Origin of the sequence: Shinella zoogloeoides (assembly GCF_030733845.1) — a bacterium.
Lineage (GTDB): Bacteria > Pseudomonadota > Alphaproteobacteria > Rhizobiales > Rhizobiaceae > Shinella > Shinella zoogloeoides_C.
Map to the genome: position 1 here is coordinate 3225172 of NZ_CP132311.1, position 109040 is coordinate 3334211.

130 protein-coding genes, 1 tRNA gene and 1 pseudogene (2 of these 132 only partly in view) are annotated in these 109040 nt (G+C 63.6%); 69 read left to right on the forward strand and 63 right to left on the reverse strand.

The window, feature by feature from the left end; all coding sequences use genetic code 11:
- The 4 genes from Q9316_RS16785 to Q9316_RS16800 form a co-directional block, all read left to right on the forward strand.
- Nucleotides 1–304: the 3' end of a J domain-containing protein gene (locus Q9316_RS16785; protein WP_306035340.1), read on the forward strand. The gene continues 332 nt to the left of window position 1, outside the view; the window shows 304 of its 636 coding nt (coding positions 333–636); its start codon lies off the left edge, out of view; the stop codon is at nucleotides 302–304.
- A 63-nt stretch (nucleotides 305–367) separates the two neighbouring features.
- Nucleotides 368–1366, forward strand: a complete 999-nt coding sequence (gene cobS, locus Q9316_RS16790; RefSeq protein WP_306032705.1) for a cobaltochelatase subunit CobS — start codon at nucleotides 368–370, stop codon at nucleotides 1364–1366.
- Between the two features lie 16 nt (nucleotides 1367–1382).
- Nucleotides 1383–3284 carry a cobaltochelatase subunit CobT gene (gene cobT / locus Q9316_RS16795; protein WP_306032706.1) on the forward strand — a complete coding sequence of 634 codons (1902 nt, stop codon included), beginning with the start codon at nucleotides 1383–1385 and terminating at the stop codon, nucleotides 3282–3284.
- Nucleotides 3274–4308 (forward strand): esterase-like activity of phytase family protein, encoded by a 1035-nt coding sequence (locus Q9316_RS16800; protein ID WP_306032707.1) that lies wholly within the window; start codon nucleotides 3274–3276, stop codon nucleotides 4306–4308. The genes cobT and Q9316_RS16800 overlap by 11 nt, the downstream gene beginning before the upstream one ends.
- A 57-nt stretch (nucleotides 4309–4365) precedes the next feature.
- Here Q9316_RS16800 and Q9316_RS16805 read toward each other — a convergent pair whose 3' ends face one another.
- Nucleotides 4366–5004: a VUT family protein gene (locus Q9316_RS16805; protein WP_306032708.1), complete on the reverse strand. Its 639-nt coding sequence runs from the start codon at nucleotides 5002–5004 to the stop codon at nucleotides 4366–4368.
- Between the two features lie 114 nt (nucleotides 5005–5118).
- Nucleotides 5119–5406, reverse strand: a complete 288-nt coding sequence (gene rpmB / locus Q9316_RS16810; protein WP_306032709.1) for a 50S ribosomal protein L28 — start codon at nucleotides 5404–5406, stop codon at nucleotides 5119–5121.
- Nucleotides 5407–5662: 256 nt separating this feature from the next.
- Here rpmB and Q9316_RS16815 point away from each other — a divergent pair, with 256 nt between their 5' ends.
- Together Q9316_RS16815 and yddG are read left to right on the forward strand one after the other, a co-directional pair.
- On the forward strand, nucleotides 5663–6439 hold the full coding sequence (locus Q9316_RS16815; RefSeq protein ID WP_371877930.1) for a DUF3108 domain-containing protein: 777 nt from the start codon (nucleotides 5663–5665) through the stop codon (nucleotides 6437–6439).
- A 33-nt stretch (nucleotides 6440–6472) separates the two neighbouring features.
- Nucleotides 6473–7354: an aromatic amino acid exporter YddG gene (gene yddG / locus Q9316_RS16820; protein ID WP_306032711.1), complete on the forward strand. Its 882-nt coding sequence runs from the start codon at nucleotides 6473–6475 to the stop codon at nucleotides 7352–7354.
- A gap of 3 nt (nucleotides 7355–7357) precedes the next feature.
- Here the strand turns inward: yddG and gloB are convergent, their stop codons facing one another.
- Complete coding sequence (gene gloB / locus Q9316_RS16825; RefSeq protein WP_306032712.1) at nucleotides 7358–8122, reverse strand: hydroxyacylglutathione hydrolase; 765 nt, start codon at nucleotides 8120–8122, stop codon at nucleotides 7358–7360.
- 56 nt (nucleotides 8123–8178) lie between these two features.
- Between gloB and Q9316_RS16830 the strand changes: the two are divergent.
- Nucleotides 8179–8963: pseudogene (locus tag Q9316_RS16830) on the forward strand (class I SAM-dependent methyltransferase).
- Nucleotides 8964–9023: 60 nt separating this feature from the next.
- Nucleotides 9024–9956, forward strand: coding sequence for a prephenate/arogenate dehydrogenase family protein (locus Q9316_RS16835; protein WP_306032713.1), 933 nt, complete (start codon nucleotides 9024–9026; stop codon nucleotides 9954–9956).
- Here Q9316_RS16835 and Q9316_RS16840 read toward each other — a convergent pair whose 3' ends face one another.
- Complete coding sequence (locus Q9316_RS16840) at nucleotides 9957–10964, reverse strand: DUF2125 domain-containing protein (RefSeq protein WP_306032714.1); 1008 nt, start codon at nucleotides 10962–10964, stop codon at nucleotides 9957–9959.
- A gap of 130 nt (nucleotides 10965–11094) precedes the next feature.
- On the opposite strand from Q9316_RS16840, the gene Q9316_RS16845 reads away from it, so the two are divergent.
- Complete coding sequence (locus Q9316_RS16845) at nucleotides 11095–11646, forward strand: gamma-glutamylcyclotransferase (protein ID WP_306032715.1); 552 nt, start codon at nucleotides 11095–11097, stop codon at nucleotides 11644–11646.
- Here Q9316_RS16845 and Q9316_RS16850 read toward each other — a convergent pair whose 3' ends face one another.
- The 4 genes from Q9316_RS16850 to ftsE form a co-directional block, all read right to left on the reverse strand.
- The gene (locus tag Q9316_RS16850; RefSeq protein ID WP_306032716.1) at nucleotides 11647–12435 is read right to left on the reverse strand and encodes a lysophospholipid acyltransferase family protein; all 789 of its coding nucleotides are present in this window, start codon (nucleotides 12433–12435) and stop codon (nucleotides 11647–11649) included.
- Between the two features lie 77 nt (nucleotides 12436–12512).
- Entirely contained in the window at nucleotides 12513–13145 is a 633-nt protein-coding gene (locus Q9316_RS16855; protein WP_306035342.1) for a YdcF family protein, read from the reverse strand.
- A 145-nt stretch (nucleotides 13146–13290) separates the two neighbouring features.
- Nucleotides 13291–14298, reverse strand: coding sequence for a cell division protein FtsX (locus Q9316_RS16860; protein WP_306032717.1), 1008 nt, complete (start codon nucleotides 14296–14298; stop codon nucleotides 13291–13293).
- The gene (gene ftsE / locus Q9316_RS16865; protein WP_306032718.1) at nucleotides 14291–14950 is read right to left on the reverse strand and encodes a cell division ATP-binding protein FtsE; all 660 of its coding nucleotides are present in this window, start codon (nucleotides 14948–14950) and stop codon (nucleotides 14291–14293) included. Before ftsE ends, Q9316_RS16860 begins: the two co-directional genes overlap by 8 nt.
- Nucleotides 14951–15240: 290 nt before the next feature.
- On the opposite strand from ftsE, the gene Q9316_RS16870 reads away from it, so the two are divergent.
- From Q9316_RS16870 to Q9316_RS16880, 3 genes are all read left to right on the forward strand, one after another.
- A complete protein-coding gene (locus Q9316_RS16870; RefSeq protein ID WP_306032719.1) occupies nucleotides 15241–15915 on the forward strand; it encodes a hypothetical protein in 675 nt (224 codons plus the stop codon).
- A gap of 48 nt (nucleotides 15916–15963) precedes the next feature.
- Nucleotides 15964–16509: a hypoxanthine phosphoribosyltransferase gene (gene hpt, locus Q9316_RS16875; protein ID WP_306032720.1), complete on the forward strand. Its 546-nt coding sequence runs from the start codon at nucleotides 15964–15966 to the stop codon at nucleotides 16507–16509.
- Between the two features lie 87 nt (nucleotides 16510–16596).
- Entirely contained in the window at nucleotides 16597–16956 is a 360-nt protein-coding gene (locus Q9316_RS16880; protein WP_306032721.1) for a response regulator, read from the forward strand.
- Nucleotides 16957–16986: 30 nt separating this feature from the next.
- Here Q9316_RS16880 and Q9316_RS16885 read toward each other — a convergent pair whose 3' ends face one another.
- The 4 genes from Q9316_RS16885 to argH all read right to left on the reverse strand — a co-directional run bounded on the left by Q9316_RS16885 (nucleotide 16987) and on the right by argH (nucleotide 22692).
- Nucleotides 16987–19614 carry a TIGR02302 family protein gene (locus Q9316_RS16885; RefSeq protein ID WP_306032722.1) on the reverse strand — a complete coding sequence of 876 codons (2628 nt, stop codon included), beginning with the start codon at nucleotides 19612–19614 and terminating at the stop codon, nucleotides 16987–16989.
- A 105-nt stretch (nucleotides 19615–19719) separates the two neighbouring features.
- On the reverse strand, nucleotides 19720–20988 hold the full coding sequence (lysA, locus tag Q9316_RS16890; protein ID WP_306032723.1) for a diaminopimelate decarboxylase: 1269 nt from the start codon (nucleotides 20986–20988) through the stop codon (nucleotides 19720–19722).
- A gap of 12 nt (nucleotides 20989–21000) precedes the next feature.
- Nucleotides 21001–21183: an LPS translocon maturation chaperone LptM gene (gene lptM / locus Q9316_RS16895; RefSeq protein WP_306032724.1), complete on the reverse strand. Its 183-nt coding sequence runs from the start codon at nucleotides 21181–21183 to the stop codon at nucleotides 21001–21003.
- A 105-nt stretch (nucleotides 21184–21288) separates the two neighbouring features.
- Nucleotides 21289–22692, reverse strand: coding sequence for an argininosuccinate lyase (gene argH, locus Q9316_RS16900; protein WP_306032725.1), 1404 nt, complete (start codon nucleotides 22690–22692; stop codon nucleotides 21289–21291).
- Between the two features lie 35 nt (nucleotides 22693–22727).
- Between argH and tlpA the strand changes: the two genes are divergently transcribed.
- Nucleotides 22728–23402 carry a thiol:disulfide interchange protein TlpA gene (gene tlpA, locus Q9316_RS16905; protein ID WP_306032726.1) on the forward strand — a complete coding sequence of 225 codons (675 nt, stop codon included), beginning with the start codon at nucleotides 22728–22730 and terminating at the stop codon, nucleotides 23400–23402.
- A gap of 3 nt (nucleotides 23403–23405) precedes the next feature.
- On the opposite strand, the gene Q9316_RS16910 is transcribed toward tlpA, so the two are convergent.
- The 11 genes from Q9316_RS16910 to Q9316_RS16960 form a co-directional block, all read right to left on the reverse strand.
- On the reverse strand, nucleotides 23406–24428 hold the full coding sequence (locus Q9316_RS16910; protein WP_306032727.1) for a sulfate/molybdate ABC transporter ATP-binding protein: 1023 nt from the start codon (nucleotides 24426–24428) through the stop codon (nucleotides 23406–23408).
- Nucleotides 24425–25321 (reverse strand): sulfate ABC transporter permease subunit CysW, encoded by an 897-nt coding sequence (cysW, locus tag Q9316_RS16915; RefSeq protein ID WP_306032728.1) that lies wholly within the window; start codon nucleotides 25319–25321, stop codon nucleotides 24425–24427. Before cysW ends, Q9316_RS16910 begins: the two co-directional genes overlap by 4 nt.
- Before the next feature lie 2 nt (nucleotides 25322–25323).
- Nucleotides 25324–26145, reverse strand: coding sequence for a sulfate ABC transporter permease subunit CysT (gene cysT, locus Q9316_RS16920; RefSeq protein WP_306032729.1), 822 nt, complete (start codon nucleotides 26143–26145; stop codon nucleotides 25324–25326).
- 128 nt (nucleotides 26146–26273) lie between these two features.
- Complete coding sequence (gene cysP / locus Q9316_RS16925; RefSeq protein ID WP_306032730.1) at nucleotides 26274–27257, reverse strand: thiosulfate ABC transporter substrate-binding protein CysP; 984 nt, start codon at nucleotides 27255–27257, stop codon at nucleotides 26274–26276.
- Between the two features lie 139 nt (nucleotides 27258–27396).
- On the reverse strand, nucleotides 27397–28272 hold the full coding sequence (locus Q9316_RS16930) for a 3-hydroxybutyryl-CoA dehydrogenase (protein WP_306032731.1): 876 nt from the start codon (nucleotides 28270–28272) through the stop codon (nucleotides 27397–27399).
- Between the two features lie 146 nt (nucleotides 28273–28418).
- Complete coding sequence (locus Q9316_RS16935; protein WP_306032732.1) at nucleotides 28419–29348, reverse strand: electron transfer flavoprotein subunit alpha/FixB family protein; 930 nt, start codon at nucleotides 29346–29348, stop codon at nucleotides 28419–28421.
- 23 nt (nucleotides 29349–29371) lie between these two features.
- A complete protein-coding gene (locus Q9316_RS16940) occupies nucleotides 29372–30121 on the reverse strand; it encodes an electron transfer flavoprotein subunit beta/FixA family protein (RefSeq protein WP_306032733.1) in 750 nt (249 codons plus the stop codon).
- A 186-nt stretch (nucleotides 30122–30307) separates the two neighbouring features.
- Nucleotides 30308–31093 carry a rhomboid family intramembrane serine protease gene (locus Q9316_RS16945; protein ID WP_306032734.1) on the reverse strand — a complete coding sequence of 262 codons (786 nt, stop codon included), beginning with the start codon at nucleotides 31091–31093 and terminating at the stop codon, nucleotides 30308–30310.
- Between the two features lie 43 nt (nucleotides 31094–31136).
- Complete coding sequence (locus Q9316_RS16950; protein WP_306032735.1) at nucleotides 31137–31715, reverse strand: cob(I)yrinic acid a,c-diamide adenosyltransferase; 579 nt, start codon at nucleotides 31713–31715, stop codon at nucleotides 31137–31139.
- Nucleotides 31715–31915: a twin transmembrane helix small protein gene (locus Q9316_RS16955; protein ID WP_306032736.1), complete on the reverse strand. Its 201-nt coding sequence runs from the start codon at nucleotides 31913–31915 to the stop codon at nucleotides 31715–31717. Before Q9316_RS16955 ends, Q9316_RS16950 begins: the two co-directional genes overlap by 1 nt.
- A 100-nt stretch (nucleotides 31916–32015) precedes the next feature.
- Nucleotides 32016–32864, reverse strand: a complete 849-nt coding sequence (locus Q9316_RS16960; RefSeq protein WP_306032737.1) for an SDR family oxidoreductase — start codon at nucleotides 32862–32864, stop codon at nucleotides 32016–32018.
- Between the two features lie 101 nt (nucleotides 32865–32965).
- Between Q9316_RS16960 and Q9316_RS16965 the strand changes: the two genes are divergently transcribed.
- On the forward strand, nucleotides 32966–33907 hold the full coding sequence (locus Q9316_RS16965; protein ID WP_306032738.1) for a YihY/virulence factor BrkB family protein: 942 nt from the start codon (nucleotides 32966–32968) through the stop codon (nucleotides 33905–33907).
- On the opposite strand, the gene gluQRS is transcribed toward Q9316_RS16965, so the two are convergent.
- Nucleotides 33854–34762: a tRNA glutamyl-Q(34) synthetase GluQRS gene (gluQRS, locus tag Q9316_RS16970; RefSeq protein WP_371877931.1), complete on the reverse strand. Its 909-nt coding sequence runs from the start codon at nucleotides 34760–34762 to the stop codon at nucleotides 33854–33856. The two genes, Q9316_RS16965 and gluQRS, sit on opposite strands and share 54 nt — an antisense overlap.
- 127 nt (nucleotides 34763–34889) lie before the next feature.
- On the opposite strand from gluQRS, the gene Q9316_RS16975 reads away from it, so the two are divergent.
- Together Q9316_RS16975 and Q9316_RS16980 are read left to right on the forward strand one after the other, a co-directional pair.
- Entirely contained in the window at nucleotides 34890–35540 is a 651-nt protein-coding gene (locus Q9316_RS16975) for a DNA-3-methyladenine glycosylase family protein (RefSeq protein ID WP_306032740.1), read from the forward strand.
- Nucleotides 35541–35644: 104 nt separating this feature from the next.
- On the forward strand, nucleotides 35645–36202 hold the full coding sequence (locus Q9316_RS16980; RefSeq protein ID WP_306032741.1) for an HNH endonuclease: 558 nt from the start codon (nucleotides 35645–35647) through the stop codon (nucleotides 36200–36202).
- 66 nt (nucleotides 36203–36268) lie between these two features.
- On the opposite strand, the gene Q9316_RS16985 is transcribed toward Q9316_RS16980, so the two are convergent.
- Nucleotides 36269–36775: a disulfide bond formation protein B gene (locus tag Q9316_RS16985; RefSeq protein WP_306035343.1), complete on the reverse strand. Its 507-nt coding sequence runs from the start codon at nucleotides 36773–36775 to the stop codon at nucleotides 36269–36271.
- A 166-nt stretch (nucleotides 36776–36941) separates the two neighbouring features.
- On the opposite strand from Q9316_RS16985, the gene Q9316_RS16990 reads away from it, so the two are divergent.
- A tRNA-Leu gene (locus Q9316_RS16990) sits at nucleotides 36942–37026 on the forward strand.
- 68 nt (nucleotides 37027–37094) lie between these two features.
- Here the strand turns inward: Q9316_RS16990 and Q9316_RS16995 are convergent.
- The 15 genes from Q9316_RS16995 to Q9316_RS17065 form a co-directional block, all read right to left on the reverse strand.
- Nucleotides 37095–38216 (reverse strand): tyrosine-type recombinase/integrase, encoded by a 1122-nt coding sequence (locus tag Q9316_RS16995; protein WP_306032742.1) that lies wholly within the window; start codon nucleotides 38214–38216, stop codon nucleotides 37095–37097.
- Nucleotides 38216–38344 carry a hypothetical protein gene (locus Q9316_RS25710; RefSeq protein WP_371877932.1) on the reverse strand — a complete coding sequence of 43 codons (129 nt, stop codon included), beginning with the start codon at nucleotides 38342–38344 and terminating at the stop codon, nucleotides 38216–38218. Before Q9316_RS25710 ends, Q9316_RS16995 begins: the two co-directional genes overlap by 1 nt.
- A 143-nt stretch (nucleotides 38345–38487) precedes the next feature.
- Nucleotides 38488–39015 carry a hypothetical protein gene (locus tag Q9316_RS17005; RefSeq protein WP_306032744.1) on the reverse strand — a complete coding sequence of 176 codons (528 nt, stop codon included), beginning with the start codon at nucleotides 39013–39015 and terminating at the stop codon, nucleotides 38488–38490.
- The gene (locus Q9316_RS17010; RefSeq protein ID WP_306032745.1) at nucleotides 39012–39317 is read right to left on the reverse strand and encodes a hypothetical protein; all 306 of its coding nucleotides are present in this window, start codon (nucleotides 39315–39317) and stop codon (nucleotides 39012–39014) included. Before Q9316_RS17010 ends, Q9316_RS17005 begins: the two co-directional genes overlap by 4 nt.
- Nucleotides 39310–39459 (reverse strand): hypothetical protein, encoded by a 150-nt coding sequence (locus Q9316_RS17015; protein WP_306032746.1) that lies wholly within the window; start codon nucleotides 39457–39459, stop codon nucleotides 39310–39312. The genes Q9316_RS17010 and Q9316_RS17015 overlap by 8 nt, the downstream gene beginning before the upstream one ends.
- Nucleotides 39452–39751 carry a hypothetical protein gene (locus tag Q9316_RS17020; protein WP_306032747.1) on the reverse strand — a complete coding sequence of 100 codons (300 nt, stop codon included), beginning with the start codon at nucleotides 39749–39751 and terminating at the stop codon, nucleotides 39452–39454. Before Q9316_RS17020 ends, Q9316_RS17015 begins: the two co-directional genes overlap by 8 nt.
- A 3-nt stretch (nucleotides 39752–39754) precedes the next feature.
- Nucleotides 39755–40036: a hypothetical protein gene (locus Q9316_RS17025; RefSeq protein WP_306032748.1), complete on the reverse strand. Its 282-nt coding sequence runs from the start codon at nucleotides 40034–40036 to the stop codon at nucleotides 39755–39757.
- Nucleotides 40029–40241, reverse strand: a complete 213-nt coding sequence (locus tag Q9316_RS17030) for a hypothetical protein (RefSeq protein ID WP_306032749.1) — start codon at nucleotides 40239–40241, stop codon at nucleotides 40029–40031. Before Q9316_RS17030 ends, Q9316_RS17025 begins: the two co-directional genes overlap by 8 nt.
- A 164-nt stretch (nucleotides 40242–40405) precedes the next feature.
- Entirely contained in the window at nucleotides 40406–40771 is a 366-nt protein-coding gene (locus Q9316_RS17035) for a hypothetical protein (protein ID WP_306032750.1), read from the reverse strand.
- Between the two features lie 4 nt (nucleotides 40772–40775).
- Nucleotides 40776–41939 carry a DNA polymerase III subunit beta gene (dnaN, locus tag Q9316_RS17040; RefSeq protein ID WP_306032751.1) on the reverse strand — a complete coding sequence of 388 codons (1164 nt, stop codon included), beginning with the start codon at nucleotides 41937–41939 and terminating at the stop codon, nucleotides 40776–40778.
- Nucleotides 41940–42101: 162 nt separating this feature from the next.
- Nucleotides 42102–42509, reverse strand: a complete 408-nt coding sequence (locus Q9316_RS17045) for an HNH endonuclease signature motif containing protein (RefSeq protein WP_306032752.1) — start codon at nucleotides 42507–42509, stop codon at nucleotides 42102–42104.
- A gap of 2 nt (nucleotides 42510–42511) precedes the next feature.
- Nucleotides 42512–42670, reverse strand: a complete 159-nt coding sequence (locus Q9316_RS17050; protein WP_306032753.1) for a hypothetical protein — start codon at nucleotides 42668–42670, stop codon at nucleotides 42512–42514.
- A gap of 2 nt (nucleotides 42671–42672) precedes the next feature.
- Nucleotides 42673–42846, reverse strand: coding sequence for a hypothetical protein (locus tag Q9316_RS17055; RefSeq protein ID WP_306032754.1), 174 nt, complete (start codon nucleotides 42844–42846; stop codon nucleotides 42673–42675).
- A gap of 5 nt (nucleotides 42847–42851) precedes the next feature.
- Nucleotides 42852–43067, reverse strand: a complete 216-nt coding sequence (locus tag Q9316_RS17060; protein ID WP_306032755.1) for a hypothetical protein — start codon at nucleotides 43065–43067, stop codon at nucleotides 42852–42854.
- 5 nt (nucleotides 43068–43072) lie between these two features.
- Entirely contained in the window at nucleotides 43073–43267 is a 195-nt protein-coding gene (locus Q9316_RS17065; protein ID WP_306032756.1) for a hypothetical protein, read from the reverse strand.
- A gap of 228 nt (nucleotides 43268–43495) precedes the next feature.
- On the opposite strand from Q9316_RS17065, the gene Q9316_RS17070 reads away from it, so the two are divergent.
- Nucleotides 43496–43741, forward strand: coding sequence for a hypothetical protein (locus Q9316_RS17070; RefSeq protein ID WP_306032757.1), 246 nt, complete (start codon nucleotides 43496–43498; stop codon nucleotides 43739–43741).
- Here the strand turns inward: Q9316_RS17070 and Q9316_RS17075 are convergent.
- The gene (locus tag Q9316_RS17075; RefSeq protein WP_306032758.1) at nucleotides 43738–44457 is read right to left on the reverse strand and encodes an XRE family transcriptional regulator; all 720 of its coding nucleotides are present in this window, start codon (nucleotides 44455–44457) and stop codon (nucleotides 43738–43740) included. The genes Q9316_RS17070 and Q9316_RS17075 overlap by 4 nt on opposite strands.
- A gap of 83 nt (nucleotides 44458–44540) precedes the next feature.
- Here Q9316_RS17075 and Q9316_RS17080 point away from each other — a divergent pair, with 83 nt between their 5' ends.
- The 29 genes from Q9316_RS17080 (at nucleotide 44541) to Q9316_RS17220 (ending at nucleotide 70946) form a co-directional block, all read left to right on the forward strand.
- Complete coding sequence (locus tag Q9316_RS17080; protein ID WP_306032759.1) at nucleotides 44541–44744, forward strand: transcriptional regulator; 204 nt, start codon at nucleotides 44541–44543, stop codon at nucleotides 44742–44744.
- Between the two features lie 243 nt (nucleotides 44745–44987).
- Entirely contained in the window at nucleotides 44988–45425 is a 438-nt protein-coding gene (locus tag Q9316_RS17085) for a hypothetical protein (RefSeq protein WP_306032760.1), read from the forward strand.
- Nucleotides 45425–45637 (forward strand): hypothetical protein, encoded by a 213-nt coding sequence (locus Q9316_RS17090; protein ID WP_306032761.1) that lies wholly within the window; start codon nucleotides 45425–45427, stop codon nucleotides 45635–45637. Before Q9316_RS17085 ends, Q9316_RS17090 begins: the two co-directional genes overlap by 1 nt.
- On the forward strand, nucleotides 45637–45846 hold the full coding sequence (locus tag Q9316_RS17095; RefSeq protein WP_306032762.1) for a hypothetical protein: 210 nt from the start codon (nucleotides 45637–45639) through the stop codon (nucleotides 45844–45846). The genes Q9316_RS17090 and Q9316_RS17095 overlap by 1 nt, the downstream gene beginning before the upstream one ends.
- Entirely contained in the window at nucleotides 45846–46577 is a 732-nt protein-coding gene (locus Q9316_RS17100) for a hypothetical protein (protein WP_306032763.1), read from the forward strand. Before Q9316_RS17095 ends, Q9316_RS17100 begins: the two co-directional genes overlap by 1 nt.
- Before the next feature lie 49 nt (nucleotides 46578–46626).
- A complete protein-coding gene (locus Q9316_RS17105; protein ID WP_371877933.1) occupies nucleotides 46627–48054 on the forward strand; it encodes an MT-A70 family methyltransferase in 1428 nt (475 codons plus the stop codon).
- Nucleotides 48051–50156: a DNA cytosine methyltransferase gene (locus Q9316_RS17110; RefSeq protein ID WP_306032764.1), complete on the forward strand. Its 2106-nt coding sequence runs from the start codon at nucleotides 48051–48053 to the stop codon at nucleotides 50154–50156. The genes Q9316_RS17105 and Q9316_RS17110 overlap by 4 nt, the downstream gene beginning before the upstream one ends.
- Nucleotides 50153–51415 carry a hypothetical protein gene (locus tag Q9316_RS17115; RefSeq protein WP_306032765.1) on the forward strand — a complete coding sequence of 421 codons (1263 nt, stop codon included), beginning with the start codon at nucleotides 50153–50155 and terminating at the stop codon, nucleotides 51413–51415. The genes Q9316_RS17110 and Q9316_RS17115 overlap by 4 nt, the downstream gene beginning before the upstream one ends.
- Complete coding sequence (nusG, locus tag Q9316_RS17120; protein WP_306032766.1) at nucleotides 51405–52085, forward strand: transcription termination/antitermination protein NusG; 681 nt, start codon at nucleotides 51405–51407, stop codon at nucleotides 52083–52085. Before Q9316_RS17115 ends, nusG begins: the two co-directional genes overlap by 11 nt.
- A gap of 202 nt (nucleotides 52086–52287) precedes the next feature.
- Entirely contained in the window at nucleotides 52288–53076 is a 789-nt protein-coding gene (locus Q9316_RS17125; protein WP_306032767.1) for a hypothetical protein, read from the forward strand.
- 252 nt (nucleotides 53077–53328) lie between these two features.
- Nucleotides 53329–53985 (forward strand): hypothetical protein, encoded by a 657-nt coding sequence (locus tag Q9316_RS17130; protein ID WP_306032768.1) that lies wholly within the window; start codon nucleotides 53329–53331, stop codon nucleotides 53983–53985.
- Nucleotides 53978–56098 carry a terminase gpA endonuclease subunit gene (locus Q9316_RS17135; protein WP_306032769.1) on the forward strand — a complete coding sequence of 707 codons (2121 nt, stop codon included), beginning with the start codon at nucleotides 53978–53980 and terminating at the stop codon, nucleotides 56096–56098. Before Q9316_RS17130 ends, Q9316_RS17135 begins: the two co-directional genes overlap by 8 nt.
- Nucleotides 56098–56322, forward strand: coding sequence for a DUF6148 family protein (locus tag Q9316_RS17140; RefSeq protein WP_306032770.1), 225 nt, complete (start codon nucleotides 56098–56100; stop codon nucleotides 56320–56322). Before Q9316_RS17135 ends, Q9316_RS17140 begins: the two co-directional genes overlap by 1 nt.
- The gene (locus tag Q9316_RS17145) at nucleotides 56319–57911 is read left to right on the forward strand and encodes a phage portal protein (RefSeq protein WP_306032771.1); all 1593 of its coding nucleotides are present in this window, start codon (nucleotides 56319–56321) and stop codon (nucleotides 57909–57911) included. The genes Q9316_RS17140 and Q9316_RS17145 overlap by 4 nt, the downstream gene beginning before the upstream one ends.
- Nucleotides 57911–59272 (forward strand): S49 family peptidase, encoded by a 1362-nt coding sequence (locus tag Q9316_RS17150; RefSeq protein WP_306032772.1) that lies wholly within the window; start codon nucleotides 57911–57913, stop codon nucleotides 59270–59272. Before Q9316_RS17145 ends, Q9316_RS17150 begins: the two co-directional genes overlap by 1 nt.
- 60 nt (nucleotides 59273–59332) lie before the next feature.
- The gene (locus Q9316_RS17155; RefSeq protein WP_306032773.1) at nucleotides 59333–59881 is read left to right on the forward strand and encodes a hypothetical protein; all 549 of its coding nucleotides are present in this window, start codon (nucleotides 59333–59335) and stop codon (nucleotides 59879–59881) included.
- Between the two features lie 65 nt (nucleotides 59882–59946).
- Nucleotides 59947–60879, forward strand: coding sequence for a Mu-like prophage major head subunit gpT family protein (locus tag Q9316_RS17160; RefSeq protein WP_306032774.1), 933 nt, complete (start codon nucleotides 59947–59949; stop codon nucleotides 60877–60879).
- Nucleotides 60880–60944: 65 nt separating this feature from the next.
- Nucleotides 60945–61421, forward strand: a complete 477-nt coding sequence (locus tag Q9316_RS17165; RefSeq protein WP_306032775.1) for a hypothetical protein — start codon at nucleotides 60945–60947, stop codon at nucleotides 61419–61421.
- Nucleotides 61422–61423: 2 nt separating this feature from the next.
- Entirely contained in the window at nucleotides 61424–61756 is a 333-nt protein-coding gene (locus Q9316_RS17170; protein ID WP_306032776.1) for a head-tail joining protein, read from the forward strand.
- A 2-nt stretch (nucleotides 61757–61758) separates the two neighbouring features.
- Entirely contained in the window at nucleotides 61759–62199 is a 441-nt protein-coding gene (locus Q9316_RS17175) for a hypothetical protein (protein WP_306032777.1), read from the forward strand.
- A 9-nt stretch (nucleotides 62200–62208) separates the two neighbouring features.
- Entirely contained in the window at nucleotides 62209–62604 is a 396-nt protein-coding gene (locus Q9316_RS17180) for a phage tail tube protein (protein ID WP_306032778.1), read from the forward strand.
- Nucleotides 62601–62975, forward strand: coding sequence for a hypothetical protein (locus Q9316_RS17185; RefSeq protein WP_306032779.1), 375 nt, complete (start codon nucleotides 62601–62603; stop codon nucleotides 62973–62975). Before Q9316_RS17180 ends, Q9316_RS17185 begins: the two co-directional genes overlap by 4 nt.
- Before the next feature lie 164 nt (nucleotides 62976–63139).
- Nucleotides 63140–64903, forward strand: a complete 1764-nt coding sequence (locus tag Q9316_RS17190; RefSeq protein WP_306032780.1) for a phage tail length tape measure family protein — start codon at nucleotides 63140–63142, stop codon at nucleotides 64901–64903.
- 332 nt (nucleotides 64904–65235) lie between these two features.
- A complete protein-coding gene (locus Q9316_RS17195; RefSeq protein ID WP_306032781.1) occupies nucleotides 65236–65625 on the forward strand; it encodes a hypothetical protein in 390 nt (129 codons plus the stop codon).
- 2 nt (nucleotides 65626–65627) lie between these two features.
- Nucleotides 65628–66209: a transcriptional regulator gene (locus Q9316_RS17200; RefSeq protein WP_306032782.1), complete on the forward strand. Its 582-nt coding sequence runs from the start codon at nucleotides 65628–65630 to the stop codon at nucleotides 66207–66209.
- Nucleotides 66202–66606, forward strand: coding sequence for a DUF6950 family protein (locus Q9316_RS17205; RefSeq protein WP_306032783.1), 405 nt, complete (start codon nucleotides 66202–66204; stop codon nucleotides 66604–66606). The genes Q9316_RS17200 and Q9316_RS17205 overlap by 8 nt, the downstream gene beginning before the upstream one ends.
- Complete coding sequence (locus Q9316_RS17210) at nucleotides 66603–68774, forward strand: hypothetical protein (protein ID WP_306032784.1); 2172 nt, start codon at nucleotides 66603–66605, stop codon at nucleotides 68772–68774. The genes Q9316_RS17205 and Q9316_RS17210 overlap by 4 nt, the downstream gene beginning before the upstream one ends.
- A 73-nt stretch (nucleotides 68775–68847) precedes the next feature.
- A complete protein-coding gene (locus Q9316_RS17215) occupies nucleotides 68848–70611 on the forward strand; it encodes a right-handed parallel beta-helix repeat-containing protein (protein WP_306032785.1) in 1764 nt (587 codons plus the stop codon).
- Nucleotides 70612–70622: 11 nt separating this feature from the next.
- A complete protein-coding gene (locus Q9316_RS17220; RefSeq protein WP_306032786.1) occupies nucleotides 70623–70946 on the forward strand; it encodes a hypothetical protein in 324 nt (107 codons plus the stop codon).
- 328 nt (nucleotides 70947–71274) lie between these two features.
- Here Q9316_RS17220 and Q9316_RS17225 read toward each other — a convergent pair whose 3' ends face one another.
- The gene (locus Q9316_RS17225) at nucleotides 71275–71703 is read right to left on the reverse strand and encodes a helix-turn-helix domain-containing protein (RefSeq protein ID WP_306032787.1); all 429 of its coding nucleotides are present in this window, start codon (nucleotides 71701–71703) and stop codon (nucleotides 71275–71277) included.
- 157 nt (nucleotides 71704–71860) lie between these two features.
- Between Q9316_RS17225 and Q9316_RS17230 the strand changes: the two genes are divergently transcribed.
- Together Q9316_RS17230 and Q9316_RS17235 are read left to right on the forward strand one after the other, a co-directional pair.
- Nucleotides 71861–72262 carry an adenylyltransferase/cytidyltransferase family protein gene (locus Q9316_RS17230; protein WP_306032788.1) on the forward strand — a complete coding sequence of 134 codons (402 nt, stop codon included), beginning with the start codon at nucleotides 71861–71863 and terminating at the stop codon, nucleotides 72260–72262.
- 21 nt (nucleotides 72263–72283) lie between these two features.
- Nucleotides 72284–73786 (forward strand): LicD family protein, encoded by a 1503-nt coding sequence (locus tag Q9316_RS17235; protein WP_306032789.1) that lies wholly within the window; start codon nucleotides 72284–72286, stop codon nucleotides 73784–73786.
- A gap of 36 nt (nucleotides 73787–73822) precedes the next feature.
- Here Q9316_RS17235 and Q9316_RS17240 read toward each other — a convergent pair whose 3' ends face one another.
- From Q9316_RS17240 to Q9316_RS17250, 3 genes are all read right to left on the reverse strand, one after another.
- Complete coding sequence (locus tag Q9316_RS17240) at nucleotides 73823–74470, reverse strand: TylF/MycF/NovP-related O-methyltransferase (RefSeq protein WP_306032790.1); 648 nt, start codon at nucleotides 74468–74470, stop codon at nucleotides 73823–73825.
- Between the two features lie 256 nt (nucleotides 74471–74726).
- Entirely contained in the window at nucleotides 74727–74942 is a 216-nt protein-coding gene (locus tag Q9316_RS17245) for a hypothetical protein (protein WP_306032791.1), read from the reverse strand.
- A 63-nt stretch (nucleotides 74943–75005) separates the two neighbouring features.
- On the reverse strand, nucleotides 75006–75380 hold the full coding sequence (locus Q9316_RS17250) for a hypothetical protein (RefSeq protein ID WP_306032792.1): 375 nt from the start codon (nucleotides 75378–75380) through the stop codon (nucleotides 75006–75008).
- 227 nt (nucleotides 75381–75607) lie between these two features.
- On the opposite strand from Q9316_RS17250, the gene Q9316_RS17255 reads away from it, so the two are divergent.
- Genes Q9316_RS17255 through Q9316_RS17270 form a run of 4 tightly spaced genes read left to right on the forward strand, consistent with a single transcriptional unit; the run spans nucleotide 75608 to nucleotide 77406 of the window.
- The gene (locus Q9316_RS17255; RefSeq protein WP_306032793.1) at nucleotides 75608–76594 is read left to right on the forward strand and encodes a glycoside hydrolase family 19 protein; all 987 of its coding nucleotides are present in this window, start codon (nucleotides 75608–75610) and stop codon (nucleotides 76592–76594) included.
- Entirely contained in the window at nucleotides 76591–76833 is a 243-nt protein-coding gene (locus Q9316_RS17260) for a hypothetical protein (protein WP_306032794.1), read from the forward strand. The genes Q9316_RS17255 and Q9316_RS17260 overlap by 4 nt, the downstream gene beginning before the upstream one ends.
- Nucleotides 76736–76963: a hypothetical protein gene (locus Q9316_RS17265; protein WP_371878011.1), complete on the forward strand. Its 228-nt coding sequence runs from the start codon at nucleotides 76736–76738 to the stop codon at nucleotides 76961–76963. The genes Q9316_RS17260 and Q9316_RS17265 overlap by 98 nt, the downstream gene beginning before the upstream one ends.
- A gap of 14 nt (nucleotides 76964–76977) precedes the next feature.
- Entirely contained in the window at nucleotides 76978–77406 is a 429-nt protein-coding gene (locus Q9316_RS17270; RefSeq protein WP_306032795.1) for a hypothetical protein, read from the forward strand.
- Nucleotides 77407–77409: 3 nt separating this feature from the next.
- Here Q9316_RS17270 and Q9316_RS17275 read toward each other — a convergent pair whose 3' ends face one another.
- From Q9316_RS17275 to Q9316_RS17285, 3 genes are all read right to left on the reverse strand, one after another.
- The gene (locus tag Q9316_RS17275; RefSeq protein ID WP_306032796.1) at nucleotides 77410–77661 is read right to left on the reverse strand and encodes a DUF982 domain-containing protein; all 252 of its coding nucleotides are present in this window, start codon (nucleotides 77659–77661) and stop codon (nucleotides 77410–77412) included.
- A 364-nt stretch (nucleotides 77662–78025) separates the two neighbouring features.
- Entirely contained in the window at nucleotides 78026–78286 is a 261-nt protein-coding gene (locus Q9316_RS17280; RefSeq protein ID WP_306032797.1) for a hypothetical protein, read from the reverse strand.
- 39 nt (nucleotides 78287–78325) lie between these two features.
- On the reverse strand, nucleotides 78326–79165 hold the full coding sequence (locus Q9316_RS17285) for a tyrosine-type recombinase/integrase (RefSeq protein ID WP_306032798.1): 840 nt from the start codon (nucleotides 79163–79165) through the stop codon (nucleotides 78326–78328).
- A 467-nt stretch (nucleotides 79166–79632) separates the two neighbouring features.
- On the opposite strand from Q9316_RS17285, the gene Q9316_RS17290 reads away from it, so the two are divergent.
- Together Q9316_RS17290 and Q9316_RS17295 are read left to right on the forward strand one after the other, a co-directional pair.
- Nucleotides 79633–79896: a BON domain-containing protein gene (locus Q9316_RS17290; RefSeq protein ID WP_306032799.1), complete on the forward strand. Its 264-nt coding sequence runs from the start codon at nucleotides 79633–79635 to the stop codon at nucleotides 79894–79896.
- Between the two features lie 76 nt (nucleotides 79897–79972).
- Nucleotides 79973–81616 (forward strand): AMP-binding protein, encoded by a 1644-nt coding sequence (locus tag Q9316_RS17295; RefSeq protein WP_306032800.1) that lies wholly within the window; start codon nucleotides 79973–79975, stop codon nucleotides 81614–81616.
- On the opposite strand, the gene Q9316_RS17300 is transcribed toward Q9316_RS17295, so the two are convergent.
- From Q9316_RS17300 to secA, 3 genes are all read right to left on the reverse strand, one after another.
- Nucleotides 81613–82884 (reverse strand): GNAT family N-acetyltransferase, encoded by a 1272-nt coding sequence (locus tag Q9316_RS17300; protein ID WP_306032801.1) that lies wholly within the window; start codon nucleotides 82882–82884, stop codon nucleotides 81613–81615. The genes Q9316_RS17295 and Q9316_RS17300 overlap by 4 nt on opposite strands.
- A complete protein-coding gene (locus Q9316_RS17305) occupies nucleotides 82874–84301 on the reverse strand; it encodes a lipopolysaccharide biosynthesis protein (protein WP_306032802.1) in 1428 nt (475 codons plus the stop codon). The genes Q9316_RS17300 and Q9316_RS17305 overlap by 11 nt, the downstream gene beginning before the upstream one ends.
- 142 nt (nucleotides 84302–84443) lie before the next feature.
- Nucleotides 84444–87158, reverse strand: a complete 2715-nt coding sequence (gene secA, locus Q9316_RS17310; RefSeq protein ID WP_306032803.1) for a preprotein translocase subunit SecA — start codon at nucleotides 87156–87158, stop codon at nucleotides 84444–84446.
- 237 nt (nucleotides 87159–87395) lie between these two features.
- On the opposite strand from secA, the gene Q9316_RS17315 reads away from it, so the two are divergent.
- The 6 genes from Q9316_RS17315 to Q9316_RS17340 all read left to right on the forward strand — a co-directional run bounded on the left by Q9316_RS17315 (nucleotide 87396) and on the right by Q9316_RS17340 (nucleotide 91448).
- Nucleotides 87396–88295, forward strand: a complete 900-nt coding sequence (locus tag Q9316_RS17315; protein WP_306032804.1) for a peptidylprolyl isomerase — start codon at nucleotides 87396–87398, stop codon at nucleotides 88293–88295.
- A gap of 52 nt (nucleotides 88296–88347) precedes the next feature.
- Nucleotides 88348–89586, forward strand: coding sequence for a bifunctional glutamate N-acetyltransferase/amino-acid acetyltransferase ArgJ (gene argJ / locus Q9316_RS17320; RefSeq protein WP_306032805.1), 1239 nt, complete (start codon nucleotides 88348–88350; stop codon nucleotides 89584–89586).
- Nucleotides 89587–89622: 36 nt separating this feature from the next.
- Complete coding sequence (locus Q9316_RS17325; protein ID WP_306032806.1) at nucleotides 89623–90381, forward strand: GNAT family N-acetyltransferase; 759 nt, start codon at nucleotides 89623–89625, stop codon at nucleotides 90379–90381.
- Nucleotides 90378–90800 carry an 8-oxo-dGTP diphosphatase MutT gene (gene mutT, locus Q9316_RS17330; protein WP_306032807.1) on the forward strand — a complete coding sequence of 141 codons (423 nt, stop codon included), beginning with the start codon at nucleotides 90378–90380 and terminating at the stop codon, nucleotides 90798–90800. Before Q9316_RS17325 ends, mutT begins: the two co-directional genes overlap by 4 nt.
- Before the next feature lie 114 nt (nucleotides 90801–90914).
- The gene (locus tag Q9316_RS17335) at nucleotides 90915–91232 is read left to right on the forward strand and encodes a hypothetical protein (protein WP_306032808.1); all 318 of its coding nucleotides are present in this window, start codon (nucleotides 90915–90917) and stop codon (nucleotides 91230–91232) included.
- A 45-nt stretch (nucleotides 91233–91277) separates the two neighbouring features.
- On the forward strand, nucleotides 91278–91448 hold the full coding sequence (locus tag Q9316_RS17340) for a Flp family type IVb pilin (RefSeq protein ID WP_306035346.1): 171 nt from the start codon (nucleotides 91278–91280) through the stop codon (nucleotides 91446–91448).
- A 3-nt stretch (nucleotides 91449–91451) separates the two neighbouring features.
- On the opposite strand, the gene Q9316_RS17345 is transcribed toward Q9316_RS17340, so the two are convergent.
- Complete coding sequence (locus Q9316_RS17345) at nucleotides 91452–92321, reverse strand: methyltransferase domain-containing protein (protein ID WP_306032809.1); 870 nt, start codon at nucleotides 92319–92321, stop codon at nucleotides 91452–91454.
- 62 nt (nucleotides 92322–92383) lie between these two features.
- On the opposite strand from Q9316_RS17345, the gene Q9316_RS17350 reads away from it, so the two are divergent.
- The 4 genes from Q9316_RS17350 to Q9316_RS17365 all read left to right on the forward strand — a co-directional run bounded on the left by Q9316_RS17350 (nucleotide 92384) and on the right by Q9316_RS17365 (nucleotide 94803).
- Entirely contained in the window at nucleotides 92384–93175 is a 792-nt protein-coding gene (locus tag Q9316_RS17350) for a ComF family protein (RefSeq protein ID WP_306032810.1), read from the forward strand.
- A gap of 81 nt (nucleotides 93176–93256) precedes the next feature.
- Nucleotides 93257–93511, forward strand: a complete 255-nt coding sequence (grxC, locus tag Q9316_RS17355) for a glutaredoxin 3 (RefSeq protein WP_306032811.1) — start codon at nucleotides 93257–93259, stop codon at nucleotides 93509–93511.
- Between the two features lie 9 nt (nucleotides 93512–93520).
- Nucleotides 93521–94378: a carbon-nitrogen hydrolase family protein gene (locus Q9316_RS17360; protein ID WP_306032812.1), complete on the forward strand. Its 858-nt coding sequence runs from the start codon at nucleotides 93521–93523 to the stop codon at nucleotides 94376–94378.
- Nucleotides 94375–94803: a DUF1178 family protein gene (locus Q9316_RS17365; RefSeq protein ID WP_306032813.1), complete on the forward strand. Its 429-nt coding sequence runs from the start codon at nucleotides 94375–94377 to the stop codon at nucleotides 94801–94803. Before Q9316_RS17360 ends, Q9316_RS17365 begins: the two co-directional genes overlap by 4 nt.
- Before the next feature lie 9 nt (nucleotides 94804–94812).
- Here Q9316_RS17365 and ubiG read toward each other — a convergent pair whose 3' ends face one another.
- The 4 genes from ubiG to Q9316_RS17385 all read right to left on the reverse strand — a co-directional run bounded on the left by ubiG (nucleotide 94813) and on the right by Q9316_RS17385 (nucleotide 99432).
- Entirely contained in the window at nucleotides 94813–95562 is a 750-nt protein-coding gene (gene ubiG, locus Q9316_RS17370) for a bifunctional 2-polyprenyl-6-hydroxyphenol methylase/3-demethylubiquinol 3-O-methyltransferase UbiG (RefSeq protein WP_306032814.1), read from the reverse strand.
- Nucleotides 95563–95642: 80 nt separating this feature from the next.
- Complete coding sequence (locus Q9316_RS17375; RefSeq protein WP_306032815.1) at nucleotides 95643–96767, reverse strand: mandelate racemase/muconate lactonizing enzyme family protein; 1125 nt, start codon at nucleotides 96765–96767, stop codon at nucleotides 95643–95645.
- Nucleotides 96768–96780: 13 nt separating this feature from the next.
- Entirely contained in the window at nucleotides 96781–98280 is a 1500-nt protein-coding gene (locus Q9316_RS17380) for an aldehyde dehydrogenase (RefSeq protein WP_306032816.1), read from the reverse strand.
- Nucleotides 98281–98289: 9 nt separating this feature from the next.
- Nucleotides 98290–99432: an iron-containing alcohol dehydrogenase gene (locus Q9316_RS17385; RefSeq protein ID WP_306032817.1), complete on the reverse strand. Its 1143-nt coding sequence runs from the start codon at nucleotides 99430–99432 to the stop codon at nucleotides 98290–98292.
- A 92-nt stretch (nucleotides 99433–99524) separates the two neighbouring features.
- Between Q9316_RS17385 and Q9316_RS17390 the strand changes: the two genes are divergently transcribed.
- The 4 genes from Q9316_RS17390 (at nucleotide 99525) to Q9316_RS17405 (ending at nucleotide 102835) form a co-directional block, all read left to right on the forward strand.
- A complete protein-coding gene (locus Q9316_RS17390; RefSeq protein ID WP_306032818.1) occupies nucleotides 99525–100451 on the forward strand; it encodes a LysR substrate-binding domain-containing protein in 927 nt (308 codons plus the stop codon).
- A 150-nt stretch (nucleotides 100452–100601) separates the two neighbouring features.
- The gene (locus Q9316_RS17395) at nucleotides 100602–101366 is read left to right on the forward strand and encodes a DUF6030 family protein (protein WP_306032819.1); all 765 of its coding nucleotides are present in this window, start codon (nucleotides 100602–100604) and stop codon (nucleotides 101364–101366) included.
- On the forward strand, nucleotides 101363–102022 hold the full coding sequence (locus tag Q9316_RS17400; protein WP_306032820.1) for a thermonuclease family protein: 660 nt from the start codon (nucleotides 101363–101365) through the stop codon (nucleotides 102020–102022). The genes Q9316_RS17395 and Q9316_RS17400 overlap by 4 nt, the downstream gene beginning before the upstream one ends.
- Before the next feature lie 63 nt (nucleotides 102023–102085).
- On the forward strand, nucleotides 102086–102835 hold the full coding sequence (locus Q9316_RS17405; RefSeq protein ID WP_306032821.1) for a metallophosphoesterase family protein: 750 nt from the start codon (nucleotides 102086–102088) through the stop codon (nucleotides 102833–102835).
- Between the two features lie 81 nt (nucleotides 102836–102916).
- Here Q9316_RS17405 and Q9316_RS17410 read toward each other — a convergent pair whose 3' ends face one another.
- The 7 genes from Q9316_RS17410 to Q9316_RS17440 form a co-directional block, all read right to left on the reverse strand.
- Entirely contained in the window at nucleotides 102917–103324 is a 408-nt protein-coding gene (locus Q9316_RS17410) for a F0F1 ATP synthase subunit epsilon (protein ID WP_306032822.1), read from the reverse strand.
- Between the two features lie 120 nt (nucleotides 103325–103444).
- On the reverse strand, nucleotides 103445–105055 hold the full coding sequence (gene atpD / locus Q9316_RS17415; protein ID WP_306032823.1) for a F0F1 ATP synthase subunit beta: 1611 nt from the start codon (nucleotides 105053–105055) through the stop codon (nucleotides 103445–103447).
- Nucleotides 105056–105081: 26 nt separating this feature from the next.
- Nucleotides 105082–105963 carry a F0F1 ATP synthase subunit gamma gene (locus Q9316_RS17420; RefSeq protein ID WP_306032824.1) on the reverse strand — a complete coding sequence of 294 codons (882 nt, stop codon included), beginning with the start codon at nucleotides 105961–105963 and terminating at the stop codon, nucleotides 105082–105084.
- 115 nt (nucleotides 105964–106078) lie between these two features.
- A complete protein-coding gene (atpA, locus tag Q9316_RS17425; protein ID WP_306032825.1) occupies nucleotides 106079–107608 on the reverse strand; it encodes a F0F1 ATP synthase subunit alpha in 1530 nt (509 codons plus the stop codon).
- On the reverse strand, nucleotides 107608–108174 hold the full coding sequence (locus tag Q9316_RS17430; protein ID WP_306032826.1) for a F0F1 ATP synthase subunit delta: 567 nt from the start codon (nucleotides 108172–108174) through the stop codon (nucleotides 107608–107610). The genes atpA and Q9316_RS17430 overlap by 1 nt, the downstream gene beginning before the upstream one ends.
- Before the next feature lie 261 nt (nucleotides 108175–108435).
- Nucleotides 108436–108819 (reverse strand): AGROH133_08824 family phage infection protein, encoded by a 384-nt coding sequence (locus Q9316_RS17435; RefSeq protein WP_306032827.1) that lies wholly within the window; start codon nucleotides 108817–108819, stop codon nucleotides 108436–108438.
- Between the two features lie 104 nt (nucleotides 108820–108923).
- On the reverse strand, nucleotides 108924–109040 hold the final stretch of the coding sequence (locus tag Q9316_RS17440) for a primosomal protein N' (protein WP_306032828.1). The gene runs 2088 nt beyond the window's last position; 117 of the gene's 2205 nt are visible here — the last part of the coding sequence; its start codon lies off the right edge, out of view — the gene reads right to left on this strand; the stop codon is at nucleotides 108924–108926.

Here is a 109040-nt window from a genome sequence, read left to right on the forward strand (position 1 = left end):
CGCGCGCTCCGGCACGGCCGGGGCAAATCAGCGCATCCGCGATCCGTTCGGCCTGTTCGGCGAGGGCAAGGGGCGCGGTCCGCGCATGGAGCCCCGCGCGCGGAAACTGAAAACTCTTGAGGCGAAAGCCTACGAGACGCTCGGCCTTGCCGCCGATGCGACGGCGCAGGACATCAAGACCGCCTACAAAGTGCTTGTCAAAAAGCATCACCCGGATGCAAATGGCGGAGATAGAGGCTCGGAAGAGCGTTTTCGCGCGGTCATCCAAGCATATCAATTGTTAAAGCAGGCCGGCTTCTGCTAGAGCAGTCGCCGGACAACAGGATATTTGGGCGGACGCGCGGATGGCGGCTGCCGCGGAGACGTGATGAGCAAGATGGATCTCGATATTTCCAACCTCCCGGACACCACGGTTTCCGTACGGGAGGTTTTCGGCATTGATACCGACCTTCGTGTCCCGGCCTATACCAAGGCGGACGCCTATGTGCCGGACCTCGACCCGGACTACCTGTTCGACCGCGAAACGACCCTCGCGATCCTCGCGGGCTTCGCGCACAACCGTCGCGTCATGGTCTCCGGCTATCACGGCACCGGCAAGTCGACCCATATCGAGCAGGTCGCCGCCCGTCTCAACTGGCCCTGCGTGCGCGTCAACCTCGACAGCCATGTCAGCCGTATCGACCTCGTCGGCAAGGACGCGATCGTCGTCAAGGACGGCCTGCAGGTCACCGAGTTCAAGGACGGCATCCTGCCCTGGGCCTACCAGCACAATGTCGCGCTCGTCTTCGATGAATACGATGCCGGCCGGCCGGACGTCATGTTCGTCATCCAGCGCGTGCTGGAATCCTCCGGCCGCCTGACGCTGCTCGACCAGAGCCGCGTCATCCGCCCGCACCCCGCCTTCCGCCTGTTCGCGACCGCCAACACCGTCGGCCTCGGCGATACGACGGGCCTCTACCACGGCACGCAGCAGATCAACCAGGCTCAGATGGACCGCTGGTCGATCGTCACCACGCTCAACTACCTGCCGCATGAAAACGAAGTGAGCATCGTCGCCGCCAAGGTGAAGCGCCTTGCCGCCGGCAAGGACGGCCGCGACACGATCTCGCGCATGGTGCGCGTCGCCGACCTCACCCGCGCCGCCTTCATCAACGGCGACCTGTCGACCGTGATGAGCCCGCGCACGGTCATCACCTGGGGCGAAAACGCCGAGATCTTCGGCGATCTCGCCTTCGCCTTCCGCGTCACCTTCCTCAACAAGTGCGACGAACTGGAGCGCACGCTGGTGGCCGAGCTTTACCAGCGCGCCTTCGGCGTGGAGCTGAAGGAAAGCGCCGCCAATATCGTCCTGGAAGCGACTGCCTGACGGCAAGGTGAAGCGCATGGCAGCTCGCGGAGACAATTCGAAGCCGAGGCCCGGCGGGGTGGTGGACATGGAGCCGTTCCGCCGCGCGGTGACGGGCTGTGTGCGCGCCGTCTCCGGCGACGCCGAGGTGGAGGTCACCTTCGCCAACGAGCGGCCCGGCATGACCGGCGAGCGCATCCGCCTGCCGGAGCTGACCAAGCGCCCCTCGCCGGCCGAAGTCGCAATCACCCGCGGCCTCGGCGATTCGATGGCGCTGCGCAAGGCCTGCCACGACGCCCGCATCCACGCGACCATGTCGCCGCAGGGCGCCGATGCGCGGGCGATCTTCGACGCCGTCGAACAGGCACGCGTCGAGGCGATCGGTTCCAACCGCATGCATGGCATGGCACAGAACCTCACCACCATGCTGACGGAGAAATACGCCAAGGCCAATTTCGGCACGATTACCCGCCAGGCCGATGCGCCCCTCGAAGAGGCCGTCGCGCTCATCGTGCGCGAAAAGCTGACGGGCCAGGCCCCGCCCGCTTCCGCCGGCAAGGTGCTCGATCTCTGGCGCGACTTCATCGTCGACAAGGCCGGCAAGGACATGGACGGCCTTTCGGCCGCAATCAACGACCAGCAGGCTTTCTCGCGCGTCGTGCGCAACATGCTCGCCTCGATGAACGTCGCCGAGCAGTACGGCGAGGACGAGACGGAACCGGACGATTCCGAAACGCCCGAGGACGAGAACCAGCCGCGCAGCGACGAGCAGGAAGATAACAACAGCCAGGAGGACGCGGGCGACGACAGCGCGCCCGCCGACGAGAACGAGACGTCCGACGAACAGATGGACGAAGGCGAGATGGACGGCGCGGAAATCTCTGACGACGATCTCGTCGAAGATGACGGCGACGATACGGAAACGCCCGGCGAAGTCCGCCGCCCGAACCACCCCTTCACCGATTTCAACGAGAAGGTCGATTACACGGTCTTCACGCAGGAATTCGACGAGACGATCACCGCCGAGGAACTGTGCGACGAAGCCGAGCTCGACCGGCTGCGCGCCTTCCTCGACAAGCAGCTCGCCCATCTCCAGGGCGCCGTCGGCCGCCTTGCCAACCGCCTGCAGCGCCGCCTGATGGCGCAGCAGAACCGCGCCTGGGAATTCGACCTCGAAGAGGGCTATCTCGACAGCGCCCGCCTGCAGCGCATCATCATCGATCCAATGCAGCCGCTCTCCTTCAAGCGTGAGAAGGACACGACCTTCCGTGACACGGTCGTGACGCTGCTGATCGACAATTCCGGCTCCATGCGCGGCCGGCCGATCACGGTCGCCGCCACCTGCGCCGACATTCTCGCCCGCACGCTGGAGCGCTGCGGCGTGAAGGTCGAAATCCTCGGCTTCACCACCAAGGCGTGGAAGGGCGGCCAGTCGCGCGAAAAGTGGCTCGGCAGCGGCAAGCCGCAATCGCCCGGCCGCCTCAACGACCTGCGCCACATCGTCTACAAGGCCGCGGACGCCCCATGGCGCCGCGCCAGGCGCAATCTCGGACTGATGATGCGCGAGGGCTTGCTAAAGGAAAACATCGACGGCGAGGCGCTGATCTGGGCGCACGACCGCCTGCTCGCCCGCCCCGAGCAGCGCCGCATCCTGATGATGATCTCGGACGGTGCGCCGGTGGACGATTCGACGCTTTCGGTGAACCCCGGCAACTATCTGGAACGGCACCTGCGCGCCGTCATCGATCAGATCGAGACGCGTTCGCCCGTCGAGCTTCTCGCCATCGGCATCGGCCACGACGTCACGCGCTATTATCGCCGCGCCGTCACCATCGTCGATGCGGACGAGCTGGCCGGCGCGATGACCGAGCAGCTTGCCTCGCTCTTTGCCGACGAGGCGACCTCCCGCCGCCCGACCGGCCGCCGCCGTGCGGGCTGAACCGGCGGTCCCGCAACGGGCCGGCGGTCTGGCGCGAAGCCTTCCCGCCATCATTCTTTCCGCCCTGCTCTGCCTACCGCTTGGACGGCCGGCAGCGGCCGAGATCACGGACGTTCCGGTCTCCAGCCGTGCCTTTTCCCAGTTCGTGCCCGGCTCGGACCAGCGCGTCTTCGGGAAGCTCGAATTCCTGGGTGGCATCGGCTACGCCTCCAGCAATTCCCTGCTTGGCGCGATTTCCGCCATCCGCTTTCGCGAGGACAAGCAGCAATTCGTTGCCGCGCTCGATACCGGCCACTGGCTTACCGGCCGCGTCGAGCGCGATGCCGACGGCCGCCTGAGCGGCCTTGCGGACGTAAAAGTCCGCTCGATGTTCGACAAGGACGGGCAGGACGAGAACTTCAAGTTCAAGATGGACGCCGAGGGCCTTGCGCTCCGCGAAGGCGAAGTCCTCGTCAGCTTCGAGGTCTTCCACCGGATCGATGTCTATCCCGATCCCGGTTTCATGGAGGCGCGGCCGAAACGCCACCTGCCCTTCCCCTTCGACCCGCGGGAAATGCGCATCAACCGCGGCATGGAAACGCTTGCCATGTCGCCGGCGGCAGGACCGCTCGGCGTGACGCCGGTGGCCGTCACGGAGCGCAGCCTCGATGCCGACGGAAATGTCTTCGCCGCCGTACTGGAAGGTCCGCGCAAGGGTCTTTTCTCCGTCAAGCGCTCCGATCCATGGGACATCACCGACGGCGCTTTCCTGCCGAACGGCGATCTCCTGCTGCTCGAACGCCGCTTCCGCCTGTCGGACGGCATGGGCATGCGCATCCGCCGTATCGACGGCGACACGATCCGCCCCGGCGCGGTTGTCGACGGCGACGTGCTCATCGATGCCGATCTCAGCCAGCAGATCGACAATATGGAAGGGCTCGACGTGGTGGTGATGGCTGAGGACGACGTCCGCGTCATCGTCGTTTCCGACGACAACCACTCGATCCTCCAGCGCAACCTGATGCTGGAATTCCGCCTGAAGTGAAAAAGCCACCCGCTGGTCGAGCGGACGGCTTCAACTACCAGAGCGTTCCTTGCGTTCTCAGGCGATCTTCTCGATGCCCGGCATCGGCTTCAGCCGGCTCATCAGCGCGCCGTAGGGTAGCAACATGACTAGGCCGACCAGCACCTTCACGGAGAAATCGCCGAGCGCCCAGGAGAGCCAGCGCGGGGCTTCCGCGGTAAAGACACCCAGCACCGGCGCCCATTCGATCGCGAAGGCGTCGTTCGGCCCGAAGATCGAGAAGAAGGGCGCGAAGGCGAAGGAGAAGAAGATCAGCGTGTCGAGCACCGAGCCGATCAGCGAGGCGATCAGCGGCGCGCGCCACCAGGTCTGCCGGCGCAGCCTGTTGAAGACGGAAATGTCGAGCAACTGGCCGGCAAGGAAGGCCGAGCCGGAGGCGATCGCAATGCGCGGCGTGGAAAGCGCGAAGGAAATGATCACCGCCACGAGGAAACCGGCCGCCACGACGCGGCGCGCCACGCTCGGGCCGAACTGCCGGTTGGTGAGGTCGGTGATGAGGAAGGCGACCGGATAGGTGAAGGCACCGTAGGTCAGGAGATCGCCGAGCGCGATGCCGAACAATTCGCCCGAAAGCGGATACTGCACCAGCACGTTGGAGGCGACGACCACGGCCGTCATCAGGAGGACATAGATAAGGGTAATGCGGTTCGCTAGCATTTTTTTATCCTGGGTGATGCCACCAGTTGGAGTGATAATAATGTGCTCACAGCATTGAGGCCTGCCCGGAACCGGTCAAGCCTCAATGAAAGCGATCTGGCTTAGCGCCTGAAATCAGGCAGCAGCAGTCTTCTTGGCGATCTGGCGGCGCAGCAGGCGGGCGCGCATCGACAGTTCGTTCTCTTCGGCCTTCAGGAGGAAGGCGTCGAGACCACCGCGGTGCTCGACCGTGCGCAGGGCAGCGGCGGAAACGCGAAGACGGTAACGCTGGCCGAGGGCGTCGGAAATCAGCGTGACATTGCACAGGTTCGGCAGGAACTTGCGCTTCGTCTTGTTGTTTGCGTGGCTCACATTGTTGCCCGACTGGACGCCCTTGCCGGTCAATTCGCAACTACGGGACATGGTACACCTATTTTTTCTTGTTCAGGACAATACGTTTCCGGCACCGAAACCGGCCGCAGTCCGTCTGGCCTTTTTGGAAAGTTGCGGTTCTATAGTCACACTGCGCGACGGCGTCAAGCCAAACCTGTGCCCGCGCTGGAAATCAGTTGCCAAACGCCGCGAATTGCAGGCAATAGCAGCACGATCTGGAATTTTCCACGGCGTAGAATTGCCGTAATATCAGGCTAGGCGGAGCGTCTCTATGGGAGTCGTGCGGATGAACGGGCGAGGTTTTATTGCTGGCGCGGCCATGTCGCTCGCCCTTGCGGGGAGCGCGACGCCGCTTTCTTCCGCCGAGATCCAGCATCGCACCGAATATGCCATCCGCCTTTCCGGCCTGCCGGTCGCGACCGCCAGCTTCCAGTCGCAGTTCAGCGGCAACCGTTTCTCCATTTCCGGCAGCCTGCATTCCGCCGGCCTTGCGGACATCTTCGCCCGCACGAAGGGCACGACTTCCGTTTCCGGCACCGTCAGCCGTGACAAACTGCGCGCCACCTCCTATTCGGTGACCTACCAGAGCGGCAAGCGCGGGCGCGCCATCGACGTCACCTTCCGCAACGGCAATGTCGTGCATGCCAGCATGGTGCCGGCGCGCAAGAAGCCGGACAACTGGGTGCCCGTTTCCAGGGCCGACATGCGCGCGGTGCTCGATCCGATCTCGGGCCTCATCATCCCCGCCGGCAACCGCGTCTGCCCGAAGACGCTGCCGATCTTCGACGGGGAATCGCGCCTCGACCTCAGACTGACCTCCAAGGGCACCAAGTCCTATTCCACCAAGGGCTTCGAGGGCGAGGCCATCGTCTGCGGCATCCGCTTCATCCCGAAATCCGGCTACCGCAAAGGCCGCGACGACGTGGAATACCTGCGCAGGCTGAAGACGATGGAAATCTGGTTTGCCAAGGCGGAAGGAGCAAATGTATATGCTCCGGTCTATGTGCAGATTCCGACCAAGCTCGGCCCTGTCACCGTCTCGGCCACGCGCTTCGGCGGCTGATCCGGCCCCGGTCGGCAGACCGGAGCGATGGCCTTGAAGACGCGTGCAACCCTGATCGGCTTTACGGCGATCCTCATGTGGGCGCTGCTGGCGCTTTTCACCGCCGCCTCCGGCAAGATGCCGCCCTTCCAGCTTTCCGCCATCTGCTTCCTGATCGGCAGCCTGCCCGGCATTGTCGTGCTCGCCGCCCGGCCGCAGCGCATGCGCCTTCTGAGGCAACCGGCGAAAGTCTGGATCACCGGCATCCTCGGGCTCTTCGGCTACCACTTCCTCTACTTCACGGCGCTGCGCAACGCGCCGGCGGTCGAGGCGAGCCTGATCGCCTATCTCTGGCCGCTCCTCATCGTCACCGGATCGGCGCTGCTGCCGGGCGAGACGCTGCGGTGGAACCATGTGGTCGGCACGCTGCTCGGCCTCGGCGGCACCGCGCTCATCGTCGGGCGCAACGGCCTCACCTTCGACAGCGCCTACCTCATCGGCTATGGCGCGGCCTTCCTCTGTGCCTTCACCTGGGCCGGCTATTCGCTGGCGACCCGCAGTTTCGAGGCCGTCTCGACCGACGTGGTGACGGGCTTCTGCCTTGCCACCGCCATTCTCTCGTTCTTCTGCCACCTGATGCTGGAAACCACGGTCTGGCCGCAGACGAGCCTCGAATGGTTCGCCGTTGCCGGCCTCGGCCTGCTGCCGGTTGGCGCGGCCTTCTATGTCTGGGATTTCGGCGTGAAGAACGGCGATATCCAGATTCTCGGCGCCGCGAGCTATGCCGCGCCGCTGCTCTCCACCCTCGTGCTCATCCTCTCCGGCTTTGCCGAACCGTCCTGGGCGATCGCCCTTGCCTGCCTCCTGGTGACGGGCGGCGCGGTACTGGCCGCCAAGGACATGATCTTCCGCAAGCGGACAGCCCTCGCGGCCTGACGCTCAGAACCGGTCTTTTCGCGCCCGGATCTCGGCAAAGACCTCGGCGTCGCTCGCGCGCTCCATGCCGAGATGGCGGCGAATGGCCGGATCGCCCGCACGCAAAAAAGGGTTCGTCGCCTTTTCGAGCCCGATGGTCGTCGGCGCCGTGAACTCGCCTTTGGCGCGCAGGGCCTCGATCTCCGCGACGCGGTTCGAAAGGGCGGCGTTGTCGGGGTCGACGGTCTTGGCGAAACGCGCGTTCGAGAGCGTATATTCGTGGCCGAAATAGACGACCGTCTCGTCCGGCAGGGCGGCAAGCTTCTGCAGCGATCCCCACATCTGCGCCGGCGTGCCCTCGAAAAGGCGGCCGCAGCCAAGCGCAAAGAGCGTGTCGGCGGCAAAGAGCAGCTTGTCTTGCGGCAGGTGGAAGGAGATATGGCCGAGCGTATGGCCCGGGGTCGAGATCACATCGACCGGCCGGCCGGCAAAATCGAAACTCTCCCCCCCGTCCACCTTGCGGTCGATGCCGGGAATGGCCTCGCGCGCGGGCCCGATGATCGTCGCGCCGAAACGCGCCTTCAGCGCCGGGTTTGCCTCGACATGGTCATTGTGGTGGTGCGTCGTGAAGATGTGGCTCAAGGTCCAGCCCCGACGGGCGAGCGCATCGAGGATCGGCTTTTCCTCCGGCGCGTCGATGCTCGCGGTGGCGCCCGTTGCGGGATCGTGCAGCAACACCCCGAAATTGTCGCTGCGGCAGGCAAAAAGCTCGATTTCCAGGGCGGTCATGGCGCATCCTCATCATGGCGGTCGGGTGATCGAGGCGGAATGTAAGGCAATCGCCCTTGAAGTCCACCGGACCATCGCTAACATTCACGCCATGCATGCCGATATCGTCGACCTCCGGGAATTCTACCATTCGCAGCTTGGCCGCCTTGCCGATCAATCCATCGCCATGGCGCTCGCCTCGCTCTGGGCGCGCCTGCCGGACGAGCGCCTGGTAGGCCTCGGCTATGCCGTGCCCTATCTCGACCGTTTCCGCGCGGACACCGAGCGCACCTTCGCCTTCATGCCGGCCGGCCAGGGCGCGGTGAACTGGCCGCCGAACGAGCTGTCCTCGACGGCGCTGGTCTTCGACGAGGAACTGCCGCTGCCCGACGCCTCGGTCGACCGGGTTCTGATGGTCCATTCGCTGGAATTTGCGGAAAACCCGCGCGAGACCATGAAGGAGCTGTGGCGCGTGCTCGCGCCGGGCGGGCGCCTCGTCATCGTCGTGCCGAACCGGCGCGGCGTCTGGGCCCGCATGGAGCACACGCCGTTCGGCTCCGGCCGGCCCTATTCCCGCGGCCAGCTCACCGCGCTGCTGCGCGAGACGAACTTCACGCCCGGCGCCAGCGCCGAGGCCCTGTTCTTTCCGCCCTCCAAGTTGCGCAGCGTGCTGAAACTGCGCGGCGCCTTCGAGCGGCTGGGGCGCATGCTCTGGCCGATGTTCTCCGGCGTCATCATCGTGGAGGCGCAGAAACGGCTCTACCAGGGCCTGCCCGTCGCCGCCCGCGCCTCGCGCCGCGTCTTCGTCCCGGTGCTGGCGCCCCAGGGCGTGCCGACGACGCGCGAGCGCGCACCGCGCTGATCCCCTCGACAAATGCCGGGACGGTCGCTAGAGCGAAACGGCAGCAAAGAGGCGACGGACATGACGGATGGACATTTCGACAAGATCACGTTGATCGGCATCGGCCTGATCGGCTCCTCCATCGCCCGCGCGGTGAAAGCCAAGGGCCTCGCCAAGACCGTCACCATTTCGAGCCGCAGCCAGGAAACGCTCGACCGCGCCCGCGAACTCGATCTCGGCACCGATTATGTCCACGATGCCGGCGCGGCGGTGGAAGGGGCGGACCTCGTCATCGTCTCGGTCCCCGTCGGCGCTTCCGGCAAGGTGGCCGAGGACATCGCCCCCCATCTCAAACCCGGCGCCATCGTCACCGATGTCGGCTCCACCAAGGCATCCGTCGTCGCGCAGATGCTGCCGCACATGCCGAAGAACGTGCATTTCATCCCCGGCCATCCGCTGGCGGGCACCGAGCATTCCGGCCCCGATGCCGGCTTTGCGGAACTCTTCCAGGGCCGCTGGTGCATCCTGACGCCCGTGCACGGCACCGACAAGGACGCCAAGCGCAGGCTCGCCGCCTTCTGGGAAGCGCTCGGCTCGAAGGTCGACGAGATGGACACGGAGCACCACGACAAGGTGCTTGCCATCGTCTCCCACCTGCCGCACATCATCGCCTACAACATCGTCGGCACGGCCGACGACCTGGAGACGGTGACGGAATCGGAAGTCATCAAATATTCGGCCTCGGGTTTCCGCGACTTCACCCGTCTTGCCGCCTCCGACCCGACCATGTGGCGCGACGTCTGCCTGCACAACAAGGACGCGATCCTCGAAATGCTGGCGCGCTTCTCGGAGGACCTCGCCTATCTGCAGCGCGCCATCCGCTGGGGCGACGGCGAGAAGCTGTTCGATCTCTTCACCCGCACCCGCGCCATTCGCCGCTCGATCATCGATGCCGGCCAGGATACCGCCGCGCCGAACTTCGGCCGGCCGGTAAAGGACGAGAAACAGGGCTGATCAGAGCGGCGGGATTTCCGCGATCGGGAAGGGGCCGAGATAGACCGTTCCCTGCTGGACGTTGAGTTTCACCACGGCGCGATCCTGCCCGCCCGAGAGGCCCTTGATGGCGCCGGCGACGCGCTGCGCGGTCTCAGCCGCCTCCGGGAACACCTCGGAAACACGATCGCGCCAGGCCTCGATGCCTTCGATCGTCAGGTCCAGCGCGCCGGACACATAGCCGTCGTCGCCGATCTTGACGGGCCCGGACAGCGTTATCGTCTTGCCGTCGCCGAGATCGAGCGACAGGCCGCGCAGTTCCGCGCTCGTGCCGAGCGGTGCGGTGGGCGGCGGACCCTCGGTGGACATCCACTTGGCAGCGTCCGCGATCGTCAGGTCGACTTTGACATCGAGCGGCGGCAGCACCTTGTCGCCGAGGTCGAGCGACAACGCATCGAGCGAGGCGGCGACGTCGAGCGCCTCGCCGGACTGGCGGAGATGCTTTTCGCCATGGGTGGCGGCAATGCCGACTGACAAGGCCTGCGACGGCACGTTGAACCTGCCCTTCAGCCCGTCATAGGCGACGGAGGCACGGTCGAGCCCGTCCGTCCACGCAACGGCGCTGGCGCGCAGCAGATCCCAGTTCACGTCGAAGGCAAGGTCCGGCGTCACGCGCACCTGCGCGGGGCCGTCGAGTTCGATGACCGCGTGGCCAGGGCGATAGACCTGTGCGGCGGACCGCAGCGCGCCAAAAGATGCCGAAAGGCCGGTCGGCCGGTCGTCGATGCCGACCGAATCGCAGAAGATACCGATGCGGAACGGGAAGCCGCGGACGGAAAGACCGCTGCAAGAGGCCGAGTGCATGCCCTGCTGCGAGGCGGCAAGCGCCTCCGTCAGGCGATCCTTCAGCCGGCTTGCGGCATAGAACCAGCCACCCGTATAGAGCGCCGCGAAGACGACGACGGCCATGGCGAGCCAGACCAGCTTGCGCGTAACCCCTGATGTGTCGGCGCGGCTTGACGATGCCATCGTGTTCTCCAATGGTGGCAGCAATGATTTGCCTTTAGGCAGTTCCGGCAAAACCGCTTCGCTCTCTTGCCGGTACTGCCCTAGCGCGACAAAGCCGGCAATTGCGGCGGCTTTTTGAGAGATGATCCAAGTGACGGTGGATATGAACGAATTCTGGGTCTTTGGCTACGGGTCGCTGATGTGGAACCCCGGCTTCGAATTCGAGGAGCGGCAGGCGGCTCATCTCTTCGGCTTCCGCCGAGCGCTCTGCGTGCGCTCCTGGGTTCACCGCGGCACCGAGGAGAGGCCGGGCCTCGTGCTGGGCCTCGACCGCGGCGGCTCCTGCCGCGGCGTCGCCTTCCGCGTGGCGCTCGAAAGCCGCGAGGCGGTGGTCGATTACCTGCGCGAACGGGAGCTGGTAACCCACGTCTACAAGGAGCGTACCCTCCCCGCGACGCTCGGCAACGGACGCCGCGTGACGACGCTCGCCTATATCTGCGACCGGGCACACCATCAGTTTGCCGGCTCACTTTCGGTGGAGGAGGCCGCGGTCACCATCAGCTCCGCCATCGGCAAGTCCGGGCACAACATGGATTACGTGCGCAACACGCTCACGCATCTGCGCGATATGGGCATCCGCGATCACTGGCTGGAAGATGTCGGCCGCGCGGCGGAGAACCTTTACGCCGGCGCGCACGCCTGATCAGGCGGAGCGTGCCCTCAGTTCCGCCATTCGCTGCTGGGCCGTCGGCGGCAACGGAAGGTGCGGATTGGCCTCGACCGTCTCGATCAGCAAACGGTCGCTTGCCGTTTCCATCACCTCGACGAGGTGGGCGAGAAAGGCATCCGGATCCATGCCGGGCTCGATCGGCGGCAGGATGCGCACCTTGAAATGGCCCGGATAGCGGATGAACTTGCGCCGCGGCCAGAACAGGCCCGGATGCATGACGACAGGCACGACCGGGGCCGCGAGATCCCGATAGAGGCGGGCGATGCCGTACTTGTATTCCGGCGGTGCGCCCGGCGGGCGGCGGGTGCCTTCCGGGTAGATGATGAGCTGGCGGCCGGTATCCATCTCCTCCTTCGTACGCTGCATGACGGCGGCCATGACCTTGCCGCGCGCGCTGCGATTGACCGGCACCATTCGCTGCTTCTTGATGTACCAGCCGAAGAGCGGGATCCAGGTAAGCTCGCGCTTGAGGATGTAAAGCGGATCGTCGAGCCAGGGCAGCAGCGCGTAGGCGTCCCAGAAGGACTGGTGCTTCGGCGCGAAGATGTAGCCGCCCTTCGGAATGTTCTCCAGCCCCTCGATCTCGAAGGTCGTGCCGACGATCTTCTCGAACAGCCAGTGGCAGCTGCGCGCCCAATTCTTCGGGATCGCATAGGCCTTCTTGCGCGGCAGCAGGAAATAGACCGGCGTCAGGACGATCATCTGCAGGATGAGGTTCAGGTAGAAGACGGTATTGAAGAGCACGGAGCGGAGAACGATCATCGGGCAGCCTGTAAGCGGGACGCGTCCTTTCGCCCTACACGATATTCCCGGGCGGGGAAACTCCCGTCACAGCGATCTCAACCGCCCGTCATGTCGCCGCGAAGCCCCGACCAGCTACGGGCGCCGGCAAGGGCGCGCAACTGCGCGAGGCAGTATTTCAGGTATTCCGACAGCATGGCCTTCACCACGCCCGGCTGGCGCAGCCAGTTGCCGTTCTTCAGGTCCGAATTGACGACCGGATAGGCGATGAATTCCGTCTGCCGATCGCTGACCCGCAGCTCCAGCAGGCTGCGCGGCATATGATAATTGTTGGTGACGACCAGCACCCGGCGGAACTGGTGGTCGCTGATCCAGCGCGCCGTCTCGTTGGCATTGCCGATCGTGTCGACGGCTTCATAGCCCATGTCGACGCAGCATTCGAAGAGCGCCGAGGAGCTTTGCGTCAGCTTGCGGAGCTGGTTGCCGCTGGTGGAAGGGTTCGCGCCGGAGATCAGCAGCCGCCCGCCGGCTCCCTTCTTCAGGAGGCCGATCGCGCGGTCGATGCGCTGGTAGCCGCCGGTCAGCACGACGATAGCGTCGGCCTTGGGATCGCGCGGCGCTTCCAGCGCCGCGACGGTCTCGGCAAAATGCAGGAAGCCCGCAATCCCCGCGATAAAGGCAAGCAGGATGATCGCCAGAACCAGACGCACGACGAGCCTGGCGGGCCGCATGCGCCGGCGCCGCCTGTCCCCGTCCGGCCGGATGTCCTCGGACAGATCCGGTTTTTCCCGTTCCAGCGCGTTCATGGTTCCGTCCATAGAACCCGATTGCGGCAACGGATAGTCCGTTTCGCGGCGAGGATTCGTCCCGGGCACCTCATGTGTCGGGCAACTGATCGGTGCGGGACGGGTCGGAGCGGATGAGGTCGATTTCGTGGATCGTCCGCATCACCGTGAAGCGCGCCGTCAGCGTCGTCAGCAGCGCGATCACGACGATGGTCGCGGCAATGCCGAGATAGCCGGTGAGCCCCATGGAGAACGTGCCGAAGAGGGCGGTCGCCTGGTCGCTTTGGGGGGTAGCAATCGAGCGCCCCTGCCAGAAGCCGGCAATGAGGAAGAACAGCGCCGCCAGGACCCCGCCGGCAACCGAACCCTTGAGGCTGATCATCAGGAAGTGCTTTTGGAATTCGGAGGCGACGAAGCCCGCCTCGGCCCCGACGAAGTGCAGCACCTCCACGATGTGCCGGTTACCCGAAAGCGCGCCGCGCGTGGCGAAGATCACCGTCAGCACCATGGCGGAGAAGACCAGAACCAGCACGCCCGTGCCGATGAAGGCGGTCGTGCGCGCCATGGCGACGAGACGGTCGACCCAGGTGCGGTGATCGTCGAGGAAAGCCTGCGGGATCTTCTCGGCAAGCGCCGCACGCATGGCGACGAAGTCCGGGGGGCTCTGCTCGTCGATGGTGACGATGACGAGGCGCGGCACCGGCAGTTCGTCGAGGTTCAGCCCCTCGCCGAGCCAGGGCTCCAGAAGGCGCGCCGTCGCCGTCTTGTCGACGATCGTGCCGTCGCGCGTGCCGGTGAAGGTGAGCGCGAGGTCGCGCGCGTCCACGAGGGCCTTCTCCATGTCGAGCTCGTCGTCCGGCTTGATCTGGATGGTGATCTCGCGGGAAATCTGGCTCTGCCAGCTCGCCGCCGTCGCTCGCACCATGCTGACCGCCCCGAAGGTGAGGCAGGCGAGGAAGGCCATGATGGCGATGACGAGCATCAGCGCGTTGCCGGACACATTGGCCTGCGGCACGATGGGCGCCGTCGGGCGCACGCGCATCTCCGGCCGGCGGGTCGGCTGGGCGTCCTGTACGGTCTCCTGCGGCGCGTCAGTCATAGATGTCGAGCCTCCCCTGCGAGAGGATCATGCGCCGCGCCTCCACCTGATCCATCAGCGACAGGTCATGCGTGGCGATCACCACAGCCGTGCCGAGCCGGTTGAGCTCGAGGAACAGGCTGAGCAGCCGGCGCGCCATCGGCGGATCGACATTGCCGGTCGGCTCGTCGGCGAGCAGAAGCTCCGGCCGGTCGATGAGGGCACGCGCGATCGCCGCGCGCTGCTTCTCCCCGCCCGAAAGCACCGGCGGCAGCACGTTGATCCGCTCGCCGAGGCCGACCCATTTCAAGAGCTCCAGAACGTCGGCGCGGTAGCTCGATTCCTCCTTGCCGCGCACGCGCAATGGCAGCGCGACATTCTCGTAAGTCGTCAGATGGTCGAGCAGGCGGAAATCCTGGAAGACGATGCCGATGCGCCGCCGCAGCATCGGCAGCTCGTCGCGCGGGATGGTCGAGATTTCCCGGTCGAAGGAGCGGATGATACCGCGCGTCGGCTGGAGCGACAGGAAGAGCAGGCGCAGGAGCGTCGTCTTGCCGGCGCCGGACGGCCCCGTCAGGAACTGGAAGGACCGGCGCGGAATATCGAAGGTGAGGTCGCGGAGAATCTCCGGCCCCATCCCGTAGCGCAGTCCGACATTCTCGAAGTGAATCAATGGCCAATCCGGTCTCTAGAGCAATTCCAGCAAAAGTGCGAAGCGGTTTTGCGTCCGGAACTGCGTGAAAACAAAGAGCTAGAGCATTTTCGCGATTCGGGGAAAAGCGAAAATGCTCTGAAAGCGGTCACCCAGCGGTACCGCGGCCGACGTCGCATAGGAAAGCGGCTCTTTCACGGTCAGGTTTCCGAAGCATTAACCAGTATGGTTTACGTTTCGTAAGGATTTCATTCAATGCCCGACTTTTCGCCGATGATTTTGCGCGAAGGCCGGCAAGCGAGGAGTTCGCGATGAACGCCTTCCGAGCGAAACAGCAAGCCAAAGGCCGCGTCGACCTGCTTCCCCCGGAGCCGAAAGCCCCCGCCCGCAGGCATGCCCGGCCGTTTCCGGCCCGTCCCGAAGTGGTCGATGCCGATTTCGTGGTGATTCGCGGCGGCACGGCGCGGACCTCCAACGACAATCACCGCCCGGTCCGTCCGGTGCAGACCCGCCCCCTCTCGGAACACCTGCTCCTCCGCATCGCGGCCGCCGGCGCCCGGCTCTGCGAGGCAGGCTTGCAGCTTTTGCCCGGCCGCGCCTTCGCCGGCCTCGTCATGGCGGCCTTCATCTTCGTCTTCGCCACCGCCGGCGGCCTGTCGGCCCTGAAGGCGGCGCTTCCGACGCCCGATTCGACGGCCGTCCTGCGCGTCGCCGACGTCACCACGGCGATAAGCGACCGGAACGGCATGAAAGTGCTCTCCGTCTACGGCCGCGTGGACAATGCCGGCAGCGGCACGGAAATCGTGCCGCCGCTGGCAATCCGTGTCGAGGATGGCGGCAAGGGTCTGGAGCGGCATGTCGCGCTCGAGACGGCAATGCTCGCTCCCGGCGGCAGCGAGCACTTCGCCCTGCACATTCCGCATGGCGGCGGAAAAGTGCCGAAAGTCTCGGTTTCCTTTGTCGGCGAGGGTGCGCCGGCCGACTGACTGTGCTAATCGGCTCCTTTGTTTCCACCACGAAGGAACCGCCTCGCAATGCAGATTGTCCGCGGAAAGAAGATCGAAACGCTCTATGACGCCGGCCAGATCGCCGAGCGCAATGCGGAACTCGCCGCCGCCATCGCAAGCGGCCCGACGAAGGATCTCCTCGTCATCGCCGTCCTCAAGGGCTCGTTCATCTTCGCCGCCGACCTCACCCGCGCGCTGCACGCTGCCGGCCTTGCGCCCGAAGTCGAATTCATCACGCTGTCGAGCTACGGCACCGGCACGGTTTCGCAAGGTGTCAAGGTCGTCAAGGACATCGACAGCGACGTGCATGGCCGCGACATCCTGCTGATCGACGACATCCTGGAATCCGGCCGCACGCTCAGCTACGCCAAGGAGCTGATGTACGAGCGCGGCGCGCGCAACGTCACCATCGCCGTGCTGCTCGACAAGCGCGAGAAGCGCAAGACGGACCTGGAGGCCGATTATGTCGGCTTCGAATGCCCCGACCATTTCGTCGTCGGCTACGGCATGGATGTCGCCTATGCCTTCCGCGAACTGCCCTTCGTCGGCATCGTCACCGGCGACGCCGAATAAGGCCCTCTCAATTTCCCCATCGGGCGTTTACCGATCGACAAGGAAAGTCTGGTCTTTTCGTTGTCGGACGACCGAGAAGGGGAACCGATGGCGAAGATTCTGATCACCGAGGACGAGGATTCGCTGCGCATCTTCGTGGCGCGCGCCCTGCGGCTGGATGGCCATGAAACCGTCGAGGCGCCGGACGGCGCCGCCGGGCTCGACGCCCTGACCGACGGCGGCTTCGATCTCCTGCTTTCCGATATCCGCATGCCCGTCATGGATGGCATCGAGCTTGCCCACAAGGCGTCCGCCGCCCATCCCGCGCTGAAAATCCTGCTGATGACCGGCTACGCCGACCAGCGGGAGCGGGCCGACGACCTTTCGGCGAAAATCGTCGATGTCGTCAGCAAGCCCTTCAGCCTGCCGGACATCCGCCGCGCCGTCGCGCAGGCGCTGGCTGCCTGATCCCGATCAGCGCACTTTGAGGAAACGGCTTTAACGGATGCCGAGCAGCCGCTCCAGGTAATCCCGCTCGAAGCCGGGCGCGGCGCCCGTGCCGAGCCGGCGGCGGATCTCGTCGAGGATTTCGCGCGCCCGCTGGATGTCGATCTCTTCCGGGATTTTGGTCGGCCCGCCGAAATCGGGGCCCTGTCCGTTGACGTTGCGCTCGCGGCCGAGCGGATCGCGACCGTTGCGGCCCGCCTGCGGCATGCCCTCGCCAGGCCCCTGGCCCTGGCCCATCGCCTGCATCTGGCTCATCATGTTCTGCGCGCCCTGGCGCAGCGCTTCCAGCGCGCGGCCCTGGCTGCCGACGGCCGATTCGCCCTGCCCTTCGCCGAGCGCTTCCGAGGCGCCCTTCATCTCGCGGCCGGCCTGGCCGAAGCCTTCGCCGGGCTCCAGTCCCATGCCCTTCAGGGCTTCCTGCAGCTCGCCGAGCTGCTTGCCGAGCGCATCCTGCTGCTCCTGAAGCTTCTTCAACGCGTCGCGAAGCTGCTCGGCGGTCATCTGGTCGGTCGGCTGCTGGCCCGCGCCATCGTCGCCGGGCTGCTGCTCCCCGCCCTCTTCGCCTTCCTCGCCCGGCATCGGATCGCCGCGCTGCTGGCGATCGCGCAGGGCCTGGTCGAACTGGAAGGTCTGCTCCATCAGTTGCTGCTGCTTCTGCATCAGCTCGCCGAGCTTGTCCATCTGCTGGCGCATGGCATCGTTCTGCTGGCCCTGCTGCCCTTGCTGCGGGCGGCCGGCCTGCAGGTTGTTCATCATGCGCTGGAGTTCCGACAGCATCTGCTGCGCCTGGTCACGCGCACCGGACCGCGCCAGATTCTCGATCTGGTCCATCATGCGCTGCAAATCCTGCTGGCGCAGGATCTGGCCCTGCTGCTGGGCGTTCTGCTGCATCTGGCCGTTCTTGGCGGCCTGCCGGGCAAGCTCTTCCATATAGGCCTGCATCGCCTCGCGCAGCTCCTTCATCAGCTGCGCGATCTCCTCGTCGGAGGCATTGCGCTCCAGCGCCTCGGAAAGCGCCTTCTGCGCCTCGCGCAGGCGGCGGTCGGCGAGCGACAGGTTGCCGTCCTCGATGCCGAGCGCGATTTCCCAGAGATAATCCGCCGTCTCGCGCATCTGGTCGTCGGTGCGGGCAAGTTTCATGCGCGCGTTCGCCGACTGGAGCAGCAGGAAATGCGTGAGATTGGGGATCGTCTCTTCCGGCCGGATGGTCAGCGCCTCGTTGAGCGCGATCGCATGGGGAAGTTGATTGGCGTCAAGCGCGAAGACCTGCCGCTGGTCGGCGACGGCGGCGGCGAGCGGCTCGAAGAAGGCCTTGGCCGGCAGGATCATCTCGACCGGCTGGCTGCGCCCCTCCTGCCCCGCCGCGTCCGTGGCGACGAGCGTGATCTTCACGCGCTTGCCGGAAAGCGGGTGTTCGGAAAGGTTGCGGCTCGTCGTGCCCTTGGCGTCGCGCGCCGCACGGCGCGGCAGGTCCAGCCGGTATTCGGGCAGCGGATAGAGCGGGCGCGCATCCTTCGGCTGATCGACCGGCACGATCTCCGCATGGGCCTCCTGGAGGCCGTAGTCATCCTTGGCGATGAAGCTGATCTCCAGCGCCGAGGCCACCGTCCTCTTCGGAATGCCGTCGAAAGCGATTTCCGGTACGCGGTCCGGAATGACCGAGAGGGCCCAGTTGCGGCCGTCGACCGTCAGCGTGCCGTCCTTCACGATCTTGTAGCGCATCGTCCTCGCGTCACCGACGGCCGCGGCCGGCACCTTCGCTTCCGTCTTCGACGCGCCCGCCTTCTCGTCCTTCGGCTTTTCCTCCTCGGGGCGGATGACGGTCGCCGCGGCCTCGCCGGCCGCCTGGTAGTTCACCTGCTCGTCGCCGCTGCCGCCGGTCACGCGCACGGTGAGCTCGCTGAATTGCGGAATACGGATCTCGCTCTTCGCCGCCTCGGCCGGCTGTCCCTGCCCGTTGCCGGTGAGGAAGACGGGCGCGCGCGACGTGTGCGCCGGCGGCGTGACCCAGGCGTCGATGCGCACGTCCGGCGCCGCCTCTGCGGGGGTGCGCAAGGAAACGACGTCGGCCAGCATGCCGGCGCGGTTGGAATAGGAGAAGGCAAAGGCGATGGCGAGGAGCAGCACCGGAACGGCGCGCAGCGCATGGCGGTCGTGGCGGGCGATATCCGGCTCCGGCGCGCCCGTGCGCAGCGAACCGATCATGCGCGCCATGCGGGCCTGGTGCTCACGCCACAGCGCCTCACCAAAGGCATCGCCGCCTGCCGGCCTGTCGTCCTGCACGCGGATCGCCTGATGCGTCAGCGCATTGCGCGCTTCCAGCATGCGATCGGCCCTGTCGAGGGACGGCCAGTCCACGCCGCGTAGGCGCAGGATGAGCCCGACGAGACCGAGCGCAAAGGCGGCGAGAGTCGCGATATGCAGCCAGAAAGGCACATGGCGGAAATAGCCGAACCATGTCAGCGCCAGGAAACCGGCGACCAGCAGGAGGACCGGAAGCAGGCGCGGCGCGAGCGCTTCCAGATAAAGGATGGCCCGGGCGGCAAGGCGTTTGCCCGCAAGCCGGCGTGCCAGCGGATTGCCGGTCGCCTTCGTCTCGCGCTGCCTTTCAGTCGCCATCGTTCACCATTCTCCGCCGCTGGTCGTCACCGCCAAAAGATAACATGCTTTGTGGCGAAGACGAGGGCACGCGCAAAATCGTGAACGGCTTTGCCCCTTCGCGGCTCAGGCAAGCCAGTCCGGCAGGGAGTCGAGGCCGATCAGGTCGTCATAGGAAGGTCGCGGCCGGATGACGTGGAACTGCGAGCCGTTCACCAGCACTTCCGGGATGAGCAGGCGGCTGTTGTAGGTGCCGGCCTGCACCGCGCCGTAAGCACCGGCCGAACCGACGGCGATCAGGTCACCGGGCTTGGGTTGCGCCATTTCACGGTCCTGCGCCAGATAGTCGCCCGTCTCGCAGACCGGGCCGACGACATCGGCGCGAATGCGCGGCGCGTTCGCCGCGGAGATGACGACCGGCTGGACCTCGTGCCAGGCCTCGTAGAGCGTCGGGCGGATGAGATCGTTCATCGCCGCGTCGACGATGACGAAGGTCTTCTCCCCACCGTCCTTCACATAGATGACCTCTGTGACGAGGATGCCGGCATTGCCGACGATCAGACGGCCGGGTTCGGTGACGATCTTGCAGCCGAGCCCCTTGAGCTGGTTCTTGACGATCTCCGCATAGGCATCCGGCAGCGGGGGCGGCGCATTGTCCATCTTGTAGGGAATGCCGAGACCGCCGCCGACATCGACGTGATCGATCGTATGGCCATCGGCCCGCAGCGTCTCCACGAGTTCGCGCAGCAGCCGGAAGGCATCGTCGAAGGGCTGCAGCTCGGTGATCTGGCTGCCGATATGCATGTCGATGCCGGTCACCTTTATGCCCGGCAGGCTCGCGGCGCGGGCATAGACGGCGCGCGCGCGCTCCCAGGAGATGCCGAACTTGTTTTCCTTCTTGCCCGTCGAGATTTTCGCATGGGTGCGGGCATCGACGTCGGGATTGATGCGGAACGAGACATGCGCGATCTTGCCGGCCTTGACGGCGCGGGCGTTCAGGATTTCGAGTTCCGGCTCGGATTCGACATTGAAGCAGTAGATGCCGGCTTCGAGCCCCAGGTCCATCTCGCGCGGCGTCTTGCCGACGCCGGAGAACATGATGCGCGAAGCGGGAACGCCGGCGGCAAGCGCCCGGCGCAATTCGCCTTCCGAGACCACGTCGATACCGGCGCCGAGGCGGGCGAGCGTCTTCAGCACCGCCTGGTTGGAATTCGCCTTCATGGCGTAGCAGACCAGCGCATCCACGCCGTCGAACGCCTTGGAGAACACCTTGTAGTGCCGTTCCAGCGTGGCCGTCGAATAGCAGTAGAAGGGCGTACCGACCGCCTTGGCGATCTCCGGAACCGGTACATCCTCCGCATGGAGGATGCCGTCACGATGCTCGAAATGGTTCACGAGTGCTGTCCGTTAGAGAAGCGGGTCGAGGAGGAAGGGCTTGTCGTCGACCTGCTCGACCTTCTTGCCGTTGATGGTCTTGTAGACCGGCTGGACGCCCGGCCGTTCCAGATCGCCCTTGCGCCCGCAGGCAGTCAGAACCGCTGCGGAAAGGCAAAGCACGAGAGCCAGCCTGCCGATGTCGATGCGTGTCATGAAGCGTTCCCTGGAAATGCCGGTGGTCGAGTGGGCACCATCCTTAGCGAATTCACCCGGCCTTGTGCACCCTTAATCTGGTGATGAGTCCTGCAAGCGCCTTGATCAGTTCCGCTGCCGCCACCAGGCGATCTGCCTGCGGACTTCCGAGGGCGCCGTGCCGCCATAGCTCTTGCGGCTGGCGACCGAGGCCTCGACCGTCAGCACGTTGAAGATATCGGCGGTGATGGCGGCATGGATCGCCTGCAGATCCTTAAGCGACAGGTCCGCAAGGTCGCAGCCCTTGCTTTCGGCGAGCGCCACGGCGCGGCCGGTGACGTGGTGCGCATCGCGGAAGGGAAGGCCCGCCTCGCGCACCAGCCAGTCGGCAAGGTCCGTCGCGGTGGAGTAGCCCGAACCGGCGGCCGCCTTCATGCGGTCCGTGCGGATCGTCATGTCACGCACCATGCCGGTCATCGCGGCGATGGCGAGCTCCAGGCTCTCGGCGGCGTCGAAGACCTGTTCCTTGTCTTCCTGCATGTCCTTGGAATAGGCGAGCGGCAGGCCCTTCATGACGGTGAGCAGTGCGATCAGCGAGCCGTTGATGCGGCCGGTCTTGGCGCGCACCAGCTCGGCCGCGTCCGGGTTTTTCTTCTGCGGCATGATGGAAGAGCCGGTGGAGAAGGCATCGGACAGGCGGATGAAGCCGAACTGCGGCGTCGACCAGATGACGATTTCTTCCGCAAGGCGCGACAGATGGACCGACGCGATCGCGGCGATCGACAGGAATTCAAGCGCGAAGTCGCGGTCCGAGACCGTATCGATGGAGTTGCGCGTCGGCTCGCGGAAGCCCAGCGCCTTCGCCGTCATGTGGCGGTCGATGGCATAGCCGGTGCCGGCGAGCGCGGCCGCGCCGATCGGGCTCTCGTCGAGATGCTCGATGGCATGGCGCACGCGCTGGCGGTCGCGGCCGAACATTTCCACATAGGCCATGCAATGATGGCCGAAGGTCACGGGCTGGGCGGTCTGGAGATGGGTGAAGCCGGGCATGACGGTCTCGGCATGCTCTTCCGCACGGTCGAGGAAAGCGGCGATCAGGCCCGTCAGCGTCTTCTCGGTCTTCTGCAGTTCCTCCTTGACCCAGAGGCGGAAGTCGAGCGCCACCTGGTCGTTGCGCGAGCGGGCCGTGTGCAGGCGTCCGGCGGCGGGACCGATCAGCGTTGCCAGCCGCGCCTCGACGTTCATGTGGATGTCTTCCAGCTTGCGCGAGAACTCAAAGGCGCCGCTTTCGATCTCTGACAGGATCGTGTCGAGACCGTGAACGATCTTTTCCTTATCGTCCGCCGAAATGATGCCCTGGTGGGCGAGCATCTCTGCATGCGCCTTTGAGCCGCGGATGTCCTGGGCATAAAGCTTCTTGTCGAAGCCGATGGAGGCATTTATCTCCTCCATGATCGCATCCGGGCCCGAGGCGAAGCGGCCGCCCCACATCTGGTTCGAGGATTTCGTCTCGGAAGTGCCGTCGCTCATCGGTGCCTGCCCTGGAAAGTATCCTGGAGAATGAAATGTCAGTGAAGAAGAAAATCGGCCTGCCCGCAACCAAGCTGATCGCCATCGCGGGGCTTGCCGGACTTCTCGCCGGTGGTGCAGCGATATACGTGAAGGAAAGCCTGTCTGGCAATGGCGTGGTCGCCTCCGCCGATCCCGCCGCCTGCGCCGCAGCCGCCGCCAGGGCGGAGGCCATCACGCCCTTCTCCAAGGGGCAGGTCGCCGCCATGCGGACCGTCGACGAGCACCGTCCCCTGCCCGACCTCGTCTTCGACGGCCCCGACGGCAAGAAGAAGACGATCGCCGATTTTGCCGGCAAGACGCTGCTGGTCAATCTCTGGGCAACCTGGTGCGTGCCCTGCCGCGAGGAAATGCCGGCGCTCAACGCGCTGGAAAAGGACCTCGGCAGCGACAGGTTCGAGGTGGTGGCGATCAACATCGACACCGGTGACGACGAGAAGCCGAAAACCTTCCTCGACGAAACGAAGGTTCATGATCTCGCCTATTATCGAGACGCCTCGATGGGCGTCTTCAACACGCTGAAGAAGGAAGGCCTCGCCTTCGGCCTTCCGGTGACGCTGCTGATGGACGACAAGGGCTGCCTGATCTCCGCGATGAACGGCCCCGCCGCCTGGGACAGCGAGGATGCCAAGGCCCTGATCAACGCCGCGCTGGCAGCCCCGAAAAGCTGACTTTCACGCCGCAGCATAGACGCGCGGGCGGCGGATGCCGATGAAGCCGGCATCCCCCTTGCGATGCGGGAATTCCGGCGCGGTGTCGAACTCCACCGGCTGGCCGCTGCCGGTCATCGCGAGCACGCGGCGCGAATCCGGCCGGTCGATGACGCGCACTATCTTGGCGGCGATGCCATGCCCATCCTCGCGCCAGGTGACATCCGTCGGACGGAAGAGGATCTGGCCGCTGCCGTCGGCAACGCCGTCCGCCTCGAAGGCCACGTCCTCGACATAGGCCTTGCCGCCGCGGATATCCGCGTCGAGTCGGTTGGCGTCGCCGAGGAAATTCATCACGAAGGCATCGGCCGGCGTGCGGCAGACCGCTTCGGGCGTGCCCTCCTGCACGATCTTCCCCTTGTTGAGGATGACGACCCGGTCGGCGAGGTCCAGCGCCTCCTCCTGGTCGTGCGTCACGAAGAGCGTGGTGATGCCAAGCTCGTCATGGATCTTGCGCAGCCAGCGGCGCAGGTCCCGCCGCACATTGGCATCGAGCGCGCCGAACGGTTCGTCGAGCAGCAGCACGCGCGGGTCGACGGCGAGCGCCCGGGCCAGTGCCACGCGCTGGCGCTGGCCACCGGAGATCTGGCCGGGGAAGCGATCCGCGAGGCCGCCGAGCTGCACGAGGTCGAGCAGTTCCCTGACGCGCTCGGCGATCGCCTGCGGCGAGCGCTTCACCTTCGAGACCTTCATGCCGAAGGCGATGTTCTCGCCCACCGTCATGTGCGGGAAAAGCGCATAATGCTGGAAGACGAAGCCGACGCCGCGCTCGCGAACGGGAATGTCGGTGGCGTTCTCCTCGCCGAAATAGATCGCCCCGCCATCGGCATATTCGAGGCCGGCAACCATGCGCAGGATCGTCGTCTTGCCGGAGCCGGACGGGCCGAGCAGCGCGACCAGCTCGCCGCTCTCGATCTCCAGCGACACGCCGTGCACGGCGCGAAAGGTCTGAAACTCCTTGACCACGTTGTCGAGGCGGATCTTCACGGTTTTACCTCCGGGGTGATGCTGTCTGCGCCCGAGAGGGCGGAAGGACGCTGGACGCGGCCCGCGCCCTGCCGCTCGAGCGCCACCTTGGCGATGAGCGTGACGATGGCAAGGCCGGCGAGAATGGATGCGGCGGCAAAGGAGCCGGCCGCGTTGTAGTCGTGGTAGAGCAATTCGATATGCAGCGGCAGCGTGTTCGTCTGGCCGCGGATATTGCCCGAGACGACCGAGACGGCGCCGAACTCGCCCATCACGCGCGAATTGCACAGCACCACGCCGTAGAGCAGCGCCCATTTGATGTTCGGCAGCGTAACCGAGAGGAAGGTGCGCCAGCCGCTCGCGCCGAGCGACGTCGCCGCTTCCTCCAGATCGCGGCCCTGCGCCTGCATGAGCGGGATCAGCTCGCGCGCCACGAAGGGCGCCGTCACGAACATGCTGGCCAGCACGATGCCCGGCAGTGCGAAGAGGATTTTTATCTCCGCCGATTGCAGCGCCGGGCCGAACAAGCCCTGCAGGCCGTAGACGAAGAGATAGGAGACGCCCGCGACGATGGGCGAGACGGAGAAGGGCAGCTCGATGACGACGGTCAGCAGCCGCTTGCCGCGGAAATCGTGCTTGGTGATCGCCCAGGCCGCCGCCACGCCGAACACTGTATTGATCGGCACGGCGATGAGCGCGGTGATGACCGTCAGCAGGATGGCATGGCGCGTATCCGGATCGGCGATGGATTCGGCGAAATAGCCGACGCCGCGCGAAAAGGCCTCGACGGCGATAACGATGAGCGGCGCGACGATCATCAGCCCGACGAGCACGAGGACGACTGCCAGCAGGCTGCGGCGGAAGAGCGTGTTGTCGCCGACGCGCGGCGGCTTTCCCTTGCCATGGTGCGCCATGATCAGCCCCTCGCCGTATAGCGCAGGGCGCGGGCCTGCATCAGGTTGGTGACTGCGAGCATCACGAAGGCCGTCAGCAGCATGACCGAGGCGATCGCGGCGGAGGCCGGATAGTCGTATTCCTCGAGCCGAATGAAGGCGAGGAGCGCGGTGATCTCCGTCGAGAACGGCTGGTTGCCGGCGATGAAGATGATGGCGCCGAACTCGCCGAGGCTGCGCGCGAAGGAGAGCGACACGCCGGCCAGAAGCGCCGGCGTCAGAAGCGGCAGGATGACGCCGACGAAGATGGAGAGGTCGCTGGCGCCGAGCGTCTGCCCCGCTTCCTCCAGCGCCGGATCGAGCTCTTCCAGCACCGGCTGCACCGTGCGCACGATGAAGGGAATGCTGGTGAAGCTCATGGCGACGATGATGCCGAGCGGCGTATAGGCGACCTTGATGCCGAGAAGCGACAGCGGCCCGCCGAACCAGCCGTTGGTGGCGAAGAGCGTCGTAAGCGCGATGCCCGCGACCGCCGTCGGCAGCGCGAAGGGCAGGTCCACCAGCGCGTCGACGAGGCGACGGCCGGGGAAGCGGTAGCGCACCAGCACCCAGGCAAGCGACAGGCCGAAGAACAGGTTGAAGACGGTGGCGGCCAGCGCACAGAGCACCGTCACGCGGTAGCTGGCAAAGGCGCGTTCGGACGAGATGATGCGCCAATAGTCTTCCGGCCCCAGGCTCGCCGCCTTGAAAATGAGCGCGGCCAGCGGCAGCACCACGATGATGGCCACGTAGACGAGGGTTATGCCGAGCGCGAGCGGCAATCCGGGCAGTACACGCCGTCTCAACGGGCGTTCCTTTCTCAAGCAATTCCAGGAAAAGTGCGCGGCGGCGTTCCATCCGGAATGGCGCGATACTTTTCATGTCACGACCGGCGGGCTTTCACCCGCCGGTCGTCAGAAACGAAATGGATGGATCAGCGGCTGCCGTAGATCTTGTCCAGCGTGCCGCCTTCGGAGAAGTGCTCCTCGGAGACCTTCTTCCAGCCGCCGAAGACGTCGTCGACGTTCACGAGGCGGATTTCCGGGAACTGGTCCTTGAACTCGGCGGCAACCTTCTCGTCGAGGACGCGGTGGCCGAATTCGGCGGCAATCTTCTGGCCCTCGGGCGCATAAAGGAAGTCGAGATAGGACTTGGCGAGGTCACGGCTGCCGTGAGCGTCGGCCACCTTGTCGACCACGGCGACCGGGAATTCCGCGAGCAGCGAGACGGAGGGAACGACGCCCTCGAACTTGTCCGCGCCATACTGCTTGGCGATCGACTTGGTCTCCGCCTCGAAGGTGATGATGACGTCGCCAATCTCGCGCTCGACGAAGGTGGTCGTCGCCGCACGGCCGCCGGTGTCGAAGACCGGCACGTTGTCGAAGATCTTGGTGACGAATTCCTCGACCTTCAACGGATCGTTCTTGAAGGCTTCCTTGGCGTAGGCCGTCGCGGCGAGATAGGTGTAGCGCGCATTGCCCGAGGTCTTGGGGTTCGGGAAGATGACCTTCACGTCGTCGCGGGCAAGATCGGACCAGTCCTTGATGTTCTTCGGGTTGCCGGCGCGAACGAGGAAGGACGGGAAGGAGTAGAAGGGCGAAGCGTTGTTCGGGAACTTCTTCTGCCAGTCCTCCGCGACGAAACCGTTCTTCACCAGGAAGTCGATGTCCGTCACCTGGTTGAAGGTCACGACATCGGCCTCCAGGCCCTCGACGATGGCGCGCGCCTGCTTGGAGGTGCCGGCATGCGACTGATCAACGGTGACGCCCGGATGCGCCTTCACGAAGGCTTCGTTCTCGGCCGCGAAAAGCTCGCGCGCCACGTCATAGGAGGCGTTCAGCAGCTTGTCGGCGGCCTGCGCGGAAAGCGGAGCGGCAAGGCCGAGGAGAGCCACGCCGAGAAGGAGCAAACGTTTCATTTGGAAACCCCAATGCGAGAAGAATTGGGGCAGACAATAGCGGCCGGCCAAACGCTATCCGAGGCATGGCCTGTCATAGCTCTTATGACAGGCGAAACATTTTTCCCTGAAAGGCAGGCTTGGCGGATTCTTCCGCCGGTCAGCGGGTCGGAACCGGCACGTCACCGCGATAGTCGTAGAAGCCGCGGCCGGACTTGCGGCCGAGCCAGCCGGCCTCGACATATTTCACCAGCAGCGGGCACGGACGATACTTGGAATCCGCCAGCCCGTCATGCAGCACCTGCATGATCGAAAGGCAGGTATCAAGGCCGATGAAGTCAGCAAGCTGGAGCGGACCCATCGGATGGTTCGCGCCGAGCTTCATGGCCGTGTCGATGGCTTCCACAGAGCCGACGCCCTCGTAGAGCGTGTAGATCGCCTCGTTGATCATCGGCAGCAGGATGCGGTTGACGATGAAGGCCGGGAAGTCCTCGGCGACGGTGATCGTCTTGTCGAGGCGGCCGACGAATTCCTTGGCGGCGGAGAAGGTCTCTTCCTCGGTGGCGATGCCGCGCACCAGCTCGACCAGCTTCATGACCGGAACGGGGTTCATGAAGTGGATGCCCATGAAACGCTCCGGCCGGTCGGTGGCCGAGGCGAGACGGGTGATCGACAGCGAGGACGTGTTGGTGGCGAGCATCGCCTCCGGCTTCAGCACGGAACAGACCTGGCCGTAGATCTTGCGCTTGACGGTCTCGTCCTCGGTGGCCGCCTCGATGACGAGATCGGCATCGGAAAGATCGTTGATGTCGGCGGAGCCCTTGATCAGAGCGAGCGCCTTCTTGCGCTCCTCGTCGGACATCTTGCCGGACGAGACCTGGCGGGCGAGGTTGCCGTTGATCGTGGCAAGGCCGGCCTCGATGCGCTCGGGCGACAGGTCGTAGATATGGACCTTGTATCCGGCCATGGCCGCGACATGCGCGATCCCGCACCCCATCTGGCCTGCACCTACAATACCGACGTTCTTGATGATCATCGCGCCAATCGCCCCGTCATGTCAGCCCGCACCCATTGCGTGGGCAAAAAAACACCGGGCCGGTCAGGCCGGCCCGGTGAAGTGATAAAGGCACGCGACGCATATTTCCAGTGAAATCATCGTCGCAAAGTTGGACCGGGGTCGGCTCAGAGCGCCTTCTGCAGCTCCGGCAGGATATCGAAGAGATCGCCGACGAGGCCGTAGTCCGCGACCTGGAAGATCGGGGCTTCCTCGTCCTTGTTGATCGCCACGATGACCTTCGAGTCCTTCATACCGGCAAGGTGCTGGATCGCGCCGGAAATACCGCAGGCGATGTAGAGCTGCGGCGCGACCACCTTGCCCGTCTGGCCGACCTGCCAGTCGTTCGGGGCATAGCCGGCATCGACCGCCGCGCGCGAGGCGCCGACGGCCGCACCGAGCTTGTCGGCGACCGGAAGGATCACCTCCTGGAACTTTTCCGACGAACCCAGCGCCCGGCCGCCCGAGATAATGATCTTGGCCGACGTCAGTTCCGGACGGTCGGAGGAGGACAGCGCGTCCTTGACGTGGGTCGAGAGGCCGGGGTTCGCGGCGGCCGAGACGGTCTCGATGGCCGCGCTGCCGCCTTCAGGGGCTGCCGTGAAGGACGCCGTGCGCACGGTGATCACCTTCTTGGCGTCGGTGGACTGCACCGTCTGGATGGCATTGCCCGCATAGATCGGACGCTTGAACGTGTCGGCCGAGACGACCTCGACGATCTCCGAGACCTGCGCGACATCGAGCAGCGCTGCCACGCGCGGCAAGACGTTCTTGCCGACCGAGGTGGCGGCCGAGACGATGGCGTCGTAGTTGCCGGCGAGCGACACGATGAGCGCCGCCAGCGGTTCGGCGAGGTTGTTGGCAAGGCTCGCATCGTCGGCGACGAGCACCTTGGTCACGCCCGAGAGCTTTGCCGCCTGCTCGGCAGTCGCCTTGGCATTGCTGCCGGCGACGAGCACATGCACGTCCGAACCGATCTTCGATGCCGCCGTCAGCGCTTTCGCCGTCTGGTCGGAAAGGTGGGCATTGTCGTGATCTGCCAGAAGAAGAATGGCCATGGTTGTGTTCTCCCTTTCCTGCCTTACAGCACGCCGGCTTCGTTCTTGAGCTTGTCGACAAGCTCTGCGACGCTCTTGACCTTGACGCCTGCCTTGCGGCCCGACGGTTCCTCGGTCTTCAGCACCTTCAGGCGCGGGCTCGTGTCGACGCCGAAGTCGGCGGGCGTCTTCTTGTCGAGCGGCTTCTTCTTCGCCTTCATGATGTTCGGCAGCGAGGCATAGCGCGGCTCGTTGAGGCGAAGGTCGGTGGTGACCACGGCCGGAAGCTTGACCTCGATGGTCTGCAGGCCACCGTCGACCTCGCGCGTGACCTCGGCCTTGCCGTCGCCGATCTCGACCTTCGAGGCGAACGTCGCCTGCGCCCAGCCGAGCAGCGCCGACAGCATCTGGCCGGTCTGGTTGGAATCGTCGTCGATCGCCTGTTTGCCGACGATGACGAGGCCGGGAGCCTCAGCCTCGGTGACGCCCTTGAGGATCTTGGCGACGGCGAGCGGCTCGACGGCGTCTTCCGTCTCGACCAGAACGGCGCGGTCGGCGCCCATGGCGAGCGCCGTGCGCAGCGTCTCCTCGGCCTTGGCCGGGCCGATCGACACCACGACCACTTCCTCCGCCTTGCCGGCTTCCTTCAGGCGCAACGCCTCTTCCACCGAGATCTCGTCGAACGGGTTCATCGACATCTTGACGTTCGCAAGCTCGACACCAGAGCCGTCGGACTTCACGCGGATCTTAACGTTGTAATCAACGACCCGCTTTACAGGGACCAGGATTTTCATGGCTTCCTTCCTTCAAATGCCCGCGAGGGAAAATGCGCCTTTCAGGGGCGCCCTGATTGTCGGTTGGCGACATCGATACGCGTTTTTTCCCCAAACACAATGCATCACGGACCCTCCCCACGTGAAAACGAAAGGCTTATAAATTACCTTTACGTTCACGTCAATTTGTTCGTTTGCAGTGCGCGGTCACCGCCCCCAGTGGGTGGGCGGAACGGACGAGTGAGCGGCGGCCTCCTCGGCCGGCACCGGCGTCGCCTCCACATGCCGCACGGCCTTCGGCGTCACGATGGTCCGGTCGAACAGCGGCACGCCCCGCCGGCGCAGCACGAGGACGAGCACGGCTCCCGCCACGATGCCCCCGACATGGGCGCCCCAGGACACGCCGCTGTCGCCATCGACCAGCAGCATGTAGAATTGCTGGGCGATCCAGAAGGCGAGCGGAATGACCGCCGGCAGCGGCAAGGGAATGCGGAAGAACACCAGCACCCAGACACGCACCTTCGGATGCAGCAAGAAGTAAGCCGCCACAACCCCGGAAATCGCCCCCGACGCGCCGATCAGCGGCGCCTCCGAATCGGGCTGCACGAGACCGTGGACGAGAGCGCCGGCGGCCGCGCAGGCAAGGTAGAAGAGCAGGAAGCGGAAATGGCCGAGCGCATCCTCGACATTGTCGCCGAACACCCAGAGGAACAGCATGTTGGAGGCGAGATGCATCAAATCGCCGTGCAGGAAGGCGTAGGTGAGGTAAGTCGCATTCTCAGGCACCAGGACCAGGCTCGGCTCCAGGTCGGCGAAGTCGAAGACGACCGCGGGGATATAGCCGAGGCCGACCACCGTCGCATCGGAAAAGGACTGCGTCGCCGCAAGCCCCGTCACCAGCCAGACGACGACGTTGATCGCGATCAGGCTGATCGTGACATATTGGACCTTGATGTATTTTAGGGAATTCGTGTCATGCAGCGGTATGAACATGGGTCCCCTTCCCCGGCCGGCATTTTTCTGGCTCGGTACGAGCTTACCTGTTCTGCCCCGGAACCCACAATATGTCCGTGCGCCCCTTGTCGTTCACCCAGCGTGCGGCGACGAAGAGGAAATCGGAAAGGCGGTTGATATAGGCGACGGACACCGCCGACACCGTTTCGCCCTCGCTGTCCTGCAGGGCGACGATGCGCCGCTCGGCCCGGCGCGCCACGGTGCGCGCCAGATGCAGCGCCGCCGCCGCGGGCGTGCCGCCCGGCAGCACGAAGGAGCGCAACGGCTCGAGGTCGGCGTTGAGCTGGTCGATTTCCTGTTCCAGCCGGTCCACCTGCGCCTGCACGATGCGCAGCGGCTCGTAGTCGAGCTTGCGGCCCGTCTCCGGCGCAGCAAGATCGGCGCCGAGGTCGAACAGGTCGTTCTGGATGCGCACCAGCATGCGGTCCAGCGCCGGATGATCGGTAAGATGCTGGCGCACGAGGCCGATGCAGGAATTCGCCTCGTCGACCTCGCCGTAGGACACGACGCGCAGGTCGTGCTTCTTGCGGCGCGGCCCGGCGACGAGGCCCGTCGTGCCGTTGTCGCCGGTGCGGGTGTAGATCTTGTTGAGCTTGACCATCAGCCGCGCCCCCCGCCCGTGACCCAGAGGGTCAGCATGATGAGGATGATGGCGATCGCCTGCAGGAGCACGCGAAGCTGCATCAGCTTGTTGGACGTGTTGCCGCTGCCGCCCTTGGCCATGTTGACGAGACCGCGCACGAGCACGATGGCGACGAGGCCCATGACGAGCAGGGTCATGAAGGTGAGGAAGGAAGACATGCCCACGATCCGGTTTGATTTCTGTCAGCCCTATTCAAATAGGGTTTTCCGCGCAAAGTGCACGCGTTTTCGCAGAGAAAACCTGCGACGCCGCGCCGCGTCAGCCGAGCTTGCCGATCAGCCGGTAGAAGAACGCCGCCGGCAGCAGCTTCTTCAGAAGCACGCCCTGCTTGGCCGGCGAGGTCACGACGTAATGCGGCCGCGGCGACTTTGCCGTCAGCGCATGGCGCAGGACGTCGTGCACCGCATCCGGCCCGAGCTTGCCGCGCGCCGGCTTGCCCTCGCCGCGCAGCCGCCGAAGCTGCCTGCGGTATTCGGCGGCATGAACCGAATTCTCGACATCGATATGTTTCTCGATCTGGATAAGCGCGTTGGCGGTGAAGCGTGATTCGATCGGCCCCGGCTCGATGAGGCTGACATGCACCCCGGAACCGGCAAGCTCCATGCGCAGGGTGAGCGACAGGCCTTCTAGCGCAAATTTCGAGGCATTGTAGGCGCCGCGCCAGCGATAGGGCACGAGGCCGAGGATCGACGAGCACTGCACGATACGGCCGTGGCCCTGCCAGCGCATGACCGGGATCACTCGCCGCGTCAGGTCATGCCAGCCGATGACGTTCGTTTCCAGCTGGAGGCGCAAAGCCTCCACCGGAAGGTCCTCCACGGCACCGGCCTGGCCATAGGCGCCGTTGTTGAAGAGCGCGTCGAGCCGGCCGCCCGTGCGCGCCAGCACGGCCTCGACGAGCGCCGCGATCGTCTCCGGCTTCGTATAGTCCATCAGGAACGCCTCGATGCCGTCAGTGTCGAGCGGTGCCAGGTCCTCCTCGCGCCGCACGGTGGCGAAGACCCGCCAGCCCTCCGCCTTCAGCGCACGGGCGCAATGGGCGCCGATGCCGGAGGAGCAGCCGGTGACGATGATGCTCGGCTGCGGTGTCGTGCTTGGAGAAGACATGGCGGTTTCCTGTACAAATCTGCATCCGTTTCCCATATTCACCAGCGTGAGACAATGAGAGTCGGCCGGCGACGGCCGCACAAAGGAAACGAGCAGCGCCGATGCCGACCGCCATCCGCCTTGTCTACAAGGTCGTCTTCGATGCGATCTGGCATTTTTCCGAGGACGACGGCTGGGCAATGGCAAGCCATGTCGCCCTTTCGACGCTCCTCGCGATCTTTCCCTTCCTCATCTTCGGCACGGCGCTCGGCTCCTTTCTCGGCGCGGACCAGTTCGCCGAGACCGCCGTGCACCTCATCTTCGACACCTGGCCGGAATCGATCGCCGCCCCGATCTCCCGCGAAGTCGTCGCGGTCCTGACGATCCCGCGCGGCGGCTTGCTGACGCTCTCGGTGCTTGCCGCCGCTTATTTCGCCTCCAACGGCGTGGAGGCGCTGCGCATCTCGCTCAACCGCGCCTACCGGGTGGCCGAGACGCGCTACTGGTACGTGACGCGCCTCGCCAGCCTCGGCTTCGTCATTGCCGGGGTCCTGGCACTTGCCGTCATCAGCATCGTGCTCGTCGCCGCGCCGCTGGCCGTGCGCGCCACCGGCGACTGGCTGCCCTGGCTGAACTATCTCTATTCCTGGGTGGAAAGCTGGGGTCTCTTCGGCACCGTGCTCGTGCTTCTGATCGGCCTCCTGATCGCCCATCTCTGGCTGCCGGCCGGGCGCCGCAAGATCGCCGACGTGCTGCCCGGCATCCTGCTGACGCTGCTCTTCTGGGGCATCGGCGCCTATGCCTTCGCCTCGTATCTCGCGACCTTCGCCAACTACGTCTCGACCTATGCGGGCCTCGCCTCGATCATGATCGCCCTGGTCTTCCTCTACATCGTCGGGGCGATCTTCATCATCGGCGCCGAGATCAACGCCGCCCTGATGAAGTTCCGGGTGAAGCACCTCATCCTCGACCGGGTGCGAGGCGTGAAGAAGCCGCCGATGGAGGAAGCCTCAATGGAGGACGAAGCCATAGCCCGCGAGCAGGGCGCGAATGCCGGCAGGTGAGACGCCCTTTTCCCGATAGGCGGCAATCCCGGTATCTTCGTTGCTCTTCGAGAGCTTTCGCCCATCCGGCCCCGGCACGAGCCCGTGATGGTGATAGGCCGGCGCGGGCAGGCCGAGCAGGCTTTGCAGGAGGCGATGCACGGCCGTCGCGTGAAAGAGATCCTGCCCCCGCACCACGTGGGTAATGCCCTGCACCGCATCGTCGAGCACGACGGCAAGATGATAGCTCGCCGGCGCATCCGGCCGGGAGAGCATGACGTCGCCCCACCGCTCCGGCCGCGCCGCGACGAGACCCGTCTCGCCCTCCGGCCCTTGGCCCGCCTCCGACCAGTCGAGCGCCGCCGGCGCGAGCGCCCGCGCCTTGTCCATGTCGAGCCGCCAGGCATGCTGCCGGCCCGCCGCGATCCGGGCGAGCGCCTCCCCCCGGTCGAGCGCCCTTTCCTCCGTCGGATAAAGCGGCGCGCCGTCCGGGTCACGCGGCCAGATGCCACCCGCCGCCTCATGCGCTGTGACCCGCGACTTCACCTCGCCGCGGCTGAGGAACCCCGGATACAGCACCCCCATCGCCTTCAACCGTTCCAGCGCCTCACCGTAGAAGGCGAGGTGCTCCGACTGGCGGCGCACCGGTTTCTCCCAATCGAGCCCCAGCCAGCCGAGATCGCGGTAGATCGCCGCCTCGAATTCCGGGCGCGATCGCGCCGGGTCGATGTCCTCGATACGCAGGAGGAAGCGGCCACCGCAGGCGGCTGCGAGATCTTGGTTCAGGAGTGCCGAAAGCGCATGGCCGAGATGCAGGAGGCCGTTCGGGCTCGGCGCAAAACGAAAGACGCGATGTTTTGACAAAGGACTTGGCATGAGGTCTTCTGGCATGAAGAGGCGTGTCGCGTCACACTTTTTTGATTTGTCGCATGTTGTCACCGCAAAACCGCTGCACACTTTCGCGCAACATGCTCCAGCGCAAGGGCCGCTCGGAAAAATGCAATTGCACATGATCAGGACGGATGCGGATGTCGCCGCGGGTCTCGTCGATCTCGCGCTGCTCGACGCGCGCCTTTTCACCATCATCGACAAGGCCGGACCCGTGCCGCTGCGCCGCCTCCCGCCCGGCTATCGCGGCCTTGCCGGCATCATCGTCGCGCAGATGGTGTCGCGTGCAAGCGCCGATGCGATCTGGCGGCGGCTGGAAGAGGCGGCCGGCGACATCACCCCTCATCACATCCTCGGGCTTTCCGACGAGGCCTGCCGGACCATCGGCCTGTCGCGTGCCAAGGCCGAAACGCTGCGCCGAGCCGCCGAGGCCGTCGACCGCGGCGAACTCGACCTCGACGCCATATGCCATATGGAGGCCTCGGCCGCAGCGCACCGGCTGACCGCGATCAAGGGCATCGGCCGCTGGACGGCGGATGTCTACCTGCTCTTCTGCGCCGGCCATCCTGATATCTTTCCCTCCGGCGATATCGCGCTGCAAAATGCCGTCGCCCACGCGTTCGGTCTCGCCGTGCGGCCGAGCCCGCAGGAACTCGACCGGATCGCGACGAACTGGTCTCCCTGGCGCGGCGTGTCGGCGCGGCTGTTCTGGGCCTATTATTCGCGCGAGATGCGCCGCGAGGCGGCGCCGGTGCTCGAAGGCTGAGCCTTGCGAAATACCTTGTTTTCGCTTTTCCTTTCCCGCTTCACAATGCTGTAACAACGGGCCTAATATAGAAGGGCAGATGCCGAATCGATCAGGAGAAGCCCTTGACGATTTCTGTTTCACCACAGGCCCTGCCAGCCCTTGTATTGAATGCTGACTACAGGCCGCTGAGTTATTATCCCTTGTCGCTCTGGTCCTGGCAGGACGCGATCAAGGCCGTGTTTCTTGACCGCGTAAACATCATCGCCGAATACGATCATTCGGTCTCGTCCCCGAGCTTCACGATGCGCCTGCCGAGCGTCGTATGCCTGAAAACCTACGTGCAGCCTTCGCGCCATCCGGCCTTCACCCGGTTCAACGTGTTCCTGCGCGACAAGTTCGAATGCCAGTACTGCGGCTCGCCCCACGACCTGACCTTCGACCATGTCACCCCGCGCGCCCATGGCGGCGAGACGACCTGGTGCAATGTGGTTGCGGCGTGCTCCCCGTGCAATTTGAGAAAAGGCAGCAAGCTGCCCAAGCAGGCGGGCATGTTCCCGCATCAGAAGCCCTACCAGCCGACGGTTCAGGATCTGCACAACAACGGGCGACTGTTTCCACCCAACTATCTGCATGAAAGCTGGATGGACTATCTCTACTGGGACGTCGAACTGCAGCCCTGAAGCCTGCCGCGCAAAGCCGGGAGAGGCTTTTGCGGCGACGGCATGCGCCTCAGCCCCGCTGCGGCATCAGGCTTTCGCGGACCGCACGCCCGCAAAGGCGATCGCGGCGAGGATGAGGCTTGCGATCACATTCCAGCCGGCGAAGGAAAGCCCCAGCAGGCGGAAGGACGCTTCCGTGCAGGACGGGCCGTGCTTGGAATTGAGATCGGACAGCAGGTCGCCCGCGTTCTGGGTGACGCCCTGTGCCGAAGTCGCGCAGGTCGCCGGCCCTTCCCAGAAGCCCCATTCGACACCGGCGTGATAGACGCCCATGCCGGCCCCGACGAGCATCATGATCCCGGCGATGGCAAGCAGCAGCCGCGTCAGCCAGGCCGGTCCGCCGAAAAGGGCGGAAAGCAGGGCCGCCACCGCGACCGGAATGCCGTAGTAATAGGGATCGCGCTGCAACAGGCAGAGCGCGCAGGGAATGTAGCCGCCGACATGCTCGAAGGCGAGCGCGCCGCCCACGGTCGCCGCCATGCCGAGCGAAAGCAGGCCAGCATAGGTCTTGCGGGAAAGGGATGCCGTCATCAGGATCGTCCAATCGGGCCGGCGGACATGCCGGCGAAACGGCGCCGAGTTCTATCAGGTGCGCCCGCATTGTAAATGCACCGCACGGATAAGTGATCCTCCGCCCGCCCCGATTTGCCAGTTGCCGCCCGCAAGCGCATCGTGTAAACGGCGATGGCTGCAGTGCCGTGCCCCATTGGCGGAACTGGTAGACGCGCTCGACTCAAAATCGAGTTCCGAAAGGAGTGCTGGTTCGATTCCGGCATGGGGCACCAGCAGCTATTTTCATCATTGTTTTTCCTTCACTTTCTGGCTTTCAGTGTCCAGCAAAATTGAAGCAGTGCTATTTCTGGACACTTTTGTTCTCGGTTTCGCCTTCTGAGACATTGTCGCCTTCAGGCTTATGAAGCAGGGTCATCGCGCTCTTGGCGAGTCGTTTTTGCTCCGCCGCCTTGGTGTACCGCGTCACTTCCTTCGATGTGGAATGACCTGTCACGGACATGATCTGGTGCTCTGTCGCGCCGTTATTTGCCAAGCGGGTTGCTGCAACCTTTCGTAGGCCGTGGGCGCTGCAATGTGGCAGGCCCGCTTCATTGCACCGGCGGCGGAAATACGTGCCAAAACCGTTGGCGGTGAAAGGCTTTCCGAATTCTGTCACGAGGAAGCTCAGGTCGCCGCACTTCGTGGCATCGATGATCTTTTGGAGTTCCGGGTGGATGGGGATTACGAGCCGGACAGGTTTGCGGTTCCGGTTCTTCTGCTGCGTGAAGTGCAATGCTCCGTTCGACAGGTGCTGCCTGCCGAGTAGCACTGCGTCGCTTCGGCGCTGGCTCGTATACAGCATGATTGCCATCGCGAGGCGGGCTTTGGTCCCGATCGGGTGCCGTGCCTCGTATTGAGCGACCTCCTCCTCGGTCCAGGTGTGTACGCCATCCGTTTCCGACCGGAAGTATGCAACGTCCCGTGCCGGATTTGCTGTGAGGTGCTCCACACCCGGAGCCGTCGCCCACTTGAAAACCGCTCGCAGCGCCTTCACCCGGCCGTTTCCTGCCTCGGGGAGGTCAGCCTTGCGGTCGCGCAATACGCGCACCGCCTTGGCACCAAAGCTTCCCAGCGGGATATCCTCGAAGAGCTTGTCGCCTCCTGGCTTGGTAGGCTCCGCCCACATGTGTTCTATGATCTGCTTGCGGACGAGCTGGGTGCGCTTGTCGAGCTTCTTGTAGTCGGCCGATTGAAAGTATAGTTCGCAAAGCCAGCGCAGCGAGCCCTTTGTCGAGAGCTTCGGGCCGCCCTTGCCATCGACCATGACGCCGTTGAGGGCGTCATAGTAGGCCGCATTGAACTCGTCGCTCCCTGGGAGGCCTGGGAGGCGAACTTTAGGCTGGCCCTTCCTGCGAAAATAGAAGCGCAGGACGCCGTCGGTCTTATCTTCGACCACGTACTTTTTCGAGAACTTTCGCGGCATCAGAGCTCCACATCCCATTCGCCTGCGCCAGCATCGTCGGTGGTTCCGCCGGGCAGCTTGTCGAACGCTCGATCAAGCGCGAGGCGATCCCATACCGTGCGCGAATTCATGCGCTTGGGCGCCGGCATTCTGCCATCGCCGATCATTTCGTCAAACAGGGATGGTGACACGCCGATGTAAGCCGCGGCCTGAGCGCGGTTTAGACCGCGAGCGACCGGGAGGGGGCAAGGGGCGAAGTGCTCTCGCGGAGCCGCCTTGGTGCTCTCCGTCCTCATCGCGGATTCCTTTCATGCCAGGACCTGAATTCATCGCAGAGTGAGAACCAACGCTGCCGCGCCATCTCGTCCGTGTCGAGCTGCGCGCGCGAATCAACCTTGATCATCGTGCGCACGCGATTAGCGACGCGCTCGCGGTCAGAGGTGTCCACGTTGTGGCAGACGCTCAGAAATCTCAGGAAGTCGGCGTCGTTGCACATTCGGCCGCAGGCCTGCGCGACGGTTTGGATCTTCTTCTTCGTTGGTGCGGGAACGTCTTCTCGGGGGATGCGGCGCAGAGCCTCGTGGAGCAGAACCCAGACCGCGTTCAGGTAAACGGGGGCCTTCAGCATCATGCGCCGATCATCATAAGGGCAATCGGCCAGAATGTGCGCGATCGGCTCTACCTCACCGTTAAACCGATTGGGGATGCATATCTCGGCAATACCTTCGCGCAGATTATAGCTCTCGCTCCATTCCGGGCTGGCCAGCGGAAGCAAGCTCTTGATCTCGGGGTATAGTGCTTTGGCCTGGTCGAGGTTCACGGCTTCTCGACCCCTGCCGGTTCGTTGGCGTCAGGATCCCTGAAGGTGATCCGCTGCAAGGTCGCTTCGACAGCCGCGCGAAAATTGTCCGGGTTCGGGGTGCCGCCATCTGAGAGGACGCCGCACCCCGCAACCATCCATGCCGTTTCGACGAGGATGTTGGCGACGATCGATGCGGCTTCCTTGGCGGATTGGCCGGCGCTGATGAATTCGTTCGCCTGGTTAAAAGCGACCTCTTGGAAGGACTGCGCGAGCGTGGGCATCAACGCGCGCGACTTCTCGGTGGCGTCGAAATCAGCCATGGTCGGTGTCCTTTTGTTCGGATCGGAAGGCGCCTCCTAGCAGGCGGCCGGCGTGATACGGCCAGCCGAGGGAGAACCAGAACCGCCCGGTGCACTCATACAAACCGCTGAAAACAGCGGCGTAGATGAACGCTTCAATCATCGGCAGCGTCCTCCGCTGGGTCTTTGGTGGGCGTCCCGACGGTGGTCAGCTTAAAGAAATCGTCGGCCGCTACGACGGCGTGGCCTAGGCACTCGGCAAGCGTTGCCACAGTCTGCGCGACCGGCGAGCGGGAATAGGTTTGGGACAGATGGACTGCGGCGGTCAGAAGCATCATGACGCCCTCGGCCGGGTCCTGCCCGGTCTGTTCGCAAATCGCGCGGGTGACAGCCTCGATCGCAAGGATGCGGTCTTTCGGGTCGGCGGATACCTTGCCGTTGATGATGATCTCCATCACTCACCGCCCTTTTGCTGCTCTGGCGTCGCGCATGGACTGGCGGTAACCGCAGTCCCAACCGTTCAGCCAGATCGTTTCCATGAGGGCTGACACGCCCCATTCAGCCGCGCGCTGGCGCAGGTCGGCCGGCATTTGGCGATAGGCCTCGGCGATGATAGCCTGCTTCTCGGCGGCCACCTTTTCGGCGCGCAAAGCGTCCTGCGCTTCGTCGTTGGCATCTTGGAAAATGCCGAGCTTCGCCAACAGCGGGCGCTCGAACAGGGATTTGCTCTGGTCACCCATTGGTGTCGTCTTTCAGGAAATAGCACTTGGCGCTGGCGTCGTAGCGCATGAGGTGCGGGTGCAGTTTCTGAACCTTGCCGAAGTCGCTGGACGCCACCTGCTGGGTGACGCCGAATTTCTTGCTGACGTGGCTGCGGTTGATGAAGCCGAATATCTCGATGCTCTCGATGATCCAGCCGATGCGGAGTTGTTCGAAATACCGCATCACTCGCCACCCTTCGTGCCTGTGGAGGTGTGCCAGGTCTTGTTAATGAATCCGATCAGCGCGGCGGCATCTTCCATCGCCCAGGTTGGACCGAAGACTGCGGCGCACGCCCTGTCCTGATGCTTAGCTGCGGACCACGGCAGATTAGACTGGTCCCAGCCGCTCTACGCCGACAGGGCCGATGCCGTATCGCGCGGCACATCGGCAACCGCATCGACGACGAGCCGCAGGCAGGACGACGGGAAGACGTGGACGAACTCGCCGTAGCCGCCTTCGACGCGCATCGCGACCTGGTAGAGCCGATAGCCATCACCATCAAGATCCTCGCTTATGCCGACGATGCGGCCGGGACCGCCATAGCGGCCGCCGACCTTCTGGACGCGATCGCCGAGCACAAAATCGGGCGTATTGCGAAGTGATCCGAGCGAGATGTTCTGTGCGTCGCGTTCGCGCCGCCGGCCCTCTTCGATACCGGCGCGGAAGGCACCGCTTTGCCGGCGATGACGTTCTGCTGCGTGTTTGCCGTTCATCTTGTTACTCCGCGACAAATCTGGGCCGCATGGCGGACAGGAGGTAAAGTTCGGGAGTACCGTCGAGCGGACGCATGACGATGGCTGTCGTCTCGTCGGTGAGGCTGATTTCGATGTCGACGGACTGGATGCCGGAGAGTGTTTTCTCCAGGCGCGGCGCCGAATGCGCGACGATAAAGCCGTCCGGAGCGTTGATCTCTCCCTGCACGACGTCCGAGGCGAAGCCGCCCTCGGCGGTCAGCATGTCGATGTGCAGGCCATCCGACGCGACCTTCAGGCGGATGCCGTCGTTCTTGGCGTCGTCTACCATCGCCGCGACACGCTTGACGCCGGAGGCCAACGCCTCGCGCGGCACGATGATGGTCTGCTCCGTGCGCGCCGGAATGACACGCTCATACATCGGATAGGTTCCGTCGATCAGTTTCGACTGAATCTCGACGCCGTCATAGGCGACAGCGATTTTTGCCGCGCTGACCGCGATGCGGGCGCCATGCTTGGCGCCGTCCAGCAGCTTGCGGATCGGATCGGCACCCATCGGCGGCAGGATGATGTGCGGATAGGAATTCTCCACCTCGGGAAACGCCACGGCGCCGGAGCCGGGCATCTTGACCTGCACGAGGTAGTGCCCGTCGGTGGCCGCGACGATCATTCCGTCGCCGGATTCGGTTCCGTGCAGGCAGAAACCGCACAGATATGCGCGATCATCGGCCTTGTTCACGGCGTAGGCCGCTTTCTTCAGGGCCTCAGCCAGCTTAGCGCCGTCAATCTCGATCCAGTCGCCATCGATCCTTCCGCCCATCTCGGGGAAGTCACCCCCAGGCAGGCAGGGGAGCGAGAACGAAGAGCGGCCCGACCGGATGCCGACCTGATCTTTCATGCGGCCGGGGCCGAATATCAGTTCGGCGCTCTCCGGCATCTCCTTGAGCACGGCAGAAAGACGGCTGACGGGTAGCGCGACGGGCGGAAAGTTGGCGCCGTCCATCATTTCGCATTCCGCCTCGATCTGGAGATCGAGATTGGTGCAGCGAAGGCGCAGCGTTGCGCCGTCCGGCTGGAGCAGGACGTGGGCAAGGATCGGAATCTTGGATTTCGTGTCGATCGCGTCGGATACGCGCGAAAGGGCAGGAAGCAGCGACGAGCGGTGAATGGTGAACCATGCGTCAGCCATCGGTGCGACGCTCCGTGCCGCAGTTGCGGGCAAGCTGGATCTCGCTGACGGGGGGGGCGGAGATTGTATCTCTGGCCCCACCTGTCGTGGACGATCTCCAGTAGTTCCTCGCGCGGGGCATTGTCGGCGATGCGTCGATACAGATGCTCGACGGCCTCGCCATTATGCAGATATTCCTTGGCCATGCGGCGCACTCCTAAAGGCGGGTCGAGCCGTCAACCGGCGACCTCTTCGCAAACGGGGGGGGGTAGCGGACTGGCGGCGCGCGCGATCGCGCCGGCGCATGTTTTCACGGTGCGTCACAAGCTCGGTGTGTTTCGGGTCCGGATTGACGCAGAGGCGGTTGCGGCACTTGTGATCGAGCTGCTTTTTGCCTGGTATGAAGCCATGTTCGTTGGTCCACATCGCGAGATGCACGGCGACCGTCTGACCGTCGAGCGACATGCGCGGGTAGCCCTTGCCGCGACCGCGCTCTCCTGATGTCGGGCCAGTCCACAGCCAGCAGCCGGTCTTCGCATCGACGACGACGCGGGAAAGGATTTTGGCGCGGATGCGATCACGGCGGCTCATGGTCAAAGCCTTGCAAGGACCAAAAAGGTTGCCGTAAGCGCCATGGCGAGGAACCCGCCGACGATGAGGACAAGGACGATGAGATGGCGCCAGGCGCTTTTGCGCATGCGGAGCGCGTCGGCGTCGTGCTGCGCCATCCAGTCGGCGTGCATATCCTCCATCGTCAGACCCTCGCCTCGACGGCCATCTGGCGCTCGATCTTGACGAGCTGCAGCGTGCAGGCGAGGCCGAAGAGGCCCATGGCGAGGATGCCGACGATGATGATGTATCCGCTGGCGATGTTCGCGCTGCGCTCCAGGATGGACGGCTCACGCGGAATGTAGGGTTGCTTTTCCATTCGCTTCACTCCTTACCGCCGTCGACGAACGTCGAGACGATGCGCTTGCCGGGGTTGCGACGCTTCACATGCAGATTGGCGTCCTCGGCCCTCGCGGCCGAGACGACGTGTTCGGCGCCGCCGGCGAGGCGGACGCGGAAAATGTGATGGATGGCCTTCACCGGCACGGGCGGCCGGCGAAGGTGAAGGCGCTGATCGTAGATGTGATCGGTGAGCGCCATGGCGATCAGGCCGCCTTGCGGCCGGGGCGCACGGAGCGGGCGTTCGCCATCTCGGTTGCGGCCTCGCCATAGATCGAAATTTCGCGCCGCGTGAACTTGAGGCGGATCAGGCGCTCGATCGTGCAGTCGTCGCCGAGTTCACGCATGGCGTTCGCCATCTGGCGAATGCGGGTCTGCTGGGATTTGCTGGGGTGATGCATTGCGGTTCTCCGTTCTGGGGTGAACCGGAGAGGATGGCCGCCGCTGCGCTGGAGGGTGGGGGTGTGAACAGCGGCGGCCTACCCGTCCGGGAGGAACGAAGCAAATGTAGTTTTTACCTACGTAGGCGTCAAGCGGAAATTTGTAGGCAGCCCCTACAGAAAAGACTCGACTCTGATTCGCCTATGAGTCTTTATGACGTGAACGGAATGAGAACAAAGGAGCTATCGATGCTTACGTATTTCGTCGTTCAATCGTTCCAGCGCGGCAACAAGGGTATGCTTGTCCCGGACGCCCCAAAAGAGGCGCGAGATAAAAGACATTGCGAACAACTAGCATTGAGGCTTGCGCAATCTAGCGCCTCAGTGGTGGCATTTTCCCGTTCGGGCGATCCCGAAGTCGGTGCTTGGGACGACGCTGTCATCATTGCGCAGTACGGTGAAGATCCAGCGGATCTCTTGGAAGTTGCGTATTAGCGCGCGTCATATTTTCCAACAACACGATGACAAATAGGCCACTCGTGCCGAAACTCAGCATATTCGCGTGGAGGATTGTACTGCTGGAGTTGCCATTCACGCTCGTTCCAGCCGTTCAACTGCTTCACGATCGCCTCAACGTCGCCGCCGTGCGGTGGAGTGTGATAGAGGATAACGTTGCGCTGGCGCGCGGGTGGAAGGTGCGGGTTTACCAAGGCCATGTCGCCCGGCCAAAAGGCGGGGATCATGGATTCACCAACGATCAGCAACCCATATCCACCCTTTACGTTCTCTAATTCTGCCGGCCGCTTGACGTAGTCGATGGCATCGAACGTGATGATGACGTGACCGTCACCACCCATCGCGCCCGCGTAGAGCGGCATCTTTCCAGTGCCAAGGAGTTCGCGCCCTGGAACCAGCGGTACGACCGGGTATGAAGGTCTTTCGGCCTCGGCCCTTTGTCGGCCACCCGCACTTTTCGGCCTGGCAATCTTGGGTGGCGCCTCACCCTGCCCGTGCAATAGCCAGGCTTCTGTGGTTCCGTAGATTTGCGCCAGCGCAGGTAATTTTTCGAGGTCTGGCCGCGTATCCCCACTTTCCCAAGTCGAGATATTGTTGCGCTTGATCTCGAATTCGGCAGCGACCTGATCCTGCGTCAGGCCTTTGGCATTGCGAGCGTAGCGAAGGCGCGAGCCGAGAGTGTCAAGTTTTTCCATAGCAGAGTTGTAGCTAAAGGCTACCATTGTGCACCTACGTAGGCCATTGACACGTAGCGTAGGCATCAACTACGTTATGTGTCATGATAGAGATTGTTGAGATTGCGGCTGCGAAAGTCGGGGGCGTTGTCGCGCTCTCTCGGGAGCTAGGCATCAAGCATAGCTCTTTCCACTCGTGGCCTCGTGTCCCCGCGGAACGCGTTCTCGAATTCGAGCGTATTACTGGCGTTTCTCGGCACGTGATCCGGCCGGACGTATTTGGCCCAGCGCCGGAGCCCGCCGAATGAACCTCTCCACCCCCATGTGCGTAACGCAGCTCGGCTTGCCGGTCGATCTTGGCTTTCGCACCACCTGGCGCCGGAACGCGGTCCCGAAAGGTGTTGCGTGGCGGACTGTTCCGGCGCCGTTCTTCTTTTCGCCTGCATGCGGGCCTCCGTGAGTTGATGGCTCGACACTAGGCGGCGTCCGCGCGGCCTTCACGGAATCCTTTCAGTCCATTTTTTCCTTGACCGAACCTCAGGGGTGTCTTCGTGCGCTCATTTTCCGACTGCCAATCCATTATCAAGGCCGCGACCGTCTCCGCCTACGAGGCCGTCGGCGGCGTCACCGCGGCGGCCGACATCCTCGGCGTACGTTCGTCAACCCTTACCAAATACGCCTCGCCCGCTGAGGAATGGCAGGCGAGCTTCATCCGGCTCGACCTTGCCGTGCAGCTCGACCGGCAGAGCGCGCATCCGTTTTTATTGAGCGCCATGGACCGGCTGGTGAAGGCGGAGCGCCCGGCGGGGTTCGGCAGCGTCACGGCGAGCGCCATCCTGAAACTGGATGGCGTGCTCGACGACGTGGTGCGCGAGGTCGCGCGCGCGATCGAAGGCGACGACCATATCGACGCTGCCGAGCGCGTCGCCATCCGCAGCAAGATCGTCGCCGCCAAGCAGATCCTCGCACAGCTCGACGCGGTGCTGTGATGGCGGCGCACGACTATTCGGATTCCGAAGAGACCATTCGCCGGATCGAGGCCGTCCTGCCGGAAGAGGACATCAAGGCCCTTTCCGTCCTGCTCACCGCCTCCGCCATCAAGGCGGTCGATAGCGGCATATCCGACACGCGCGCGGTCTCCGGCCTGATCGCCTCGCTCGCCACCGTCCGCAACCAGTTGAAGAGACCGGGGAACCACTGATGATGGTCATCGAGAAACTTTCCGACGCGGCCCGCAAGGTCGTCCGCGACGCCCACGCCGACCCGCACGGCATGGTCCTCGGGTGCGGCGCCCGCTTCCGCGAGGCCTGTACCGCCGGATATCTGGTGCCGGTGCGCGGCGCCATTGACCGATGGCACATCACCGTCAAGGGGCGGGAATACTGCCTCAGGCTGATGAGGGCGCACTGATGACCCTCAGCGTGGAATATGCCGCCGCTACATTGCTTGATGACTTTACATCGCCCTTTGCGGACAGGCGATACAGCCGGTTTGCGATGATATTCCCTCCGCTCGCGGCGAGGGAAGTCCTGGAATTGTCACGCGACATCGCGCTACATGGACTCCGGTCTCCAATCGTATTGCTTGACGATGAAATTCTGGATGGACGCGCTCGCTTTGAGGCCTGCCGTATGGTGGGTATCGATCCAATCTTTGAAACTCACGACGGAGACGACCCGCTCGCGTTCGTCGTGTCGGGCAATCTCCATCGTCGCCATCTGAACGAGAGTCAAAGAGCGATCGTCGCCGCACGATTGGCGAACTGGCCGATGGGGCTTAATCAAACGACCGCCAGACCGGCAAATTTGCCGGTCTGGCGAGTTGCTGAGATGTTCAGGATATCGCCCCGGTCAGTCGCGACGGCAAAGCGTCTCCTGTCGTCACGGAAACCGGCTTTGATCGAGGACGTCAGCAGCGGCGTTCTTTCGTTGCATCGGGCGTCTCGAATGGCGCGCGGCCACGAAGACGTAGACACCGGGTCGCGTCTTCCCAAAAGCCGCATTGCTGGTGCGCCCTTCGCAAGTATTTGCCTGCGAAACATTCCTGATCTCATTCGCGACGCCGAGCGGGAGATAGCGGTCCTTCGCGCCCTTGCGGCGCATGCGCAGGCCGAGGACGCAGATGCATCGTCAGTGACGTGATCTCCGCTGAAGCACTCGCCAAGCTTCTTAACGCCGGGAGCACTAAAAAGTGACGACACTATCGCCGGCGCAATCCTCGATACTTGCCGTCGCCCTCGTGGGCGGCTCTTTCCATTCGCAGGAACCGCGAGATCTCATAAAATGCCGCGCGCTGAACGCCAAGGGGTATCTGCGGCGCGACCCACAGGACGGCTGCCGGTGGTATCCGACAGATCTCGCCGCTTCGCTTGGCCTTGTGCCGGCCGAGGAGAGTGAGGAAAGCCAGTCGCCCGCCGGGTGCGGGCCGCCGGCGCGCCTGCCACACCATCCGTTGGCGGCACTCTTCCCGATGTTCACCGAGGACGAGCTGCAGCGTCTTGCGGACGACATCGCCACGCGCGGACAGGAAGAGCCTGTCTGGCTGCTCGACGGCCATATTCTCGACGGACGAAACCGAGAGGCGGCCTGTGCGCTCATCGGCATCGACGCATGGACGAAGGACTACGAGGGCAAGGACCCGCTCGGCTTCGTCCTGTCGCTGAATCTGCACCGGCGGCATCTTTCGGAAAGCCAGCGGGCAATGGTGGCTGCGAAGGTGGTGGACACATACCAAGGCATGAACCGAAGCACCAGGCACGAAGGCGCCGTCACCGAGCGAGAAGCAGGCCGCCGTTTGTCTATCTCCGAAAGGGCAGTTCGTGCAGCCGTCAAGATCCGCGAAAGGGGCATCGAGCAGCTATCCGACGCCATCCGCGACGGGCGTATCTCGGTCAATGCCGGCGAGGCCATCAGCTTCCTTGAGCGCGAGGCGCAGGAGGAGGTGCTTCGCCTGGAGGAAAAGCAGATCGTCCAGCGTGCTAAGGAGATCCGCGAGAAACGGGCGAAGCTCCGCCACGCCGTGCGCCTCACCCACATGGCGCATGTGGTCGATCGCGGACAGCCGACGGCCGGGCGTGTCGAGACGAAATACCCGGTCATCTACGCCGACCCGCCCTGGCAGTTCGGCGTGCGCAGCGAGGTGACGGGACGCGAGAAGAGCGCCGAGAACCATTATCCCACCATGCCGACGGACGATATCTGCGCGCTGTTCGACGAGATCGGCGATCCGGCCAAGCGCGACGCCGTGCTCTTCCTGTGGGCGACCAACCCCATGCTGCCGGACGCGTTTCGCGTCATGGCGGCGTGGGGCTTCTCCTATGTGCACCACTGGATCTGGGACAAGGAAATCGCCGGCACGGGCTACTGGGGCCGCGACCGTCACGAGCTCCTGCTGATCGGCAAACGGGGACAGCCCGTCGCGCCGCTGCCCGGCACCCAGCCGGAAACCATCTACCGCGAACGCAAGGGGCGCCACAGCGCCAAACCGGACTGGTTCGCCGAACAGATCGAACGCCTCTACCCGGACATGCCGCGGCTGGAGCTGTTCTGCCGCGCGCCGCGTCCCGGCTGGCACGCATGGGGTTACGAGGCGGCGACGCCGGAAAGCGAGACGGCATGAACGCCACCCTTCACGACTGCCTTTCTGCCGTTACGGCAACGCCTCGCCCGGGCCGCCCGCTCATCATCGACAGCTTCGCCGGCGGCGGCGGGGCATCGACCGGCATCGAGATGGCGCTCGGCCGTTCCCCGGATATCGCCATCAACCACAATGCGGCGGCGCTGGCGCTGCACGCGGCGAACCATCCGGAGACGCTGCACCTTTCGGAAAACATCTACCGCGTCGACCCGCTCGACCATGTCGCCGGCAAGCATGTCGGCCTCGCGCACTTCTCGCCCGATTGCTGCCATTTCTCGAAGGCCAAGGGCGGCAAGCCGGTCAAGCGCAACATCCGCGATCTCGCGTGGATCATCGTGCTCTGGGCGGAGCGGGCCAGGCCCGACGTCATCACCATGGAGAACGTCGAGGAATGGAAGGACTGGGGGCCGCTCATGCAGACGGATCGCGGCCTGATGCCCGATCCCGAGCGCCGTGGCGAGACCTTCAAGGCGTGGCTGAAAGCTATGCGCAAGCTCGGATACAAGGTCGAGTGGCGCGAGCTGCGCGCCTGCGACTATGGCGCGCCAACCATCCGCAAGCGCCTGTTCCTGATCGCGCGCCGCGACGACAAGCCGATTGTCTGGCCGGAGGCGACACACGGCCAGCCGGACGATCCGGATGTCATTGCCGGGAAGAAGCTGCCCTGGCGCACGGCGGCCGAATGCATCGACTGGTCGTTGCCGTGCCCGTCGATCTTCGACACGGCCGAGGCGATCATGGTCAAGCACGGATTGCGGGCCATCCGTCCGCTCGCCGGCGCCACCATGGCCCGCGTTGCGCGCGGCATGAAGCGGTACGTGCTCGATGCCGAGCGGCCGTTCATCGTGCAGACTGGCTACGGGGAGCGGACGGGCCAAGCGCCGCGCGCGATGGATATCGACGCGCCGCTCGGAACGGTCGTGGCGGGCGGGATCAAGCATGCCGTCGTCGCGCCTTCAGTCATCCGGTTCAATACGGGCGCGACCGGTCAGGACGCCCGCGAGCCGCTGTCGACGATCACAGCGAACAGCTTCATCAACCGGCCCGGCGGCGCTGCGCCGCTCGGCGTTGTCGCACCGCATCTTATGACGATGCGCAATGCCGGAAAGCCGTTTAACGGCGCGGACGAGCCGACCCATACGATCACGGCGGGCGGGGCGGGCCTGACGCTCGTCGCGCCGGTGCTGACCGCCGCGCAGCACGGCGGTTCCGTTCGCAGCGTCGCGGATCCGCATCATACGATTACCGCCAGCGGCAAGGACCAGAACTCCGTCATCATCCCGACGCTGGTCGGGTGCGGCGGCCGGGCAGGGCAGAGCCGGCCTCGCGGCGGCGGCGAGCCGCTCGCGACGATTACCGCGAAAGCGGACGGCTGCGTTGCCGCGGCGTTCCTTGCGCAGCACAACAACGACAGCCGGCGCATCGGTGGCGTCAATCCGGGCCGCGCGGCGGATGAGCCCATGTCGACGGTAACGCAGGCAGGCAGCCAGCAAGGTGTCGTGTCGGCTTTCGTCTCGCGCCAGTTCGGGACCTCGACCGGGCATCCCATTGACGCGCCAAATGGCACGATCACCGCGGATGGTGGTGGGAAGTCCGTTCTCGTTGCACCGTTTCTCCACGCCTATTACGGGGTCGATCAGGACACGCCCGCAAGTGAGCCGATGCATACGCTGACGACGAAGCCGCGCTTCAGCCACGTCGAGGCGGGATGCTCTGCGCCACCCTTCACCGACGATCAGGCCGACCGTGCGCGCGAGGTCGCGGCGTTCCTGCGCGCGCACGGGTTCTGGGATGAGCGGGAATTCGTGACGATCGTCATCGGCGGCGAGACCTTCGTCATCGTCGATATCGGCATGCGCATGCTGACGCCGCGCGAGCTCTATAACGCGCAGGGCTTCCCGGCCGACTACGTGATCGACGGTGGCTGGGCAATCGACGAGGTCAGCGGCGAGCCAGTGTGGACGGCGTTCCCGAAGTCCGTGCAGGTCTCCTGCGTCGGCAACAGCGTCTCGCCGCCCGTCATGGCGGCATTGATCTCGGCGAACTGCCCGGACCTTGCAGAGTTCAGGGAGGCTGCGGAGTGAGCGACGCGCGCTTTTCCATCATTCCAGGCTGGATCGTAACCGATCCGCGTCTCAAGGGCCGCGACCTTCAGGTGCTTTGCCTTCTCGGCCGCCACACGAGCAGTAAGCACGGCTGGTGCCGCCGTTCGCAGGTCAAGATGGCCGAGGAGCTTTCCCTTGCGCGCTCGACCGTGCAGGCCTCGATCGACCGCCTCGTCGAGATCGGCGGCGTGGAGCGGCGCGTCGTTGTTAGCGAAAGCGGACGGGACAGTGCTCACTGGTATCGCGTGGTCTATGACCGCGAGGTTTCGAGCAATGCGATTGCTGCATGGGACGCCGATGACGAGAAGGAATTCGGTCCTATTGACGATGCCGATAGCGGCTCTACCCCCTGCCGGCATGTCGGCACCCCTGCCGGTATATCGGCACCCCCTGCCGACTCTGGACCGGCACCCCCTGCCGACTCTGGACCGGCACCTATTAACGACTCTACCTTAACGGCTTCTGATCTTCCGAGAGAGAGAGCGCAAGCGCGCGAAGAAGGGGAAGAGGAAGAAAGTCCCAAGGCGCTTGAGCGCCGTTTTCGGCAGTGGTGGTCGAAATGGCCAAGCTTCGAGGACGACGACGAGCACCGGACCCGCAATGCCTGGCTCGCCCTCTCTCCGCAGCAGCGACGGGATTGCGAGGAGAAGACGCAAATCTGGCTTGAACGGGTGTACGGGAAGAACGGGCTTTCCCGTACCAAGGTCAAAAAGTCCTCGACCTACCTGGCACAGCGCATGTGGGAACGTCTTCCGGAAACTGTGGTGCAGGCAGCTACGCAGGCGACGGAGCGGTACAAGCTCTTCAGCAAGGAATATCAGGCTCTGTGCCTAGCCATTCTGCTCGGGCCGGAAAGCCCGCTACCCCGCATGCCGTCAACGTTGGAAGCCATGGTGAAAGCCGGAGGGCCGGTGGCCGACCGGGAGCGCAAGGAGCATCGCCGTCGGCATGCATGGCCGAAGGTGAACAGCCTCTACGCCGATCGCCGAGGCGCGCTTGTGCCGGCGGACATAGCCGCATCCGCGGAAGACTTCCGCAGTTATCACGCCGCATCGCCTACGGTTGTGGCTTGGCGCGCGGTCTACGACGAAATGGGCTGGCCGTTCCCGCCTGTTGGCTCTGACGGATGGATTTGCTTCCCGAATATGGGCGGCGACTCGGTGGAAGCGGCATTGGTGGCGCTGGAGAGTTTCAGGGAACGTTTGAGCGAGGTCCGAGGCGATGAACATGCAGCATAAACGGTCGCAGTTCAGGTCTGCCGGAGCAATCGAGATTCGGGAGTTCTGCGACTTCAAGCAAGACAAGGCGATCCGGGAACGTCGCATGTTTATCGATCAGCTCTCCATGGCCTCCAGAGGTACAACAGAGCGAATCGCCTGCGACTATCCCGAGATGAAGCCCGGTTGGTATTGCCTCAGGGTCATGACCGGATGTGAAACGGCTGTGGAAAACAGGCTGGAGCGTAGCGATGTGGAGGCGCTCGTTGTCCGGTGCAAACCCTATCGAATCGTGCGCCGTGGCCGGATCAGGAACATCTCGGCAAGACCGGTAATCGCTGGATATGTCCTCGTTAGGTGCCTTCCTCTGCCGACCGCTATCGCCGGTTTGTTGGCGGTCGATAGCGTCATCGGCATCGTTGGCGATCCGATGAGACCGTTCCGCGTCGCTGACGAAGAGGTATCACGTTTCAAGGACTTCGCCGATGCCGGACGCTACGAACATCGCGAGGCGGTGAAGACAAAGTTCGGCATCGGGGAAGAGGTGCGGGTATGCGATGGGCCCTTTGCATCGTTCAATGCAATCGTCGCTGCGGTGGATATGGAGAAGTTCAGAGTATCGGTGGAGGTCAACATCTTCGGGCGGGAAACACCCGTCGAATTGGATATTGCGCAAATCGAAAAAGTGTGAGTAAGAATACTCCACGGAAGATCCTGGATCCCATGTGTGGGCTTTAGAGTTGATGGCCAGACCATCAGCGAACGGGCGTAGACCCGGAGCTGCTTACCGGCAGGACCCTCCCCTGACAGCCTCGCTTGAGAGGCATCGATTCAGGGCCGGTGCTACCGCTATGTCATATGACACCAGAGGCGACCAATAGGTCGCCTTTTGCATGTCTATTGGTATGGACTTCGCATTCCAGAGCAACATTGCCGAGTGGACGAAGAACCTGGAGGACATCTACCGTCGCCAGATCCCATTCGCGACCGCGCAGGCGCTGAACGATACGGTTGAAGATCTGCGCGACTATCACCGTGCTGTTCTCCCGATCGTCTTTGATCGGCCCACACGCTATACGCTCAACAGCCTGCGGGTGCTCAAAGCCAGTACACGCCGTGACCTTGCTGCCGGCATCTACTTCAAGGAGAGCAACCGCAAGGGCGGGCACTATCTCCTGCCGCAGGTCGAGGGGGGTGCGAGACCGCATAAACCGTTCGAGCGTTGGCTGATCCAGCGTGGCATCATGGCATCGAACGAATACGCGGTTCCGGCGTCTGGCCTGAAGCTCAATGCATACGGCAACGTCTCCGCCGGGGTTTTCACCAGCATACTGTCGCAACTGTTCGCGACGTCCGATGCGCACCAATGGGAAACAGCGCGCTCACGGAAGAGAGCAGGCCCATCCCGCAATCGGTACTTTGTTCCTCAACCGGGAAGTTCGTTGAGGCGCGGAATCTGGCGACGCAAAGGCAAGAAAGCCATCGAGCCCGTCTTCGTCTTCGTTTCGGCCGTGACCTATCAGGCACGCTACCAGTTCTACGAGATCAGCGCGGAGCGCGCGCGACAGTGGTTCCCCATGAACTTCGAGCGCCGCCTGCTTGCTGGCATTGAAGACCAGCGATCGTACAGATTGAGCCAGGGAATGACCGCACCTGCCTCCGGCTGGTCCATGCCCAGGTGAGAGTAGAATTTTCGTAGAGGCTAACCTCGTGTCCTTCGCCACGAAAATCGGGCGGACCGGAAAATTGGAAAAGTTATAGGGGCTAACCCTCTGCCCTGCTCGAAAAAACGGGGTCGGACGGCGGCCGGGCCACCCCTCTCGGGTCCTTCCAGCGGTCGACGGTCCCGCGAGGTGGTTCGAACCCCGATTTGATCCGCTATCTCGCCGCGCGGACGCGTTCCTTTTGCCATTGTTGTTGTTGCCACTAGAGACATGACAGACGACATCAGCCAGATGACCGAAACCCAAATCGAAGCCCTCGTGGAGCGATACCCGCTGCCCGAGGGTGTCGTGGATTGCGTCATGACGCGCGAAGAGCTTGCCGATGCGGTCGCCGTTTCCCTGCCGACTATTACCGAATGGATCGGGCGGGGAATGCCGGTGCGAGAAATGGGCGGTCAGGGGAAGCCTTATCAGCTGGTGCTGTCGCACTGCTGGGCATGGCGTCAGGCCTGGAAGGCACAGGAGGATCTGCGTTCCGATCAGGTCAAGCGCGCACAGGCGGCGATGCGCCTGGCACTGGTCGGCGGATCGGCCGGCGAAAGTCTGGAGGCGCTTGATCCGAAGACGCGTCGCGAGATTCTCGCCGTCCAGATCGAGCAGGAGCGCTTCCAGCGCGAACGAAATGAGTTGCTGCGCCGTGCCGATGTTGCCGAAGCGTTCGACACGCTCCTGGGAATGGTGCGCGACACCATGGAAAGCGCTCCGGACCGCATCGAGCGGCGAGAGGCGATCCCGGCAAAGGTGACCGACCAGCTCGTCGAGATCTGCGATGATCTGGTCGGCGAACTGCGGCGCCGGATCGAAGACTTCTGGTCGAAGCGGCCCGTAGCGTCGGCACACCAGGCGAGGGACCTGTTCGATGCATAGCGTTCCCGCTTGGGTGCGGTTTCTTCCATCGTCGCCGCCTCCTAACTTTGCCGATCCGGGCAACGTTATCATGGAGCGGCTCGGCGTCCTTCGACCGGCTCGCCGCATCGACGTGCCAACCTGGGCCGAGAGCAGCCGCTACCTCTCGACCAAAGACTACCAGGGTCTCTGGCGCAACGATTTCGCTCCCTACATGACAGAGCCGTCGCGTATGGCCACGTCGCGAAAATACAGCGCGGTTGTATTCGCCGGTCCAGCGCGAACCTCGAAGTCGGAGAGCCTTGTTCTCAACGGTATCGGTCATCGTATCGAATGCGCGCCGGCGGATACGCTTGTCGTATGCCAGACGAAGGACAGCGCGACTTCATTCTCCGAAAAGAAGCTGGCGCCGATGCTGCGGGCGAACAAGGATCTGGCCGCCAAGCAACTGTCGGTTCGGGGTGCTGACAACATCCACAAAAAGAAGTTCCAGGGCAACATGGACCTGGTTATTGGCTGGCCCGTCATCGGGTTCTTCAGTCAGAACGAATACACGTTCGTCGTCCTGACGGACCGTGACCGCATGCCTGACGACATCGATGGTGAGGGTGATCCCCTGACGCTGGCGAAGAAGCGGACCCAGCAGGCCGGCTCACTCGGGATGGTCGTCGAGGAAAGCTCACCTGGCCGCGTCATTGAGCAGGATGATTGGACGCCCCAAACCCTGCATGAGGCGCCACCATGCTCGGGGCTTCTCGGCGACTACAATCTTGGAACGCGCGGAGCATTCTACTGGCATTGCCCATCGTGCGGCGATCCGTTTCGTCCGGAATTCGAGCGGCTGCAGTGGGAAACAAAAGCGACGCCGGGTGAGAGCGCCCGGACGGTAGAAATGGTGTGCCCAAACGGGTGCTGCATCTCGCAGGGGCACAAATACGAATGCAATCGGGCAGGCATATGGCTGCACGAGACGAACGATGGAAAGAGCGTTTGCGAGATCGATGACCGCAACATTCGAGACACCGACGTCGTCTCGTATCGCTGCGAAGGACCGATCGCGGCCATGCAGAGTTGGGAGCAGCTAGTTTCACGATACCTGCAAGCCAAGGAGACGTTCGAAACCACGGGCGATGACAACGCCTTGAAGGCGACGATCACGCTGGACCAGGGCCGCCCCTACCTGCCCGTTGTGCGTTCCATCGGTGATTCCCTGTCGGAGGACACGCTGAAAGCCCTGGCCGAACGCTACCCGCTCAAGGTCGCCTCGCCCCAGACGAGGTTCATCACGGTGCAGGTCGACATCCAGATCAACCGGTTTGTCGTGCAGGTCGATTCCTGGGGTGAAGGGTTGGAGCGCTGGATGATCGACCGCTTCGACATTGCGCAGCCTCCTGCAACCGCGCCCGGCGCAGAACGTGACGAGAAGGGCAATGCGCGTCGTGCAATCGATCCCGCACGCTACTTCGAGGATTGGGATGCTCTTCGGGATCTACTGCATCGCGCCTATCCAGTCGCCGGCACGGAGTTTGCGCTCATGCCTGTCGCGATGATCATCGACTCCGGTGGGCGGCCCGGCGTCACCCCGAACGCATATCGCTTCCTTCGTTGGGCAAACAAGCATGGACTCGGGCAGCGCGTCTATCTGGCAAAGGGCAGCTCGCGTCTCAACGATCGCGCCCGTCACATGGAGCCGGAGAAGGTGCTCCAGCAGAAAGGGCGCAAGGTCAGCGACATTAAGCTCGTCTTCATCAACACCGACAAGCTGAAAGACGAGATTGTCGTCGGCCTTACGCGCAAGGAAGCGGGTCCGGGCAAGTTTCACCTCAGTGAACTTCTTCCGGCACAGGTGTTCAGCGAACTAGCATCCGAGGTTCGCACCGACAGCGGGTGGGAACGGCGCAAGAGCGGTTCTCCCAACGAGGCATTCGACCTTTCCGTCTACGGCAAGGCTTTGGTGATCATCCTCAAGGGCGAAAGCATCGACTGGAGCAACGGTCCGAGGCTTCCCCATTGGGCTCGCCCGGCGAACGAAAACAGCTTCGCCGTTCGCCAGAAGGGCAGCGAAGAACCGGATCAACTGATCCATCCCCCGCCGGTCCGTCGCCGGCGCGTCCTCTCGCAAGGTATTCGTTGATGGCTGGAATCACTCTCGACCAGGCCCAGGCGCAGCTAGATTTGTGGCTTTCGGCCAATTCGGCCGTTGCACGCAAGCAGTCCTACTCCATCGCCGGGCGCTCTCTCACGCTCGCGGACGCGGCCGACATACAATCCAATATCGAATACTGGAACGCGATGGTGCAAAAGCTGTCGGCATCGATCTCGGGGCGTGGGCGGATTCGCTACGGGGTGGCCGAATGAAAACGCCCCGGTTTCCGCAGAACGGTCGCAAGGTCGGTGGTCCGCACATGACTTTGCTCGACCGCGCCATTGCAGTTTTCGACCCGGTCCGCGCCGTGCGTCGCTATCAGGCACGATCCGTTCTGGCTCTTGCCAGCGGCGGATACAAGGGCGGCAAGAAGACCCGCCGACAGACGGCAAACTGGGATGTTGACGGCGGAAGCGCCAACAGCGACACCGTATTCGACCTAACGACGCTGCGGGCGCGTGCGCGCGATCTGCGGCGTAACGTCCCGATCGCCACCGGCGCCATAGCCACGCGCATTACAAACGTGGTCGGGGAAGGCCTCCAGGTCTATCCGCAGGTGGACAGGAAGGCGCTTGGGCTGTCGGTCCGGGAGGCCCGAGAGTGGAACCGCGCGGCAAAGGCGGAGTTCGAGCTGGCTGCATGGACGGCGGACTTCACGGGCGTCCAAAGCTTTGAGGAGCTTCAGGCGCTTGTCATGGGGTCTACGGACGAGTCCGGCGACGTCTTTGCGATCCGCCGCTGGAGAAAAGATCCGGGAGACACGTACGGCACCAAGCTTCAGATCGTCGAGGCGGATCGGGTATCCAATCCGAACTTCGGCATGGATACCGACACACTGGTCGCTGGTGTCGAAACGAACGGCGATGGCGTTGTTAGGGCCTACCATGTGAGTGACCGTCATCCAGGCGACATGTTTCGCAAGTCTCTCAACTGGCGGCGCGTGCCTGCCTTTTACAACGACGGCCGCCCCATCGTCCTTCACATGTTCAAGCGTCTGCGGCCGGACCAGGCACGCGGGGTGCCTTATCTCGCCCCGGTGATCGAAATACTCAAGCAGTTCGGCGAATATACCGACGCCGAGGTGCAGGCGGCCGTGATCTCCGCCTTCTTCACCGTCTTCGTGAAGGGCTCGCCCGATGCCTCGACGGGGCCGCTTCCCTCGTCGGACAACAATCCGGTTTCCGGTTTTGATGAGGTCAAACTCGGCGCCGGCGCAATCGTCGGGCTTGCCGAGGGTGAAGACATCTCGATCGCCAACCCCAACAGGCCGAACCCCAACTTTGACGCCTTTGCGATGGCGTTGCTTCGGCAGATCGGAGTTGCGCTTGAAATGCCGGTCGAGCTGCTCATCAAGCACTTCATGGCGAGCTATTCGGCAAGTCGCGCCGCGCTGGAAATCGCATGGCAGACCTTTCGGCGGGAGCGCGCCTGGCTGGTGAAAGGCTTCTGCCAGCCGTTCTACGAGTGGGTGATCGAAGAGGCGGTTCTTATCGGACGCCTCGAAGCGAAGGGCTTTTTTGACGATCCCGCCCGCCGGTCGGCATGGCTCAAGGCCAATTGGTATGGCCCGACGAAAGTCACGCTCGATCCCAAAAAGGACGCTGAGGCGGATACGCTCGACATCGGCAACGGTACGAAGACGCGCCAGCAGATCATTCAGGAGCGCACGGGCGGTGACGTGGAGAGCAAGTACGAACAGCTCGGCTACGAGCGCGAGCTTGCCGAGGATGCTGGCCTTTCGACCGCGCCTGCATCATCCGCAGTGTCTGATCCGAAAAGTGACAACGAGGAGAATGAATAATGAACCCGATGACACTTTCGCTGATCCAGGGCTTCATGCAACAGATTGGCGGCGGCGGACAGGACGGCCTTTCTCCCTGGGCAATCCGGGGCGATGCAATCGCCGCTTCGCTACAGACCGTCCGCGCGATCCGCCAGTCGCCGCAGGCGTCTACTGAGGTCGGCGCGGGCTCCCTAACTGTGAACCGCCGCGGCGCTTCCCTCGGAAACGGGTCGTTCGCGACCCGCATCGGCAATATCGCCATCGTTCCTGTCATCGGCCCACTGGTCTCGCGGTTCAGCTGGCAATATTGGTCCTATGACGAGATCGTGCGTGACCTTCGGCTTGCGGAATCGACGGCGGGAATCGAGGGCGTGATCCTCGATATGGATACGCCCGGCGGCATGGTCGACAATGTCGACGCCGTCCCTGCCGAAATCGCGCGCCTGCGCGAAAAGATGCCGGTCTTCGCTCATGCGAATTTCTGCTGCAGCGCCGGATACTGGATTGCCTCTGCCGCCGAGAAAATCATTGCCAGCAAGACCGGGCTTGTCGGTTCGGTCGGCGCGCTAATCCGGTACGTCGAGATGGAAGGCATCCTGACGCGGCTCGGCGCTAACGTGGTCGAGGTCATTGCCGAGCAAAGTCCGAACAAGCGACTTTCGCGCGATACGGACGAGGGACGCGCTGAATTGCAGGCCATCGCAGACGACGGCGCCGAACTGTTCATACAGGGCATCGTCGAAAATCGCGGCGTGACGCGAGAAACCATTCTGGAAAACTACGGGAAAGGCCTGGTTTTCACCGCGGGCGAAGCCATGCGTCGCGGCCTCGTCGACCAGATCGGATCGCTTGAAGAAGTTCTGACGGAAATGGCGGTCCGTCAGGAAAGTGCAAGCCTCGCGGGGCCCGCCACCGCGAAATCCGGAACCGAAAAGGAATCCACCATGCTGACACTTGAGACTTTGAAGGCGGAGCATCCGGATCTCGTTTCCGCCATTCGCGCAGAAGGTGCCGCCGATGCGGCACAGGCCGAGCGTGAACGGTTGATCGGGATCGACCAGCAGGCCGCCGGCCTTACCGGTCACGACGACCTCGTCGGCCGCCTGAAGGCCGACGGCAAGACGACCCCTGCGGAAGCCGCCCTGCAGCTCCTGGCCGCCGAGAAGACGAAGAACGCCGAGCGTCTCACCGGGCTGCAGCAGCTGGACGCCGCCGCAGCCGGCGTGCAGAGCCTGCCTTCGGCTGGCGACGGTTCGATCCAGCAGTTCGCCAAGACGCCCGACGGCTGGAAGGCCGAATGGGAGGCGACGCCGAAGCTGCAGGAAGACTTCCCGACCGCCGACTCTTACGTCGCAACGATGAAGCGTAAGGCCGCCTGACGGCGGCCGCCCCTCGATCAGGTTCGGCGCAGCCGGCCATTCTCCAAAAGGACCATTATCATGAAAACCGTGTATCTCGCGGTCGGCCTTGCTCTGCTCGCCGTCGGCTGCCTCGCTCTTCTTTCCCCTGATGTCGCCACCCATCTGGCGACGATCCCGGCCGCCGATGGCGTCGGCTTCGCGATGGCGACGCTTGCCGCCAACAAGACGCGCGACTACCAGCTGGGCGACAAGGAAGAGTATCCCGTCGTTGCTTCCGACATCATCTACCAGGGCGCCGCCGTCGGCGAGAATGGCTCGGGCTATGCGCGCCCCCTTGTGGCGGGAGACCCCTTTCTCGGCTTCGCGGAGGCGATCGCGGACAATTCCGCCGGCGCAGCTGGCGCGATCGGCGTGAATGTGCGCAAGCGCGGCAACATAGTCCTGCCGATTTCCGCGATTGCGATCACGGCGAACGATCGCCCGGCCGTCTATGCCAGTGACGACGACACGTTCACGCTCACGGCGTCGACGAACACGCTCATCGGGTACGTCTCCCGCTGGGTATCGACCGGCATTGCCGTCGTCGAATTCGACGCGGCGCTCTGCAAGGCCGCTCTCCAGGCCTGATTTCACCCCGACAATCTGACCGCTTTCATCGACGGGGTGCGCCCCGGTTTCGAAAGGACACCTTCATGCTTCCCCAGCAGCACCAGAAAATCACAACCCGAGGCGTGCGCGGCATGATCCTCGCACGCCTCGACACGGGACCTTCCGCGTGGCTCTCCGATATCGTCATGCGGGTAACCTCCGACCAGGCTGTCGAAAACTACGCCTGGCTCGGCGGCGCGCCGGCGCTGCGCGAATTCATCGGCGGACGCACACCGGCGGAACTCGCCGAAAACAGCTTCACGATCAGCAACAAGGACTATGAAGGTTCTATCCTGATCAAATCGAAGGACATGCGCCGCGACAAGCTGGGCATGATCACCGTTCGCGTGAACCAGCTCGCCGACCGTGCCAACGATCACCCGGCGAAGCTAGTTTCCGGCCTGATCCTGGCCGCAGAGTCCAGCCTCTGCTACGACGGCCAGTATTTCTTCGACACCGACCATGCTGAAGGCAAGAGCGGCGCGCAGTCGAACGACATCACCTCCGGCGCAACGACGCCAGCAGCCCCGACGGTGGCGGAATTCTCCAAGGCCGTCATGTCCGGCATCCAGCAGATGTATACGCTGAAGGACGATCAGGGCGAGCCGATGAACCAGAGCGCCACCGAATTCCAGGTGCAGGTTCCCGTCACCTTCATGGCCGTCGCCCTGGAGGCAGTGACCGCGCTGCTTGGCGACGGCGGCAAGAGCCAGACCATTCCCGCGCTGAAGGGTAAATTCACGATTACCGTCGTGCCCAATCCGCGCCTGACCTGGACGACCAAGTTCGCCATCTTCCGCACTGACGAGGCGGCGAAACCCTTCATCCTCCAGGAGGAGGACATTCCGGATGTGGTCGCCCTTGGCGAAGGCAGCGAGTTCGAACAGCTCAACAAGGAGCAGCTGTTCGGCATCGATTGGACCGGAAACGTCGGCTACGGCTACTGGCAGTTCGGCGTCCTTGTGACCTTCACCTGACGCGCGGTCGGCTCCCCGGCCCGCCTGAGGCGGGCCGTCCTTTTCTCAATCTCAAGGATGCTGCCATGAAGTATGTTGTCGTGGGTGACTGTGTACGTTTCGGCGTCGGTCAAGCGTTGATGCTTTCGGATTCCCAGATCGCCGCCCGCCGCCATGCCCTGGAGGATGGCGACAAGAAAAACAAGGTGGTCGTCATCACCTCGGTGGAATTTAAGCGCGGCGAAGTGATCGGCCTCGCCGATAAATATGACGACCTGCCGCGCAGCCTTTCCAGCGTGCTGGAGCCGGAATCGAAGGTCGACGGGAAACCTGGCAAGCCAGCCAAATCCGGCAAGCCGCCGAAAGCTGCCGCTGGCGATGATGATCTCGATGCGCTCGAAAAGGCGCTTGAAGATGCGGAGGACGCTGTGAATGCCGCGCGTGCCACGCATGGTATTCCCGATGGCGCCGAACTGACCGACGAGCAGTGCGCGCTGATGGCAGGCGACCTGGAGCGCCTGCGCTTGGCCAAGGAAGCCTTCGACGCGGCGATCGGAGAATAGCCTTGCCGATCGAAAACGACGAGGACAGGTTGCTGTTCATCGATCCGGACGAATTCGGCGCCACGGCAGTATGGATGTCGCAAAGTGGCGCCCATCCTCCGGTCAGCTGCATTTTCGACGACAGCTTCATCGCGCTGGCGGCTGGCGACATCGAGGTCACGCAAGAGGGCGGGCGCGTCCAGATCACGCTTCGCACCAGCGATGTTCCGGCAGACGGCGATCATAAGGACGCTGTCGAGGTGGCCAGCGACGTCATCGGCGTGAAGACCTTCACCGTGCTCGAATTCCAGCCGGACGGTACGGGATTTTCCGTCGTTCGCCTGCAGGAGGCCTGATTATGGCGCATATCCGCACCTCGATGCGCTCGTACATCGTCGCCATGATCAAGGGGAGCACGTTCGTCGGCGCGCGTGTCGAGGCCTCGCGCGCCCGCCCGCTGCGGCGATCAGAGCTTGCCTCGGCTTTTGTCTATTCCCCCTCCGAGCAGTCCGAGGACATGGACACCGACGGCATCCAGAACCGGCGGGTTCGCGTGAAGATAGACGTGGTCACGAAGGGCGAGGAAGACGCGCGCCAGGACGACCTCGATAGCTTTGCGGTTTATGTCGAAAAGCAATTCGCTGCCGACCCGCTTCTCGGCGGACTGGCAAGCGCAATCGAATACCGATCGACGGATTTCGCCGCCACGACGGAGGGCGAAAAAACGTTCCAGGTGATGTCCATCACATACGAGATCACCGCATTTACCCTCAATTCCGACCCTGAAACCACTCTCTAGGAGGCGACGATGGCAGTCCATCATGGAAAGAACGGCAAGGTGAAGCTGGCGGCCAACGCCGTAGCCTCCGTACAGAAATTCTCCATCAACCAGAATGTCGAGGCAGCCGATACGTCCGTCATGGGTGATGCATGGCAGACGCACCTGACCGGAATTCCCGGCTGGTCAGGCTCCGTCGAGTGCCTCTACGATCCCGCTGACACGAATGGTCAGGTCGCGCTGGCGATCGGCGATTCAGTCACGCTCGGCCTCTATACGGACGGCGACGCCGTCGGCAAGCGGTATCTGACGGGCACGGCGTCGATCACCAGCATTCCGATCGAGTCCGACATGAAGGGCGCGGTGAAGGTCAGCTTCAATTTCCAGGGCAACGGGCCGCTGGACAATGAGACGGTCGAAGCATGAGCTCCGCCATCTCGGGCGCGAAGGCGCATTTCGCAGGCCAGGGCATGCTATCCCATGACGTCCCGGAATGGGGGCAGCCCGGTCATCCGCTCAAGATCCACTATCGCCCGCTCACGGTTGCTCAGCGGCGCAAAATCTGGCGGGACGACGGCGGAGCCTCTGTCGACGGAAACGTCGCCGTGGTGAGAGCCGTGCTCTTCAGTGCTCTCGATGCCAAGGGCGTCCGCCTGTTTGACGACATGGACGAACATGCCCTCATGTATGAGGTCGATAGCGACGTCGTTTCCCGCGTTGGAGCCTTGATCCTTGGCTTTTCAAAGGGGGCTCCCGTCAGTGGTGCCAAGCAGGTAGACGACGCAAAAAACGCCTGAACGGCGATGCGGAACTCATGGTGATGTATTCGCTCGCCGCCAGACTGAACAAGACGCTCGCCGAGATCGAGGCGATGACGGTCGACGAATTCGTTGGCTGGATTGCCTATTTCGAGATCACCAAGCCAGCCTGACAGCGCTCATGTAGATGTGAAGGAACGATCATGGCCGGGCAGATGTCCGATCTCATGTTCAATATCGTCGCGCAGGATAGAACCCGCGCGGCCTTTACCGCGGCGAACAGCAATGCGGACGCCTTCGCGAAAAAGGGGGCCGCCGCTGCGCGCGAGGCATCGAAGGGAATCGATGTCGCGCGCGGCAGCGTCGCCAATCTGGCCGCGCAGTTCAGCGATATAGGCGTGCAATTGTCGGGCGGGCAAAGCCCTTTCCTGATTGCGCTTCAGCAGGGTTCGCAAATTGGCCAGGTGTTGGGGCCAATGGGCGCGGCCGGTGCTGCCCAGGCGTTGGGCTCCGCCTTCCTCTCGCTTCTGTCTCCCGTGAACCTGTTGACGATCGGCACGATTGCGCTCGGCGGCGCCGCGTTCGCCTATTTTTCCGATCTTCTTTCAGGTGGAGAGGACGCCGAAGAGACGCTGGAGCGTCAGCTTGATCTCGTCAGGCAGGTGGCGAGCCAGTGGGGCGAGGCTGTCCCAGCATTGCGTGACTACGTCGCGGCGCTTGAGCAGGCGGAACGTATTTCGCAGATCATAGACGCAAACAGCGCGGCTGCGAGCAGCCAGTGGGCAGGCCTGCGGGGTGAGGTCGCGGACCTGAATGTCGAATTTGCCGATGCCATCTCGCAGATCATGGCCTTTGGCGGGCATGATGCCGAGGTTTCCAAGCTTCAGGCAGCGTTCAACGATCTCGCCTCCGGAATTGCCGACGGGAGCGCGACCGCGCAGGAGGCGGAGGCGATCCAGGCCGCGCTGTTCGCCTTGTTCGAAACGACCGGAAATTCCGCGGTCGAAGGCCTCATGGCGCGTTTTGCGGCCCTCGCCGAGCAGATCGGCAATGCCAGCGCCGCCGCCTCGAAGTTCAACCTCACCGGCGCTTTTCCTAGCCGGGGCGCATATGGCAATGTCGAGCGTAGCGCCGACGGGCCGATTCAAGGCGCGAGCTTCCTTCCCTCTGGCGCCATTCCAACGCCGGAATCGCGCGGTACGCCGGAGCTTTCCGGCTTTCCCTTCGAACGTTTCGGTTCGGGCGGCGGGCGCCGTGGCGGAGGGAAAAGCGAGGAAGAGCGGCAGGCCGAGAATATACAGCGCGTCATCCAGTCACTTGAGGATGAGCAGGTGGCGCTCGGTAAGTCAAAGACGGAACAGCGGATCATGCAATCCCTGCGCCGCGCCGATGTCGATGCGACCTCGGCGCAGGGGCAGCAGATTGCCCAGTTGATCACGCAGATCGAAAACGAGAAGGAAGCCCTGAAGCTTGCCACGGACGCCGGCAACTTCATGCGCGACGCCCTGAAGGAGAGCTTCTCCGAACTTATCCCGGAGATCGAGACCGGCAATCGCGCGCTGGACAGTTTTATCAACAAGCTCATTCAGGCGAGCGCCGAGGCCATGTTCTTCGGTTCCGGACCGATGGCCGGTCTCTTCGGAACGTCCGGCGGCGGCCTGCTTTCGGGTCTTTTCGGCGGCGGACGCGCGCTCGGCGGCGCCGTCGATCCATGGCGCGATTACCTGGTCGGCGAGAATGGGCCGGAGATTGTGCGCATCGGCAGCCGCGGCGGCCGTGTGGGCGAGGCAAACACCGGTGGCGCAGCCGGAATGGTCTATGCTCCCGTCACACATATCGACGCCCGCGGCGCAGACCAGGCTGCCGTCATGCGCATCGAGCGGGCGCAGGCCGAGCGAGATCGGACCGAGGCGCGCCGCTTCGCCGGATACCAGCACATGCAATCCACCCGGAATGTGAGACCCTGATGGGACGCTTGATATCCATGCCTGTCGGGTTGCGACCCCGTTCAATGGTTCCGCTGTCAGGGCCTCGAACAGTGGGTGCGTCAGCGAGCATTTCAGTAGGAAACTTCGCGCAGACGATCGCATCGCCGTTCGGAGGCTGGCGGTGGCAATTCGTCTTCCCGATTTCGCGGGACGCGAAGTTTCGTCGGTATCGCGGATGGGTGACCGCGCTCCACGCCGGCGCAAATGCGACCCGCGTTTCCTTTGGTGACCCTGACATGATGACTTTGTTGGACGCAGGCATTGTCGCTAGCGACTCGCAAAAGAGGTTCGGTCTTCCGTGGGGCAATGACATGCCATGGGGCAATGGGGAGAACTGGGGCGTCACGGCGCCAAACGTATCGCTTGCGGCGCCTGCCGCGCTCGATGCGACAATCATTCGCCTGACCGATATGTTCTGGGGGCATCGCCTGCAAGTAGGTGACTATTTGGGGTTCTTTCCCTACCATTTCGGGCTCTACACGGTGACGGAAGAGCGCCGCGACGGCGAGTATCGCATATGGCCGCCGCTTCGACGGGCGCTGACGGCCGACGACTTCGCGACGCTCTACCCGGTCATGGCGATGCGCCTTGAGGCGGAGGACGCGGCGAGCGCGGCACGCGGGGTCGCCTATGCGGAAGAGGCTACCGTCACGTTGATCGAGGTCTTCGACTACGACGTGCGCGACTATTTCGCGGATTGATGATGGCGGATCTGTTTACAGAAGCTGACCTGGCGTTTCTGCGCCGTCCGCATATTGCTCGGGCATGGTTTGCCGATCTCGACCTGCCATCCGGCCGCTGGCGGCTGCACAACGGGGTGGGGCGCAAGGTCATCGGCGGGCATGAGTGGCGCGGTGTCTCCGACCCCGGCGGTGGGCAGCTCGTCTCGATCGGCGCCGTCGAAGACCCCCGCTTCGGGCAGGCCGCAAAGGTCGGGATCGTCATTTCCGGCGTGAACATGGCTTTCCTGCGCTCCGTCAAGGATCAGGGGCGGGAAATCGAGGGGCGACTGGCCGATATCTACTGGTGCGCCTTCGACCAGGAAACGCAGGAAATCTGGTCGGCCGGGCTGAAGAAGATGTTTCCGGGGTTCCTGTCCTCGCCGAAGATCGGCTGGAGCGGTATCGGCAGCCGGACCGTGTCCCTGACAATCGAAAGCTTGTGGCATTCTCAGAACTACCCGTTCGGCGGCAAGTGGACTCCGGCCGACCAGCGGACACGTTATCCCGGCGACAAGGGGCTCGATTATGTGGGCGTGAAGGTGCAGGAGATCATTCGTGCGTGACCACCTTGCCGAGCCGCTGCGCGCCTATCTCGATGCCGCCGGGGATGCGCCCATGGCGTGGGGAATTTCTGATTGCAGCCGCTGGGCTGCGGGCTGGGTGGCCCTTGTTCACGGCAGGCCTGTCGATCTGCCGCGCTGGACAAGCCGCGAAGAGGCGCATGGACTGATCCGCGAGGCGGGGTCGCTCGCTGCGTTGTGGGCCGACGCTCTTTTCGCCTTTGGCCTGGATGAGGCCGGCGTGCCCGACGCGGGCGATGTCGGCATCATCGATACCGGCCGCTTCGGTCAGGTCGGCGGCATCTTTCTTTCCGGGGGGTACTTCGCCTGGCGGGCGGAGCCGCGCGGTATTCTCATTCTTCTGCCCCGCAGCATTGTCAGGGTCTGGTCCATCCGATGAAATCCGTTCGCCTGCTGTTTGCCTGCGGCGCTTCCTACGTCGCCATGACCGCGCATGCGCATGCGGACCCGGTTTCGCTGCTCGCGACGGCGATCCACGGTTTCCTGCTTTCGAGCACTGCGGTTGCCGCCGCGGCGACGGGAACGATCGCGACGATCGCCGCCAATGTCATCGTCGGCGGCGCGCTAATTGGCATTTCGATCGTCGGCGGGCGACAGCAGCGCTCCGGCGCCGTGAACGCGGCGGATGCGAAGAGCACATTCGAGACCAGCGAGAGCAGCGTCATCGAAGGGCTCGGCCGCGTTCGCGTCGGCGGGATGAAGGCTTTCGGCAATACGGATGGCTCGACACGCTGGCGTCTTGTCTGTCGGCTTCAGGGTCCGATCGACGCCGTGGAGAACTATTATGTCGGCGGGCGCGAGGTCACCATCGACTCCGACGGAAGCGTGACGACACCGCCCTGGGCGCGGCCGGGCGGCGCCTGGATGAAGATCGAGGATAAGAAGGGCGACGGAGCCGAGACGGCCTGGGGCGTGCTTGTCTCCGCCTTCCCGTCGCTCTGGACCGCCGACCATCAAGTGCGCGGCATCGCGCAGTCGCTGGTGACCTATTACAATCCGGGCCTCAGCGAAGAAAAGTACCTGGCGCTCTATCAGAACGGTGTGCCGGATACCGAAGAGGTGCAGCGCGCCTCCCTGATCTACGATCCACGCACGGGCCTGACGGCCTGGAGTGACAACGGCATCATCTGCGCCGCGCACGTCCTACGGCGCGACCCGGCTTTTGTCGCTGATCGGTTCGACTGGAGCCTCATCTCCCAGGAGGCAGACCGGGCCGACGGGCTTGTCGCCACGAAGACCGGGACGGAAAAGCGGGCGCGATGCTCCGGAATGTGGGCATGGGAAGGTGCGCGCAAGGATACCATGGAAGATATTCTGCGCTCGATCGGCGCGGAAATCCGCATGACGACCGAGGGCAGGATATGGTTCGAGCTGATCGACGACGATCCCCTGGCCGAAATCGCCTTCACACCGCGCGACTTCATCGATTTCGACTGGGCATGCGGGCCGGAGGCGGTAGAGCGGCCGAACATCTGCCGCGTCAGCTACTATGCACCCGAGCGCAATTACGAGATGGCCGACCTGGACATGACCGGTATTGCATGGGCGCGCGTCGATGACGAGGTCACGCAATACGGGCCGAAGATATTCGACGTCGTGCTGCCCTTCCAGCCTTCGGCAGCGATCGCGCAGCGCATCGCGCGCCGGCTCTTCCGGCTGGCGCGCGCGGAAAGCGGCATCGCGGTTACGAACATGGCCGGGCTTGCCGCCTGGGGCAAATATTACGGCACGATGGAACTGCCCGATCTCGGCGACGTAGAGAAGGTCCGCATGCTCTCTCCTCGCGTGGACGACGGGCGCGGCTCGGTGGAGATACCCTTCTCGGTCTGGCCAGACCTGCCGGCGTGGAACCCGGAAACGGACGAGGCGGATGCGCCTGACCCAATCCCGGAAATGGCCTATGAAAGCACGCTTCCGACGCCGGACGCGCCGACGGCGATGGTGCAGATCACCTATCCCGTTTCCGGGGCCAAGGAATTCCGCATTGCTTATGCGCTCCCTGGCGTTTCCTTCGACACGGCGGAGGCCACATGTCGGGTCTATACGGGTGGTCTGCCGGGGCCCTGGCTACCGATGGCGGAGCAGCCGACCTTTGCCCATATCACGGCCGACTTCCTTGGGCAGACCGTGGATGCGCGCGTGCGCATTTTCGCGGGCGACGAAGGCAGTTATTTCTCGCCGGTGTTCAGCCAGACCGGCGTTGTAGACGACACACCCTGCGGCCTGCCCACCCACATCTCCGGTGATGCAGAGAGCAGCACGACCGGCAACGGAACAATCAACGTGACCGTCGAGGCCAGCGAGCTTCGCTGTGCCTCCATTCGATTGTCTCGCCGATGGGGCCCGGAAGGCGGCTCGTTCGGCTCCTGGTCGATTATCGACGAGAAAGACCTGCGACCAGGCGAGGATGCCACCTTTTCCGACACGTACACGAACATGACGGCCGCCGTGCACATCGTGGAATGGAAGCTGACGACAATGACGAGCGGCGGCATCGAGGGGGCTCCTCTGGTCTACTCAATCGAAGTGTCAAACCCCACCCCGTGACACTCTCCGTCCGGCCTCGCAATCCCGAAGTGACTGCGCAGCGGCGCGCTCATGATGATCCCAGGAGAATTTGATGCCTGTGTATACGAAGACGGCAAACGATGTGTTTGCGCCTTATGACGGCGGAGGTGATGCCCGCTCCCCGACTCCCCAAGATGCGCAAACTTGGGGAACTGAGGTTGAACGACTTGTAGCGTCGCTGACGATGTCCCTTGGAGCCGCCGTAATCAAGGGTTCGCTTGCCGAACTGGCGGCAGTAGCTGCGGACTACGAAGACGGCGACATCGGTTTGGTTGTCGTGGATGCGACAGTCATGAACCGCGGCATCTACAAGCTGTCGTCGGGCGCTTGGGCAAAGCAGGCGGAACTGCCTGCGGATGTCGCTGAGGCCGCGGCGGATGATGCATTGGAAGCCCGTGATGCTGCTGAAACCGCCAAGGCTGATGCAGAAACCGCCCGAGACATTGCGGCCGGTTATGCCTCCGACGCCGTGAGCCAGGGAAACGTTCCGATCTATGGGACGATCGCAGGCATGGCGGCCATTGAGGTTCCCGCAGGCATCAACGCAATCCTGGTGAATGGCCGAGCTGCGGCGGGCGATGGCCTCGGCGGTCGCTACACTGACAGTGATAACGGGAGCGTCGACACCTTCGCCTCCGGCGGCGCTACTACGCGAACGTGGTATCGCGACAACGGCACAGGCCGCGATATCGCCGTGACACTCACCGTTGGGGCCGGCGGCGATTTCGCGACCATCAATGAAGCGGTTGTCGCGGCGTCTTTGATGGGGCCCCCACGCTACGTGCTTGCCGGGATTGTCGGGTCTACCAGCTCACAGCCATTGATCGTGATAAAGCTCCTGTCCGGCTTCGTGATGGCGGAACAGGTCTTGGTTCGCGGCCTCAACCTGTCATTCATTCGCATCGAGGCGGAAGACGCCGAGACCACCATTCAGCGTTCGGCCCTCACTCAACGGATCGATACGCAACCTCGTATTCCTGCTTTCGGCGTCACCGACGGTGGCTTCCTTCCGATCATTGCGGCGTTGTTCAGCATGGACACGAGCGGCACGGCAACGGGACGCGATGGCGTCTACGCAAGCATCGGCTCGCGCGCGATAATTGAGGAAAACCCTAGTGCACCATATGGGGTGAAGAATGCCGGCGGTGACGGCTGCTCCGCTCAGCGCAACAGCCATATCGTCGCCCACCAGACAAATTTCTCTGGCGCGGGCGAAAATGGCATACATGCCGGCCGCACGTCGACTATTGACGCATCGCTTTCCGACGTAAGCGGTGCGGCCATCGCAGGCCTGTATGCTTGGCGGTCATCGAAAATCAACGCGTATTCCACGACCGACTGCTCTGACTGTGGCTCATATGGGATCTACGCCACGAATGGCGGCGATATAGATGCGCTCCAGCCGGATTGTTCAGGCGCTGGAATCCATGGAATCTATGCACTCAACGGCGCGACGATCAACGCTAGCCAAGCAAACTGCGACAATGCCGGGACGGATGGCGTTCGCGCGCACGGCGGGTCGCGGGTCAACGTTGCTGGCGGGCACGCGAATGGATGCGGGCAGAAGGGGCTCCATGCCCTTTATACCTCCGACATCTCAGCACAGAGCTTCAACGCCAGCGGCAATATCGGAAACGGTATCTATGCCCTTTCTGCCACGATCAACATCAACGGCGGCAATGCTCAAATGGGCGGTAGTCCGGCCGCGACGGACATCGTCGTCCAGCAAGGCGGGATTATCCGTGCATCGACAGCTACGGGCGGCACGAACGTCACGAAAAACATTATGGCCAGCCAAGGCGTCATCTTCGGCTAAAGGAGACTGGAATGCTCACAGCCCTTCAATCAGGCGCTCAATATCCAAGCATTTCCGACGACATTCTCGCGCACCATAAGGGCGAGACCTTCGCCTGGATCGCAGCGACCGCAGTATTCGGGGAGGAAGGGCCCACACTTCCGGTCGAGGCTACACAGGAGCAGATCGCGGATGGTTACCGACGCATACGGCAGTATCTTTTCACGTCGAAGACTGATCCGATGTTCTTCAAGGTCCAGCGCGGCGAGATTGAGATGTCGGAATATCTCGATGCGGTGGATAGCATCAAGAACGAATGGGCGTGGCGCGGCGATGGGACGCCTAGAGACCCCTAGGTTCCGGGCCCGCGCCATGATAGCCGGCCGCAAGCGTCTCCCACCGGTCCATCGTGGCATCAAGCAATTGGTCGGCTCCCTCTAGGGGGCTTAGGTATCTCGGCGCGTTCGTTGCCATGTCGGAGCACAGTTTTGCGGCTTCGGACTTCGAGAGAGAGCCGGCCTTGACGAGGGTGCTGATCAGAAGCTCACGGAAGAGACTTCCGTGGGTCATCTCGTAGATGATCATGCTTTCGGTTGAGACTTTCGCCACCGCGAACTCCTAACTTTATGTCTGCGTATTCGGTCTTGTCCCGCGGTAGTTACCTAATAGGCTAGAGGTCTGCCCTCAATGGTTGGCGGAAGCGTCAGGTGTGTCGTTCCGTGTTTCTATCCGAGAAATGTAGTAGCTGCCATCTTCGCCCTTCACGATTGAGAGTTGAACGGCAATGCTGTCTTTGTCGAAGAGTTGCACTTTATGTTCGACAAGCTGCTGCAGCTGTGAGAGCGGTGCCAAGCCACGAGTATCTGCGTTTCCAGACGTTTTCGACCGCCTGTAGCCTTTGCCATCTCGTTCCACGATCTCGTCGTGAGACATGCCAATCATATCGGCAATCGCTGCGATCCGGACATCCGTCAGCCAAAGATCGCCCTGGTTTATGTACCGGTTCACGAGAGAGGCGTCTACGCCCCAGCGGGTGGCCAAGTCGGCTTGGGTGTAGCCATTGTTTCTCAGGGCGCTATGGAGCCAGGCATTTTTTTTGGTGCGATCAGTCATGGCGGACGCCTAGGGATAGGCCCTGCCAGCAGCGATAGCTGCATGGCAGGGACTCCGCAACGTACTAGCGCTTCGACGCTTTAGAACCTTGCAGAGTTTTACGGTTTGTGACAGGTACATGACATTTAGATAAAGAGGTAGCAAGGATATGAAGCGGTTGGCCACGACGGTGATCACATTTGGGACCTATGATCTGTTTCATATAGGACATCTAAATCTGATCAACCGTGCGGCCGCTCTCGGTAGCAGGCTGGTTGTGGGAGTATCAACTGACGACCTCAATTTCAGCAAAAAGGGTAAACGCCCGTTTGTGTCGGAGCAGAATCGGATCGAGATCATCCGAAACCTCAAGGCTGTCGATGCTGCATTTTACGAAGAAAGCTTGGAACTCAAGGGCGAGTATATAAAAGAGCATAGCGCTGACGTACTGGTCATGGGGGACGATTGGAGTGGCCGGTTCGATCACTTCAAGAGCCTGTGCGAAGTCATCTATCTTCCGCGCACCGACGGCATTTCCTCCACCTGGATAAAGGCCGAATTGGCTCTGGGCCGCACGTAGTCGTAAATTATGGAGTACCTCGTGACATCAGACGATCTTTGCGACCTTTTGCCCGGACTGGTTCATTTTGGAACGTATCCGTTCGTCGTCCCTGTTTTTGCGGAAGTGACGCGAGTGACAATCACCGCGAAGGGCCACACATTCCTTAACCTATCTGGGGTCCGATGGGTTGTGGACGGAATCCAGCATGATTTTCCGGGATCGGCCGAAGCGTCCTCCAAGCATATAAAGAGCCTTCCAGCTGGCAGCCTTGTCAATTTTCGGGGCTACCACTCCGAACTGGAGACGAATCCAACGTGGACATTCGAGTTCGATCGACCCCAACGCCTCGATGAAATCCATGTCTTCAATAGGAGGGGCATCTACGCCGCGAGAAGCTACGATCTCGAAGTGATGGTCGAGACCGGAACGGGCGATCGTATAAGTACATCAAACATAGCACATCCAATCTTGGCAGCTCGCGCCGCAATTTTTGCAGACCGTGCCCGCAGGTTCTACGGTCTGTACCCTGACGATGCTGGGCGGAGGGTTGCAACAGCCGGGGCGGAACTCCAGCACATTTGCGACAGGGCAATGATTGGAGGAGCTTGCGATAGCGCTCGATCCGTTCGGCTGAGGTCCGACATCCTTCAGTCTATCCATCACTGCCTCAAGAAGTCGCAGGATATACTGGCGGTCAAGGCTCTACCTGTCGCTGCATCGCTGTGTGAGTTTCTCTTGGATCGCCGACCGAAAGATAAGAATTTCATTGCATCCGACGATGAGTTGTTTGCAGTGAGCGTGATTCTCGTGGATGCTATCGAAAATTTCCGCAAGGCTGATATGATCTATCTGTCAGACTTGGTGATGTACCTCGCTGGAAGAGGTACGCCAGAAAGAGTCGAGCGAGAGGTCAACAAACTGTACGCAAGGGTGGGGAATGGAAATGTTCCTCAACCGATCATGTTCCGGTCTCATGCGATGGCAGGGGCGGACTTGCAAGCGAAGGCCGCTTCTCATCTAAACGCAATTGCGGAGGTGAACCGCGTCTTCGCAAGCATTGGGTACGTCACAGCCATCTGTTATGGGACTTATCTGGGGGCGATAAGAACCGGTGAGTTTATTCCTCACGATGACGATGTTGATATGGTGGTGGCTTTGGATGTTGTCGGAAGAGACAAGATCAAACCTTCGCTAGACGCGATCGTTGCGGCGCTGACGTCTATGGGAGTTCGCGCATCGGTTTTTGGCGAGCACGAATTTCTGAAGGTGATAGCGCCTTCTGCCGGTCACGAGATCGACGTGTTTCCCATCGCTCATTCTGAGAAAGAGGGTTTCGTCCTCATGCACATGGAGCAGTTGACTATTCGCGAAGTGCGAAAGGATCACATCCTTCCCTTCCGCATGATCGATTTCTATGGACGGGCAATGCTGGCACCGTCAACTGATAGCGACTTCCTGGCTGATCGGTATGGCCCCAACTGGATGGTTCCGATGAGGCCTGTCGCAGGGGAAATGCGGGAGGTGGTGGAGCTTCCCGATTAACGCGAACGTGGACCGGCAACCGCCGGTCCAAATTGTTCACGCAGTTACTCTTACCGCTACCTGCATCCACTCTGTTCGCCAGAGATATTCAAAATGGCGCGACTTTTGTGCCGCCCAATCGTAAAGCGCTCGGTGTTCATCGTCCGAAGTCTCTCCGTCGGCAACCATCATGTACTCATCGAAGAGAAGGATCGTTCCCGGAACGATGAGGTCATCGAGGCCCATGAGGACATCCATAGCCGAGCTGTAAAGATCGCCGTCAATATGGAGGAACGAAAGAGGTTCTGTTTGAGTGGCGCGAAATGCTGGAACCGTTTGATTGAACCAGCCTTTATGAATCTGAATACGGGGATCGCTGAAAGAGGGAATTTCACTCTCGTCCATCTTAAACGCACCCGCTCTCCATTGCCCGATCCAATCGGCTGGCAGCCCTTCGAAGCTGTCAAACAAATGGAGTTTTCTCTTCCCCGTCAGGAACGATGAAATAAACCGAGCGCAACGTCCCTTGTAGACACCAAACTCCGCCCAATCTCCAGGTAAGGAAATCGCGCCCATGGCGTGGAACAGTGATACTAGCTTATAGCTGTAGAACCGATCCGCATCATTTTGCAGCGCGGGCGCGTAGACCTTGCGCAAGCGGCTCATTACGTCTTTGGCGGATTCGTGTTTCGTCGCTATGTTCATATGCGCAGTTCCTGATTTTGGTGACGCCTATTCAGTAACCCTATAGTGAACCCTCAAAGGTGTGTCCACCAACTTCAACGCCGATCGGCGCGAACCAGCCACTACAAGCAATTGCATAGGAAAAGGGCGATTCTCCCTACGCAGGTGGAGGAAGGATTATCCATAGCGCGACGATCGCCGCACCGATCAAATACCCGGCGATCTGCAGCCTGCTAGTTTGACGAGATTGATGGTTGCTCATTTCTCGCTGCCCAACTCAAGAAGCTATTGTCAGTGACGACTTCCCCGACAGCTTGCGAAGTACCAGATCAGCCGGCTCCTGGACCTTAAGCGTCTTTCCCACGACTGAATGATGGGTCAATATTTCGGTGAAATTGTCGCGCTGCCGCACACTTACTACAAAGGCGGGATTCACATACACCCATTCGCCTTTTGGACCTACGAGTGTCAACTGACACAGTTCAACAGTCATGCGTGTTCTCCAAACTTTGTTCCGAAGCTTGATAGGGAAATTCGCATCAACGCGTTGCATTATTTAGCAACGGTGAAGGTTGGGCGGCGTTACATCTGCACCCTGATCCGCCACGTTTTCCGTAAGGTGGAGCTCGATATCGCCGGAAAAATATAACCCATCCTCCAGAGGAGATATCGTCAGAACAATTCTAGGCTTGCCCGGTCCGATGCTCAATGGCGGCCGGAAAAACACTGTTCTGTCGGGATCTAGGGCGCCAGAGAATGTGATGCGTCCGGCAATTTTTACTTCAATTTGCGTCCCGTAAAGACCGCTCTCCACCTCCTTAAGGATTGGAGTGGCGGCGTAGATGGAAACCGGCACGGGTATTCCGCGTGACACCTCGATCACGAGCCGCCCGTTCTTGGAAACCGCTGAAAAGCTAATCTTGATATTCAAGACATCCTCTTATGACGTGTTTGTCGCGTACCCGAAGTTCATTCCATCTTGGTTTATTAGACGCTTTCAGCACAGCCAATTGGAAATTGCAACTAGGCAAGAAACTTAACGTTAACCGTGAAGTTTCGCCGAGGGGCTATCATGCGCGTCACGCTGTCCCATGTTCACCACCCGCCCATTGCCAATGGGGCGGCAACCCTGCCTGCCCAACCTTGAAAGGACTATCATTGATCACCGCAGCACATGTGCGCGCGGCCGCGAAGGCGCGCGTTAACGACAGCAACCTCAACTCCGTCATGACGGCGCTCGATCGCCACGGCGCGGCGGCCGGCCTCGATCTACCGCACCGCGCCGTGCACTTCCTCGCGCAGCTCATGCACGAGAGCGGATCTTTCCGCTTCGACCGGGAAATCTGGGGGCCGACGCCGGCGCAAAAGCGGTATGACACGCGCACCGATCTCGGCAATACGCCGGCGGTGGATGGCGATGGCTTCAAGAACCGGGGGCGCGGCCCGATCCAGGTGACGGGCGGCTATAACATCCGGGCATTCCATGCCTGGTGCGTCGCCAAGGGGATGAACCCACCGGATTTTGTCAGCGACCCCGATCTCATCAACACCGATCCATGGGAGGGGCTCTCGGCGATCTGGTATTGGGATGAGGGCAATCCCGACCGTCGCAGTCTCAACCGCTATGCCGACCGGAACGATCCGGAAATGATCACCCGGCGCATTAATGGCGGATTGAACGGCTATCCCGATCGCCTGGACTGCTACACCCGCCTGGGGGTGGTTGTGCTCGGTTATCGCCCCGATGATCTGCGCGGCTTCCAAGGGGCGGCGCGCGCGGCGGGCAAATATTCCGGCGCGCTCGACGGGCTGGACGGCCCGCAGACGCGGGCGGCGATCCACCTCATGCTCGTCGATCTGGCGCCGCAGAAGGTGCTGGCCACCAAGGCGGCTCCAGTGACCGAGGAGAAGCCGGTGGCCGTGACGCCGCAGAGCCTCGATGCGCCATGGTGGCAGTCGAAGGAAGTGCTGGGTCCCGCCGTCGGCGGTGGCGCGGCAACCACGCTGACGGCGCTCGGCTCGATCCCGTGGCAGAACCTGCTTCTCATCCTTGCCGCCTTCGGCGCCGTTGCTGGCTTCCTCTATTGGCGCAAGCGTCTCGATGCGCGTGACGTGCGCAGCCGCGCGGCCGAGGTGGAGGCATGATCCCCTGGCCGAAGATCCTGCTGGGCACCGTCGTCGCCGGCGGCCTCATCTGGCTCTATGCCGAGATCCGCGGCGAGGGCGCCCGGTCCGTCACCTCAAAGATCGAAAGGCAGAACAATGAAGCAAGAAACGCGGCTGACGATGCTCGCAGCGCTTATGACCGTTGCCTTGACGGCGGCGGGCTGTGGAATTTCGGGGCCAGTAGATGTGACGGGCCTGCGCCGCGTCGTGGGCACTGATCTTGTCGGCGCGCGCGGGGCGAACCCGGCCGATCAGCGGAAGATCGACAGAACCGTCGTCGGCTTGTGCGCCGGCAAGGTGTGGACGGATGCGGAATGCCGGCGCCACGGCGAAATGGCGGTCCCTTGATGGAGGAAAAGACCATGGGCATCACCCGCGCGCCGAAGCTTGAGGTCAACCTCAACACCTTCATCCAAATATTCACCCTCGCCAGCATGATCATCGGCGGCGTGGTAATCTGGGTCGATAAGAGCCGCGATATTGAAGACCTGCAGGCGTGGCGCTCCGGACATGAGACCTTGCACAAGGATCGTCTCGCGGAGGTTAAGGCTACGGAAGCTCGCGTCGAAGAGCGGTTCCGGGGGCTTGAAGCCGATAGCCGAAAGGTCGCGTCTCAGGTCGATAACCTATCGTATCGCGTCACGGTGACGGAGCAGACGACAACCTCTACCGCAATGGCGATCAAGGAACTGCAGAGCCTCGTCAGCCAGCAGGCGGGTGACATCAAGGTCGTACGCGAAATCCTTCAGCGGATCGAGGCGGGGCAACGGCGAGGGAGTGAACGGCAGTAGCCGTCACGCGTCCCTAATAAACACGTTTGCCTCGTCGGCCGCTCTCAGAAATGCCGATCGAGCGACTTCCGGGTCACCCCGGCCTTCCAGTGCATCGAGGCACGCCTCGCATGCCGCGCGTAGGGCGCTGCCATCCTCGATGGGCCATTCTCCCATCAGGATGCCGGCCGCCTCTTCCGCGCTGATAATTGTGCGATATTGGCCAAGGCGTTGCGTCTCGAACGTGACGGGCTCGCTCCATGCACCGCGTCTCATCGCGCCTCCCTCCTTTCCCACCATCCAAACCTTCGGCCGCGCTCCTTCAGGTCTGCTATCCGCCTCGAAAGGGCCGCGGGCTTCGGGCCTGTCCGCGCGGCTCCCTCATCGTACCACTCTTCCACGCGCTTGGCAGCTTGCCATGCCTCGGCCTCGTGCCCGGAATGCGGCATTGGGCGTTGGAACTCCCACCAACTGGAGCATCCGCCGGCCCAGATGAACATGCCGGATTTGAGGCTGGTTTTGTCGCGATGGATGCGGCCAATGAACAGGTCGTCGTCGTAGGCTAACCAGTCTTCCAGTTCCTCACCAGGCCATGTCAGCCTCCAGCGATACTTTTTCCGCCATCTCCTTGCGTCCGCGGTCAACGCGGCAGCTTGGCTGTTATCCATGTGTTCGATCCCTTATTGCCGCACTTCAGGCAGCGCAACCACGGGCGCAGCTCGTAGAGATAGACGTCGCCGCCCACCTCGCGTTGCAGCTCCCACCGGTTAATCCAGCCCTCCCGTTCGCAATTCGAGCAATGTCCACCAAGGGCATACCAATCGGGTAGGCTCGACAGTGTCGGACGGTCACGGCCGAACAGCGATTCCAGATCAAGCGGAACTAGATTGTCGTGGCGCATGTTCTTTTTTCGTTCCGCCAGAACGAAGAGTCAATGGCCTTATAAATCGGGATCGAATTGGTAGCGGCCAAGGGTGTCGGCAACGATCCTGCCGGCGTTTGGGTTGGCATGAACGTAGGTCCCGAGGAATACTTCGACGCTGCGCCAGTCGCCAGCCATCATCGTCGTACGGATGTCGATGCCAAGGCTTATGGCCGTCGTCGCAAAAGTGTGTCGTCCACATGCGTGGCTGGATTTGTAGCTTATGCCGGCACGCTCGCAGACCGCACGGATTCTTGCGTTGACGGCCTGTCTGCCGGAGTAGCCGAAAACCTTATCGTTCAGCCCGGCGTCGCCCCTTATCTCGGCGAGGCGGGCGGACACTTCCTTACTGAAATCCCGTCGCGAGTTTCTGCCGGTCTTCGTTTTTAGCAGCAATGCAGAACACCGTGCCAGGTCCACCTCATTCCAGCGTAGATTTATCGCCTCCGTCACCCGCGCGGCTGTTGTGGCCATAAAAAGCACCAGGGCTGCGAGATGCGGCAACCCGTCCTTCTGGCATTGCCTGACGAAGGCATGCAGCCATGTCTGTGACGCCGGACTCTTACGCTTCGGCGCCTCCTCTTTTAGGCGACGGATAGGACGTGACGGGCACCATCCCCGATCGGCCGCATGGCGCAAAACTGCCTTGGCCGGAGAGATGGCCTGACGATTTCGCGTCGAGTTCTTTTGGCTTGGATAAAGACACGCCGCCATCTCATGCACGTCAAAGGGGTAGATTTTGCCCAGAGGTCGCTTGCCGAAGTGCGAAATAATCAAGGGCAGGTAACGACCGTCGCCGCCATGCTGGATGAAGCTTTCCGCCGCGTCGGCGAACGTGCGCGAGTTCTTCGCTGCCATCATTCTACTCCTGCCAGCAGCACACCGGCCGACCGTTGTGCGACACTCGAAAGGCGTTGGACACTCTTCAAAATTCGTTTGTAAAAACAGCGGGACGTTTCTGGGTCCAGCTTTTTTGCAACTATCGGAAAACGCTCAATTTACGCTGCCCGGCATGGGGCACCAAAATCCAGACCGATCGCTATTGTTCGACACGCGTTCTGCTGAACGCGCGGCCATCACATTTCCCGCCGATCCAAAATTCACATTTTAGCGGGAACAAATTTTGCAGAGCGGCATTTCTTGGGTGCAACTGCTGACACCCCCGGATGCGGTTGTGAGGGGGACCCAAGAGCGATGTGCACGCTCTTGGGTCTCAACCATTTCGGGGATGCCTCTTCACAAGCCGTAAGCATTGTTCGCCCTGCGAGGAGCGAACAAAATCGCTTCTCCTGCATTTCCTTGCAGCAAGAGCAAAGGAGCGCGTCATGGTCTTCAAGGAAGGTACGTTCAAAGGCGAACCGCCGGAACATTTCGATGGTCCGCATCCCGCCTGGCTGGAAACCGCGGTGGCGGATGCGCTTTCGGTGGCCGGCGACGTGGATGCTTCGGACATCACCGTGACCTGCAAGGGCACCCGCATCATCCTCTCCGGGAGCATCGGCTCCGCTGAGGAGGCGAGCCGCGCCACGGAGATCGCCGCGTCGGTGAAGGAGGTCAGCGAAGTCGACAACCGGCTCTCCTGGCTCTGACCCCCGCAAAAAGCCGCCATTGCAGGCAGGCCCTTCAGAATGCTAGGTGCAATGCAGCAAACTGGAGTGACGCCGGATGCTCGCCGAGAGACCCACCTTTGACGCGCTGTACCGGGATTTCCGCTGGCAGATCCCGGATCGTTTCAACATCGGCACCGCCGTTTCCAACGCGTGGGCGGCACGCGAGCCCGATCGTATCTGTCTCCAGCATTTCCTCCCGGATGCCCCGCCGCTCTCGATGACCTATGGCGAGCTTGCCGCCCGGTCCGACGCCTTCGCAGCGGCGCTGGTCGCTGAAGGCGTCGCGAAAGGCGACCGCGTGGCGATCCTCTTGCCGCAGGGCTTCGAGACGGTGATCGCCCATCTCGCCATCTACAAGCTCGGCGCCATCGCCCTGCCGCTCGCGCTGCTCTTCGGTGCGGATGCCCTGCTCTTCCGGCTTCGGAATGCCGAGGCGAAGGCGATCGTCACCAACCGGTTCGGCGCGGAACGGCTGCAGCCGATCCGCGCGGATCTCCCCACGCTCGATCTCGTGATCACGACCGAGCCTGCCGCCGATCCCGCGGTAAGGTCCTTTCACGACCTGATTGCGCAGCATGCCGGGCCCTTCGAGGCCGCCGACAGCGGCCCGGACGATCCGGCGATGATGATCTACACCTCCGGCACCACCGGGCCTCCGAAGGGCGCGCTGCATGGCCACCGGGTGCTGCTCGGCCACGTGCCGGGCTTCCAGATGCACCATGAATTCCTGCCGCAGCCCGGCGACCGCATCTGGACACCCTCCGACTGGGCTTGGGCGGGCGGGCTGTTGAACGTGCTCCTGCCGGCGCTGCTGCTCGGCGTGCCGGTCGTCTCCTCGCCCGGCCAGAAGTTCGACCCCGACATGGCCTATCGCATCATGCAGGACATGGATGTGCGCAATGCCTTCATTCCGCCGACGGCGCTGCGCCTGATGAAGACGGTCGCCAACCCGCGGGACAAGTACCGGCTGAACCTGCGCACCATCGGCTCCGCCGGCGAATCGCTCGGCCGCGAGACCTGGGAATGGGTGAAGGACACGCTCGGCATCACCATCAATGAGTTCTACGGCCAGACCGAATGCAACATCGTGCTCGGCTCGATCGGCAAGCTCGGCGTGTCGCGGCCGGGGCCGATCGGCAAGGCGGTGCCGGGCCATGTGGTCGCCATAATCGACGCCAGGGGCAACGAAGTGTCGCGCGGCACGGTGGGGCAGGTGGCGGTGAAGCGCCCCGATCCCGTGATGTTCCTCGGCTATTGGAAGAACGAGAAGGCAACGGCGGAAAAGTTCATCGGCGACTGGATGATGACCGGCGATCTCGGCCGCATGGACGAGGAGGGCTACGTCACTTTCTTCGGCCGCGACGACGACGTGATCACCTCCTCGGGCTACCGCATCGGGCCGAGCGAGATCGAGGATTGCCTTGCCGGCCACCCCGCCGTGCAGCTTGCCGCCGCGGTGGGCAAGCCCGATCCGGTGCGCACGGAAATCGTCAAGGCCTATGTGATGCTGCGCCCCGGCCATGCACCGTCGGAGGCGCTGGCGATCGACATCCGCGAATGGGTGAAGTCGCGGCTCTCCATGCACGAATATCCGCGCGAGGTGGAGTTCGTCGACGCGCTGCCGCTGACGACCTCCGGCAAGGTCATCCGCCATCTGCTGCGCAAGCGCGCGGCGGAGGAAACGTCTTTTGCGGCTTAACGCCGCGCGAGCGACCTGATCTTCTCGCGCAGCAGCCGCGCCACGTTGCGGGTGTTGCGGTAGAGGTGAAGCTGGGTCGCCACCTGCCGCACGTCGCGGTCGCGATTCTGCTGCAGGCCGACGACGAGCGTTCCCATGTCCTCGCGCTCCTCCCAGAACCGGCTCATCACCGGATGATCCGGCACCGCGCAGGAATCTGACCGTGCGATATTGGCGTCGTCGAGGTGCCATTCGGTGAGCTCGGCCACCAGCAGCTTGCCCGGCGAGTATTTCGCGAATTCCTCATCATAGGCGGTCTTCCAAGTATACGCCTCGCCGCCGGTCAGGAAGACCACCATGGAGGCGATGGCGCGGCCGTCGAGGTCGAGCGTGTGGATGCGCACGCCGTCGGTCTCGGCGAGGTTGGAGATCGCCTCGCGGGCGAAGGCCGCGCGGTAGCGGTCGTTGATCATCGCGGTGCGGCCGCGACCCTTCCAGCCCGCCGCTTCCAGCAACAGGAATTCTTCCATGCGCAGGCGGATGTCGGCCGGCTGGCGGGCGACGTTGTAGCTGAGCGCGCCGAGCTGATCGAGCCTGCGCCACTGCCGGCGCAGCTCGCGGAAATGCTCGGGCGAGATGGCGTGCTGGAGATAGCTCTGGCCGTCGAGCAGGCTTTCCAGCATCGGCCGGCGATAGGTGTCGGTGACCGTGACGGGCAGGTTGCGGCCGATCGCGACGGCGCGCATCAACTGCGCGAAGGGCCCGTTGAGACGCAGATCCGGCAGGACGAGGATCGGCGGCAGGCCGGAGCCCGCGCTGCCGAGCGCCTCCAGGAGGTTGTCGAGCGTTTCGGCCGCATCCTCGGCGTCGACGAGCGGCGTGCCGAGCGGGCCGAACGGGTTCGACCAGGCACGCAGGATGCTGGAGCCGATGGAAAAGCCCGGCTTCTCGATGGAGAAGGGCATGAGGAAGCGCATGCGGCTGCGCCCGTCGCTCTCGTCGCGGATGACGGAGAGGCGCACGGTGCGGTCTTCGAGCCGTGGCATGGCGGGCGCGAGGAAGCGGCCGGTGAAGAAGACGTTCGGCTCCATGACGCGGTTGGACAGGAAGTCGAGCTCCTGCTGCAACTCATAGCCGGCCGTCGCCGGATAGAGCGCCAGCGAACGGCCCGGACGGCCGGTCGCGATACGCTGGTCGGCCGGCGGCTGCGCCAGCGGGGCGGCCGGGGGAACGGCGGCCTGGGCACGCCCTGCCGCGATCGCATGGTCGAAGCCGTGGCTATCGGTCATGGTGGTCCATCCCGTTGATGAGGCTTGCCTTCACCGGATTGGCGAAGGCGAAGAGAATGATCGAGAGTTTTCCGCGCACGGCGAGGTGCAGCAGCATCGCTTCCAGCACCATGGCGCTGGCCGTGGCGACGGCCGCGCCCGTCACGCCGAAGAGCGGGATGAGCGTGACGTTGAGGCCGATATTGGCCGCGAGCGCCACGGCATAGACGAGCGCGCACAGCCGCTGCTCGCCGGACATGGTGAGCAGCACCTCGCCGGGGCCGACCAGCGCCTTGGCGAGAATGCCGGCGAAGAGGATGGCCATCAGGCCGTGGCCGGCCGTGAAGGCCGGCCCGAAGAGCGACAGCAGCACATGGCCGAGCGCGAGCACGCCGAGCCCGACGGCAAGCGACGGCCAGAAGCTCCAGCGCACCGTCTCGCCGGCAAAGCGCGCGAGCGCTATCCGGTCCCCGGAGGCGAAGAGCGCGGAAAAGCGGGGGGCGGCAGCCGCCTTCACCGAGAAGAAGACGAAATGCACCAGCGCCATGGTCTTGGCCGCCGCAAAATAGATCGCCACGCTTTCCGGATCGAGGAACAGGCCGACGACAATGACGTCGGAATTTGTGAGCAGAAAGCTGAAGCCCTCGATGACGAAGATCGGCAGCGCCGCCTTGATCCACAGGGCGAATTCCAGCTTGCGCGGCCCGGCGACATAGCGTTTTCCGAGCCGCCGCACGATGCTGACGAACTGCACGACCGTGGTGAGGTAGGTGGCGGCCAGCGCGGCGACCATGGCGGTCAGCGCGGTGTGCGGCTCGTCCAGCCACACCGCCAGAACCATGAAGACGAGGATCAGCAGCGGGCGGATGATATAGGTCGGACTGAGCGCGGCCAGCGCCCAGCTATGGGCGCGCGCCGTGCTGTCCAGCACGTCGCCGAGCGCGATCATCGGCATGCAGAAGAGGCCGACGAACAGCGGCACGACATAGTAGTCGGCGAAGGCCTCGTGGAACATCCAGAGGCAGAGGAAGCCGAGCAGTGCCAGCGCCGTCGAGGACAGCATGGCGAAGACGCGGGCCGTCGAGGTAAGGCCGCGGATCTCCGCATGGGCGCTGCGGCCGGCATAATCCGGCAGGAAGCGCACGACGGTGGTGTGAAAGCCGAGACAGGAAAGGTCGCCGCAGATCACGACGAGCGCCCAGACGAAGACGAAGATGCCGTATTCGAACTCGCCCATCACGCGGGCAAGGATGATCTGCGAGATGAAGGCGATGGCCGCACTGATGACGCGGATGGCAAAGGTGATGAGCGCCATGCGCTGGGCGAGGTTGCGCGGATCGTCGCTGGCGAAGATCGTGGCGAGTGACCGCGTGAACGGTTCCGCCTTGCCGCGCAGGCCCGCTGGCAGCAACCTTTCCGCCGACTGAATGACCGCCATCAACACAGGAACCCGAACGCCACGCAAAACTGAACGAAAGCCAGTCTTGTCAGATCAGGGTTAACAAACGGTTGGGTAAGACCCTCTCATCCCCAAAAGAAAATGCCGCCCGGAGGCGGCATCATCGCTTTTTCTCAAGCCTTCAAGCCTGCTCGAAAGCACCGTGGCAATGCTTGTACTTCTTGCCCGAGCCGCAGGGGCAGGGTTCGTTGCGGGCGATACGGCCCCAGGTCGACGGGTCGTTCGGATCGCGGTCTTCGACGGCCACGGCCATGAAGCCGCCGCCTTCGTTGAAATCGTCCTCGCCGGTCGTGCCGTCGATGTGATGGCCTTCCATTGTCGGCGGCACCGGCGCCGGAGCATCGGCGGCCTGGCGCACCAGTTCGACGCGCATGAGCTGCGCGGTGACGGTCTGGCGCAGGTTCGCCAGCAGCGCCTGGAAGAGTTCGAAGGCCTCGGCCTTGTATTCCTGCAGCGGGTCGCGCTGGGCATAGCCGCGGAAGCCGATGACGGAGCGCAGGTGATCGAGATTGACGATGTGCTCGCGCCACAGATGGTCCAGCGTCTGCAGCAGGACCGAACGCTCGACATAGGTCATGATCTCGGGGCCGAAGCGTTCCGCGCGATCCCGTGCCGCTAGGTCGGTGGCCGTGCGCAGGCGCTCCAGGATATCCTTTTCGTCGATGCCTTCCTCAGCCGCCCAGGCGTCGATCGGCAGGTCGAGGTTGAGCTGCTCCAGAACGCCCGTCTTCAGGCCGGCAACGTCCCATTGTTCGGCATAGGCGTTTTCCGGAATGTGCAGGCGCACGAGGTTCTCGACGACTTCGTGGCGCATGTCCGCGACGATTTCGGAGAGGTTCTCGCTGTCCATCAGCTCGATGCGCTGCTCGAAGATGACCTTGCGCTGGTCGTTCAGCACATCGTCATATTTCAGCAGGTTCTTGCGGATATCGAAGTTGCGGGCCTCGACCTTCTTCTGCGCCCTTTCGAGCGCCTTGTTGATCCAGGGATGGACGATCGCCTCGCCTTCCTTGAGGCCGAGCTTCTGGAGCATGGAATCCATGCGCTCGGAGCCGAAGATGCGCATCAGGTCGTCCTGCAGCGACAGGAAGAACTTCGAGCGGCCCGGGTCACCCTGGCGGCCGGATCGGCCACGGAGCTGGTTGTCGATGCGGCGGCTTTCGTGGCGCTCGGTGGCTAGGACGTAGAGGCCCCCGGCGGCAAGCGCCTTTTCCTTCAATTGCTTGACTTCGGCGATGATCGCCGCGCGCTTGGCGTCACGCTCCGCCCCCGGCTCCATTTCGGCAAGCTCGCGCTCGAGCCGCATGTCGACATTGCCACCGAGCTGGATGTCGGTGCCGCGGCCGGCCATGTTGGTTGCGATGGTGACCGCGCCCGGCACGCCGGCCTGCGCCACGATATAGGCTTCCTGCTCGTGGTAGCGGGCGTTCAGCACCTGGAAGTCCTTGAAGCCGGACTTCTTCAGGATGTCGGCAAGATGTTCGGACTTCTCGATCGAGGTCGTGCCGACGAGGACCGGCTGGCCCTTCTCGCTCGCCGCCTTGATCTCCTCGATGATCGCCTTGTACTTCTCTTCCGCCGTCCGGTAGACCTCGTCGTCCTCATCGAGGCGCTGAATGGGCAGGTTGGTCGGCACTTCCACGACTTCGAGGCCATAGATGTTGCCGAATTCCTCGGCTTCCGTCGAGGCCGTGCCGGTCATGCCGCCGAGCTTGGAATACATGCGGAAATAGTTCTGGAAGGTGATCGAGGCCAGCGTCTGGTTTTCCGGCTGGATCGTGACCTTTTCCTTGGCTTCGAGTGCCTGGTGCTGGCCTTCCGAATAGCGGCGGCCCGGCATCATGCGCCCGGTGAATTCGTCGATGATGACGATCTCGTCGTTGCGGACGATGTAGTCCTTGTCGCGCGTGAAGAGCTTGTGGGCCTTCAGCGCGTTGTTGATGTGATGGACGATCGCGACGTTCTCGACGTCATACAGCGATTCGCCCTTGAGCAGCCCGGCCTGGCGCAGCAGGTTTTCCAGCTTTTCCGTGCCGACTTCGGAGAAGTTGGCGGAACGCTGCTTCTCGTCGATCTCGTAGTCCGCCTCGTCCAGCATGGGGATGAAGGCGTCGATCGTCGTGTAGAGGTCGGAGCGGTCGTCGAGGGGACCCGAAATGATCAGCGGCGTGCGCGCCTCGTCGACGAGGATCGAGTCCACTTCGTCGACGATGGCGAAGAAGTGGCCGCGCTGGACCATCTGGCCACGCTCGTACTTCATGTTGTCGCGCAGATAGTCGAAGCCGAGTTCGTTGTTCGTCGCGTAGGTGATGTCGCAGGCATAGGCGGCGCGGCGCTGGTCGTCGTCGAGACCATGCACGATGACGCCGGTTGTGAGGCCGAGGAAGCTATAGATCCGGCCCATCTGCGCGCTGTCGCGGCTGGCGAGGTAGTCGTTGACGGTGACGACGTGCACGCCCTTGCCGGCGAGCGCGTTGAGATAGACGGGCAGCGTCGCGACGAGCGTCTTGCCTTCGCCGGTCTTCATCTCGGCGATGGATTTCTCGTGCAGGATCATGCCGCCGATGAGCTGGACGTCGAAGGGCCGGAGGCCGAGGACGCGGAAAGCCGCCTCGCGGGCGACGGCGAAGGCCGGCACCAGAATGTCGTCCAGCGTCTTGCCCGCGGCGAGCTGTTCACGGAATTCCACGGTCTTGGCGCGCAACGCCTCGTCCGAGAGCGCCTTGATCTCGGGCTCCAGCGCATTGATGGCATCGACGCGGGGATTGTAGGAACGGACACGGCGATCGTTGGAAGAGCCGAACAACTTGCGGGCGATGCCGCCGAGGCTGACCATCAGAATGGTCCTTTCTTTATGGGCGCCCGGCGCGTGACAGGTCGCACGATAATTGCGCGCAAAGCCGTGAAACGCCCGGAAACTGTTCTGGACGCGGGATTGCGTGACAGATAAGAGGGGGGTCGAATGATGTCAACGGCTCTGGCGGTTGCACAACTGCCACATTCTGGTGGTGTTGAGCCGTCTGGCACCGGATATCGGCCCGATTCCGGCGAGGATGTGAAAGGTCTTTTCAATATGTTCAAGTACAGCAAGCTCGCGGCAGTCGCCCTCATCGCGATCGCCGCCGCCAGCGGCAGCGCCCGCGCGCAGGACGCCGCGGCCGATCCGGTCGTCGCCAAGGTCGGCGCGGTCGAGATCCACGAATCGGAGCTGAAGCTGGCGATCGCCGGCCTCGACCCGCAGCTCGCCAACCTGCCCGACGACCAGAAGCGCGTCGCCGCCCTCTCCTCGATCATCGACGTCAAGCTGCTTGCGGCCGACGCCGACAAGGAAGGCCTGAAGGACAGCGCCGACTTCAAGCAGCGCCTCGCCTTCCTGACGGATCGCGAACTGCACAATGCCTATTTCAAGAAGCACGTCGTCGATGCCGTCACCCCGGAAGAGGTGAAGGCGCGCTACGAGAAGGAAGTCGCGGCCATCACGCCGGAAGACGAGATCCGCGCCCGCCACATCCTCGTCAAGACCGAGGAAGAGGCCAAGGCCGTCATCAAGGATCTCGACGCCGGCAAGGATTTCGTCGAGATCGCCAAGGAGAAGTCGACCGACCCGAACAAGTCGGAAGGCGGCGACCTCGGCTATTTCGCCAAGGGCCGCATGGTTCCGGAATTCGAGAACGCCGCCTTCGCACTGGAAAAGGGCGCCTATTCCAAGGAGCCGGTGAAGACGCAGTTCGGCTTCCACGTCATCAAGGTGGAAGACAAGCGCAAGCAGCAGCCCCCGGCGCTCGACCAGGTCGAAGCCCAGGTTCGTCAGCTCGTCATGCGCGACAAGTATCTGGAGCTTCTGGAAAAGGCCAAGGCCGCGGCGCCCGTCGATATCCAGGACGCCGCACTGAAGACCGCCTATGACGCGGTCAACAAGCCGGCAGCCGAGGGTGAGGGCGAAGCCGCACCGGCCATCGAAGGCCAGCAGTAAAACGGCAATGGCCCGGCGTTTTCACCGGGCCTCTTTCACGCAGGAAAACAAGATGTCCGGTTCCGTCTCCCCGCTCGCTCCGAAAACCTATGCCGACATGCCGCCGCTGCGCGGCGTGCGCATGGCGACCGCCGCCGCCGGGATCAAGTACAAGAACCGGACGGACGTGCTGATGATGGTCTTCGACCGTCCGGCAGCGGTCGCGGGCGTCTTCACCCGCTCCAAGTGCCCCTCGGCCCCGGTCGATTTCTGCCGCGCGAACCTGGCGCACGGCGTTGCCCGCGCCGTCGTCGTCAATTCCGGCAATGCCAATGCCTTCACCGGCCGCAAGGGCCGCGAATCGACGCGGATGACCGCTGAAGCCGCCGCCAAAGCGGTCGGCTGCCGCGAAGACGAGGTTTTCCTCGCCTCGACGGGCGTGATCGGCGAGCCGCTAGACGCAACGAAATTCTCCGGCGTGCTCGATGGCCTCGCCGCCGCCGGCACGGAGGATTTCTGGTTCGAAGCCGCCAAGGCGATCATGACGACCGACACCTATCCGAAGGTCGCCACCCGCACCGCCGAGCTCGGCGGCGTTAAGGTCACCATCAACGGCATGGCCAAGGGCGCCGGCATGATCGCGCCCGACATGGCGACCATGCTCTCCTTCGTCGTGACCGACGCGGATATCCCGGCCACCGTGCTGCAATCCCTGCTCTCGGCCGGCGTCGGCCCGACCTTCAATTCCGTCACGGTCGACAGCGACACCTCGACCTCCGACACGCTCATGCTGTTTGCGACCGGCGCGGCCGCCACCGACGGCCAGGCGCCCGTCACGGCCGACGACGCCACGCTCGACGGCTTCCGCGCCGCCCTGAACGACCTCCTGCGAGACCTCGCGCTCCAGGTGGTGCGCGATGGCGAAGGCGCCCGCAAGATGGTGGCCGTCACCGTCGAGGGCGCGGAAAACGACGACGCCGCCAAGCGTATCGCGCTCTCCATCGCCAACTCGCCGCTGGTCAAGACCGCGGTCGCCGGCGAGGACGCCAACTGGGGCCGCATCGTCATGGCCGTCGGCAAGTCCGGCGAGATGGCCGACCGAGACCGCCTCGCCATCTGGTTCGGCGACGTACGCGTCGCCGTCGACGGCGAACGGGACCCGACCTATTCCGAAGCGGCGGCGACGGCCGTCATGAAGCAGGAGGATATCCCGGTCCGCGTCGAGATCGGCCTCGGCAACGGCCGGGCGACGGTCTGGACCTGCGACCTCACCAAGGAATATGTCGAGATCAACGGCGACTACCGCAGCTGAGGCCCGGACAGCGTGCCCCTTTCCGGACAGAACACGATGAGCGATCTTCCCAAAGTGCGGCGGCTGGAAGCCGTCGGGTTCCGGGCATGGCCCGCGGCAACGGTCCAGTATGACGGAAGCTGGCTCTGCCGGCTGACCGCCGGCCACCCCTCGCGCCGGCTGAATTCCGTCAATCCGCTCGACCCGTCCGATATCCGCGACATCGACATCCGCCTGGAGAAGGCGGCGAAGCGCTTTGCCGACTACGGCCGCCCGCTGCTCGTGCGCCAGACGCCACTCGCCTCGCCGCAGCTCGTCGCCTTCATGGACGAAGCCGGCTGGGCCGATATCGGCCGCACCGTGGTCATGATGGCCGACCTTGCCACCCTTCCGCGCGACGAAGGCCTCGATCATCTGCCGAGCCGCGATGTCGGCCGCTTCGTCGATGCACGCATCCGCGTCGCCGGCGACGATCCTGCGCTGAAGCCCGGCCTCACCGAGATCATCAACGCCATCAAGCCGGAAGCCGGCCTCTTCATCGTCGAGGAGCCCGACTTCGGCCCGACCGCCGTGACGATCGCCGTGCAGGACAACGACCTCGCCGGCATCCTCCAGCTCGGGGTTGCCGGGGAGCGCCGCGGTCGGGGCCTCGGCACCGCCATCCTGCATGCGAGCCTGCGCTGGGCGAAACTCAAGGGCGCCCGCCAGGCCTGGGTACAGGTCGAGGCCGACAATGCCGCCGCCCTTGCGCTCTACCGCCGCGCCGGCTTCCATGACGTCTACGAATACAGCTATCGGGGGCCCGACGCGGCATGACCGAGACCGTCACCAAGCCACACCCCATCCTGCTCGTCGCCGCCTGCGCGCTCGTCGATGCGGATGGCCGTATCCTTCTGGCACAGCGCCCGGAGGGAAAATCGCTCGCCGGCCTCTGGGAGTTTCCGGGCGGCAAGGTGGAGCCCGGCGAGACACCCGAGGAAACGCTGATCCGCGAGCTGGACGAGGAACTCGGCATCAAGACGAAGATCCCGTGCCTTGCACCGCTCACCTTCGCCAGCCATACCTATGACGATTTCCATCTTCTTATGCCGCTCTACGTCTGCCGGCGCTTCGAGGGAACGGCGCACGGCCGCGAGGGTCAGGCGATCAAGTGGGTACGCTCGAAGGCGCTGCGCGACTATCCCATGCCGCCCGCCGACGAACCCCTCATTCCCTTCCTGATGGACCTGCTCTGAGCATCCTCCGGCAGGAAATTGCCTCGAATTTTTCGGTCCTCGTTAAGCAATCCTTTAGCACCATCGTTCAAAGATTGGGCCTAACGTTGCAATGAATGCTTACGAGACCCTGTTATGCGTGACGAAGACTTCTGGAAAACCGTTCAGGAGAAGGATTTCACGCCGGCCGGCGATACCCGGACCGGTGCGCTCAACCTCGCCCTGCTCTTCGGCACCGCCGTGATCGCCCTTGCCCTGGTCCTGACCCCGGTTCTTTCCGCAAAGACCGACAAGCGCATGATCGCGAACGTGCCGGATGATTTCGACATGATCTCGACCGGCTCGATCCCGACGGAAGGCGCCAAGCGCTACACCGTGCGCCGCAGCGTGTTGCAGGAAATGCCCGGCGCCGTCTGCATCGTCAACGGCAATGGAACGAGCAGCGGCTGCTGAGACGGCAAACAATCTGGTGCAAACGGCACCCTGGAGAGTGGAATGATTGCAAGATTGCTGACGTCATTCCTCTCCGATGAGAAGGGCGCGACGGCCGTGGAATACGGCCTTCTCGCCGCGCTCATCTCGGTCGGCATGATCGTCGGTCTGACGAATTTCGGCGGCGCGCTGAACAACACGTTCGTCACGCTCAGCAACACGATCGAGCAGAAATAGACCTCACTCGCGTCCGGTCTGCTTCAGCGCATCGGCAAGCCGCATCGTCGCCGATCCCGGCTTCAGCGGCTTCTGCTGGCTTTCGTGCGGCGCCCATCCGGAAACATAGATGACGGAGAACGTCGCGCGGATGCGCCCGTCCGGGTCGGAAAAACGTTCCGCGTAAAGCTCCGCCGCCCTGAGCAGGATGCCGCGCGTCAGCGGACGGCGGCTGCGGCCGGTCAGCGGATTGGCCATGCCCATGGCGCGCAGGTCCTTCATCAGCGGGAAGATCGAATCGTAGCGGACCGTGTAGCTCTCCTTGTCCGTCACCGGCAGGGCGAAGCCGCCGCGCTGGAGAAGCGCCCCGACATCGCGCACGTCCGGGAACGGAATGACCCGTGGGCTCGCCCCGCCCGTCATCTCGCTTTCGGCCGCCAGCAGCACCTCGCGTAATTCCTGCAGCGTACCGCTGCCCGGAATAGCCGCCAGGAACAGGCCATCCGGCTTCAGCGCGCGGCGGATTTGCACGAAGACGCCGGGCGTGTCGTTGGTCAGGTGCAGTGCGAGCGGCGAGATGATGAGGTTTGCCGATTGCGGCTCCAGCGGCACCGTCTCGAGCGGCGAGACGGTCAGCGCCTCGCCCGGCGCCGCAAAGCGTCCGTCGCTCTCCACACGCTCCATGGCGTCCACCTTGCCCGTCTCAGTGATCGCCCGCGCCACGGCGCCGGTATGGCCATGCAGCTCGACGGCTCGCTCGAAGCGGCGCTCGATAACGCTGAGCCGTTCGGCCAGTTCCCGCGCCACTACGTCGAGCAGGAAATCCGCCGGGCCGGTGCGAAGGGCCCGCAGCCGGTTGGTGTCGATCAGGGCGTGGTCGAAGAGCGTTTCCATGGGCAGATATCCAGTTCGGAATTCCTTCGCTTTGGCCGCTAACTACGACTATTGTCAACCGCATGGGCGAAATCGAGGCGGAGAGCATGCCGGCAATCCCGCTCCGGCAGGCGCTTGCCCGCCGGCTGCGCGGCCTTGCGGGCGCGGCGCTCGACGTGGTCTATCCGCCCGCCTGCGCCGGCTGCGGCGTGCTGCTCGGCAGCCGCGCCAGCCTCTGCCCGCAATGCTGGGGCAAGCTCGCCTTCATCGAACGCCCCTATTGCGAGGTGCTTGGCACCCCCTTCTCGCATGATCTCGGCCCCGGCATCCTCAGCGCCGACGCCATCGCAAACCCGCCGCCCTTCGACCGGCTGCGCTCCGTCGCGCTCTACGACGATCTCGCCCGCGGGCTCGTTCATGCGCTGAAATACCGCGACCGCACCGACCTTGCGCCGATGATGGCGGGTTGGATGCTGCGGGCCGGCGACGGCGCCGTGCAGGCGGCGGACCTGATCGTGCCGGTGCCGCTCCACCGCTTCCGCCTGCTCTGGCGCAAGTTCAACCAGTCGGCCGAGCTTGCCCGCGCCCTCGGCACGCTTTCTGCGACGCCCGTTCTGATCGACGCCGTACGCCGCACGAAACGCACCCGCCGCCAGATCGGCCTTGGCCCGCGGGCGCGCGAGGAGAACGTGCGCGGCGCCTTCTCCATCACGCCCGCCGGACGGGAAGCCCTGTTCGGCCGCCGCGTGGTTCTCGTCGACGACGTCTACACGACTGGCGCCACGGTCGCGGCCGTCGCCCGTGCGCTGAAACGCGCCGGCGTGGCGGACGTCACCGTTTTGACCTTTGCAAGGGCACTTCCCGGACCTATATGAAAGACATGGCAATTCCAGCGAAAGTGCACAGCGGTTTTACGTGCGGAATTGCACAAGAACAACAAGTTGGAGCAGTATCGCATGGCTTCGGTCGTCATCTATACGCGTCAGTTCTGCGGCTATTGCAGCGCCGCCAAGAAACTCCTGGAGACGAAGGGCGTCACCTTCGAGGAACACGACGCGACCTATGCGCCCGAGCTTCGCCAGGAGATGATCAAGCGCGCCGGCCGCAGCACCTTCCCGCAGATATTCATCGGCGAGCGCCATATCGGCGGCTGCGACGATCTGCATGCGCTGGAGCGTGCCGGCGAACTCGACGCGCTGCTGGCGGCATAGGGGTACACGATGACCGTCACGATCGCCGCCCTCCAGATGTGCTCAGGGACCGATCCCGTCCGCAACGTGGAGACGATGCGGCGCCTCGTGCGCGAGGCGGCCGCCAAAGGCGCCACCTATGTCCAGACGCCGGAAATGACCGGCGCTCTCCAGCGTGATCGCGCCGGCCTTCGCTCCATCCTGCGCGCGGAAGCCGACGACCTCGTCGTTGCCGCCGCCTCGCAGCTTGCCGGCGAACTCGGCATCCACGTGCATGTCGGCTCCACCGCCATCGCGCTCGACGACGGCAAGGTCGCCAACCGCGGCTTCCTGTTCGGCCCGGACGGCGGCAAGATCTGCAGCTACGACAAGATCCACATGTTCGACGTCGATCTCGACAATGGCGAAAGCTGGCGCGAGAGCGCGGTCTATTCGCCGGGCACCGTGGCGCGCGTGGCGGACCTCCCATTCGCCAAACTCGGCTTTGCCATCTGCTACGACGTGCGCTTTCCCGAACTCTTCAGGACGGAAGCCGTGGCCGGCGCCGAGATCATTTCCGTCCCCGCCGCCTTCACACGCCAGACCGGCGAAGCCCACTGGGAAATATTGCTGCGCGCCCGCGCCATCGAGAACGGCGTCTACATCATCGCCGCCGCGCAGGCCGGCATGCACGAGGACGGCCGCGAGACCTTCGGCCATTCGATGATCATCGACCCCTGGGGCCGCGTGCTCGCCTCCGCCGGCGGCACCGGCGAGGCCGTCGTGCTTGCCGAGATCGACATCGCCGCGGTGAAATCCGCACACGACAAGATCCCCAACCTGCGCAACGGGCGCGCCTTCACCCTCGAAATGTCCGGCGAGCCCGCGAAGGGAGGCGTTGCCGCTTGATCCGCTACGAACTCTCCTGCGACAACGGGCACGCCTTCGAAGGGTGGTTCGGCTCGGCGGACGATTTCGACCGCCAGCAGAAGATGACGCTCGTCTCCTGTCCGTCCTGCGGCTCGACCCACGTCGCCAAGCGTCTGATGGCGCCGTCCGTCTCGACCGCGCGCAAGAAACAGCAGCGCCAGGAGCTTGCCGTGCAGACCGGCCAGAAGGAGATGATGGCGAAGATCCGCGAGATCGTCTCGACCATCCGCGCCAATTCCGAAGACGTCGGCGAACGCTTCCCCGAGGAGGCGCGCAAGATCCACTACGGCGAGAGCGAGCAGCGCGGCCTGATCGGCAAGGCGACCGCGGACGAGGTACGCGATCTGCTCGACGAAGGCGTCGAGGTGGCGCCCCTGCCCACCCTGCCCGACGATACGAACTGAAGCCCTCGATCAGGCCGAGGCGCGGCGCGCCACCAGCATGTAGTTCACGTCCATATCCTTCGACAGGTTCCACTGGTTGAGCAGCGGATTGAAGAACACGCCCGTCCGGTCGGTGACCGTCAGGCCGGACGCCGTGAGCGGCTTTTCGATCTCTTCCGGACGCACCAGCTTCTCATATTGATGGGTGCCGCGCGGCAGCCAGCGCAGCACGTTCTCCGCCGCGAAGATGGCGAGCGCGGCCGCCTTCATGGTGCGGTTGATCGTGGCGACGAACGTCATGCCGCCGGGGCGCACCATGGAAGCGCAGGTAGTTAGGAAGAAATCGACGTCCGAGACGTGCTCGACCACTTCCATGTTGAGCACCACGTCGAAGGTCTCGCCGGCTTCCGCCAGCGCCTCGGCCGTCACGGCGCGGTAATCGACCGCAACGCCGCTGCCGGCCGCATGGGCCTTCGCGATGCCGATGTTCTTTTCGGATGCGTCCGCGCCGAGCACCTCCGCCCCCATGCGCGCCATCGGCTCGGAAAGCAAGCCACCGCCGCAGCCGATGTCGAGGATGCGCAGACCCTCCAGCGGCCGGTGCGCCTTCGGATCGCGGCCGAACTGGGCCGAGACGAGATCGCGGATATAGGTGAGGCGGACGGGGTTGAACTTGTGCAGCGGGCGGAATTTTCCGGTCGGATCCCACCATTCGGCGGCCATCGCCGAAAAGCGGTCGACTTCCGCCTGGTCGATCGTCGTGCGGGCTGCCTCGCTCATGGCTCGTCTCCTTCGCGTCCGTATACCCCCGTGAAGTCGGCCTCTACGGGGCGGATGTCAAGTAGGCGAAGTGAAGCGGCTCACTTGATGCGGGTCGCTTCAAGCCTCTCTTCGTCCAGTAGAATGCCGAGGCCGGGCGCCTCGCCCAGCACCAGCCAGCCGTTTTCATGCCGCAAGGGAGAGACCAGCGGATAGTCGCGACGCTCCTCGCTCCATTCCGGCGCATCATAGGGATATTCGAGGAAGGGCGCGTCTCCCGCGCCGGCCGTCAGATGCGCATTGGCAAGCACGCCGATGCCGTTCGTCCAGGAATGCGGGGTGAAGGTGACGCCCGCCTCGCGCGCCTGGAAGGCAAGCCGCCGACAGCCCGTAATCCCGCCGACCAGCGCCACGTCCGGCTGGATGACGTCGAAGGCGCGCTCTTCGATGATGTCGCGGAACTCGTAAAGCTCGCGCGTCATCTCGCCGCCCGCGATGCGGATATCCGTCGCCTCCTTCAAGGCCTTCATGCCCTTGCGGTCGGAGCGGTGCAGCGGCTCCTCCATCCAGTAGATGCCGAGCCGTTCCAGTTCCCGCGCGACGGCGAGCGCGTCCTTGAAGGTCCAGGGCACCGTCGTGTCCCAGGGCATGCGCCAACCCTGGTTGCAGTCGACCATCAGCTCCAGCCGGTCGCCGACGCGCGCGCGGATTGCCTCCAGCGCCCTGACGTCCTCCCGCCAGCCATTGCGGCCGCCGGCGGAGGAGGAAAAACGCACCTTCATCGCCGGGAAACCCTCCGCGATGTAGCGCTCCGCCTGCTCGGCCATGGCCGAGGGATCACGCAACACGCCGGAGGATGCGTAGAGCCGCACACGGTCTGCCCGTCCGCCGAGCATGCGCCAGACCGGCTCGCTCGTCACCTTGCCGGCGAGGTCCCAGAGCGCGAGATCGAGCGGCCAGCAGCGGCCGTAATGAAAGTTGATATGGGAGAGCACTTCATAGTGCCGCTCGATATGGCGCGGGTCCTGCCCGACGAACAGGTCCTCGTGCCCCTCGAAGCCCTTCATCAGGTCGCCCGAACCGATGCCCTCGCGGCCCTCGTCGTCACGCACGCGCACGATCGTCGCGTCGAAATGCCGGCGCGGACGGCCGTCCCAGCTGGCCTTGAACGGCGGATCGAGCGGCAGCCGGTGATGACTTATCCCGATGGAAACGATCCTGCTCATGCGCTCCTCCTCCTCAGCCGAACTGCTGCCAGATCGTCTTGTAGTCGCAATATTTGTCGATCGCGTGCACCGATCGGTCACGCCCGAAGCCGGATTGCTTGAAGCCGCCGAAGGGCGTCGCGAAATTCGACATGTCGTAGGTGTTGATCCAGACCGTGCCGGCATGGACCGCTTCGGAGAAGCGATGCGCCCGGTCCATGTCGCGGGTGAAGACAGCCCCGGCAAGGCCGTAGATCGTGTCGTTGGCGATCCGCAGCGCCTCCTCCTCCGTGTCGAAGGCGATCGCCGCCAGAACGGGGCCGAAAATCTCCTGCCGCGCGATGCGCATGTCGTTCGTCACATCCGTGATGACGCCCGGCGAGACATAGTAGCCGCCGGTCTCCGCCAGCACCCGCTCCGCACCGAAGACGCGCCGTCCGCCATCCCTCTCGCCCGCGGCGACAAGGCCGAGCACCTTGTCCATATGCTCCGCCTCGATCAACGCGCCGATCTGCGCCGAGGGCTCGAAGGGATGCGCCAGCATGATCTCGCGCTTCACCACCGCCTCGATCTTCGCGATCAGCATCTCCGCGACCGGGCGCTGCACGACGAGGCGCGTTGCGGCATGGCAGGTCTCGCCAGCATTGTAGAAGCAGCCCCAGGCGGCGGCGCTGGCGGCGGCATCGAGATCGGCATCCTCGAAGACGACGAGCGGCGACTTGCCACCCAGTTCCAGCGCCACGCGCTTGAGGTTCGATTGCGCCGCATAGCCCATGATCAGCTTGCCGACCTCGGTGGAGCCGGTGAAGGCCACCATGTCGACATCCATGTGCAGGGCGAGCGGCTTGCCGACCTCCTCGCCGAAGCCCGTCACCACATTGAAGACGCCGGCGGGAAGGCCCGCCTCGACGGCGAGTTCCGCAAGCCGCAGGGCCGAAAGCGAGGACTGTTCGGCCGGTTTCAACACGACGGAATTGCCGGCCGCGATCGCCGGCCCGAGCTTCCAGGCATCGATGATCATCGGATAGTTCCAGGGCGTGATCGCCGCGACCACACCGAGCGGCACCTTCCTGACCAGCGCGCGTGCCTTCGGCCCGGTCGGCGCGATCTCGTCGTAGAGCTTGTCGATCATCTCGCCGTAATACTGAATGCCATCCGCGCAGAGCCGCACGTCGATGCCGAGCGAGGCCTGCACCGGCTTGCCGACATCGAGCGTCTCCAGAAGCGCCAGTTCCTCGCGATGGGCGCGGATCAGCTCCGCCCAGCGCAGCATGATCTTCTTCTTCTCCATCGGCTCCTTGCCGCGCCAGACGCCGCTTTCGAACGCCGTGCGGGCGGAGACCACCGCCCGGTCGACATCCGTCGCATCGCCCCGCGCGAGCACGGCGCCCGGCTGGCCATCCATCGGCCTGGTGCGGGTGAAGGTCCGGCCGGACGCCGCCGGCTGCACCCTGCCATCAATGAAGTGTCCGCGTTCGAGCGAAAGGCCGGAAAGACGTTCTTCCCAAAAGGCGCGGCTGTACTGTTCGGTCATGGTCGGTCCTCAGAGCGTCCGGGGCAGCGCCATCATCGCCGCCGCGAAGGCATCGATATCGGCATCGGAAACGTCGCGGATCGTCGAGCGGCGCATCGGCTGGTTCTCCGGCGCGCGCATCTCGCGGGCGAGGTCATCGGCGGTGAAGCCGGCGAAGGATTTCGGCAGTGCGCGCACAATGGCGCAGCGATCCATGAGATCGCTGACGAAGCCCGGCAGCATCGCCGCATCGGAAAGCCCGCAGACGCGCGCCGCCGCCGCAAGAGCGTCCGTATCCGCCTCGATGAGCCAGGCAAGCGTCGCCTCGAAGCCGAGCACTGTCGCAAGCCCGTGATGCACCGGGGCGAGGCCGGCAAGTGCGTGGCTTATATTGTGGGCGATCGCCGTGCCGCAATTGTCGATGGCGATGCCCGCATAGCATGAGCCGAGCAGCACCTTGCCGCGGGCCGCCATATCCGCCGGGCTCCTTACCGCCGTTTCCAGCGCCTCCGTCAGCAGGCGAAGCGCGGCATGGGCATAGAGGGCGGCTCCCGCGTGGGCATTGCGGTTGGTCGCCGTCTCGAAGGCATGCACGAAGGCATCAAGCCCGCACCAGGCGGTCAGGTTCGCCGGCAGCGTCACCGTCAGTGCCGGATCGAGCAGCACGAGGTCGGCCTTGGTCTCGCGTCCCCAGATCCAGAGCTTTTTGCCTTCCGGCCCGGCAAAGATCGTCGTCGCCGAGGTTTCCGAGCCGGTGCCCGCGGTGGTCGGCACCAGGATCTTCTTCAGCGGCGCCTTCGGCAGCGGATTGGCGGCAAGCGCATAGTGCATCGGGTCCTCATGCGCCGCCGCCGCGCAGGCCGCGATCTTGGCAATGTCGAGGGCCGACCCGCCGCCGATGCCGACGACAAGATCCCTGCCGCGCGCCGCTTGCGTTGCCGCCTGGACATGGGAAAGCTTCGGCTCGCCCGCAAAGCCGGAGAAAAACTCCGCCGCGATCCCCGCCGCCGCGAACTGCGTGGCAAGCCGCTCACCCAGTCCGCTTGTGGCGAGAAAGCCGTCGATCACGACGAGCACGCTCCGGGCTTCCAGCGCGCCGGCAGAGGCGGCGATGTCGGCGTGAACGCCTTCGCCGAAACGGATATCGGGCACGAACGATGTTGCGAATGTCACGAAGATTCCCCGGAAAGACCTGCCGAACCGTGCATCACGATTTCAGATTTTCAAATCCTTGGATTTTTCGGGCTTTTTGATAACTTCAGATCATGAAAGCCACGATGCTCGCCCATATCCCGCTCGAAGCCTTCCGCGTCTTCGATGCGGCCTGCCGGCACATGAACTTTTCCCGCGCCGGGCGCGAACTGAACATCACCCAGGCCGCCGTCAGCCGCCGCATCAAGGGGCTGGAGGACCATCTCGGCGCACAGCTTTTCGCCCGCAGCGGCAAGAACCTGACGCTCACCGCCCGCGGCGAGCGGCTGTTCCAGCGCGTGCGCGCCTCGCTGGATTATCTGGAGGAGAGCCTGGAGCCCTTTCGCACCGGGGCCGGCCAGAGCATATCGCTCGCCGCCAGCGGTTCGGTCTCCCATCTCTGGCTCGGCCCGCGGCTGCGTGATTTCGCGCGCGAAAACCCCGATATCGCCATCCGCCTCACCACCTCCGACAGCCCCGCGGACCTTTCCTCGGAGAGCAACGACCTCGTGATCCTCTATTCGGCCGGTGAGCACCCGCGCTGGGAACTGACGCCCTTGCTCGCCGAGGAACTGGCCCCGGTCGCTGCACCCGCCTATCTCGCCCTCAAGGGGCTCGATGCGGCAGCCGTCCGTCCGGCTGATCTCGCCGGCCTCGACCTCATCGACTACGAGCGCTTCAACGCCAACTGGATCTCCTTCCGGCCCTGGCTGGAGCGCGTTGCACCCGAAGCCTTGCGGCGCGCACCGCTGCCGCGGCCGCATCTCACCTTTTCCACCTATGCGCTGGCGATCGATGCGGCGCTGAGCGGCGATGGCGTGGCGCTCGGCAGTCTCGGCCTTGTCGCCGCCCATCTTGCAAACGGCACGCTGGTGCAGCTCGGCAAGGCGAGCCTCGTGACAGGCTACGGCTACCACCTCGGCCTGCCGAAATTCCGCAGCGTGCCGCCGGAAGTCCGCAGGCTGCATGACAGCCTGCGGACCGTCCAGCCCGGGGCATGATAGAGCCGTGACGGCACGCCGCTTGCAGGCCTTCCGCTTGTGGCCTATCAGATGCGGAAGAACGGCGGAACGGCAGGGTCTTCCTGTCCTAGAAAACCCGCCGCAACAGCACGGTTCGGCATGAGGGAGCGCAGGCAAAGCAGATCCGGCTTGGTTGTCTTCGGGCTCTTCGCATTCGTGCTGCTCGGCGGCATCGGCGCGACCGTGCTTCTGGCCAACGACTACCGCAATCTCAACCTTCTGCTTGCCCGCTTCGGCTATGATCCCATCTCGGCGGGTGGGCACGAGCGCGAATTGCGGCCCTATGAATTGAAGGGCGAGCGCCTGCCGCGCCCCGAAGGACTGATCCCCGAACGGCTGCTCACCCCGGTCACCCCGAACCAGACCCAGTTCGTGCGCACCATCCGCCGGGAGCCTGAGGCGCTTTGCGAGGCGCTGCGCCAGGGCGGTTTCGAGACGGGGGGGTGGAAGGCCGCGCTCTACGACAAGCGTAGCTGGGAATGCCAGTCCTACCGCACCTTCGCCGATCCACGCGATGGCGAGAATGGCCCCTCTTCGGCCTTCGTCTCGATCAGAGGCAATGCCGAAACGCGCGTTTCCTCCTTCCGCGTCAAGCTCAACATCGAGAACGTCGCCACGCAGAACCTCGTGACGGACGCCGTCATCCACGCCATCGAGGTCTTCCTTGACGAGGTGCGCTGGCAGGAGGCGCCCGACATCCTCGCCGATATCCGCGCGCTGAAGGAGTTCGATATCATCCGTTTCGGCAACCGCCTCCAGCTCAGAAGGGAAAGGCTCGATGTGACACCGCGCTACAACTTCATCATCACGCCGGACCGCACACAGACCCGCAATCCCTACCTGCCGGACTACTTCGACCGCGCCCGCTGGCTGCCGCTGCCGGAGAAACTTTGACCCAGACTGTCGAAGATAAAGGCATTCCCGGCGGGAAGGTGAAAGTTGCCGGCTGGCGGATCGGTTGTTTTGCGGCAACGCTCACCTTGATGCTGCTTCCCGCCCTGCCAGCGAGAGCGACGGAACTGCATCACGGCGCGACGACAGGTGATCCCGTCTGGACCGACAGGCCCGTCCGCATCGACCGCCGGAAGCAGACCTACGAAAGGCTCGCCGTCGCCACCATCCCCATTCCGTTGCGCATCCGCGTGACCAGTCGCGCCACCGTCTTCGACAGCGGCTCCTTTTCGGAAGGCGGGCGTTTCTACGTGCTGACCGATATCGTGCCCGTCGATCCCGGCCGGGTTTGCCGAGACGCACCCGGCACCATCGCGATTTGCGGCCAGCAGGCGCGGGTCGCGCTGCGCCGCCGCATCGCCAACCGTACCCTTTCCTGTCTGGAGGACTCTCGCAGCGGCCGCGTGTCCTTCGTCACCTGCAGGCTTGACGGCAAGGATCTGGCCGAAGCGCTCGTTGCCGCCGGCGCAGGCTGGGCCGGAACATCGCGCCTTCAAGCGGCCGAGAAAAAGGCGGTGCAGCAGAAGCTCGGCATCTGGCGGGATCCGGAATGCCGGCAGTTCCGCCGGTGCCCGCCACAGAGCGGGCTGAAGCCCTGAAGAACGTTTGAATGCGCCACTTTGCCGGTTCCCGCCAGCGCGCTGTCCCGGTAGAAACGAACGATGATCGTTTCCCCGCCCGCCCTTCGCCGCAAGCGCCTCACCCTTCCGGCCGATCGGCCGCTTATCTACGCCATCGGCGACGTGCATGGCTGCCAGGACGCGCTCCTGGCACTGGAGGCGCGCATCCGCGCCGATGCCGCTGAACATCCGGGCCAGCCGCCGCTCATCCTTTATCTCGGCGACTATGTGGACCGGGGCCCGGCCTCCAGCGCCGTGATCGAACATCTCGCGAGGGGAAACCATGCCGACGGCATCGAGCGCATCGCTCTCTGCGGCAATCACGACGACACGTTCCTGAAGTTCATCTCCGATCCTGAGCAGCACCGCCGCTGGCTGGATGTCGGCGGGGATGCGACCCTGCGATCCTACGGGCTGGAGCTTGCGGACTATCTCGGCCGGACGGATGCGCTGCGGTTGCTTGCGCAAGACATGCGCGCCCGCATCCCCGCCCATCACGTCGCCTTTCTGGAACACCTGCCGGTCGCGGCTCTCAGCGGCCGGCGCCTGTTCGTGCATGCCGGCATCCGGCCCGGTCTGCCGCTCTGGCAGCAGGAAGACCACGACATGCTCTGGATTCGCGAACCCTTCCTCAGCGAAGGTCCGGGACTGCCGCTCATCGTCATTCACGGCCATACCGCCGGCGCCGAGCCGGTCTTCGGCAAGGACCGCATCTGCATCGACACCACCTGCTATGCGAGCGGCCGATTGACGGCCCTCAAGGTGACGCCCGAAGGCGCGTCCCTGCTGTAATTGTCAGCCGTCTCCTTGTCGGAGGACAACAAAAAACCCGCCGGAGGCGGGTTCGATGTTTCGCAGCGCGGGGTCTGGCGATCAGACCGGCATGACGATACCCTGGAGCGTCGTCAGTTCCGCGAGGTAGGTCTCGATGCCGAACTTCTGATCGTCCGACTTCACGTGATCGAGCTCCTTGCGGGCGGTCTCGATACGGCGGCTGATGTCGTCGCGGTTGAAGTCATCGACATGGACGGCCGATTCGGCCAGCAGCGTGCAGCCGGTCGGGATGATATCGGCGAAACCGCCGAAGACCACGTAGCGGTCCTTCTTGCCGTCGGCGAACTTCACGGTGACGATGCCCGGCTTGATCGTCGTCATGGTCGGCGCATGGTTGGCCATGACGGTCATCTCGCCCTCGGTCGCCGGAATGACGACTTCGCTGACGCTGCCGGAAACCAGCAGGCGCTCGGGGGAAACGAGTTCAAAGTTGAAACTGTCGGCCATGACCATTCACTTCTTTTGACTAATCCGGTCAGCGGAGCAATTCCAAGGAAAATACCAGGCGGTTTTCCATCCGGAATTGCGGGAATATCAGAGGGCGCCCTTGCGGGCGCCCCAACTTCATCAAGCGGCTTCGGCAGCCAGCTTCTTGGCCTTCTCGATGGCTTCTTCCATGGAACCGACCATGTAGAAGGCAGCTTCCGGCAGGTGGTCGTACTCGCCGTTGACGAGACCCTTGAAGCCCTTGATCGTGTCTTCGAGAGCGACGAGCTTGCCCGGCGAACCGGTGAAGACTTCGGCGACGAAGAACGGCTGCGACAGGAAGCGCTCGATCTTGCGGGCGCGGGCAACGGCCAGCTTGTCGTCTTCCGACAGTTCGTCCATGCCCAGGATCGCGATGATGTCCTGGAGAGCCTTGTAGCGCTGCAGGGTCGTCTGGACCTTACGGGCGACTTCGTAGTGCTCTTCGCCGACAACCATCGGGTCGAGCATGCGCGAGGTCGAGTCGAGCGGGTCCACGGCCGGGTAGATACCCTTTTCGGCGATCGAGCGCGACAGAACGGTCGTTGCGTCGAGGTGGGCGAACGAGGTTGCCGGCGCGGGGTCGGTCAAGTCGTCGGCGGGAACGTAGATGGCCTGAACCGAGGTGATCGAGCCCTTGGTCGTGGTCGTGATGCGCTCCTGCATCGCGCCCATGTCGGTCGCGAGCGTCGGCTGGTAGCCCACGGCCGACGGGATGCGGCCGAGCAGAGCCGACACTTCGGAACCGGCCTGCGTGAAGCGGAAGATGTTGTCGACGAAGAACAGAACGTCCTGGCCCTTGTCGCGGAAGTCTTCGGCGATCGTCAGACCCGTCAGGGCGACGCGGGCGCGGGCGCCCGGCGGCTCGTTCATCTGGCCGTAGACCAGCGCGGCCTTGGAGCCTTCGCCGCCGCCGTGCTTGTTCACGCCGGATTCGATCATTTCGTGGTAAAGGTCGTTGCCTTCGCGGGTACGTTCACCCACGCCTGCGAACACCGAGTAACCACCGTGCGCCTTGGCGACGTTGTTGATCAGTTCCATGATGAGAACGGTCTTGCCGACGCCTGCGCCGCCGAAGAGGCCGATCTTGCCGCCCTTTGCGTAAGGCGCGAGAAGGTCGACGACCTTGATGCCGGTGACGAGGATCTGCGCTTCCGTCGACTGCTCGACGTAGGACGGCGCTTCCTGGTGGATGGCGCGCTTGCCGGAGGTGGTGAGCGGACCGGCTTCGTCGACGGGCTCGCCGATGACGTTCATGATGCGGCCGAGCGTTTCCGGGCCGACCGGAACGGTGATCGGGGCGCCCGTGTCGGCGACCGGCTGACCGCGGACGAGACCTTCGGTCGAGTCCATGGCAATCGTGCGAACGGTGTTTTCACCGAGGTGCTGGGCGACTTCGAGAACGAGGCGGTTGCCGTTGTTGTCGGTTTCCAGCGCGTTCAGGATCTGCGGCAGTTCGCCGTCGAAGGCGACGTCGACGACGGCGCCGATGACCTGGGTCACGCGGCCGGTGGCGACGAACGCGGCGGGAGCCACAGCCTTCGTGGCGGCCTTGGCCGATGCGCTCTTGGCGGCCGGTGCCTTGGCAGCCGAAGCCTTTGCAGCCGGAGCCTTGGTTGCTGCTGCTGCGGCCGGAGCCGCGGCTGCTGCCATCTTGGTCGCAGCCGGCTTCTTTGCCGCTGCGGTGTCCTTCGGGGTAGCTGCCTTAGCCATATCTCTTACCCTCTTTGTCCTGGTCCTTAGAGCGCTTCAGCGCCCGAGATGATTTCGATGAGTTCCTTGGTGATCTGAGCCTGACGCTGACGGTTGTAGTTGAGCGTCAGCTTGTTGATCATCTCACCGGCATTGCGGGTCGCGTTGTCCATGGCGCTCATCTTGGCACCCATTTCGCCGGCGACGTTCTCGAGCAGGGCCCGGAATATCTGGACGGAAATGTTGCGCGGGATGAGATCCCCGAGGATCGCGCTTGCGTCCGGCTCGTAATCGTAGATCGCCGTGGCGCCGGTTGTCTCGGCGACGGCCGCCGGAGCGGAGGCCGGAACGAGCTGGAGCGCGGTCGGGATCTGCGAGATGACCGACTTGAACTCGGAATAGAACAGCGTGCAGACGTCGAATTCGCCCTGCTCGAACAGGGAGATGACCTTGCGGCCGATCTGGTCTGCATTCTCGAACCCGACGCGCTTGACTTCGCGCAGGTCGACACGGTCGATGATCAGCGACGCGAATTCGCGACGCAGGATATCGAAGCCCTTCTTGCCCACGCAGATGATCTTGACCGTCTTGCCGCTCGCCAGAAGCTTGCGGGTATGGTCACGCGCCAGACGCGCGATCTGCGAGTTGAAGCCGCCGCAAAGGCCGCGTTCGGCCGTGCAGACGACGAGCAGATGAACCTGGTCCTTGCCCGTGCCGGTCATCAGGCGCGGCGCCGAATCGTCCTGGCCGACGGCCTGGGCGATGTTGGCGAGAACCGCGCTCATGCGCTGCGAATAGGGCCGGGCGGCCTCGGCCGCTTCCTGGGCACGCCGAAGCTTCGCCGCGGCGACCATTTTCATCGCCTTGGTGATCTTCTGCGTCGCCTTGACGGAGGCGATCCGGTTTTTCAGATCCTTAAGTGAAGGCATCCGTTTTCCGTCCTGTAACACGATCCCGGAGCGTCAGGCTCCTGCGGTCATGCGTCAATCCAAAATTCGTGGGCCGCCTGCGCGCCGGTGGCGCGCAGGGCGTGAACCGTCAGCCTCAGCCGAACGACTTGGCGAACGAGTCCAGAGCAGCCTTGAGCTTGCCCTTGGTGTCGTCGCTGATCGCCTTGTCGGTGCGGATCTTGTCGAGGATGTCCTTGCCCTCGGAGCGCATGTAGCCGAGCAGGCCCTGCTCGAACTTGCCGACCTGGGCAACGGCGATCTTGTCGAGGTAGCCGTTGACGCCGGCGAAGATCACGACGACCTGCTCTTCCGTCTTCAGCGGCGAGAACTGCGGCTGCTTCAGGAGTTCGGTCAGGCGTGCACCGCGGTTGAGCAGGCGCTGCGTTGCGGCATCGAGGTCCGAGCCGAACTGGGCGAAGGCTGCCATTTCGCGATACTGGGCAAGTTCGCCCTTGATCGAGCCGGCGACCTGCTTCATCGCCTTGATCTGAGCGGAAGAGCCCACGCGGGAAACCGACAGACCGACGTTAACGGCCGGGCGGATACCCTGGTAGAACAGGTCCGTTTCAAGGAAGATCTGGCCGTCGGTGATCGAGATCACGTTGGTCGGAATGAACGCCGAAACGTCGTTGCCCTGGGTTTCGATGACCGGCAGAGCCGTCAGCGAGCCAGCGCCCATCTCGTCGTTGAGCTTTGCAGCGCGCTCGAGGAGACGCGAATGCAGGTAGAAGACGTCGCCCGGATAGGCTTCGCGGCCCGGCGGGCGGCGCAGCAGCAGCGACATCTGGCGGTAGGAAACGGCCTGCTTGGAAAGGTCGTCGTAGCCGATGAGGGCGTGCTTGCCGTTGTCGCGGAAGTATTCGCCCATCGCGCAGCCGGCGAACGGTGCGAGATACTGCATCGGCGCCGGGTCGGAGGCGGTTGCAGCAACGATGATCGAGTACTGGAGAGCGCCGCGCTCTTCGAGAACCTTCACGAACTGGGCGACGGTCGAACGCTTCTGGCCGATAGCGACGTAGACGCAGTACAGCTTGTCGCCGTCCGGGCCGTTGTCGTGGATCGCCTTCTGGTTCAGGATCGTGTCCAGGATGATGGCGGTCTTGCCGGTCTGGCGGTCGCCGATGACCAGCTCGCGCTGGCCGCGGCCGACCGGGATGAGGGCGTCGATGGCCTTGAGGCCGGTCGACATCGGCTCATGCACCGACTTGCGCGGGATGATGCCCGGAGCCTTGACGTCAACGCGGGCGCGCTGCTTGGCATTGATCGGGCCCTTGCCGTCGATCGGGTTGCCGAGCGCGTCGACGACGCGGCCGAGCAGTTCCGGACCGACCGGCACGTCCACGATAGCGCCCGTACGCTTGACGGTGTCGCCTTCCTTGATGTCGCGGTCGGAACCGAAGATAACGACACCGACATTGTCGCTTTCCAGGTTCAGCGCCATCCCGCGGATGCCACCGGGGAACTCCACCATTTCGCCGGCCTGGACATTGTCGAGGCCGTAAACGCGGGCGATACCGTCACCGACGGAGAGCACCTGGCCGACTTCCGAGACTTCCGCCTCTTTGCCGAAATTTTTGATCTGATCTTTGAGAATTGCGGAAATTTCCGCGGCGCGGATATCCATCAGCCGACCTCTTTCAGTGCAAGCTTAAGGGTAGAGAGTTTGGTGCGAAGGGAGGTGTCGATCTGGCGGGACCCGACCTTGACGATCAGACCACCGAGAATGGACGGGTCGACAGTGACGGCAACCGCCACGTCTTTGCCGGTGACGCCTTTCAGCGCCGCCTTCAATTCGTTTTCCTGCGCTGCGGTGAGCGCATGGGCCGAGGTGACGTCGGCCGTGATTTCGCCGCGGGCGCGGGCCGCGATGACGCGGTATGCCTTGATCATGCCGGGAACGGCGAAGAGGCGGCGATTCGACGCAACCACCTTGAGGAAGTTCGCCACGAGGCCCGTGATGCCGGCCTTGGCGGCAACGGCGGCGATAGCCTTGGTCTGATCTTCGGCGGAGAAGACGGGGCTGAGGATCAGCCGCCTCAGGTCTTCGCTCTCGTCGATCATGGCCCGGAAACGGGCGAGATCGGCACCGACACTGTCAGCCGAGCCGGCTTCCTGCGCGAGGTCGAAAAGCGAAGACGCGTATCTTTCTGCAACACCGGAAACAAGCTGGGATGTGTCTGCCACGGGCACAAGCTTCTCTTCTTTTCATCCAGAATGCAGGGCGGTAGCATAGCTACAGTCCTAACCATCTGAAATCGTTGCGGTAATCTTCAGCTCCCACAGGCTTTTCCGCCCGCTTTTTCTGAATTTCGCGGTTCGTCTAGCATACGAAACCGGGACTCGCAACACGCGCAGCGCAGGAATGCGCCATAAGTCGGCCATAGTCGGAGCAAAAGTTGACTGCGCGCACTATGTTCTGCTGCTGATAAACGCCGGAAGCCGGTTTTCCGCTCAGAGGAAGCCGAAAGCGTAGCCGAGCGGAAGGCCGGCGAGAACCGCCTGCACGGCGAGCACGAGCAGGTTCTTCGACGTGAAGGAGCCGTCCGACATCAGCGAGAGGATGCGGCCGAAAGCGGCGAGCGCGAAGCCGCCGCCGATGGCCATGTAGATCCAGCTCTGCGCCATCATCAGCGCGACGATGGCAAGCCCCGCATAGAAACCGCCGGCAGACCGGGCGAAGGCAAGACCCTCGCGGCTGTTCTCCCGGGTCTGGAGCCCGGCAAGCTTCAGTGCCGTGCCGGGCGCGAAAAGCGCGAACAGGCCGAAGAGCCCCGTTACCACGGCCGCGCAGAAAGCAAGGAACTCGCCCGTCTCGGTGGGGATGTAGAATTCCATCTCGGCGTCTCTCCGTCAGTGCCTATCGGCCCTCTATCGCACAGGCGTCCGTATGGCTAAAGCCGGCGCCCGGAATTCACACAACTCTTTGTTAACCATGAAGGTCACAGGAAGCTCTGCGGATCGATATCGAGCTGCACCTGCAGCGACGCACGCTCCTTCGGCCCGTTGGCCAGCATGGCGCGCAGGAAGGTCTGCATGTCGCTGCCCCGCCGGCCGTG

Coding starts and splice junctions, on each gene's coding strand:
- Q9316_RS17165 (WP_306032775.1), top strand. CDS start 60,945: ATGAAGTATGTTGTCGTGGGTGACTGTGTACGTTTCGGCGTCGGTCAA.
- Q9316_RS17090 (WP_306032761.1), top strand. CDS start 45,425: ATGGCGGCGCACGACTATTCGGATTCCGAAGAGACCATTCGCCGGATC.
- Q9316_RS17405 (WP_306032821.1), top strand. CDS start 102,086: ATGATCGTTTCCCCGCCCGCCCTTCGCCGCAAGCGCCTCACCCTTCCG.
- Q9316_RS17180 (WP_306032778.1), top strand. CDS start 62,209: ATGGCAGTCCATCATGGAAAGAACGGCAAGGTGAAGCTGGCGGCCAAC.
- cobS (WP_306032705.1), top strand. CDS start 368: ATGAGCAAGATGGATCTCGATATTTCCAACCTCCCGGACACCACGGTT.
- Q9316_RS17210 (WP_306032784.1), top strand. CDS start 66,603: ATGAAATCCGTTCGCCTGCTGTTTGCCTGCGGCGCTTCCTACGTCGCC.
- Q9316_RS16930 (WP_306032731.1), bottom strand. CDS start 28,272: ATGATCATCAAGAACGTCGGTATTGTAGGTGCAGGCCAGATGGGGTGC.
- Q9316_RS16805 (WP_306032708.1), bottom strand. CDS start 5,004: ATGCTAGCGAACCGCATTACCCTTATCTATGTCCTCCTGATGACGGCC.
- Q9316_RS17140 (WP_306032770.1), top strand. CDS start 56,098: ATGGCTGGAATCACTCTCGACCAGGCCCAGGCGCAGCTAGATTTGTGG.
- Q9316_RS17035 (WP_306032750.1), bottom strand. CDS start 40,771: ATGAACGGCAAACACGCAGCAGAACGTCATCGCCGGCAAAGCGGTGCC.
- Q9316_RS16870 (WP_306032719.1), top strand. CDS start 15,241: ATGAACGCCTTCCGAGCGAAACAGCAAGCCAAAGGCCGCGTCGACCTG.
- Q9316_RS17195 (WP_306032781.1), top strand. CDS start 65,236: ATGCCATGGGGCAATGGGGAGAACTGGGGCGTCACGGCGCCAAACGTA.
- Q9316_RS16945 (WP_306032734.1), bottom strand. CDS start 31,093: ATGTTCATACCGCTGCATGACACGAATTCCCTAAAATACATCAAGGTC.
- dnaN (WP_306032751.1), bottom strand. CDS start 41,939: ATGGCTGACGCATGGTTCACCATTCACCGCTCGTCGCTGCTTCCTGCC.
- Q9316_RS17130 (WP_306032768.1), top strand. CDS start 53,329: ATGACAGACGACATCAGCCAGATGACCGAAACCCAAATCGAAGCCCTC.
- Q9316_RS16955 (WP_306032736.1), bottom strand. CDS start 31,915: ATGTCTTCCTTCCTCACCTTCATGACCCTGCTCGTCATGGGCCTCGTC.
- Q9316_RS17100 (WP_306032763.1), top strand. CDS start 45,846: ATGACCCTCAGCGTGGAATATGCCGCCGCTACATTGCTTGATGACTTT.
- Q9316_RS17295 (WP_306032800.1), top strand. CDS start 79,973: ATGCTCGCCGAGAGACCCACCTTTGACGCGCTGTACCGGGATTTCCGC.
- Q9316_RS17080 (WP_306032759.1), top strand. CDS start 44,541: ATGATAGAGATTGTTGAGATTGCGGCTGCGAAAGTCGGGGGCGTTGTC.
- Q9316_RS16950 (WP_306032735.1), bottom strand. CDS start 31,715: ATGGTCAAGCTCAACAAGATCTACACCCGCACCGGCGACAACGGCACG.
- Q9316_RS16860 (WP_306032717.1), bottom strand. CDS start 14,298: ATGACTGACGCGCCGCAGGAGACCGTACAGGACGCCCAGCCGACCCGC.
- Q9316_RS17245 (WP_306032791.1), bottom strand. CDS start 74,942: ATGACTGTTGAACTGTGTCAGTTGACACTCGTAGGTCCAAAAGGCGAA.
- ubiG (WP_306032814.1), bottom strand. CDS start 95,562: ATGAGCGAGGCAGCCCGCACGACGATCGACCAGGCGGAAGTCGACCGC.
- Q9316_RS17155 (WP_306032773.1), top strand. CDS start 59,333: ATGAAAACCGTGTATCTCGCGGTCGGCCTTGCTCTGCTCGCCGTCGGC.
- Q9316_RS16855 (WP_306035342.1), bottom strand. CDS start 13,145: ATGCGGCCCGCCAGGCTCGTCGTGCGTCTGGTTCTGGCGATCATCCTG.
- Q9316_RS17435 (WP_306032827.1), bottom strand. CDS start 108,819: ATGGAATTCTACATCCCCACCGAGACGGGCGAGTTCCTTGCTTTCTGC.
- Q9316_RS17070 (WP_306032757.1), top strand. CDS start 43,496: ATGCTTACGTATTTCGTCGTTCAATCGTTCCAGCGCGGCAACAAGGGT.
- Q9316_RS17410 (WP_306032822.1), bottom strand. CDS start 103,324: ATGGCCGACAGTTTCAACTTTGAACTCGTTTCCCCCGAGCGCCTGCTG.
- cysW (WP_306032728.1), bottom strand. CDS start 25,321: ATGGCGCACCATGGCAAGGGAAAGCCGCCGCGCGTCGGCGACAACACG.
- Q9316_RS17030 (WP_306032749.1), bottom strand. CDS start 40,241: ATGCGGTATTTCGAACAACTCCGCATCGGCTGGATCATCGAGAGCATC.
- Q9316_RS17335 (WP_306032808.1), top strand. CDS start 90,915: ATGCGTGACGAAGACTTCTGGAAAACCGTTCAGGAGAAGGATTTCACG.
- Q9316_RS17275 (WP_306032796.1), bottom strand. CDS start 77,661: ATGAGACGCGGTGCATGGAGCGAGCCCGTCACGTTCGAGACGCAACGC.
- Q9316_RS17375 (WP_306032815.1), bottom strand. CDS start 96,767: ATGAGCAGGATCGTTTCCATCGGGATAAGTCATCACCGGCTGCCGCTC.
- Q9316_RS17150 (WP_306032772.1), top strand. CDS start 57,911: ATGAACCCGATGACACTTTCGCTGATCCAGGGCTTCATGCAACAGATT.
- Q9316_RS17200 (WP_306032782.1), top strand. CDS start 65,628: ATGGCGGATCTGTTTACAGAAGCTGACCTGGCGTTTCTGCGCCGTCCG.
- argH (WP_306032725.1), bottom strand. CDS start 22,692: ATGAGCGACGGCACTTCCGAGACGAAATCCTCGAACCAGATGTGGGGC.
- Q9316_RS17220 (WP_306032786.1), top strand. CDS start 70,623: ATGCTCACAGCCCTTCAATCAGGCGCTCAATATCCAAGCATTTCCGAC.
- Q9316_RS17350 (WP_306032810.1), top strand. CDS start 92,384: ATGGGCGAAATCGAGGCGGAGAGCATGCCGGCAATCCCGCTCCGGCAG.
- Q9316_RS17265 (WP_371878011.1), top strand. CDS start 76,736: ATGCTCGCAGCGCTTATGACCGTTGCCTTGACGGCGGCGGGCTGTGGA.
- Q9316_RS17125 (WP_306032767.1), top strand. CDS start 52,288: ATGTCTATTGGTATGGACTTCGCATTCCAGAGCAACATTGCCGAGTGG.
- Q9316_RS17010 (WP_306032745.1), bottom strand. CDS start 39,317: ATGGCTGATTTCGACGCCACCGAGAAGTCGCGCGCGTTGATGCCCACG.
- Q9316_RS16880 (WP_306032721.1), top strand. CDS start 16,597: ATGGCGAAGATTCTGATCACCGAGGACGAGGATTCGCTGCGCATCTTC.
- Q9316_RS17110 (WP_306032764.1), top strand. CDS start 48,051: ATGAACGCCACCCTTCACGACTGCCTTTCTGCCGTTACGGCAACGCCT.
- Q9316_RS17095 (WP_306032762.1), top strand. CDS start 45,637: ATGATGGTCATCGAGAAACTTTCCGACGCGGCCCGCAAGGTCGTCCGC.
- atpA (WP_306032825.1), bottom strand. CDS start 107,608: ATGGATATCCGCGCCGCGGAAATTTCCGCAATTCTCAAAGATCAGATC.
- Q9316_RS17300 (WP_306032801.1), bottom strand. CDS start 82,884: ATGACCGATAGCCACGGCTTCGACCATGCGATCGCGGCAGGGCGTGCC.
- Q9316_RS16960 (WP_306032737.1), bottom strand. CDS start 32,864: ATGTCTTCTCCAAGCACGACACCGCAGCCGAGCATCATCGTCACCGGC.
- Q9316_RS16995 (WP_306032742.1), bottom strand. CDS start 38,216: ATGCCGCGAAAGTTCTCGAAAAAGTACGTGGTCGAAGATAAGACCGAC.
- Q9316_RS16940 (WP_306032733.1), bottom strand. CDS start 30,121: ATGAAAATCCTGGTCCCTGTAAAGCGGGTCGTTGATTACAACGTTAAG.
- Q9316_RS17285 (WP_306032798.1), bottom strand. CDS start 79,165: ATGGCAGCGAAGAACTCGCGCACGTTCGCCGACGCGGCGGAAAGCTTC.
- Q9316_RS17190 (WP_306032780.1), top strand. CDS start 63,140: ATGGCCGGGCAGATGTCCGATCTCATGTTCAATATCGTCGCGCAGGAT.
- Q9316_RS17325 (WP_306032806.1), top strand. CDS start 89,623: ATGAGCGATCTTCCCAAAGTGCGGCGGCTGGAAGCCGTCGGGTTCCGG.
- mutT (WP_306032807.1), top strand. CDS start 90,378: ATGACCGAGACCGTCACCAAGCCACACCCCATCCTGCTCGTCGCCGCC.
- argJ (WP_306032805.1), top strand. CDS start 88,348: ATGTCCGGTTCCGTCTCCCCGCTCGCTCCGAAAACCTATGCCGACATG.
- atpD (WP_306032823.1), bottom strand. CDS start 105,055: ATGGCTAAGGCAGCTACCCCGAAGGACACCGCAGCGGCAAAGAAGCCG.
- Q9316_RS17305 (WP_306032802.1), bottom strand. CDS start 84,301: ATGGCGGTCATTCAGTCGGCGGAAAGGTTGCTGCCAGCGGGCCTGCGC.
- gluQRS (WP_371877931.1), bottom strand. CDS start 34,762: ATGCCAAGTCCTTTGTCAAAACATCGCGTCTTTCGTTTTGCGCCGAGC.
- Q9316_RS17065 (WP_306032756.1), bottom strand. CDS start 43,267: ATGCATCACCCCAGCAAATCCCAGCAGACCCGCATTCGCCAGATGGCG.
- Q9316_RS17315 (WP_306032804.1), top strand. CDS start 87,396: ATGTTCAAGTACAGCAAGCTCGCGGCAGTCGCCCTCATCGCGATCGCC.
- hpt (WP_306032720.1), top strand. CDS start 15,964: ATGCAGATTGTCCGCGGAAAGAAGATCGAAACGCTCTATGACGCCGGC.
- rpmB (WP_306032709.1), bottom strand. CDS start 5,406: ATGTCCCGTAGTTGCGAATTGACCGGCAAGGGCGTCCAGTCGGGCAAC.
- Q9316_RS17025 (WP_306032748.1), bottom strand. CDS start 40,036: ATGGGTGACCAGAGCAAATCCCTGTTCGAGCGCCCGCTGTTGGCGAAG.
- Q9316_RS17185 (WP_306032779.1), top strand. CDS start 62,601: ATGAGCTCCGCCATCTCGGGCGCGAAGGCGCATTTCGCAGGCCAGGGC.
- Q9316_RS16850 (WP_306032716.1), bottom strand. CDS start 12,435: ATGATCGTTCTCCGCTCCGTGCTCTTCAATACCGTCTTCTACCTGAAC.
- Q9316_RS17290 (WP_306032799.1), top strand. CDS start 79,633: ATGGTCTTCAAGGAAGGTACGTTCAAAGGCGAACCGCCGGAACATTTC.
- Q9316_RS16885 (WP_306032722.1), bottom strand. CDS start 19,614: ATGGCGACTGAAAGGCAGCGCGAGACGAAGGCGACCGGCAATCCGCTG.
- Q9316_RS17380 (WP_306032816.1), bottom strand. CDS start 98,280: ATGACCGAACAGTACAGCCGCGCCTTTTGGGAAGAACGTCTTTCCGGC.
- Q9316_RS16965 (WP_306032738.1), top strand. CDS start 32,966: ATGCCGACCGCCATCCGCCTTGTCTACAAGGTCGTCTTCGATGCGATC.
- cobT (WP_306032706.1), top strand. CDS start 1,383: ATGGCAGCTCGCGGAGACAATTCGAAGCCGAGGCCCGGCGGGGTGGTG.
- Q9316_RS17360 (WP_306032812.1), top strand. CDS start 93,521: ATGACCGTCACGATCGCCGCCCTCCAGATGTGCTCAGGGACCGATCCC.
- Q9316_RS16935 (WP_306032732.1), bottom strand. CDS start 29,348: ATGGCCATTCTTCTTCTGGCAGATCACGACAATGCCCACCTTTCCGAC.
- Q9316_RS17240 (WP_306032790.1), bottom strand. CDS start 74,470: ATGAACATAGCGACGAAACACGAATCCGCCAAAGACGTAATGAGCCGC.
- Q9316_RS17015 (WP_306032746.1), bottom strand. CDS start 39,459: ATGATTGAAGCGTTCATCTACGCCGCTGTTTTCAGCGGTTTGTATGAG.
- Q9316_RS17390 (WP_306032818.1), top strand. CDS start 99,525: ATGAAAGCCACGATGCTCGCCCATATCCCGCTCGAAGCCTTCCGCGTC.
- Q9316_RS17160 (WP_306032774.1), top strand. CDS start 59,947: ATGCTTCCCCAGCAGCACCAGAAAATCACAACCCGAGGCGTGCGCGGC.
- Q9316_RS17055 (WP_306032754.1), bottom strand. CDS start 42,846: ATGGAAAAGCAACCCTACATTCCGCGTGAGCCGTCCATCCTGGAGCGC.
- Q9316_RS25710 (WP_371877932.1), bottom strand. CDS start 38,344: ATGCCGGCGCCCAAGCGCATGAATTCGCGCACGGTATGGGATCGCCTC.
- Q9316_RS17215 (WP_306032785.1), top strand. CDS start 68,848: ATGCCTGTGTATACGAAGACGGCAAACGATGTGTTTGCGCCTTATGAC.
- cysP (WP_306032730.1), bottom strand. CDS start 27,257: ATGAAACGTTTGCTCCTTCTCGGCGTGGCTCTCCTCGGCCTTGCCGCT.
- Q9316_RS17270 (WP_306032795.1), top strand. CDS start 76,978: ATGGGCATCACCCGCGCGCCGAAGCTTGAGGTCAACCTCAACACCTTC.
- Q9316_RS17135 (WP_306032769.1), top strand. CDS start 53,978: ATGCATAGCGTTCCCGCTTGGGTGCGGTTTCTTCCATCGTCGCCGCCT.
- nusG (WP_306032766.1), top strand. CDS start 51,405: ATGCAGCATAAACGGTCGCAGTTCAGGTCTGCCGGAGCAATCGAGATT.
- Q9316_RS17260 (WP_306032794.1), top strand. CDS start 76,591: ATGATCCCCTGGCCGAAGATCCTGCTGGGCACCGTCGTCGCCGGCGGC.
- Q9316_RS17175 (WP_306032777.1), top strand. CDS start 61,759: ATGGCGCATATCCGCACCTCGATGCGCTCGTACATCGTCGCCATGATC.
- Q9316_RS16815 (WP_371877930.1), top strand. CDS start 5,663: ATGAACGGGCGAGGTTTTATTGCTGGCGCGGCCATGTCGCTCGCCCTT.
- Q9316_RS17045 (WP_306032752.1), bottom strand. CDS start 42,509: ATGAGCCGCCGTGATCGCATCCGCGCCAAAATCCTTTCCCGCGTCGTC.
- lptM (WP_306032724.1), bottom strand. CDS start 21,183: ATGACACGCATCGACATCGGCAGGCTGGCTCTCGTGCTTTGCCTTTCC.
- Q9316_RS17345 (WP_306032809.1), bottom strand. CDS start 92,321: ATGGAAACGCTCTTCGACCACGCCCTGATCGACACCAACCGGCTGCGG.
- Q9316_RS17225 (WP_306032787.1), bottom strand. CDS start 71,703: ATGACTGATCGCACCAAAAAAAATGCCTGGCTCCATAGCGCCCTGAGA.
- Q9316_RS17075 (WP_306032758.1), bottom strand. CDS start 44,457: ATGGAAAAACTTGACACTCTCGGCTCGCGCCTTCGCTACGCTCGCAAT.
- Q9316_RS17060 (WP_306032755.1), bottom strand. CDS start 43,067: ATGGCGCTCACCGATCACATCTACGATCAGCGCCTTCACCTTCGCCGG.
- Q9316_RS17280 (WP_306032797.1), bottom strand. CDS start 78,286: ATGCGCCACGACAATCTAGTTCCGCTTGATCTGGAATCGCTGTTCGGC.
- Q9316_RS16840 (WP_306032714.1), bottom strand. CDS start 10,964: ATGGCATCGTCAAGCCGCGCCGACACATCAGGGGTTACGCGCAAGCTG.
- Q9316_RS17420 (WP_306032824.1), bottom strand. CDS start 105,963: ATGCCTTCACTTAAGGATCTGAAAAACCGGATCGCCTCCGTCAAGGCG.
- Q9316_RS16835 (WP_306032713.1), top strand. CDS start 9,024: ATGACGGATGGACATTTCGACAAGATCACGTTGATCGGCATCGGCCTG.
- gloB (WP_306032712.1), bottom strand. CDS start 8,122: ATGACCGCCCTGGAAATCGAGCTTTTTGCCTGCCGCAGCGACAATTTC.
- secA (WP_306032803.1), bottom strand. CDS start 87,158: ATGGTCAGCCTCGGCGGCATCGCCCGCAAGTTGTTCGGCTCTTCCAAC.
- Q9316_RS17050 (WP_306032753.1), bottom strand. CDS start 42,670: ATGGAGGATATGCACGCCGACTGGATGGCGCAGCACGACGCCGACGCG.
- grxC (WP_306032811.1), top strand. CDS start 93,257: ATGGCTTCGGTCGTCATCTATACGCGTCAGTTCTGCGGCTATTGCAGC.
- Q9316_RS17145 (WP_306032771.1), top strand. CDS start 56,319: ATGAAAACGCCCCGGTTTCCGCAGAACGGTCGCAAGGTCGGTGGTCCG.
- tlpA (WP_306032726.1), top strand. CDS start 22,728: ATGTCAGTGAAGAAGAAAATCGGCCTGCCCGCAACCAAGCTGATCGCC.
- Q9316_RS17020 (WP_306032747.1), bottom strand. CDS start 39,751: ATGGAGATCATCATCAACGGCAAGGTATCCGCCGACCCGAAAGACCGC.